Source organism: Cyclobacteriaceae bacterium (assembly GCA_013141055.1).
Classification (GTDB): Bacteria; Bacteroidota; Bacteroidia; order Cytophagales; family Cyclobacteriaceae; genus ELB16-189.
This window is the reverse complement of the sequence record JABFRS010000001.1, coordinates 2,536,539-2,625,000: the sequence shown is the minus strand read 5'-3', so window position 1 is coordinate 2,625,000 and position 88,462 is coordinate 2,536,539. Positions and strand designations below refer to the sequence as shown.

Annotated in this window: 87 protein-coding genes, 3 tRNA genes and 1 riboswitch (2 of these 91 only partly in view); of the genes, 51 read left to right on the top strand and 39 right to left on the bottom strand. The window is 40.7% G+C overall.

What is annotated here, in order from left to right:
* The 7 genes from HOP08_11825 to ytxJ all read left to right on the top strand — a co-directional run.
* A protein-coding gene (locus HOP08_11825) for a S41 family peptidase (protein NOT75611.1) crosses the window boundary here: on the top strand, positions 1-1,230 show its 3' portion. It extends 414 nt beyond the left edge of the window; 1,230 of the gene's 1,644 nt are visible here — the last part of the coding sequence; the start codon falls outside the window, past its left edge; it ends in the stop codon at positions 1,228-1,230.
* On the top strand, positions 1,230-1,904 hold the full coding sequence (gene tsaB / locus HOP08_11820; GenBank protein NOT75610.1) for a tRNA (adenosine(37)-N6)-threonylcarbamoyltransferase complex dimerization subunit type 1 TsaB: 675 nt from the start codon (positions 1,230-1,232) through the stop codon (positions 1,902-1,904). The genes HOP08_11825 and tsaB overlap by 1 nt, the downstream gene beginning before the upstream one ends.
* A 33-nt stretch (positions 1,905-1,937) precedes the next feature.
* Positions 1,938-2,450, top strand: coding sequence for a DUF2480 family protein (locus HOP08_11815; GenBank protein NOT75609.1), 513 nt, complete (start codon positions 1,938-1,940; stop codon positions 2,448-2,450).
* Positions 2,451-2,852 carry a thiol-disulfide oxidoreductase DCC family protein gene (locus HOP08_11810; protein ID NOT75608.1) on the top strand — a complete coding sequence of 134 codons (402 nt, stop codon included), beginning with the start codon at positions 2,451-2,453 and terminating at the stop codon, positions 2,850-2,852.
* A gap of 82 nt (positions 2,853-2,934) precedes the next feature.
* A complete protein-coding gene (locus HOP08_11805; GenBank protein ID NOT75607.1) occupies positions 2,935-4,914 on the top strand; it encodes a dehydrogenase in 1,980 nt (659 codons plus the stop codon).
* A gap of 128 nt (positions 4,915-5,042) precedes the next feature.
* The gene (locus HOP08_11800) at positions 5,043-7,958 is read left to right on the top strand and encodes a hypothetical protein (GenBank protein ID NOT75606.1); all 2,916 of its coding nucleotides are present in this window, start codon (positions 5,043-5,045) and stop codon (positions 7,956-7,958) included.
* An 11-nt stretch (positions 7,959-7,969) separates the two neighbouring features.
* The gene (gene ytxJ / locus HOP08_11795; GenBank protein NOT75605.1) at positions 7,970-8,323 is read left to right on the top strand and encodes a bacillithiol system redox-active protein YtxJ; all 354 of its coding nucleotides are present in this window, start codon (positions 7,970-7,972) and stop codon (positions 8,321-8,323) included.
* Here ytxJ and HOP08_11790 read toward each other — a convergent pair.
* Positions 8,320-8,724: an OsmC family protein gene (locus HOP08_11790; GenBank protein ID NOT75604.1), complete on the bottom strand. Its 405-nt coding sequence runs from the start codon at positions 8,722-8,724 to the stop codon at positions 8,320-8,322. The two genes, ytxJ and HOP08_11790, sit on opposite strands and share 4 nt — an antisense overlap.
* 131 nt (positions 8,725-8,855) lie before the next feature.
* On the opposite strand from HOP08_11790, the gene HOP08_11785 reads away from it, so the two are divergent.
* The 3 genes from HOP08_11785 to HOP08_11775 all read left to right on the top strand — a co-directional run bounded on the left by HOP08_11785 (position 8,856) and on the right by HOP08_11775 (position 11,110).
* A complete protein-coding gene (locus HOP08_11785) occupies positions 8,856-9,533 on the top strand; it encodes a hypothetical protein (protein NOT75603.1) in 678 nt (225 codons plus the stop codon).
* Between the two features lie 90 nt (positions 9,534-9,623).
* Complete coding sequence (locus tag HOP08_11780) at positions 9,624-10,298, top strand: TonB family protein (protein ID NOT75602.1); 675 nt, start codon at positions 9,624-9,626, stop codon at positions 10,296-10,298.
* Between the two features lie 146 nt (positions 10,299-10,444).
* Positions 10,445-11,110 (top strand): TonB family protein, encoded by a 666-nt coding sequence (locus tag HOP08_11775; protein NOT75601.1) that lies wholly within the window; start codon positions 10,445-10,447, stop codon positions 11,108-11,110.
* Positions 11,111-11,150: 40 nt separating this feature from the next.
* Here HOP08_11775 and chrA read toward each other — a convergent pair whose 3' ends face one another.
* Together chrA and HOP08_11765 are read right to left on the bottom strand one after the other, a co-directional pair.
* The gene (gene chrA / locus HOP08_11770; GenBank protein NOT75600.1) at positions 11,151-12,326 is read right to left on the bottom strand and encodes a chromate efflux transporter; all 1,176 of its coding nucleotides are present in this window, start codon (positions 12,324-12,326) and stop codon (positions 11,151-11,153) included.
* 9 nt (positions 12,327-12,335) lie between these two features.
* Entirely contained in the window at positions 12,336-13,307 is a 972-nt protein-coding gene (locus tag HOP08_11765) for an isopenicillin N synthase family oxygenase (GenBank protein ID NOT75599.1), read from the bottom strand.
* 150 nt (positions 13,308-13,457) lie between these two features.
* Between HOP08_11765 and HOP08_11760 the strand changes: the two genes are divergently transcribed.
* Both HOP08_11760 and HOP08_11755 read left to right on the top strand, forming a co-directional pair.
* Complete coding sequence (locus HOP08_11760; GenBank protein ID NOT75598.1) at positions 13,458-14,156, top strand: superoxide dismutase; 699 nt, start codon at positions 13,458-13,460, stop codon at positions 14,154-14,156.
* A 35-nt stretch (positions 14,157-14,191) separates the two neighbouring features.
* A complete protein-coding gene (locus HOP08_11755) occupies positions 14,192-14,680 on the top strand; it encodes a hypothetical protein (GenBank protein ID NOT75597.1) in 489 nt (162 codons plus the stop codon).
* Here HOP08_11755 and ribD read toward each other — a convergent pair.
* Entirely contained in the window at positions 14,670-15,704 is a 1,035-nt protein-coding gene (gene ribD / locus HOP08_11750; GenBank protein ID NOT75596.1) for a bifunctional diaminohydroxyphosphoribosylaminopyrimidine deaminase/5-amino-6-(5-phosphoribosylamino)uracil reductase RibD, read from the bottom strand. The genes HOP08_11755 and ribD overlap by 11 nt on opposite strands.
* A 58-nt stretch (positions 15,705-15,762) precedes the next feature.
* Between ribD and prmC the strand changes: the two genes are divergently transcribed.
* The gene (prmC, locus tag HOP08_11745; protein ID NOT75595.1) at positions 15,763-16,638 is read left to right on the top strand and encodes a peptide chain release factor N(5)-glutamine methyltransferase; all 876 of its coding nucleotides are present in this window, start codon (positions 15,763-15,765) and stop codon (positions 16,636-16,638) included.
* Positions 16,639-16,667: 29 nt separating this feature from the next.
* Here the strand turns inward: prmC and HOP08_11740 are convergent, their stop codons facing one another.
* The 4 genes from HOP08_11740 to HOP08_11725 form a co-directional block, all read right to left on the bottom strand.
* The gene (locus HOP08_11740; GenBank protein NOT75594.1) at positions 16,668-19,013 is read right to left on the bottom strand and encodes a TonB-dependent receptor; all 2,346 of its coding nucleotides are present in this window, start codon (positions 19,011-19,013) and stop codon (positions 16,668-16,670) included.
* Between the two features lie 49 nt (positions 19,014-19,062).
* Positions 19,063-19,156: riboswitch (TPP riboswitch) on the bottom strand.
* Positions 19,157-19,189: 33 nt separating this feature from the next.
* Entirely contained in the window at positions 19,190-19,780 is a 591-nt protein-coding gene (locus HOP08_11735) for an RNAase (protein ID NOT75593.1), read from the bottom strand.
* Positions 19,781-19,799: 19 nt separating this feature from the next.
* The gene (locus tag HOP08_11730; GenBank protein NOT75592.1) at positions 19,800-21,344 is read right to left on the bottom strand and encodes a glycine--tRNA ligase; all 1,545 of its coding nucleotides are present in this window, start codon (positions 21,342-21,344) and stop codon (positions 19,800-19,802) included.
* Between the two features lie 44 nt (positions 21,345-21,388).
* On the bottom strand, positions 21,389-22,654 hold the full coding sequence (locus HOP08_11725) for a HAMP domain-containing histidine kinase (protein ID NOT75591.1): 1,266 nt from the start codon (positions 22,652-22,654) through the stop codon (positions 21,389-21,391).
* A gap of 121 nt (positions 22,655-22,775) precedes the next feature.
* Here HOP08_11725 and HOP08_11720 point away from each other — a divergent pair, with 121 nt between their 5' ends.
* The 7 genes from HOP08_11720 to HOP08_11690 all read left to right on the top strand — a co-directional run bounded on the left by HOP08_11720 (position 22,776) and on the right by HOP08_11690 (position 28,279).
* The gene (locus HOP08_11720; protein NOT75590.1) at positions 22,776-23,624 is read left to right on the top strand and encodes a universal stress protein; all 849 of its coding nucleotides are present in this window, start codon (positions 22,776-22,778) and stop codon (positions 23,622-23,624) included.
* A complete protein-coding gene (locus HOP08_11715; protein ID NOT75589.1) occupies positions 23,617-24,876 on the top strand; it encodes a cation:proton antiporter in 1,260 nt (419 codons plus the stop codon). Before HOP08_11720 ends, HOP08_11715 begins: the two co-directional genes overlap by 8 nt.
* A 10-nt stretch (positions 24,877-24,886) precedes the next feature.
* Positions 24,887-25,315, top strand: coding sequence for a GNAT family N-acetyltransferase (locus tag HOP08_11710; GenBank protein NOT75588.1), 429 nt, complete (start codon positions 24,887-24,889; stop codon positions 25,313-25,315).
* A 111-nt stretch (positions 25,316-25,426) separates the two neighbouring features.
* A complete protein-coding gene (locus HOP08_11705; GenBank protein ID NOT75587.1) occupies positions 25,427-26,164 on the top strand; it encodes a hypothetical protein in 738 nt (245 codons plus the stop codon).
* A gap of 2 nt (positions 26,165-26,166) precedes the next feature.
* Positions 26,167-26,505 carry a DUF4288 domain-containing protein gene (locus HOP08_11700; protein NOT75586.1) on the top strand — a complete coding sequence of 113 codons (339 nt, stop codon included), beginning with the start codon at positions 26,167-26,169 and terminating at the stop codon, positions 26,503-26,505.
* Between the two features lie 2 nt (positions 26,506-26,507).
* The gene (locus tag HOP08_11695; protein ID NOT75585.1) at positions 26,508-27,548 is read left to right on the top strand and encodes a histidine kinase; all 1,041 of its coding nucleotides are present in this window, start codon (positions 26,508-26,510) and stop codon (positions 27,546-27,548) included.
* The gene (locus HOP08_11690; protein NOT75584.1) at positions 27,545-28,279 is read left to right on the top strand and encodes a response regulator; all 735 of its coding nucleotides are present in this window, start codon (positions 27,545-27,547) and stop codon (positions 28,277-28,279) included. The genes HOP08_11695 and HOP08_11690 overlap by 4 nt, the downstream gene beginning before the upstream one ends.
* 20 nt (positions 28,280-28,299) lie before the next feature.
* Here the strand turns inward: HOP08_11690 and HOP08_11685 are convergent, their stop codons facing one another.
* Together HOP08_11685 and murF are read right to left on the bottom strand one after the other, a co-directional pair.
* On the bottom strand, positions 28,300-28,959 hold the full coding sequence (locus HOP08_11685) for a DUF2461 domain-containing protein (protein NOT75583.1): 660 nt from the start codon (positions 28,957-28,959) through the stop codon (positions 28,300-28,302).
* Between the two features lie 30 nt (positions 28,960-28,989).
* Entirely contained in the window at positions 28,990-30,273 is a 1,284-nt protein-coding gene (gene murF, locus HOP08_11680; GenBank protein NOT75582.1) for a UDP-N-acetylmuramoyl-tripeptide--D-alanyl-D-alanine ligase, read from the bottom strand.
* 67 nt (positions 30,274-30,340) lie between these two features.
* On the opposite strand from murF, the gene HOP08_11675 reads away from it, so the two are divergent.
* Both HOP08_11675 and HOP08_11670 read left to right on the top strand, forming a co-directional pair.
* Positions 30,341-32,524: a T9SS type A sorting domain-containing protein gene (locus HOP08_11675; protein NOT75581.1), complete on the top strand. Its 2,184-nt coding sequence runs from the start codon at positions 30,341-30,343 to the stop codon at positions 32,522-32,524.
* Positions 32,525-32,536: 12 nt separating this feature from the next.
* On the top strand, positions 32,537-33,199 hold the full coding sequence (locus tag HOP08_11670; protein NOT75580.1) for an HAD family phosphatase: 663 nt from the start codon (positions 32,537-32,539) through the stop codon (positions 33,197-33,199).
* A gap of 27 nt (positions 33,200-33,226) precedes the next feature.
* Here the strand turns inward: HOP08_11670 and HOP08_11665 are convergent, their stop codons facing one another.
* The 4 genes from HOP08_11665 to HOP08_11650 form a co-directional block, all read right to left on the bottom strand.
* Complete coding sequence (locus tag HOP08_11665; GenBank protein ID NOT75579.1) at positions 33,227-35,146, bottom strand: OmpA family protein; 1,920 nt, start codon at positions 35,144-35,146, stop codon at positions 33,227-33,229.
* Positions 35,147-35,215: 69 nt separating this feature from the next.
* The gene (locus tag HOP08_11660; protein NOT75578.1) at positions 35,216-35,851 is read right to left on the bottom strand and encodes a response regulator transcription factor; all 636 of its coding nucleotides are present in this window, start codon (positions 35,849-35,851) and stop codon (positions 35,216-35,218) included.
* 41 nt (positions 35,852-35,892) lie between these two features.
* The gene (locus HOP08_11655) at positions 35,893-36,429 is read right to left on the bottom strand and encodes a hypothetical protein (protein NOT75577.1); all 537 of its coding nucleotides are present in this window, start codon (positions 36,427-36,429) and stop codon (positions 35,893-35,895) included.
* Between the two features lie 107 nt (positions 36,430-36,536).
* Positions 36,537-38,477, bottom strand: a complete 1,941-nt coding sequence (locus HOP08_11650; protein NOT75576.1) for a tetratricopeptide repeat protein — start codon at positions 38,475-38,477, stop codon at positions 36,537-36,539.
* Positions 38,478-38,610: 133 nt separating this feature from the next.
* Here HOP08_11650 and HOP08_11645 point away from each other — a divergent pair, with 133 nt between their 5' ends.
* From HOP08_11645 to ftsY, 4 genes are all read left to right on the top strand, one after another.
* Positions 38,611-38,850 carry a 50S ribosomal protein L28 gene (locus HOP08_11645; GenBank protein ID NOT75575.1) on the top strand — a complete coding sequence of 80 codons (240 nt, stop codon included), beginning with the start codon at positions 38,611-38,613 and terminating at the stop codon, positions 38,848-38,850.
* 30 nt (positions 38,851-38,880) lie between these two features.
* Positions 38,881-39,063: a 50S ribosomal protein L33 gene (gene rpmG, locus HOP08_11640; protein ID NOT75574.1), complete on the top strand. Its 183-nt coding sequence runs from the start codon at positions 38,881-38,883 to the stop codon at positions 39,061-39,063.
* A 2-nt stretch (positions 39,064-39,065) separates the two neighbouring features.
* Positions 39,066-39,224 (top strand): DUF4295 domain-containing protein, encoded by a 159-nt coding sequence (locus tag HOP08_11635; GenBank protein ID NOT75573.1) that lies wholly within the window; start codon positions 39,066-39,068, stop codon positions 39,222-39,224.
* A 96-nt stretch (positions 39,225-39,320) separates the two neighbouring features.
* On the top strand, positions 39,321-40,280 hold the full coding sequence (ftsY, locus tag HOP08_11630; protein ID NOT75572.1) for a signal recognition particle-docking protein FtsY: 960 nt from the start codon (positions 39,321-39,323) through the stop codon (positions 40,278-40,280).
* Between the two features lie 11 nt (positions 40,281-40,291).
* Here the strand turns inward: ftsY and HOP08_11625 are convergent, their stop codons facing one another.
* Both HOP08_11625 and HOP08_11620 read right to left on the bottom strand, forming a co-directional pair.
* Positions 40,292-40,996: a hypothetical protein gene (locus tag HOP08_11625; GenBank protein ID NOT75571.1), complete on the bottom strand. Its 705-nt coding sequence runs from the start codon at positions 40,994-40,996 to the stop codon at positions 40,292-40,294.
* A 4-nt stretch (positions 40,997-41,000) separates the two neighbouring features.
* A complete protein-coding gene (locus HOP08_11620) occupies positions 41,001-41,459 on the bottom strand; it encodes a hypothetical protein (GenBank protein NOT75570.1) in 459 nt (152 codons plus the stop codon).
* A 74-nt stretch (positions 41,460-41,533) separates the two neighbouring features.
* On the opposite strand from HOP08_11620, the gene rimO reads away from it, so the two are divergent.
* From rimO to HOP08_11605, 3 genes are all read left to right on the top strand, one after another.
* Positions 41,534-42,844, top strand: coding sequence for a 30S ribosomal protein S12 methylthiotransferase RimO (gene rimO, locus HOP08_11615; protein ID NOT75569.1), 1,311 nt, complete (start codon positions 41,534-41,536; stop codon positions 42,842-42,844).
* 67 nt (positions 42,845-42,911) lie between these two features.
* The gene (gene bshC, locus HOP08_11610) at positions 42,912-44,480 is read left to right on the top strand and encodes a bacillithiol biosynthesis cysteine-adding enzyme BshC (protein ID NOT75568.1); all 1,569 of its coding nucleotides are present in this window, start codon (positions 42,912-42,914) and stop codon (positions 44,478-44,480) included.
* Positions 44,473-45,042, top strand: a complete 570-nt coding sequence (locus tag HOP08_11605) for a 5-formyltetrahydrofolate cyclo-ligase (protein ID NOT75567.1) — start codon at positions 44,473-44,475, stop codon at positions 45,040-45,042. The genes bshC and HOP08_11605 overlap by 8 nt, the downstream gene beginning before the upstream one ends.
* 7 nt (positions 45,043-45,049) lie before the next feature.
* Here the strand turns inward: HOP08_11605 and mnmD are convergent, their stop codons facing one another.
* From mnmD to HOP08_11570, 7 genes are all read right to left on the bottom strand, one after another.
* The gene (gene mnmD / locus HOP08_11600) at positions 45,050-45,718 is read right to left on the bottom strand and encodes a tRNA (5-methylaminomethyl-2-thiouridine)(34)-methyltransferase MnmD (protein ID NOT75566.1); all 669 of its coding nucleotides are present in this window, start codon (positions 45,716-45,718) and stop codon (positions 45,050-45,052) included.
* Positions 45,719-45,726: 8 nt separating this feature from the next.
* Positions 45,727-46,206, bottom strand: coding sequence for a 2-C-methyl-D-erythritol 2,4-cyclodiphosphate synthase (locus tag HOP08_11595; GenBank protein ID NOT75565.1), 480 nt, complete (start codon positions 46,204-46,206; stop codon positions 45,727-45,729).
* A gap of 2 nt (positions 46,207-46,208) precedes the next feature.
* Positions 46,209-47,456, bottom strand: coding sequence for an insulinase family protein (locus tag HOP08_11590; protein NOT75564.1), 1,248 nt, complete (start codon positions 47,454-47,456; stop codon positions 46,209-46,211).
* Between the two features lie 9 nt (positions 47,457-47,465).
* The gene (locus HOP08_11585) at positions 47,466-48,461 is read right to left on the bottom strand and encodes an adenosine kinase (protein NOT75563.1); all 996 of its coding nucleotides are present in this window, start codon (positions 48,459-48,461) and stop codon (positions 47,466-47,468) included.
* Between the two features lie 76 nt (positions 48,462-48,537).
* Positions 48,538-49,452, bottom strand: a complete 915-nt coding sequence (locus HOP08_11580; GenBank protein ID NOT75562.1) for a glycerophosphodiester phosphodiesterase — start codon at positions 49,450-49,452, stop codon at positions 48,538-48,540.
* 97 nt (positions 49,453-49,549) lie between these two features.
* On the bottom strand, positions 49,550-52,357 hold the full coding sequence (locus HOP08_11575; protein ID NOT75561.1) for a TonB-dependent receptor: 2,808 nt from the start codon (positions 52,355-52,357) through the stop codon (positions 49,550-49,552).
* 23 nt (positions 52,358-52,380) lie between these two features.
* Positions 52,381-53,130 carry a GLPGLI family protein gene (locus HOP08_11570; protein ID NOT75560.1) on the bottom strand — a complete coding sequence of 250 codons (750 nt, stop codon included), beginning with the start codon at positions 53,128-53,130 and terminating at the stop codon, positions 52,381-52,383.
* A 216-nt stretch (positions 53,131-53,346) separates the two neighbouring features.
* On the opposite strand from HOP08_11570, the gene HOP08_11565 reads away from it, so the two are divergent.
* The 4 genes from HOP08_11565 to treA all read left to right on the top strand — a co-directional run bounded on the left by HOP08_11565 (position 53,347) and on the right by treA (position 58,432).
* The gene (locus HOP08_11565) at positions 53,347-54,834 is read left to right on the top strand and encodes a HAMP domain-containing histidine kinase (GenBank protein ID NOT75559.1); all 1,488 of its coding nucleotides are present in this window, start codon (positions 53,347-53,349) and stop codon (positions 54,832-54,834) included.
* Positions 54,834-55,523, top strand: a complete 690-nt coding sequence (locus HOP08_11560; protein NOT75558.1) for a response regulator transcription factor — start codon at positions 54,834-54,836, stop codon at positions 55,521-55,523. The genes HOP08_11565 and HOP08_11560 overlap by 1 nt, the downstream gene beginning before the upstream one ends.
* 138 nt (positions 55,524-55,661) lie before the next feature.
* Positions 55,662-56,924, top strand: coding sequence for an MFS transporter (locus HOP08_11555; protein ID NOT75557.1), 1,263 nt, complete (start codon positions 55,662-55,664; stop codon positions 56,922-56,924).
* Positions 56,925-56,935: 11 nt separating this feature from the next.
* Positions 56,936-58,432: an alpha,alpha-trehalase TreA gene (gene treA / locus HOP08_11550; GenBank protein NOT75556.1), complete on the top strand. Its 1,497-nt coding sequence runs from the start codon at positions 56,936-56,938 to the stop codon at positions 58,430-58,432.
* A 2-nt stretch (positions 58,433-58,434) separates the two neighbouring features.
* Here treA and HOP08_11545 read toward each other — a convergent pair whose 3' ends face one another.
* On the bottom strand, positions 58,435-59,679 hold the full coding sequence (locus HOP08_11545; GenBank protein NOT75555.1) for an alkaline phosphatase family protein: 1,245 nt from the start codon (positions 59,677-59,679) through the stop codon (positions 58,435-58,437).
* A gap of 145 nt (positions 59,680-59,824) precedes the next feature.
* On the opposite strand from HOP08_11545, the gene HOP08_11540 reads away from it, so the two are divergent.
* The 4 genes from HOP08_11540 to HOP08_11525 all read left to right on the top strand — a co-directional run bounded on the left by HOP08_11540 (position 59,825) and on the right by HOP08_11525 (position 66,646).
* Positions 59,825-63,589, top strand: coding sequence for a S8 family serine peptidase (locus tag HOP08_11540; protein ID NOT75554.1), 3,765 nt, complete (start codon positions 59,825-59,827; stop codon positions 63,587-63,589).
* A gap of 25 nt (positions 63,590-63,614) precedes the next feature.
* The gene (locus HOP08_11535) at positions 63,615-64,121 is read left to right on the top strand and encodes a cupin domain-containing protein (GenBank protein ID NOT75553.1); all 507 of its coding nucleotides are present in this window, start codon (positions 63,615-63,617) and stop codon (positions 64,119-64,121) included.
* A gap of 66 nt (positions 64,122-64,187) precedes the next feature.
* Complete coding sequence (locus tag HOP08_11530; protein NOT75552.1) at positions 64,188-66,062, top strand: M1 family metallopeptidase; 1,875 nt, start codon at positions 64,188-64,190, stop codon at positions 66,060-66,062.
* An 11-nt stretch (positions 66,063-66,073) separates the two neighbouring features.
* Entirely contained in the window at positions 66,074-66,646 is a 573-nt protein-coding gene (locus HOP08_11525; GenBank protein NOT75551.1) for a pentapeptide repeat-containing protein, read from the top strand.
* Between the two features lie 62 nt (positions 66,647-66,708).
* On the opposite strand, the gene HOP08_11520 is transcribed toward HOP08_11525, so the two are convergent.
* The 6 genes from HOP08_11520 to HOP08_11495 form a co-directional block, all read right to left on the bottom strand.
* Positions 66,709-66,781: transfer RNA gene (locus tag HOP08_11520), tRNA-Lys, on the bottom strand.
* Between the two features lie 15 nt (positions 66,782-66,796).
* Positions 66,797-66,871 (bottom strand) — tRNA-Val (locus HOP08_11515).
* Positions 66,872-66,991: 120 nt separating this feature from the next.
* Positions 66,992-67,201 carry a (4Fe-4S)-binding protein gene (locus HOP08_11510; protein NOT75550.1) on the bottom strand — a complete coding sequence of 70 codons (210 nt, stop codon included), beginning with the start codon at positions 67,199-67,201 and terminating at the stop codon, positions 66,992-66,994.
* A 66-nt stretch (positions 67,202-67,267) separates the two neighbouring features.
* Entirely contained in the window at positions 67,268-68,137 is an 870-nt protein-coding gene (locus tag HOP08_11505; GenBank protein NOT75549.1) for a pirin family protein, read from the bottom strand.
* Between the two features lie 14 nt (positions 68,138-68,151).
* On the bottom strand, positions 68,152-68,862 hold the full coding sequence (locus tag HOP08_11500) for a pirin family protein (GenBank protein NOT75548.1): 711 nt from the start codon (positions 68,860-68,862) through the stop codon (positions 68,152-68,154).
* Between the two features lie 131 nt (positions 68,863-68,993).
* Positions 68,994-69,443 (bottom strand): MarR family transcriptional regulator, encoded by a 450-nt coding sequence (locus HOP08_11495; protein NOT75547.1) that lies wholly within the window; start codon positions 69,441-69,443, stop codon positions 68,994-68,996.
* Between the two features lie 131 nt (positions 69,444-69,574).
* Here HOP08_11495 and HOP08_11490 point away from each other — a divergent pair, with 131 nt between their 5' ends.
* The 4 genes from HOP08_11490 to HOP08_11475 all read left to right on the top strand — a co-directional run bounded on the left by HOP08_11490 (position 69,575) and on the right by HOP08_11475 (position 72,434).
* Positions 69,575-70,342: an SDR family oxidoreductase gene (locus HOP08_11490; protein ID NOT75546.1), complete on the top strand. Its 768-nt coding sequence runs from the start codon at positions 69,575-69,577 to the stop codon at positions 70,340-70,342.
* 67 nt (positions 70,343-70,409) lie between these two features.
* Entirely contained in the window at positions 70,410-71,000 is a 591-nt protein-coding gene (locus tag HOP08_11485) for a TetR/AcrR family transcriptional regulator (GenBank protein NOT75545.1), read from the top strand.
* Between the two features lie 47 nt (positions 71,001-71,047).
* Entirely contained in the window at positions 71,048-71,926 is an 879-nt protein-coding gene (locus tag HOP08_11480; GenBank protein ID NOT75544.1) for an alpha/beta hydrolase, read from the top strand.
* Positions 71,927-71,936: 10 nt separating this feature from the next.
* Entirely contained in the window at positions 71,937-72,434 is a 498-nt protein-coding gene (locus HOP08_11475; GenBank protein NOT75543.1) for a PaaI family thioesterase, read from the top strand.
* Between the two features lie 2 nt (positions 72,435-72,436).
* Here HOP08_11475 and HOP08_11470 read toward each other — a convergent pair whose 3' ends face one another.
* From HOP08_11470 to HOP08_11455, 4 genes are all read right to left on the bottom strand, one after another.
* Entirely contained in the window at positions 72,437-72,799 is a 363-nt protein-coding gene (locus HOP08_11470; protein ID NOT75542.1) for a hypothetical protein, read from the bottom strand.
* Positions 72,800-72,906: 107 nt separating this feature from the next.
* Positions 72,907-72,981 (bottom strand) — tRNA-Val (locus HOP08_11465).
* A gap of 187 nt (positions 72,982-73,168) precedes the next feature.
* Complete coding sequence (locus HOP08_11460) at positions 73,169-73,627, bottom strand: PA2169 family four-helix-bundle protein (protein NOT75541.1); 459 nt, start codon at positions 73,625-73,627, stop codon at positions 73,169-73,171.
* 159 nt (positions 73,628-73,786) lie between these two features.
* Positions 73,787-74,344 (bottom strand): arylesterase, encoded by a 558-nt coding sequence (locus HOP08_11455; GenBank protein ID NOT75540.1) that lies wholly within the window; start codon positions 74,342-74,344, stop codon positions 73,787-73,789.
* Positions 74,345-74,444: 100 nt separating this feature from the next.
* On the opposite strand from HOP08_11455, the gene HOP08_11450 reads away from it, so the two are divergent.
* Complete coding sequence (locus HOP08_11450) at positions 74,445-76,934, top strand: hypothetical protein (protein NOT75539.1); 2,490 nt, start codon at positions 74,445-74,447, stop codon at positions 76,932-76,934.
* Between the two features lie 29 nt (positions 76,935-76,963).
* Here HOP08_11450 and mazG read toward each other — a convergent pair whose 3' ends face one another.
* Complete coding sequence (mazG, locus tag HOP08_11445) at positions 76,964-77,776, bottom strand: nucleoside triphosphate pyrophosphohydrolase (protein NOT75538.1); 813 nt, start codon at positions 77,774-77,776, stop codon at positions 76,964-76,966.
* A gap of 76 nt (positions 77,777-77,852) precedes the next feature.
* Here mazG and HOP08_11440 point away from each other — a divergent pair, with 76 nt between their 5' ends.
* The 6 genes from HOP08_11440 to HOP08_11415 all read left to right on the top strand — a co-directional run bounded on the left by HOP08_11440 (position 77,853) and on the right by HOP08_11415 (position 82,679).
* A complete protein-coding gene (locus HOP08_11440) occupies positions 77,853-78,095 on the top strand; it encodes a hypothetical protein (GenBank protein ID NOT75537.1) in 243 nt (80 codons plus the stop codon).
* A gap of 49 nt (positions 78,096-78,144) precedes the next feature.
* A complete protein-coding gene (gene glmM / locus HOP08_11435; protein NOT75536.1) occupies positions 78,145-79,533 on the top strand; it encodes a phosphoglucosamine mutase in 1,389 nt (462 codons plus the stop codon).
* Positions 79,534-79,558: 25 nt separating this feature from the next.
* Entirely contained in the window at positions 79,559-80,698 is a 1,140-nt protein-coding gene (locus HOP08_11430; GenBank protein NOT75535.1) for a cysteine desulfurase, read from the top strand.
* A gap of 77 nt (positions 80,699-80,775) precedes the next feature.
* On the top strand, positions 80,776-81,567 hold the full coding sequence (locus tag HOP08_11425) for a DUF2520 domain-containing protein (GenBank protein NOT75534.1): 792 nt from the start codon (positions 80,776-80,778) through the stop codon (positions 81,565-81,567).
* A gap of 34 nt (positions 81,568-81,601) precedes the next feature.
* Positions 81,602-81,895, top strand: coding sequence for a hypothetical protein (locus tag HOP08_11420; GenBank protein ID NOT75533.1), 294 nt, complete (start codon positions 81,602-81,604; stop codon positions 81,893-81,895).
* Between the two features lie 40 nt (positions 81,896-81,935).
* Positions 81,936-82,679 carry a DUF1080 domain-containing protein gene (locus HOP08_11415; protein ID NOT75532.1) on the top strand — a complete coding sequence of 248 codons (744 nt, stop codon included), beginning with the start codon at positions 81,936-81,938 and terminating at the stop codon, positions 82,677-82,679.
* A 105-nt stretch (positions 82,680-82,784) separates the two neighbouring features.
* Here the strand turns inward: HOP08_11415 and HOP08_11410 are convergent, their stop codons facing one another.
* Positions 82,785-83,186, bottom strand: coding sequence for a DUF1573 domain-containing protein (locus HOP08_11410; GenBank protein NOT75531.1), 402 nt, complete (start codon positions 83,184-83,186; stop codon positions 82,785-82,787).
* Between the two features lie 154 nt (positions 83,187-83,340).
* Between HOP08_11410 and HOP08_11405 the strand changes: the two genes are divergently transcribed.
* Positions 83,341-84,609 carry a HAMP domain-containing histidine kinase gene (locus HOP08_11405; protein ID NOT75530.1) on the top strand — a complete coding sequence of 423 codons (1,269 nt, stop codon included), beginning with the start codon at positions 83,341-83,343 and terminating at the stop codon, positions 84,607-84,609.
* Positions 84,610-84,612: 3 nt separating this feature from the next.
* On the top strand, positions 84,613-85,299 hold the full coding sequence (locus tag HOP08_11400) for a response regulator transcription factor (GenBank protein ID NOT75529.1): 687 nt from the start codon (positions 84,613-84,615) through the stop codon (positions 85,297-85,299).
* On the opposite strand, the gene HOP08_11395 is transcribed toward HOP08_11400, so the two are convergent.
* Genes HOP08_11395 through HOP08_11385 form a run of 3 tightly spaced genes read right to left on the bottom strand, consistent with a single transcriptional unit; the run spans position 85,300 to position 87,838 of the window.
* The gene (locus tag HOP08_11395; protein ID NOT75528.1) at positions 85,300-86,493 is read right to left on the bottom strand and encodes a class I SAM-dependent RNA methyltransferase; all 1,194 of its coding nucleotides are present in this window, start codon (positions 86,491-86,493) and stop codon (positions 85,300-85,302) included.
* A gap of 24 nt (positions 86,494-86,517) precedes the next feature.
* A complete protein-coding gene (gene recO / locus HOP08_11390; GenBank protein NOT75527.1) occupies positions 86,518-87,183 on the bottom strand; it encodes a DNA repair protein RecO in 666 nt (221 codons plus the stop codon).
* Between the two features lie 55 nt (positions 87,184-87,238).
* Entirely contained in the window at positions 87,239-87,838 is a 600-nt protein-coding gene (locus HOP08_11385; GenBank protein ID NOT75526.1) for a thymidine kinase, read from the bottom strand.
* A 66-nt stretch (positions 87,839-87,904) separates the two neighbouring features.
* On the opposite strand from HOP08_11385, the gene HOP08_11380 reads away from it, so the two are divergent.
* A protein-coding gene (locus HOP08_11380; GenBank protein ID NOT75525.1) for an aminotransferase class I/II-fold pyridoxal phosphate-dependent enzyme crosses the window boundary here: on the top strand, positions 87,905-88,462 show its 5' portion. Its footprint extends 591 nt past the window's final position; only the first 558 of its 1,149 coding nucleotides appear in the window; it begins with the start codon at positions 87,905-87,907; the stop codon falls past the right edge of the window.

The window sequence follows — 88,462 nt, the reverse complement described above, 5'->3', positions numbered from 1 at the left end:
GGAAAGCCCACCAGCGAGATTAGTGCCTTATTAAAAGGAAGTCCAAACTCGGATCTGGATCTTGTGGTTGACAGAATGGGAAAGTCTATTTCCTTTAAAATCAAAAGAGAAAAAATAAAGATCAGCAATGTGGTCTATCAGGGAATCGTTGATTCTGGAATAGGGTACATCAAACTTGACGATTTTACTCCCGGTGCTGCAAAGGAAATTGAAGAAGCGATGATCAGTCTTAAGAAACAAGGAGTTACAAAGCTGATTATTGACCTTCGTGATAATCCTGGAGGTCTTCTTTACGAGGCCATTAACATTGTAAATCTCTTTATCGAAAAAGGAAAAGAAGTTGTTGCCACCAAAGGCAAAGTTCAGGATTGGAATAAATCTTATACTACTCTTAATAACCCTGCTGACACTCAGATTCCCATTGTCGTTTTAACCAGTGGCGGAAGCGCATCCGCCTCTGAGATTGTAGCGGGGGCATTGCAAGATTATGATCGTGCTGTTCTCATTGGCCAGAAAACATTTGGGAAAGGTCTGGTACAAACAACCCGTCCATTGGCTTACAATGGACAACTTAAGGTAACTACTGCAAAATATTACATACCAAGCGGACGGTGCATTCAAGCACTTGATTATGCCCACCGTAAAAATGATGGCACTGTTGAGAAATTCTCAGACTCGATGAAGTCTGCTTTTAAAACAAAAAACGGAAGAACTGTTTATGACGGTGGCGGACTAGATCCAGACATTACGGTGTCCAGTGATTTGTTGGGTTCTGCAATTATTGAACTTGTGAGATCCGGACTTGTTTTTGATTTTGCTACTAAGTATTCCAATGAACATGCACCTGCATCCAACATGCGAACATTCCGCCTCAGCGATGCGGACTATAAGCAATTTGAATTGTGGCTGAAAGATCAAAAATTTACTTACTCCACGGATCTTGAAAAGCAGGCTGAGAATTTAATTGCCGCCGCAAAGACAGAACGGTATTATGATGAACTTCAGGCTAGCCTCACCACCATTCAAACAAAGATCGGCCAGAACCATTCTGTATACTTATCTAAATTCAAAAATGAAATTCAGCAAATACTGGAAGATGAAATTGCATTTCACTATTCTTTAGATAGAGGCCGAGCTGAGATTGCTCTGGGTCGTGACAAAGAAATAGTTGAAGCCAAAAAGATATTAAACGATCCGGCTGCTTATCAGAAACTTTTGCTGCCTCATTAATGGCAATCATCCTTAGCATTGAAACCTCGAGCTCAGTTTGCTCTGCAGCAATTCATAAAAACGGGAAACTGCTTCAGGTTAAAGAACTTCATATTCCGCAGTCCGCAGCCAGTCAGCTTGTTATTCAAATAGATGAAATTTTCAACATAACCGGCATTTCAAAAAATGATATTGATGCTGTTTGCGTTTCCGGTGGGCCGGGATCATATACTGGAATTCGCATTGGTGTTGCTACCGCAAAGGGTCTGTGTTACGGATGGGACGTTCCCCTTATCACTATTGACTCACTAGTGATTCTAGCAGCCGCTGTAAATGAAAAAATTACCACCGAACTCCTGTGTCCAATGATTGATGCCCGAAGAATGGAAGTTTATTGCAGTCTCCTCGATCAATCTTTAAATATTACAGAGGATACGCAGGCAAAAATTATAGACGAATCAAGTTTTGGTAATATCTTAAGTAATAAAACAATATCTTTTTTTGGGGATGGAGCCGCCAAGTGCAAAACAGTTATTACGCACAGCAATGCAGTCTTTCTCGACAACATTTTCCTCTCGGCTGCCAATATGGGAAAGATTTCCTATGACAAATTTCTGAATAAGCAATTCGAAGATCTTACCTTGTTTGAGCCAAATTATCTAAAAGAATTTGTAGCGAAAACTAAACTGAAGTGATTCGTGTTTCACAATAAACGTTGACCTTTTGCCATGGAACAAGATGAAATTATCAATCGAGTAGCTTCAAGTTCGTTAGTCACCCTTAATCTTGAAGAACTTTTTCCAATAGGTGAGGTCACTCAAATCGACCTGAAGGATATTCTTTATCAAGGGTTGATCCTTCGTGAAAAAGATCTTCGGGATTTTATCAAGGCTCACTACTGGCAACAATATCAAAATAAAAATGTTGCCGTTTTCTGCTCAGAAGATGCAGTTATTCCAACCTGGGCCTACATGCTTCTTGGCATTGCGCTTGAGCCCTTTGCATTGAAAGTGGTCTTTGGCGATCGTAACACTTTATTATCACAACTGTATAAAGAAATTCTGGACAAGACGGACTGGGAAAAATTCAGAGGAGCGAAAGTTGTGATCAAAGGATGCAGCGATGTTCATGTACCTGAATCCGCTTACGTAGAAGCCGCTCTTCGATTACGGCCATTGGCCAGCAGCATTCTTTATGGTGAGCCTTGCAGCACCGTTCCGTTATATAAAAAACCGAAGTAGATGGAAGAAAAATCCATTGTCCTTTTTGATGGAGTCTGTAATCTCTGCAATGGGTTTGTAAACTTTCTTATTCTCAGAGATACAGAAAATAAATTAAAATTCGGATCACTTCAATCAGAAGCCGGACAAGCATTGTTGAAGAAATATAACTATTCAGAAAAGAGTCTCTCCACAGTTGTGCTGATTGAGAACAACCAACTTTACTCTCAATCTACAGCTGTCTTAAGAATTCTTAGAAGATTAAATGGAGCTTATTCATTGATGTATGTCTTTATGATCTTGCCCCGATTTCTAAGGGACTTCTTTTATCAATTGATCTCAAAAAACAGATACATGCTCTTTGGCAAGAAGGATGAGTGTATGCTCCCTACACCTGCCTTGAAAGCAAAATTCATTCAATAGAGAAGGTTTATTGCCTTTAAAGCACATCTGACTCCTCATCATCCATATAAATAATTCCTTTTCTTTGTAACGAATTACATCTATGAAATTCGAAAGGAAAAAATACTCCGATACTCTTCTCAAACAACTTTATGAAGAGTTGTTGTGGCCTCGCATGATTGAAGAGAAAATGCTCATTCTGCTAAGGCAAAACAAAATCAGCAAGTGGTTTAGTGGAATTGGTCAAGAAGCAATCTCAGTAGGCGTTACACAAGCATTGGAGAAAGACGAGTATATTCTTCCGATGCATCGAAATCTTGGAGTCTTCACGGGTAGGAAATTACCATTTGCAAAATTGTTTGCGCAGTGGCAGGGAACAATGAGCGGCTATACGAAAGGTCGTGATCGTTCTTTTCATTTTGGCACAAACGAGCATCATATCGTTGGGATGATCTCACACCTGGGTCCACAAAATGGTGTCGCTGATGGGATTGCCTTAGCTTCCAAACTAAAAAAAGAAAAAAAGATCACGGTTGTTTTTAATGGAGATGGCGGAACAAGCGAAGGTGATTTTCATGAAGCCATCAATGTCGCAGCTGTGTGGGATTTGCCAGTTATCTTTTTGATTGAAAATAATGGCTACGGACTTTCTACTCCAAGCAATGAACAATTCCGTTGCAAGAATTTTATTGACAAAGCCATCGGATATGGTATTGAGGGGGTTCAGGTAGACGGAAATAATCTCCTTGAAGTTTATGATACCGTAAAGTCACTAGCAGAGAATATTCGTAAAAAACCAAGGCCCATTTTACTGGAGTGTCTTACGTTTCGCATGAGAGGTCATGAAGAAGCATCGGGTACAAAATATGTTCCTAAGAAACTGATGGAAGAATGGGCTGCCAAAGATCCATTATCCAATTACGAAAGTTACTTGCTCGAAGAAAAGGTGATCGATAAAAAATTTGCGGACGATCTGCGAAAAAAAATTAAAAAAGAGATTGACACTGGGCTTGAAGAAACTTTTAAGGAAACACATCCCGAAGCAAGCACTAAAGATGAAGTTAATGATGTCTATGCAGAATTTTCACAAACGATCATTCAGCCAACAACAGAAATAAAATCTGAAAAAAGATTTATCGATGCCATCAGCGACGGACTTCGTCAGAGTATGGAACAACATGATAATCTTGTGTTAATGGGTCAGGATATTGCGGAGTACGGTGGAGTATTCAAAATCACAGATGGCTTTGTAGAAAAATTTGGGAAAGATCGCGTTCGGAATACTCCTATTTGTGAATCAGCGATTGTAGGTGCTGGACTCGGGCTTTCTATTAAGGGCATGAAAGCCATGGTTGAAATGCAATTCGCAGATTTCGTAACGGAAGGATTCAATCAGATAGTCAACAATCTTGCAAAGGCTCATTGGCGATGGGGTCAGAAAGCAGATGTCGTGGTGAGAATGCCAACGGGTGCAGGTACAGCAGCAGGACCTTTTCATTCACAAAGCAATGAGGCATGGTTCTTTCATACGCCTGGTTTAAAAATAGTCTATCCATCTAATCCTTATGACGCAAAAGGATTGCTATGTGCAGCAATTGAAGACCCGAATCCTTATTTATATTTTGAACACAAACTGCTGTATCGATCCATAAAGGATGTTATACCCGATGATTATTATACAATTGAAATTGGCAAAGCAAAATTGGTTCGTGAAGGTTCAGATCTTACCATTATCACTTATGGAATGGGAGTTCATTGGGCCAAGGAAGTAATGGATGGGATGCCAAATATTCATGCCGACATTCTTGATCTTCGGACTCTTCTTCCCTGGGACAAAGAATCGGTAGAAGTGACAGTTAAAAAAACAAATCGCATACTGGTCCTCCACGAAGACACGCTCACAGGAGGAATCGGCGCCGAGATTTCGGCATGGATCAACGAAAATCTGTTTGAATATCTGGATGCTCCGGTTTGCCGTGTTGCAAGTCTTGATACTCCGATTCCGTTTGCTCCAACGCTTGAGAAGAACTTTCTTCCCCCTGTACGATTACAAAACAAAATTGAAGAGCTTCTACAATATTGATCTTAAAAAATATCACATATTCCCTTCAACCTCTCACATCATAAACCTCACCCTCAGAGCGTTACCAGAGAGGCTAAAGGGAAAAGAAGTTGATTTTTTGCTATCTTAGCCTGTTTTCATTTTGATTTTTGAAACTGCACCTCATCCATAGCGCTCCCTTCTTTTCAAGGGCACTGAAGTTCATCGGATTTTCAGTGCTAATGCTTTTTCTATCAACTTATTCTTTTGGTCAGAATACGAAGGGCGACAAGCCTGTCAAAAATCAAAGACAGGTCAGGGAAACAAGAGGAAAATCTGTTAAAAAGAAAGAAAAAGGAAGAACCAGAGATATTGCTAACCGACGACTTAGAACAAAAGATCAGTCTTCCGCCAACCGGGCAAACCGATATCCACAAACGTCACCGTATTCAAACAGAAGCAGAAATAAAGAAAGAGCTGCAAAGCCCAGAGGAAGAACTTTTTCGCAATCGCCAAGAGAGAGCAAGACCCAGGCATGGAAAGGGGATGTTTCTGGTTACCCAATCAAAAGAATAAAGCCTGGACGAAATGATGCGGCAAGAACAAATGTTTATCCTCAAAAAGGTCCTTATGTTCGTTACGCAAGAAAACAACCAAGCAAAAGACCGCCGACCTATTCCCGTACCATTAAGGGAAAGAGATTTGTAGAACATCAACCTCGTTATAAAGAAAAGGCATGGAAGGGTGGGCTTGATAATCGTCCAATAAAAAATCAAAGTGCAACTGGCTCTGTGAGAAATACCTTTTCACAGAAGGGACGTTATGTTTCTTCTTACAAGAGACATCCAACAAAAAAGCAAACTCCATTTTCAAATGGAAGAGAGATTGGTCAGGCGGCAAGAAATTCCCGAAGACCACTTACCGGTGGTTCGGAAGGAAATATCATTCCGGCATCCGTTAGCAGACTTTTTATCAAGCGTGGTAAGAGAAATGTTTATTGGGGAAAGTATTCAAAGAAGGAGAAGCCATTTCTTAAGGATATAACAGGCGGACCTTTACGTACAAAAAATTTCAGAACGATGCCCGCTGGCCTCGTCGGTAGAGATACCTTGAATTTCTTTGGAAGAAAACCATCGGGTGATCGCGCTAATAAAGTTCAAACCGGCGGTTATGTTTCCGGCAGTCAAGGTGGGCGATGGAAAAAAGGAGATATAGCAGGATGGCGTCTTAGGAGATCTGCAAGAGGAAGAAAAGAGGTTGCTGGCAGATTTGTTTTTCCAAGAAAACTTTCGATCTCAAATAAGATGGGGAGATCAGGAAAAGTTCCCGGAAGTGGCTTTCAAACAGGGACAAAAAGAGGTGAGCAAGCTCAACTCAGTTCAGTGCCATCCAAAGTTTACAACAGAAACATAAACGGAAAAGTCAGGAAAGGTGTCAAGCCATTTGGTGGTGGTCCGGGAAGTTTTGCAGCAGGTTTTAGCGGAAACATTCGTCGACGTGGAGGGTTCTCACAGCAGGGTACAAATTATTCCGGCAACATTAGAAGAAATCGTCTTCGCGGATTTTCTACTGATGGTGTGAATTATTCAGGAAGGATAAAAAGAAGCAGTCAACGAGGTATATCTACAGAGGGAGCTAATTACTCAGGCAACATCAAACGCAATAGACTAAGAGGATTCTCTACCGAAGGAGCAAACTATTCAGGCAACATTAAGCAGAACAGGTTAAGAGGATTTTCAACTGAAGGTGTAAACTATTCCGGAAGGATCAAGAGAAACAGCCAGCGGAGATTTTCAACGGATGGGCTGGGTTATGCAGGAAATCTAAGGAAGAGAGGATTCTCAACGGATGGAGTTAATTATTCCGGAAGAATCAAAAGAAGCAGTCGCCAGGGATTCTCTACTGAAGGGTTAGGTTATGCAGGAAATTTAAGAAGGAGAGGATTCTCAACGGATGGCGTAAACTATTCCGGAAGAATCAAGAGAAGTAGTCAGCGCGGATTCTCAACAGAAGGTCTGGGTTATGCTGGAAATTTAAGAAAGAGAGGATTCTCAACGGATGGAGTTAATTATTCCGGAAGAATCAAAAGAAGCAGTCAGCGTGGTTATTCGAATGAGGGCCTTGGCTATGCTGGGAATTTGAGGAAGAGAGGATTTTCTGAACAAGGAGTTGGCTCTTCAGGAAATATTAAAAGAAGTAGTGTACGAGGCATATCAACCGATGGACTCGGTTCCTCCGGCAGAATAAAAACGTCGAACATCATTGGATTCACTCCACAGGGGGTAAATTTTGCAGGACACTTAAAGCGTGGAAGAATTGAAAAAGGTGGAGGTAGCGTTAGCGGAAAGCTTAACAGCAACAAGCCATTGATAGGAACGCCACCAAAAACAACACAGGGAGGAAACTATTCAGGAAATATAAAATTCAAGAAGCCGGAAAAAGGTGGCGGCAGTGTTAGCAATCAACCAAGAAATAACAACGACAAACCTGTTTTATCTACGCCTCTCGGCTCTGATGAAATCAATTACTCAGGTAGAATCGCTTTGTCAAGATTCAAGAAGAACTACATTCAAAATCCAAATGCATCCAAAGAATCATTGAAGAAGCAAAGACCTGACAAGACATCCTACATGGTCACAGGTTTACAAATCAAAGTGCGTCAGGGTGACTATCAGAAAAAACCAAATGCTGCAAAGAACTCTCTTCCAGGAATTGCTCCGTCCAAAGCAACTGTAAAGGCGAGTGAGTATTCTAAAAGCATGAAACAATACTGGGACTATAAACATAATCCAAGCAGCTCAAAAGAATCCCTAAAAGTAAGAGCACCAGGAAAGGCTTTTGCAAGAATCAGTGACTACCAGGGTAATGTTAAAATGCATAAATACAGTGGAAGTCGTTTACATCCGGATGCCCAGTTTGCTCATGGATACGAGGATAATGTAAAGGGAGAACGAACTCTTTTAATGAATGTGAAGTTGATGTGGGGAAAACTTTTCCGCAAGAACGAAACGCAGCCTGAAAATCTGAAAGAAAAACTTCAGAAGCCACGTTACGATAAACGCGAAAAGGGAATGTGGAACGATTAATTCTTTAAAAGATGGAGTGGCAAAAACTGGAATCTGTTGATCAGATTGAAAAGATCAAGGACGAATCAAAAACAAATCAGGTATTAATTTTCAAACATAGCACAAGTTGTTCAATCAGTCGTGCAGTTCTGGACCGATTGGAGAGAAACTGGAATACTGATCAAATGTCAGGTGTTGTTCCTTACTATCTTGATCTTTTGAAGTTCCGCGAGGTGTCCAATCAGGTTGCCAAAGCTTTTTCCATTGAGCATGAATCTCCCCAGGTAATGCTGATTGAAATGGGGCGTGACGTATATCATACTTCACATTTTGATATCAGCTATCAAAATCTTGTTGCAGCGAGAAAAGAAAAAACAGATTCTTAGAAATTAAAGGTGATCACCTGTTTGATCCCATCAGAAATGCTAAGGGCAACCGGGCATGTATGAGCTGCATTTTTAAGTTTCTGCTTTTGAACTTCAGTTGCCTGAAGATTGGGATGCACAAAGTTGATATGAATTTCAGAGATCTTTCTTGGACCGGAAACCATAACTTTAGTGATGTCGGATTTTAATCCGGTGAGGTCAATATTTTCTTTGGAAGCCTGAATTCCCATGAGAGTCATCATGCAACTATTTAATGCTGCACAAACCAGATCGGTTGGACTAAATGCCTCTCCTTTTCCGTTATTATCCGGTGGCGCGTCAGTGATGATTTTGGTGCCGGAAAGTAAATGTGTGTTTTCTGTGCGAAGTGAGCCGAGGTATTCACTGGTCATTGATGGCATAAGGAAAATGCTAAAATTTTTTGTGTTGTGCTTTTATCGATTAAATTTAGCCTAAAGTATTCAAAATGAAGTTTTTTGCGCCAAAATGGTTTTTACTCACGCTTCTGGTAGTAGGCTTTTCAGCCGGAGCGATGGCGCAAACACAGGACAGTTATGAGTACAATTCAGAATTTACCTGGGCTATTAATAAGAATTCATCCGGTGGATTAATCGGTGGATTTATCTTCAAAAAAGCGAGAAAGCTCAACGATCGGATGTTGGAAACATTTGGGTTGGAGATTATGAATGTCAAGCATTCTCAGGAAGTGAGAAAAAGCTCACGTTACACAGGGAATTACTTTATCTATGGCAAGAGTAATTATCTCTATGCCCTTCGCTTACAATATGGACGGGATCTGATTGTCTTTACAAAGGCCCCTCAGCAGGGTGTTGAAATCAAATTGGTTACTGCTATTGGCCCATCGATTGGCTTTGTGGCCCCTTATTACATCGAAAGATCTGTTGATAATAGTGCTTTCCAGACCGTAAAAGAACAATACGATCCAGCCAATCCTGCTCATGGATTTGGAGCTATTCTGGGCACTGGAAATTTATTCCAGGGTCTTGGAGAATCCGATATTCAGTTAGGGGTAAATGTAAAGGCGGGTGTAAATTTTGAGCTTGGCACTACCAAGAGTTCCGTTACAGGTTTTGAAGTGGGATTTCTTCTGGATACCTATTTCAAGACAATCGTCTTAATGCCCACTACAACAAATTCAAACTTGTTTCCTACCGTATATTTCTCCCTGTTTTACGGCAGCCGGCGCTGATTATTTTCCCATATTTCTTTGATTTTCTGTGACTATCTGGCCAAAAGTGGATTCTGTTGCTATATTTGAAATCCTAAACCGTGAAACTGTATGGAAGCGAAAAAGACCGAAAAAGCAGACTTGACGAAAAAAAGCAGCTTTTTCTTCAGTATAGGTCTTCTTATCACAATGGGGCTTGTTCTAACAGCCTTTGAGTGGAAGAGTTATGAAGACAGCATTGCTGATCTTGCCGGAAAGAGCACCAATACGTTTGAAGAAACGATGGAAGTTCCGCCAACAGAACAGCCACCTCCCCCAGCTCCTGTTATTCAACAACCTGTGGTAGTTGAGGTACCCGATGAAGAAGAAATCAAGGACGATATCAAAGTAAATCTTGACGTTGAAGTAACCGACGATACGAAGGTTGAAGCGATTGTTGTTCAGGCTGAAGAAGCTAAAGAAGAAACAGACGAAATTTTCACAGTCGTAGAAGAATCTGCAACTCCAAAAGGTGGAATGCAGGCTTTCTATAAATACGTAGGTGAAAAGATCAAGTATCCTGCGCAAGCACGACGCATGGGTATTGAAGGACGTGTATTCGTTGAGTTCGTCATCAACAAGGATGGAACTCTTTCAGATGTAAAAGCAATCAAGGGAATTGGTGCAGGATGTGATGAAGAAGCTGTCAGAATTATTCAATCTGCCCCAAACTGGAATCCAGGTAAGCAGCGTGGTAAGGCTGTAAAGCAACGCTACACACTTCCTATCATTTTCAAATTAGGATAATCATCCATCAGACTTTAACAAGAGACCTGCTTCAGAAATGAGGCAGGTCTTTTTGTTTAATGATCTCTCACTAAAGCACAAATAAATTTCAGATTTCCGTGACGGGACAATCATGAAAGGATTATGATAAATAAATCCTACGCACTATGGAAACAAAAAAGAATCCCTCGGTAGATCTCACAAAGAAGTCAGGGTACTTCTTTAGTATCGGCTTACTGATTGCAATGTCATTGGCTGTGATGGCCTTTGAGTGGCAACAGGAAGAAAGCTTTGCTGTTATAACAGAAAGGAATCAGGATGTTCCAATGGATTGGACCGAAGTTATCCCTACAGATCCAACACCACCAGCTCCCATTCCTGCTAAAAATGTTATTCTCGTTGAAACACCAGAGACTGAATTGATCGAATCGCCCATTTTTGATCTTGATCCTGAAGATTCTCCTGAGACCATCGCCATTCCCGCTATTGCAATAGACGAACCAGAAAAAACAGAAGATCTTCCATGGGATATTGTTGAAGTGTCCGCCACGCCGAAAAACGGATTCAAAGAATTCTATAAAAGCATTGGTGAGAATATACAGTATCCATCACAAGCGAAGCGAGCCACAATCGAAGGAAAGGTGTTCGTTCAATTTGTGATCGCAAGAGATGGTACGCTTTCCGATTTCAAGGTGCTTAAAGGAATTGGTGGCGGATGTGATGAAGAGGCTGTCAGGATTATAAAATTATCTCCGGCCTGGAATCCAGGTAAACAAAGAGGCAAACCTGTGAAGCAGAGATTTACTCTTCCTATAACTTTCCGGTTAGATTAAATAGAGATTAAGTCTGCTTCGATTCAATGAAGCAGACTTATTAAAAAATATATCCCAGTAACAGTCCGAGAGCAATGATCAATCCTGAAGGGATTCTTTTGAATGTCAGAAGAATGAAAGTTCCGATTGTAAAAGCATAGGTAACAATTTCATTATCCAGTGGCTGAAACAGAAATATTGCAGCAGCAGCTACCAGTCCTGCGCTTGCGGCAGTGATTCCTTCCAGAGATGCACGGACAGCTCTGAATTTTTTTAAGCTATCCCAGAAGCGGATAAGAAAGAATATCAGGAATGTACCCGGTAAAAAGATCCCTGCAGCTGAGATAAACCCACCTGCGATCATGCCTCCTGTGCCCATTTCCTTCATTGAAAGTGCTCCAATGTAAGCGCTGAAAGAAAAGACAGGGCCAGGCAAAGATTGGGCAATTGCATATCCCGAAAGGAATTCCAGAGGCGTGAGATAGTCTTTAAGTTCAACAAATTCAGTATACAAAAGAGGTGTTAAGACCTGGCCTCCACCAAATATCAAACTTCCATTTCGGTAGAAGTTCTCAAATAATCGAATCGGCAGATTATGAGTGAACGCTCCCAGAGAAGCGGCAAGCACCAATACTCCGGCCCAGAGAATAAAATTCTCCCATCGTATGCGAATTGGAATCTTATCCTCTTTTGGCTGATCCTTGTACTTAAAGGAAGTGATTACTCCAGCGACAACAAGCGCGGCCGGATAAAAGATTGGAGACCGAATAAAATAAGACAACACTGCTGCCAGTATCATCAGGATAATTCCTGTACGCGTATGAATTGTCTTCACACTCATGGTGTAGGCAGCATAGCTTACAAAGCCGACCGCCATTGCAGGAACAAATCGGGTAAATTCAAGAGATATATTACGATCCTGAAAGATCTCCATAATGATTGCTGCCAGTGTCATCAGTATCACGGCCGGCAAAATCCAGATAAGCAAAGTCAGGTATGCAAGATTGGGACCGCCGATCTTAAAACCGATAGCAGTAAGAGTCTGAGTTGATGTAGGTCCAGGCAACACCTGACAAAGAGAATTTATTTCAATCAGATCTTCTTCTGAAAGATATTTTCTCTTCTGAACAAGTATTTTCAGAAAGTATGCGAAATGAGCCTGGGGTCCTCCAAACGTACTTACAGAAAGTATCAGTACATCTTTTAGAAAAGCAAGATAACTGACGCGTTGATACAAGGCTTTCGATTATTTCTTAAGGCCGATCTCTTTCAGACGTTGATTGAGGAAATCTCCTGCGGTGGTATCCTCCCAGAGCTTTGGATGATCCTTGTCGACACATTCAGGAATCGCAGCAAGACTCATTTCACTTCTGGGATGCATAAAGAATGGTATGGAATACCTGGGCCTGTTCATCAACTCACGAGGAGGATTTACCACTCGGTGAATCGTTGACTTAAGTTTTTTATTGGTCAATCGCTCAAGCATGTCTCCAACATTTACAACAAGCTGATCGGGCAATGCGGTGATAGGGATCCATTTTCCGTCTCTCCTTAAAACCTGCAGTCCATCAGCACTGGCACCCATCAGCAAAGTGATAAGATTAATATCACCATGCTCTGCTGCACGAACAGCATCAGCAGGAACTGAATCCGGATTTTCAATTGGATAATAATGAATGGGTCTCAGGATACTGTTGCCATGTCTGACTTTTGCATCGAAATAGTTCTCAGGCAAATGAAGATAAAGGGCAATGGCCCGCAACATCAAGACTCCCGTCTTTTCAAGGCGTCGATAAACTTCGGTACCAACTTCCTCTAAAGCCGGCAGCTCCTTCGGCCATATATTTTCAGGATATTCCTTTTTAATCGGATCATCATCTTCAACCGTTTGGCCGACGTGATAAAATTCTTTTAAATCGCCAGTATTTCTTCCCTTGGCATGTTCCTTTCCCTTGCCAATGTATCCACGCTGTCCGGCAAGCTCAGGGATTTCATACTTCTTTTTCGCTTCATCCGGGAAACTGAAGAATTTCTTAATGGTATCATACAGTTTCTCAGAGAGTTCATCTGTCAAATAATGATTGCGGATAGCAACAAATCCAATGCTGTTGTAAGCCGCTCCAAGATCTTCTACAAATTTTTTCTTCTTTACTGGATCACCGCTTGTAAAATCAGCCAGATCAAGTGAGGGGATTTGGTCGTATAATTTATCTGCCATAATGGGGCTATTTAATACACTAAGCTAAAAATTTTTGGGTAAATTTACCTTGCTTGAAAAGGCAGATTCTGCCGTTTAAGCCAAACCTATCTTTCCTACAACCCGCATTAGGCCTAATATTTGTATAGGAAACTAAAAACAACGTTCATCATGAAAAACATTGATAGAAGACAGTTTATTAAGATGTCAACAGTAACGGCTGTTGGATCATCTTTAATGCTCAACAGTGATTATGCTACTGGCGCCGAAACGGGATTAAAGTTCGCTCAAATTCCTCTGCCTTATACTTATGCTGCTCTCGAACCGAACATTGATGCTATGACCATGGAGATTCATTACTCCAAACATCACGCTGCTTACATAAAGAATGTTAATGAGGCTATCATAGCAGAGAACATCACATATTCGAATGAAAAAGATTTCTTCGCCAATACATCGAAGCTCTCAGCAAAAGCCCGCAACAACGGTGGTGGTTCATGGAATCACAATTTCTTCTGGCAGGTCATGAAACCTTCCGGCGGGTCTGTCAATGGTAAAGTATCGGAAGCTATTAATGCGGCATTTGGCTCAATGGACAAATTCAAAGAACAGTTTTCTCAAGCGGGCATAACGAGATTCGGATCTGGCTGGGCATGGCTGGTAAATGATGGAGGAAAGCTCAAGATCGGATCAACACCTAATCAGGATAATCCAATGATGGATGTTAGCGACCTAAAAGGAACGCCTTTACTTTGTCTTGATGTATGGGAGCATGCATACTATCTTAAATATCAAAACAAACGTCCAGACTACATCGCGAGTTGGTGGAATGTTGTGAATTGGGATGAGGTTGCAAAGAGGATGGCATAATCAATTTTAAATTTTCTATAATATTACTTCTAAGCATGAAAAGACATCTTTTTGTTCTTTGCGTTTTATCATTTGGCATTAGCTTTTCTTCAGTGGGTCAGGTTGACTCACTGATCATGCACAAAACTTTTGGTGGTGCCAGGTTTGAATATAAAAAAGATACCTCTGTCTTCATCGTCAGTCCAAAGCAGGTTCTGGATATCATGAAAAATGATGCTGAGGCATTGGCAGAATTTAAAAAGGCAAAATCAAATTATGGTGCCTCAGGAGTTATAGGCTTCATCGGCGGAGCGTTGATTGGATTCCCTGTTGGCACTGCCATTGCTGGGGGTCAACCGGAATGGGGCCTTGCTGCAGGGGGTGCCGCACTTTTATTAATTGCTGTAATCCCTCTTGACAAGGCATTTAAACGTCATTCAGAAAATGCTTTGAATATTTATAATAGAAAGCATAACACCGCTTTCCGGCCAAGAACAAATTATTTTCTTTCTGGCCTGGGTTTGAAAGTTATTATCAAATTTTAGTGCTATTGTAATAAACAGAAAGAGTATCTGATTCAATTTTCTGCTCTGTGATCAGTTTTCCCTTTAATGACGGAGCTGCGATTCCAAGTTCAAAAGTTTTCGACGAACGAAATACCCTGGCTTCATCCCAGGTATTCCCTGCTATGAATGCTTCCAGTGTTTTCGTACCGCCTTCTACAATCACTGATTGAATGCTTCGATTAAATAAATCATTTATTACTCCACTTATAAAATCCCTTTCAGAAAGTTTTATAAAGAACAGATTCTTACTTTCTCCACTACGAACAGTGTTGTAGCAAAGAGTCAATTGAGATCCGTCAAAGAGTTTTAAATCAGAATTTAATCTTAGATGGCGATCAATTACTATCCTGATTGGATTTCTTCCTGACCATTCACGCACGTTCAATTTTGGATTATCATGTAGAGCAGTGTTGGTTCCAATAAGAATTGCATCCTCTTCAGAACGCCATCGATGAACAAGCTGTCGCGACGAAGCATTGCTGATCCACTTTGAATCATAATTCTCACGAGCTATGAAACCATCCAGTGTTTCTGCCCATTTAAGAATGATGTAGGGTCGCTTAATGTTCACGAAAGTGAAAAATCGTTTATTTAATTCATGTCCTTTTTCATTCAAAATACCTGTGACAACTTCGATGCCTGCACTCCTAAGTTTATCAATACCCTTACCAGCTACTTTTTCAAAGGGATCTATGTTGGCGATGACTACTTTCTTGACCTTATGATTAATCAGCATGTCTGCACAAGGTGGAGTTTTTCCATGGTGTGCGCATGGCTCAAGATTAACATAAACAGTAGCCTCAGAAAGGCTCGTTTTATCAGCAACTGATGAAACCGCATTTACTTCTGCATGTGGTCCGCCATAGATATCGTGCCACCCTTCACCAATAATTTTATCATTCAATACAATGACACACCCTACCAAAGGGTTTGGACTGACCTTTCCCATGCCCAACCGAGCGAGATCCAGTGCACGTTGCATAAAATGTTCTTCGTGAGTCACAGATAAAAAACAAAAGCATAAAGCTAAAAAACAAAATGAGTACGCGGTGATCTGCAAAATGATTATTACCATTGCAGAGATGCTGATCAATTCAAAAATCCTTTTTCAGGAACTTCTGAGTGAGTTAAATGTTGACGCCAATCAAGCTGAAAAAGAAGCAATGATCTTTTGGGTGCTGGAGAATCAATTAAAACTGCGGCCGATCCATGTAATGAGCGGCAAAGAAGTGGAATTCGATCGATCAAATTTCAATTCCATTATCAGACGATTGAACAAAAATGAGCCACTTCAATATGTGTTGGGAGAATCTGAATTTTATGGAAGGCGATTCATTGTAAATCCGGCTGTCTTGATTCCTCGTCCGGAGACAGAAATAATGATTGATTCCGTTCTTTCTTTTATGAAAGATCGCGCTGACGAAATCTCAATTCTGGATATTGGAACTGGCAGCGGCTGCATTGGAATAACACTTTCGCTGGAGGTTAAATCCTCTCATGTTTCAGCAACAGATATCAGTGAACAAGCTTTGATCATCGCAAAAAAAAATGCGAAACAACTTAACGCATCCATAGAATTTTATAAAAGAGATGTCCTTAGTGAATTCTTGCCTAAGGATTCTCTTGATGTCATTGTGAGTAATCCACCATACATACTGGAGAACGAAAAGAATACACTTCATGAAAACGTTGTGAATTACGAGCCATCACTTGCTCTTTTTGTACCAAACGATGATGCATTGATTTTTCATAGGGCATTGACAGAGCATTCAAAAAGATCATTAAAATCAGGTGGAATGCTAATGACAGAGATTAATGAGCGGTTTGGCAAAGAAACATTGGAGTTATTTCAATCAGCAGGATTTGAAGCTGAGATTGTCAAAGATCTTGATGGGAAGGATCGGTTTATCTCTGGGATCAAAAGAACTGACAGGTAATTTTTCAATCACCCGTCAGTTTCTCAGTTTCAGAATTTCATTGTTATCATAACCATAAAGTTCCTTCCTGCCTGTGGATAGTAGTACGCAGTGCTTCCATAAGCTGCCCCATTAGAGGAATACTTAACATCAAAAAGATTATTGGCCAGAAAACTTAATCCAATTTCCTTCATTCCTTTCGGAAAGATCTGATATGCTAATCGAAGATCATTTATAAAATAATCTGCCAGCTTTAGGTTTTCATTTTCATTATTATCCAGGTATTGCTTGCCGACATATTTTGACAGCAAGGTGGTCTGAAAATTCCGCAAAGGAGACCAGGTCAGTTGACTTCCTGCGATTACACCAGGTGAAAGAATAATAGATGTATTTCTTACCATTAATGCATCATCCACATAATCTTTATTCTTGCTTATACTAAAGGTGGTGTTTAAATTCCAGGAGAATCGATCTGAGAACTTTATCATACCCGACAGTTCAATTCCTGTGCGATAGCTTTTCCCAACATTAGCACGAATCGGTGTTCCGGTATTATCAAGGGCTCCTGTCAAAACCAGTTGATCCGTGTAATTCATCAAGTAATAATTCGCCTCAAACCCATAATCAGAAGTTGTTCTTCGCCATCCTATCTCGAGATTTTCAAGATGCTCAGACCGTGGCTTTACTTCACCATCAATATAATCTGAGCGGTTTGGTTCACGATTCGAGACAGCGTAAGAGCCATAGAGAACACTCTTTTCTGAAAGCGTATAGCTCAATCCGAACTTAGGATTGAAAAAATTGAAGCTTTCATTAACATCATATGGACTTTGGTCATCGCGAATACCGGCAGTCTGATAGTCGACACGGCGATACTGAAGATCAACAAATGTGTTAAGTTCCTTTGTCAGATTATAATTCCATTTAACATACGTATTGAAATCATTCTTTTGAGACTGACCTTGATAATAATTGTATCGAACAGGAATTACTCCGGCATATTCTGACCATACGATCTCTCCAAAATGCCTGGCGTGAGCATATTGATTGTAAGCTCCACCTACAACAATAGTATTCCTATCCTTAGAATAATTAAACGAATATGTCGCTCCATAGAATTTATTATCAAGCCACTTGCGCACTATTACATCGCTGCTGGTGAGCGTTGTGTCCTTCAGAAGTATATCAGGCAAACCCATACCAGCAAAGCTTTCGCCCTGATTGTATTGTTCGTAAAAACCCCGGCCGTATGTGTAGTGCATCGCAACATTGGCATTCCAATACTGACCGAGCTGATGTGAAATATGCAATTGATAATTGTCCTGCTTATAGTCATCTACCTGATTGTCATAGTAGCGGGAGATCGTCCCATCTGCGGCATAGATCGCTCCGGCATAATTCATGGTTCGATTTGTGGCCAGGGTTTCTTCATCGACACCGTACCAGGATTGATACGTTTTTTCACTTCCCCCAAAGACTATTGCTTTGACAATCGTTCTCTTTCCATAAAAACCTCCGCTGAGATAGTATGATCCGAGGTCCGAAGATGCACGATCGACGTAACCATCAGAAGTTATTTTAGAGACCTTTCCATCAAATGCCCATCGATCATTTATCAATCCTGTACCCGCACGGAAGGTATAACGCTGAGTATTGAAAGATCCAAAGGCTGTTATGAAGTCTGTGTAAGGATCTGCTTTTAGTGAATTCGTTTGAACATTGACACTTGCACCAAATGCACTTGCACCATTGGTTGATGTCCCTACTCCTCTTTGAATTTGAACGCTTTGGGTGGATGAAGCAATATCAGGCACATCAACCCAATAGGTTTGTTGCGACTCACTGTCATTGTAGGGAATTCCATTGATGGTCACATTCACACGGGTAGCATCACTTCCGCGAATCCGGATGCCCGTATACCCAACACCGCCTCCTGCGTCGGAAGTAGTGACTACGGATGGAGTCCAGTTAAGAATGATCGGAAGATCCTGACCAAAATTCTGTTTCTGGATGGATTGTGCATTGATGTTCGTGAATGTTGTCGGTGTTTTCTCATTTGCGCGGGTAGCCGTGACAATAACCTCATCTGTCAGCACGGAAGATTCTTCCAGAGTAATATCAAGATCGATACTCTTTTGAAGATCAAAGTTTTGCGATTTTTCTTCATAGCCAAGAAATCGGACTCTTAAAACATGATTTCCGGGAGCAATGTTGACAAGACTGAATGCTCCAAATTCATCTGTAATAGTGAATACAGCATTCCCATCGAGTTGGATGGTTGCACCGATAAGAAGAACATTGTCCTTTGCACCACGGACCTTTCCATTGATGTTGAGCTGTGCATGGGCGTCTAACGCCAGCACGAGCAGCAACGCTGCCATAAAAGATTTTAACATTTTAAAAATTTGGTTTAAACCTGCTACGCATCGGGGAATGCGCACGCGTACGTTTAACCTTGCCTCCCTTCGTCCGCATTACCGGCATCAGGTTCTATGGGTATAATCTCAGCCCGTTGTTATTGGCACCCCTTAAGCGTGTAAAATTAATAAAAAGATTGACTTGTAAAATTTTACTATTCCTTCAACACCAGATCAATGCACATTACGGCGGATAAAATAAGTTTCCTCAAAGCATGATCGGCTGGCACTTCAGAACTTATCTGAAGGATATAATTGTCTGCCGTGGTGAATAACTCCTTTCCCAATCCGCTCCATTTTTTTGTAACCGTTGCAAATTCTTTTCCATCATTAGCAACGAATTTAAAATCCCAGCTTGTCCATTTTCCTTTCAGCATGCAAAGTGACGTACCATTAGCATCAAGTACTTCAAACTTCCCGCCAATTGAAAGAAACTTTTGTTTGAACCTGCCGATTAGCATTTCATTTTCGTCAAGGACATCTACTTCAGACAGAAAAAGTGAGATCCCGCGGCGAACTGTAAGAATTTTCTGACCTCCGGGAGTCTTGATCACCATATTGAATGGCGTCGCTCTTTTCAAATCTGTAAATCGAAATATCTTGGTGAAGATACCCAGGTTCTCTTCCCTGCATTCCATTACAATCTCTTTGGATTCCGGATCCAGAACATCAAAACTATTAGAAGCCTTGAAGACCTTGACATGCTCTTTAACAAAGAAAATATTCTTATTTAGAGGCTGATTCATGATGCTGAAATTTTAAAATTTAAATCGACCTTAATAGATTATTAATTGAGCATTCTTTTTCAATGACAGTTTTAATCTCTGTTATTTTGATGCGATCCTGTTTCATCGTATCGCGATGGCGTATTGTAACAGTATCATCCTGCAGTGTCTGATGATCGATCGTTATGCAGAAAGGAGTACCAATAGCATCCATTCTCCGATAACGCTTTCCAATAGTATCCTTGTCCTCGTAGTAGCAACGGAAGTCAAACTTAAGATCGTTCATGATCGCTTCAGCTTTTTCCGGAAGGCCATCCTTCTTCATTAATGGAAGAATCGCGACCTTATTGGGTGCAAGAGCCGCAGGAATTCTAAGAACCGTACGCTCACTTCCATCCTCCAGTTTTTCTTCAACATAAGAACTGGCAAGAATAGACAGGAACATTCTGTCAAGACCGACAGAAGTTTCCACAACGAATGGAATAAAGTTCTGATTATCTTCTGAATCAAAGTATTGCATTTTCTTTCCGGAAAACTCCTCATGACGTTTCAAATCATGATTGGTACGGGAATGAATGCCCTCAAGCTCTTTGAATCCCATTGGAAAGTTAAATTGAATATCGGTTGCCGCATTTGCATAAAAGGCAAGATTGGCATGATCATGAAAGCGATAATTTTCCTTACCAAAGCCTAAAGCCTGATGCCACTTCATTCTTTTTTCCTTCCAGAATTCATACCATTTCATTTCCTCACCTGGCTTCACAAAGAATTGCATTTCCATTTGCTCGAATTCACGCATGCGGAAAATGAACTGTCGTGCAACAATTTCATTCCGAAAGGCTTTTCCAATCTGGGCAATCCCAAAAGGAATTTTCATCCGACCGGTCTTCTGCACATTTAAAAAATTAACAAAAATACCCTGAGCAGTTTCAGGTCTTAAAAAAATAGTATTTGCTTCTTCTGCAACAGATCCCATTTCTGTTGAGAACATCAGATTAAACTGGCGTACATCCGTCCAGTTTTTTGTTCCGGAGACAGGATCGGCGACTTCAAGATCAATTACCAATTGTCTCATAGCCTCCATGTTGTTGTCATTCATGGCGTTTTTGAGACGCTCATTGGCCTCATCCGCCTTTTTCTGATACTCCATCACCCGTGGGTTAGTGGCGATGAACATTGCTTTATCAAACGAATCTCCAAATCTTTTAAAGGCCTTTTCAACTTCCTTGTCGATCTTCTCTTCGATTTTACTAATGGCATCCTCCACCAGCACATCAGCCCGGTATCTTTTTTTAGAATCCCTGTTGTCGATCATAGGATCATTAAAAGCATCCACGTGACCGGAAGCTTTCCAAATCGTTGGATGCATGAAGATTGCTGAATCCAGTCCAACAATATTTTCGTGAAGGCTTGTCATAAACCTCCACCAGTATTCCTTGATGTTGTTTTTTAACTCAACACCATTCTGACCATAGTCATAGATGCCACCTAAGCCGTCATAGATTTCACTGGAAGGAAATACAAACCCATACTCCTTAGCATGGGACACTACTTTTTTAAGAATATTATCGTCTGGTTGCGCCATAAGCCGCAAAGATACTTTCAAATTTCAGATGGGAAACAGGGGCCTTAATTTCTTTGGACAGGAAGGGCGAGTGTGAATTTTGTCCCCTCTCCCAGCACCGACTGAAGAGAGATGGTACCACCGAGTTTTTCAACCGTCTCTTTTACAATATAAAGGCCCAGGCCACTACCCTTTGAACTTTCAGATGCTCTGTAAAACATATCAAACACTTTCGGCTGATGAACAGGATCTATTCCAATGCCATTATCTTCAAAGTGCAACGACAATTGTTCATTTGCCTGATGACTTGTAATTTTAATATAGCATACATCATTTCTCTCCTTACGATACCTGATCGCATTTGATATTAAATTATAAAGAACGATCTGAAGGCGGGTCTTATCCACTAAAATCACCTCAGATATCTGTGTGTGGTCCTGTAAGGCCATGGTCTCAGCGCCACTGATAAATTTAAGTGACTCAAAAGTTTCGAAAATAAGGTCTTTAAGATTAACTGGTTCGAGTCTGACTTCAGAACGGGCATTGCGTGAGAAGTCAATGATATCGCGAATAAATATTTCCAGCTTTGCAATCCTGCCCTTCATCAAATCGAGGTATTCCATTGTTTCTTTTCTATCATTCGACTTTTCAGTCAAATGAATTAATCCGGAAAGCGAGCTGAGTGGAGCTCTCAGGTCATGAGAAACGCTATAGACAAACCGATCCAGTTCCTTGTTAGCTTTAACCAATTGCTGGTTTTGCTCCAGAATTGTTCTTTCATTTTCTACAAGGTTTTTTTCTACCTGATAGTTAAGCTTTGAGAATAGCAAAAAAGAATAAATACAAACAGCGCCATTAATGGTTGCATTGATTACAAAAAAGATCTTGGCATTTTCCAACGAAAAATTTCTGTGTTCAATGACTGAATAGTCTGTTAGGTAAACAAGAATATTAAGTAGGATCGAAAGAGATGCAAAGAATAATGACTTGGGCCAGTTCTGAAAATCATAAATGGTAAGAGCAACCGCTCCGGCTGCAAAGAAATAAAGATGAATTCCAGTATCGTAGGGCTCACTTGAGGCCACCACGTAGATCATTGCGTTGAATGCAATCAGACTAATTGCCTTTGCTGAAGCAGGCTTGCCAACACGATTCAGAAAAAGTGTTATCAACGAAAAGGAGAAGAAGCTGAAATAAATAAATGGCTGAGCATGGATCTCAAGCCACCAGTCCAGGAAAAAGTAAATAGTGGTGAGGAAAAAAATAAGGATGGAAAGCCTGTTGATCAGTACTTTTCTTTTCTGCTCTGATTCGCTTTTACTGTCGTACATTAAAAATAATTACCAGAGTAAAATCTTCTGATCTTTAAAAGTAGACGGAATTTGAACTTTTACAAGGGTGTTTTATCGAATTTAATTTATTTTAAAGGTCTGCTCTCCTTATTTTAACGGCATGATCCAAACCATTGGGCTTGCTGTCGCATTTTCACCTACCGCAGAGCGCATGCTCGCTGAAGCTGCAAATATTGCCCGGCATTTCAATGCAAGATTGGTTTTGATTCACATCGGAGAACATGGTCAGAAGGAAGACGTTCTCATGCAAGGACTGCTTGAGAGCAGGAAACTTTCAAAAGATGATGTGACCATCCGATGGGAAAAGGGTGATCCCGCCCGCACTATTCTTAAAGCCTGTGATCGGGAGAAGGTTGATCTTTTGATTGCCGGCGCGTTAAAAAAAGAGAATTTATTTCAGTACTACCTCGGTACCATTGCCAGACATATCATGCGTCGCTCAAAATGCTCTGTGCTTTTGTTAACACAGCCTTCATTGGAGCCAGAAGGGTTTAAAAATGTTGTCGTGGATGCCGATGAACGTCCGCGTGTGGAGGATTCACTTTCATTAGCATGCAAGATTGGCAAAAATGGTTCATGGATTCATGTGGTGAGGGAGTTAAAGATGTTTGGATTGGCAATGTCGGCCGCAGATCAAAGCTCAGAGGACGAATATGAAAAGATCCGGCAAGGATTGATTAAAGATGAAGTAGAGAAAGTTGAAAAGCTTCTTCAGAAAATCCCTCATGATAATTTCAAGATTAATATTAAGATCATCACGGGTAAATCTGGTTTTGAGCTTGCTCAATTTGCAAAAAGAAAGCAGGCTGATCTTTTGGTAGTCGGAGCTCCACCCCGAAGATTCAAATTTCTTGATCGTGTATTTACTCATGATCTGGAGTATGTTTTTGCCGATCTTCCTTGTAGTCTTCTGATCGTACAACCAGGGAAGGGGGACGGCCGTGGCTAAACTCTCCCATTCAGAATTAATTCATCTAATGATCCAGCTAAGCGTGATGCTTGCTTTTGGAAGGGTCATGGCTGAAGTCGCAAGAAAATTTAAACAACCTGCCGTCGTTGGTGAGCTCATTGCCGGATTGATACTGGGCCCAACGATACTGGGAACATTCTCTCCGGATTCTTTCGATATGCTTTTTCCGAAAACCGGCGCTTCTGCAATTGTGCTGGATGGCTTCACCAAAGTAGCCGTTGTCATGCTTCTATTCATTGCTGGCCTTGAAGTAGATCTTCGAATAGTTTTTCAGCAAGGAAAGCAGGCCTTGTTCTCCAGCTTCTTTGGATTGATCATTCCTTTTCTTCTTGGGTTTATTATTCCTTACGCTTTCCCGGCGTTTTTTGGAAACAATGGGGACGTCGATACTTTGTTGTTTGCGTTGTTCATGGGAACCGCAATGGCCATTTCTGCTTTGCCCGTGATTGTTAGGATCATGATGGATCTCAAACTTTTCAAAACAAAGATTGGAATGTTGGTGGTCGCCTCGGCAATGGTAGATGATATCATTGGCTGGATGATCTTCTCCATCGTCTTAGGTATGATAGGAAAAGGAGGAAACATTTCTGTCGGATACACCTTTCTTTTAACAGCCGGATTTGCTGCTTTTATGCTTACGATCGGCCGCGGTTTATTGAATCGCCTTTTGCCTTGGGTAAATAAAAAGCTTGCATGGCCTGGAGGATTATTGTCTCTATCATTATCTCTTTGCTTTTTGGCAGCAGCCTTTACGGAATTCATCGGTATCCATGCGGTATTCGGTGCTTTTATAATTGGGATTGCGTTGGGCGACTCAGAGCACATGAGTGAGCGAGCCAAAGAGATCGTGCATCAATTCATCAATAATATTTTCGCTCCATTATTTTTTGTTGCAATAGGCCTGAAGGTGAACTTCCTTGTCAATTTTGATGCATGGCTTACTCTTGTAATTCTTTTCATCGCTTTCGCTGGAAAAATTATTGGAAGCGGCTTGGGAACAAGGTTGGGCGGCTTCACTTGGCGTGAATCGCTGGCGGCAGGCTTTGGAATGAATGCCCGCGGTGCGATGGAAATCATCCTTGGCATCGTAGCACTTGAAAACGGACTGATCAACGAGAAGATATTTGTTTCATTGGTCATCATGGCATTGATTACGAGTATGACGAGCGGACCTTTAATGAAATGGATGTTGAAAAATCCAAAGAAGGATGATGCCCGGTTAGGAATTTAATATTCATCTTATGATCATACGACAAGCCATTGCATTCGATTCAAAGGCTATTCAATCTTTATTGGCACAATTGGGATATCCTGATCTGACGGATGAAGAAGTTGCTCTTAAGATTGTTCAACATGAAAAGCCCGGGTATTATATTCTAGTTGCAGAGGTTGATGAAAAAGTGATTGGGTTTATTTCCATGCATTGGTTTGAGTTAATGCACTGGAAAGGTCCTTTAGGACGATTTACTTCTTTCTGTATTGACGAGTCTTTTCGCTCAAAAGGTATAGGCACGAAGCTTCTGGAATCCGGTGAGAAATTTTTAACACAGAAGGGGTGCATCAAGTTGGAGGTAACCAGCAATCTGAGACGAAAAAAGACTCACGAGTTCTATCTTAGGCTGGGATACACAGAAGATTCAAGGCGGTTTGTAAAATACCCCGTTCAGTAATTCCGGATTCACCTACTGAACTCCCTGTTTCACCGACGTCTTACCAGAAATGGCCGTTTTTACATGGCTGCCGTGGCATTTCACCCGTTTCTTTGAGAAAAATTAAAACATATGGAAAAGCAAACCACCCCAAATTATCTCGATCAGGATAATAGAAACAATAAAAGCTCAAAGAGCAGTGGAAGATCAATGGGCGGACTTATTTTAGTTGCCATTGGTGTTGTCATCATGGCTGACCGGATGGATCTTGGATTACCTTATTGGGTAACAACCTGGCCAATGATTCCGATTGCCATTGGATTATACATAGGCGCAAGACAATCTTTCAGAGTAGGTGGCTGGTTAATTCCAATACTTGTTGGAGTAATTGCTCTTCTTCAGGAGGAGATATTGGATCGCGATATCAGGCATCTCATTTTCCCAACGGTGATCATCGCTATTGGATTGTATATGATCTTTCGTCCAAAAAAAACAAAATGGGGGAAAAATCATATAACTGAAGATATTAATGATGGCGATTTTCTCGACTCATCAATACTCTTTGGAGGAGCAAAGAAGAACATCATCTCTAAAAATTTTACAGGAGGAAGAATTGAAAATTTCTTTGGCGGAACTGATCTGAATATGATGCAGGCAGATTTTAAAGGTACAATCGTGATGGATTTCAATGTTGCGTTTGGTGGTGTGAAGATACTGGTGCCTCCACAATGGAATGTTAAAAATGAAATTACAGCAGTATTGGGTGGAATAGATGACAAACGTCCGTCTGTTCAGGATGCTGATCCAACCAAACTATTAATCTTAAGAGGCAGTGTAATGTTCGGTGGTGTGGATATTAAAAGCTATTAATTATGAAATGGTACGTCGCCAAAATAGTATTCAAAATTTGCAATGGTGTTCGTCCACAGTTTGACGAACACCTGCGCCTGATCGAAGCACGCGGATTTGAAGAAGCTCTGTTGAAAGCAAGGATCTTGGGCATCAAAGAAGAAGACAATTTTATTAATGATCGCCAGCAGCCTGTAAAGTGGGAGTTCGTAAATGTTGCCGAATTACTCCCACTACAGGAAATTAAAGATGGTCTTGAAGTATATTCACAAATCAAGGAGACAGAAGAAGCCAATGATTATGTTCACTATGTTCATCAAAAGGCTGCCTCTCTTCAGTTAACTCACAGTCCGGCGTTTTAATAATGGCGAAACCATCAATACCCTATTACAAGCTTGCGCTCCTTTATATGGGATGGTGGGTGGTGTTGGCAGTGGCTCAGGTTGTTATTCTTGTTCAGGCAGGCCTTGACTTGAATGCAGCATTGATTGATGCCAGTATTACTCAGATTGTATTTGCAATGGGTGGTTATGTTATTAATGCGTCTATGCATTCCTATCAACCGAGTGCACGAAATTCATGGTTCGTGCTGGCGTGGAGTATTGCACTAACAACCTTGTGCGTATTCCTTCAGCAGTGGATGTTGCAAGAGCTGATTACTGGCGGTGGATTATACACTCAGTTTCTGTCAGGCACTTTATTAATTCGGGGAATTGTGGGATGGCTGCTCATTATTCTTATTGCAATCCTTACCTGGTTTTGGGTGTATGTCGGGGATCGCAGGGAAAATGAAAAAAGACGAGATGACGCAACGAGACTTGCAAGAGAAGCGGAATTAAGCAATCTCCGCCAGCAACTTCAGCCACACTTTTTATTCAATAGCCTTAATTCCATCAGTGCATTGGCGGGAAGCCGGCCGGAAGAAGCCAGAAAGATGGTTCAGCAATTATCTGATTTTCTGAGGGGCACATTAAAAAAAGATGATCATCAAATGGTCACACTCGAAGAAGAATTAAAACATCTTCAGCTTTATCTTGACATAGAGAAGGTCAGGTTTGGTCACAGACTAAACATTGACATTAAAACAAACGAAGAGAACAGTGGACTGAAGCTTCCCGCATTATTACTACAACCGATAGTAGAGAATGCTATTAAGTTTGGATTGTATGATACCGTGGGGGAGATTACGATCTCTATCCTGGTTAAACAAGAGAACAATACATTAATGGTGGAGGTTAAGAATCCTTTCGATTCATCAACCTCTCAACCTAAACAAGGAACAGGCTTTGGTCTTTCTTCCGTTCAAAGAAGACTCTATCTTCTTTTTTACCGAAATGATTTGCTGATTACTTCACAGCAACAAAATATTTTTACAACATTGATTAAAATTCCGCAACACGCATGATCAAAACGGTCCTCATTGACGACGAACCATTAGCCAGAAGTATTGTAAGAGAATATCTTTCATCCTTTTCAGACATCGAGATTGTTCAGGAATGCAATGATGGATTTGAAGGAGTGAAAGCTATTACTCAACACAAGCCCGATCTTATTTTTCTAGACATTCAAATGCCAAAGATCAATGGCTTTGAAATGCTTGAGCTTATCGAAAATCCACCTTCAGTTATTTTTACAACTGCCTTTGACGAGTATGCCATTCAGGCATTTGAACGACATGCAATTGATTATTTATTAAAGCCCTTCAGTAAAGAACGCTTTGACAAAGCTGTTCAAAAATGGAAAGGCCAGCAGCAACACTCACAAAAAAGCACTACCGATCTTATTGAGAACACATCACAACCTGAAGAGCGGCAAAGGATTGTGGTAAAGAAGGGAATTAACATCGTTATACTTCCTATTCACACGGTTCACTACATTGAAGCTTTTGACGATTATGTCAAAGTTCATACAAAAGAAGGCTTCTTCCTGAAAAAGAAAACGATGGCACATTATGAGAAGGCGCTGGACCCAAAAACATTCGTGAGAGTACATCGCTCCTATCTCCTCAATCTTCAGGAACTTACCCGAATTGAACCACTGGAAAAAGATACACACGTTGCACTTTTAAAAAGCGGCGTGCGAATTCCATTAAGTCAAACCGGATACAGCAAATTAAAAGAGGTGCTGGGAATATAATTTCTAGCCGCTTGAATTAATCAGGCAATGGCTTCCTTTAAAAATTCATTCATAGGTTTTAACGCCTTTGCTGCTTCGGCCAGTTGCTTGATGAATTTTTTATCTTTTACCTGCGAGTCGGTGAAATAGTGTGAAACAATAAAGCTTTTGTTTTTCAGCAATTCAATTCTTGGGTGATCCTTTGCATAGCCTTTTGGCATGGTCTTCAGTTTATCAATATCATCCATGCCCTTATACCACTTCTTGAGTTTTTTATCTTTTAATATCTTATCAAGCTTATCTCCATTATAGTCAATCTCCTGACGAATTTTTGCAAGATTTGAAGCATCCGGCATATAGATTCCCCCGGCGAAAAAACTTCCGCCCGGTTGAATGTGAAGATAATATCCTGGCTCCTGAACCAGTTTACCATTGGGAGAGAACCCTGCACCCATGTTCGTCTTGTAAGGACTCTTGTCTTTACTGAAGCGAACGTCGCGATAAATTCTGAAGGGAAGTTTTTTAGGATTGAGTGTCGCAAATTCAGGATTGAACCTGATGAGCTCATCAAGGAATTTTCCAACAAACATTTCGAAGTTGTCTTTAGCCTGAAGGTAGGTTGGCTTATTCTTTTCAAACCAAACACGATCGTTGTTTTTTGCAAGGCTTTGAAGAAACTTAAAGATGTGCGCGAAGTCCATCGTATTTTGTAATTGATTATTGGATCACACTTAAATGAATTCTACTACTTTTTCCATTGCCATGCCTCTTGATGCTTTCACCAGAATCAATGCGTCATGTATCGGATTTGATTTCAGTTCTTTAATTAATTCATCTCTTGTCGCAAAGAATTTCGCACCAGGAAATGTTGTCTGAGCTGCCTGCATCAAAGGACCGCATAAATAAGCTTCACTAATTCCTTTTTCCATTAATGTTTTCCCGATGATTTTATGTTCTGCTTCCGTTTCACCTTCGAGTTCATACATATCACCCAGAATGGCTATTTTTCGTTTAGCATCCATTGAAGCCAGATTACTGATTGCTGCTTCCATGGAGCTTGGATTTGCATTATAGGCATCCAGTAAAATCGTATTGGTTCCTTTCTTAATTACCTGAGATCTCATGTTCCCTGGAACGTATTCAGCTATCGCCAGATTTGCTTTGGATGTCTCCACTCCAAAATATTTTCCAATGCACAATGCCGCTGCGATGTTTTCAAAATTATATGCTCCAATAAGTTGAGTAGTAATTTCTTCTCCACCATCAGCCTTGATCCTGACAAACGGATCTACTCCTAAAAATTCACAATGGTAATAGTCACCTTTGGCAGGATAAAGCACAGGATCCTTAAAACGATTTGCCATATTTTGCAGAAGTGGATTCTGCGAATTAATGAATGCTATTCCATTACGTGTCAGCAAGTGTTGAATAAGTTCTGACTTACCGCGCACAATATTTTCAAAACCCCCAAACGTTCCGATGTGTGCTCTTCCAATATTAGTGATAAAGCCATGCGTTGGATTTGCGATGTCACTTAACAAAGCAATTTCCCCCAAATGATTCGCACCCATTTCTATTACGGCGATCTCATGACTTTTATCAATTGACAAAATCGTAAGTGGAACTCCGATATGATTATTGAGATTTCCTTTTGTCGCAATGACGTTGAATTTTTTGCTCAACACCGCATTCAACAATTCTTTACTGGTGGTTTTTCCATTGGATCCTGTCAATCCTATAAATGGAATCTTCAATTGAGACCTGTGATACCGGGCAAGATTTTGCAGAGCTGTCAGGCTATCGTCTACCAATATGTATCGCTTATCGACAGCAAATCTTTTTTCATCAACCACGGCATAGCTGGCTCCTTTTGCCAGGGCTTCCTGAGCAAACTCATTTGCGTTGAATGCCGGCCCTTTTAGTGCAAAGAATACCGAACCAGACGTGATCTGTCGGGTATCGGTAGATACTTTACCGCTTTCTAAATACTTTTGATGCAATTCGTGGATTTCCATACTATTTTCCCGCTTGAAGATAACAGTCAAAAAATATCCAGCGTTAGGTAGTTATAAATTATTTGCGGTGAAAATCCTTTTGATCTTATTATTCCCGCTTTCCTTATCGGCCCAGTTCACCTACACGATGGACCAATCCATCCCCGTTGAGATAAACGAGAAGTCGCTGCTTAATCCCTGGGCAGGCGGGTTAAATTCAGCTCAGGTTAATACTATGAATCTGAATGCTGACGGGGTGGCCGACATTGTGATTTTCGACAAAACCTCTTCACGAATATTGACGTATCTGGCAAAAGATAATTCTTATCACTACGCACCAGAATACGAAATCTATTTCCCAACCGACATCAGTACGTTTTTTGTTCTCTATGATTATAACTGTGATGGTAAAAAAGACATTTTTACTTTTGGTCAGATCGGCATCTTCGTTTACAGGAATGTGACAGAAGTTGGCAAACCTCCATCCTGGAAAAAACTTTCATTTTATACAGGACCAGGACTAAAAAGTGAAGTGTTATTAACGCAGGGCAACTCTTTAATCAATCTCCTACCTGGCACCAACGACCTTCCTCATTTTGCTGATATGGACGGTGATGGAGATATGGATGTTTTGAACATGAAATTCGTTAGTCCAAGTCAGGCAGAATATCACCGGAACTTCAGTGTTGAAAACAATCATGGCTGTGACTCACTCGAGTTGGTACGTCAGACACAAACATGGGGCGGATTTCTCGAATGCAGTTGTGGAAAAATTGCTTTTAACGGACAGACTTGCGCCGATATTGGCGGACGTGTTGAACAGACTGAGCATACAGGAGGTAAATCATTACTCACTCTTGACATGGATAATGACGGTGATCGGGAATTAATATTTTCTGAAGAAACATGTCAATCCCTTTACTATATGAGAAATGATGGTGATGTGAATAACGCTGTATTGAACAGTGCTTCGCTGTTTCCGTCCGCTCAACCTGTTGCGTTGCAGCTTTTTCCGGCAGCCTATCTTGAAGATGTGGATTTTGATGGCAAGGCTGATTTGCTATCCTCCCCGAATTTATATCTCCGTACAGATGTGAATACAAATTTTAAAAGTTCAGTTTGGCTTTATAAAAACACTGGAAGTGCAGCTCTTCCAAATTTTACTTTTGTAAAAAATAATTTCCTGCAGGATGATATGATCGATGAAGGTGATTTTTCATCTCCTGCCTTTACTGATATCGACGGAGATGGTGATCAGGATATGTTTGTTGGAAAATATGTTACTGGAGTTTTTCAAACCTCCATTTCATTTTATCAGAACATCGGTACCGCTATCGCTCCTTCATTTAAATTTATAACTGACGATTTCACGGGCATGGCCAGGTTTCTCTATTATAATATCAAACCTCAATTTGTTGATATCGACAAAAATGGAATTGTAGACCTGGCATTTGTAGGTACAAGCGCGCAAAACGGAAGGACCCGGGTTTACTATATCCTGAGCTCCAGCGCTACCGTACCGCTTTTCGGAGGTCAGAGCATTGTAAATTTTCCTCTTGTCCTAAATGCCAGTGACAACGCGACTGTTGTGGACATTGACAGGGATGGCAATGTCGATATCCTCGTAGGAACTTCTACAGGTGCCCTTCAATATTGGAGAAATTCAGGAACAAATACTTTCGCACTTATAAATGATAAGTACCTGGGTCTTGGCGAAAGCATTCTTCGTCAAAATCCTTCTGTTGCTGTTGGCGATGTTGATCACGATGGCCGTGAAGATATGATTATCGGGGATCAGGCGGGAATTCTATCTCTATATTCAGATTTCCGATCAGCAGGAAGCAATCCTGAACCCCTGAAAAATCTGATTTATGATTCTTTTTCTCAGAGCTATACTTCAAAAAATCTGGGCGGAAAAGTCAGACCTACTATAGCCAACTTATTTGGAACCGATAAACCAGAAGTGATCGTTGGTAATTCAATGGGCGGACTTCATGTTCTAAAAAATGACAATGGTCTTGCCTATGGAGAAGAGATGATCATTGGTTTTTATCCTAATCCTGTTCAACAGGAGCAAGCTCTTTTCATTATGCCTGACAGAAATGTAACAATGGAAATTTACTCTGTTCTTGGAAAGAGGATTGGGACTTCAGTGTTTATTCCTGGTAATCAAACACTCCAATATACTCTTCGTGGAATATCCGCCGGTGTCTATATTGCACGCTTTAAAGCCGGGGGTAAGTCTCTGGCAAAGCGATTTGTTGTATTGTAATCTATAAACTTCATGAGAAATTCAGTAGCTGTCATTTTTGACATGGACGGCGTTATTGTCGACACCAATCCGCATCACAAAATATCGTTACGTCAATTCTGCGAAAAGTATGGCTATCAGCTGAGTGATGAGGAGCTTCTGAAAAAAATCTATGGCCGCACAAATAAAGAATGGATCGCAAATCTCTTTGACAGACCGCTAACAGTAGCAGAATTAAGTGCTTATGGAGAAGAGAAAGAAAAGCTTTTTCGTGATATCTATGAGAAAGACATTGCGCCAGTGGCAGGTCTGGAAGATTTTTTAAAGAAACTTGAAGAAAATAATATTCCGAAAGCTATCGGTACTTCAGCGCCGAAAAGCAACGTTGATTTCATACTCGATAATCTTCACCTTAGAAAATACTTCAACACCATTCTGGATGAATCGAATGTAAATCATGGAAAACCAAATCCTGAAATTTATTTAAAGGTTGCCGCAGCTTTGCAGTTTCCCCCCGAGCGGTGTATCGTTTTTGAAGATTCACTTTCTGGAGTGGCTTCAGCCCAGGCAGCTGGATCAAAAGTTGTAGGCATTACCACTACTCATTCAAAGGAAGAATTATCGCACACTGATTATGTGATCGACAATTTCATTGGATTAGACCCAAGTGATCTTATCAAAAAGGTCTTTAAGTGAAAATAAGAATAGTCTAATGCAGGATTATTAAAATTCAAGAATTATAAACTCAGTCCTGCGATTCAACTGTCTTCCCTCCTCACTATCATTTGCAGCAATCGGACTTGATTCTCCATAACCTTTTGACTGAAGTCTGATGGCCGGAATTCCACCGTTGACAAGATATTCACGCACAGCTTTTGCCCGCTCATGCGAAAGTTTCAGGTTATAATCATGCTCCCCAACATTATCAGTATGTCCTCCGACTTCAATAATCATCGTTTGATTTGATTTCATCAGCTGAATTGCTTTTTCGAGCTCCAACCGACTTTGTAAAGTGAGTGTAGCTTTCCCTGTTTCAAAAAAGATATTGTTCAAAACAACTTTTGCACCTTTTTCAATGGGCTTTAATCCGATGTCCTTCTTTACATCCTGATAGCGCGAAGTCATCGGCACATCAAAGCGTTCGGAATGAAAAAAGAATCCTTCCTTGTTTGCAGACACACTATACGTTCTTCCAATCGGGAGAACTACCAAATACTTACCACTAATGTTATTGCTTTTGTTGACAGCTATTAATTCTCCTGTATTCAAATCCTCCACCATCACATAAGCTCCAAGTTTTTCATTGTTTTTGAGATTTGTTACAACACCTTCCACAACAACGGTGGGTTGGGGTCGCATATTTTCAGGAATATCAATCTGATAAAGATCTTCCTGCCCTTCACGATTAGAAGAGAAATATCCAATTTCACCAGAACCGCCAATTGTAAAATAATTATCATCACCCGTCGTATTTACGGGCTTACCAAGATTTACCGGAGTTGTCCATCTTCCGTTTTCAAGAACTGTTTTGAAAAGATCATATCCACCATAGCCAGGATGTCCATTGGAAGCAAAGTAGAGTGTCTTTCCATCCTGAGCCAAAAATGGAGAGTGATCACTGAAAGGTGTATTTACCATTCCACCAAGATTCATAGGGGGGCCCCATTCACCAAAAACATTTCTCTCAAGCATAAAAAGATCTTCCGCTCCGTACCCACCCTGACGACCAGAAGCAAAAATGATCCTGTTTCCATCAAAAGACATAGATGGTTGAGAATCCCAGGCATCACTGTTAACAACATTCCCAAGGTTGAAGGGTTTTGTCCATTCATTTCCTTCTAACGTGGCGATGTATAAATCACAATTTCCAATACCTCCTTCTCTTGCGCACGCTGTATAAATCATTGTCTGACCATCTGCTGAAAAACAAGCAGCGCCTTCATTGCTAATAGAGTTAAGAGGTTCCGGAAGAAGTTTGGGTTCTCCCCATTTACCATTGATTTTCTCTATGTAGTAAAGATCTTCATCTCCTTCATTGGCGTTCGGTACTTCCTGACTAATGCCTCCTAATCGCTTGGAAGTAAAATAAAGTTTTGTTCCGGTGGGATCCAGAGCGGGCATGTACTCAGGATACTTTGTATTAATTGTACCTGACAGTTTTATAGGCTCCTTCATGCTTGGCTTCATTGCCAGAAGTGCCTTTTGATCTTTGGCATACTTCATTTTGTACTGGGCATTATGACGAAATTTTATCCGCGCGCCTGTGTTTGGAAATTTGTCAAGAAATTTTGCATACATCTGTGCTGCGTCGTCAGGTTTTCCAAGGCGTTCATAGGCTAAACCGGCTTCATAATAAAACCACGCCCAATAATTAGGATTAAGGGCTTCAAGTTTCTTAAAATAAATTAGTGCCTTTTCATTCTGGTCAAGATTACGCAAGGTCAACCCGAGATGGTAAAGCGTCTCAGGATTCGTTTCATCCATTTTGTGCGCCGCTTCAAAAAAAGGAATTGCTTCTGCCAGCCTCTGTTGATCATAAAGCATCTTTCCCTGATCAAAATTTGCTTTGGCTTGTTCGCTTTTGGTTTGGGCCGAACTGATTAGAAAAGCAAAAATTAAGACGATTGCTATCAAAAATCTCATACACATACTTTTATGGAATTCGAAATTCAGGCCCGTGGATGCCGGGTTTTTTGTAAAGATGCGAATTTATTAAATCAGGTTATTGGCGAAAGCGAATTTGATAAGACCCACCAGAGAAGTGGTATTCGTCTTTCGAAAGATATTCTTGCGGTGTGTTTCAACCGTGCGTTCACTGATAAAAAGTTTTTCTGCGATCTGTTTGTTGGAGCACTCTTTGGCAATCAGGCGAAGAATGTCTCGCTCACGATCGGTTAATAAAGAATTTTCTTCAGCAGGATTATTTAAATCATGCATCAGAAGCTTGGTGATCTCAGGACTTACGTATGGCATTCCCATCATCACTTGCTTAAGGGCATTCTTCAATTCAAACTGCTGGATGTTCTTCAGCAAATAACCATCTACACCTTCTTTCAAAATATTTTTTACAAGATGAGCTTCATCATGCATGCTGAGGGCTACTACTTTTGTTTTAGGATAATCTCTTTTGATGGCGCGCGCCAGCTCAAGACCAGAGATACCTGGAAGACTATAATCTGTCAATAAAATGTCGGGCTGTTCCTGCTTAAAGAATTCAAGCACCTCTTCACCTGAACCCAATGCCGCCAGTATGATAAAGTCAGCATCGCTTTCGAGAAGCGAGACCAGTCCATCAAGCACAATTCTGTGATCATCTACCAGAACGACCTTTACCCTTTTTCCCTTCATAAAGGTTAAAAGTAGACGGTCGATGTGGTTATCTGCAAGTATCAAGGAAGGAATTGAATGGGCACTTCGGTAGGTTGGTACGTTTTAGGCAGATTACGGGCATTTAATGTTATAATAATCGCTGCTGCAACACCGCTCAGGACAGATCCTTGTATATAGGGATTAAAAAGGCTGATGCTCCAATAATTCGCTAAAAGCGAACCGAGAAAAAAGAAAATCGTTGAAATTCCAATCAGTTGCCAGATTTTTTCACTGTTTCCTCCACATGAGAATACAGACTTGCTCTTATCTTTTAAATGGTGGTGTAGAACTCTGACTAATAATGAATATTCTCTTGACTGATCTACAAGCTTGCCGGATTTGTCAAAACACTGATTGGAAATTATGATAGGACGATGCCCATCCGGATACAGATGCATTCTGTAAACCTTTCCAGAAAGTTTATTGATGCGGAGAGAGAGAATATTCGCGTAAGCAATGACCTCTTCCGTTTCTCCTTTGCGGAAGATGAGGCTATAGTCCCCAAGAACGAGAGCCATCTGCTCATCCTTTGGCGAGTTTTTGCAGGAGTATTCCACAATTTTTTTCCTGAAAGATGGATGACTTTCAATGGGAAGGAAATACCAAAGAGTGGGTATTTTGACATCCGTACTGGCACGGATAAGTCAAAAAAGGAGCTTAACTATCACAAGCTCACAGCTATCTGCTCTTCCGGGACAGTAATTATTACAGTAGTCCCCTCGCTTCCAGCGGTGGAATCTATTTCAATGGTGCCCTTAATGAGGCCAAGTCGGGAATTAATATTCTTCCAACCGTTACCCTGACTCGAAATCAATGTTGCCGGGTCAAATCCTTTTCCATTGTCTTCAATGATTGTGACCAGTTCGTCCTCATGCTGTACCAGTTGAAGAGATATCCGTGTCGCGCTGCTATACTTTAATATGTTATTGACCCACTCCTGGCAAATTCGGTAGAGTGCGATTTTTTGTTGCGCTGACATTTGAGGATTCACATCAAAGGCCTGAATAGAAACCTGAATTTTCCCAGTACGATTTATTCTGTTTGCAAATTCCGTCAATGCTTCCGTGAGTCCGCTATTCATTAATACCTGAGGCATCAGGTTGAATGCAATTTTTCTGATTTCAACATTCATTTCATTCAGAATATCTACGGCTTCCTCTACCTTGCTGGCGGGCACTGGCTCATTGGAAAGATTCAGTCGCAGTGCTGAGATCATTTGTCCCATGCCATCATGGAGGTCGGCTGCAAAACGACGACGCTCTTCTTCCTGAGAAGTAATGACAGCCTGAAGTTGAGCGTCTTTTAAAAGTGCTTTTGTGGATTCAAGCTCTGCTTGCTGCTTTAGTTTAACACGATTTCTCCACAAATAGCTGATGCCGAATAAAGCGATCAAAAGGACTGCCAGTAAGGCTGTGATAAATTGTGTTCTGAGAAGATGAAAATCTTTTAGTTCATTTTCCTGTGTGAGCAATTGTATTTCACTTTCCTTTTTTTCCGTTTCATAGCGAGTTTGCAATTCCGCAATCTGCTTTGATTTTTCCTGTTCAAATACAGAATCCTTTGCCGACACATATCGAAGATGCTCTTCATATGCTTCCTTATAATTTCCTTTTGCTTCATTCAGCTGTGAAAGTTCTTGCCGTGCCATAAGTATTTGTTCGCTGGCACCTATTTTTTGAGCAATCGCTAATCCTTTTTCAACATTAGCAAACCCTGACGCAATCATTCCGGTTCTCCGGTCAATACCAGCGAGCCTGATCAAGACATCAGCGATTTCTTTTTTATTTCCATATTCTTCATTGAGTTTCAGAGCTCTCTGCATATAATCTCTGGCATTGGATTGTTGCCCGATTTTATCGTAGGCAAGACCAGCATTGCATAATGTGCTGGGAAGAAACTGGCGAACATTCTGTTCTTCAAATTCGCGGGAAGCTCTCAATGAATAATAAAGAGCACTATCGTTCTGATCAAGAATCAGATAAACGGAACCCAGATTTGCATCGCAGGCAGCGATACCGAATTTATTATTGATACTAACATAGATAGCTCTGGCCTCGTGATAAAGGACGATCACTTTTTTAAATTCCTTTTGAGCTTTCAGTACAATCCCTATGTTGGTAATGACCATCGCCGTTTTGGAAGCATCTTTAAGTCGCTCAAAAATTCTTCTCGCCTCGAAATAATACTCAAGAGAAGTCTGATAGTCTCCTTTCTCATCATATATAATTCCAATATCATTAAGTGTTTTGGCAGTCCTGGAATCGTCTCCCAATTTTCTGCGAATGGCAAGTGCTTCCAGTTCGAAAGTGAGCGCTTCGCCATAGTTCCCCTGGGCTTCATGGGTAACTCCTACATATGTAAGAGCCTCCGCTTCAAGGTCTTTAAGTTTGGCTTCCTTGGCAAGAGAAAGGCCTTCCAAACCCAGCTGCCGGGCGGTATCTGCATTGATAAACCGGTATTGCCAGCAGAGATCCAGAATGACCCTGATTTTCTTTTCTCCGGTTACTGATGGCAGTAATTTTCGAAGGCTGTCAATGTCGGAATTTTGTCCAAAACAGGAGGTTGAGAAGAAAACTGCCAGAAAAATGGCGATGGGGTATTTCATAGTCAAAAATTAGCCCTGTAAAACCACATTCCAGAGGGTCGGCCTCATTATTTTCAGACGTTCTTGGATAATTGAGGTGATTTTCCCGATCTTTGCAATCCTTTTTAAGGAAAGGACTAAATATCAACGAGTTATGGCAAGGGTTTGCGAAATCACTGGAAAGCGTCCGCAAGTGGGAAACAAAGTTTCTCATGCGAATAACAAGACCAAGAGAAAGTTCTATCCCAACCTTCAGACAAAGAGGTTTTTCATTCCTGAGGAGAATAAGTGGATTACTTTGAAAGTTTCCACCAAGGCGATCAAGACGATCAACACAAAAGGCATCACTGCTGTGTTGAAAGAAGCGCGTGCTAATGGAATGTTGGCAAACTGATTTTTGGTAGACTATTTAAATTAGAAGACAATGGCAAAGAAAGGCAATCGCATTCAGGTAATTCTCGAGTGCACAGAACATAAGGCATCAGGACTTCCTGGTATGAGCCGTCACATCACAACAAAGAATCGTAAGAACACTACGGAGCGTATTGAATTGAAGAAATACAATCCTGTGATGAAGAAGTATACCGTTCACAAAGAAATTAAATAACCATGGCAAAGAAAGTTGTTGCATCCTTAAAGAAAGCCGACGGAAAGAACTTCGCGAAAGTGATCCGCGCCATCAAGTCTGAAAAGACCGGAGCTTATACCTTCAGAGAAGAAATTGTACCAGCAGAACTGGTAAAAGAAACTCTCGCTAAGAAGGGTTAATTTTCCTCAAAGAATTTATTAAAGTCCCAATCGGGACTTTTTTTTTCTCCACACTGAGACTTTCTCAGTGAATCAAACCAGGCACCCCATTCAGCTATGTCATTATTCGGCAATCTGTTTTCCAAAGAAAAAAAGGATTCTCTTGATAAAGGACTTGAAAAATCCAACGAAAACTTTTTCGGCAAGCTGAGCAAGGCATTGGTTGGAAAATCAACCGTGGATGATGATGTGCTGGATAATCTGGAAGAGGTGCTGGTCGGTTCGGATGTAGGTATCGAGACCACTCTCAAGATCATTGAGAGAATCCAACAACGTGTAGCACGCGACAAATACATTGGCACCAGTGAGCTGGATCGTATTTTAAAAGAAGAAGTAGCGGCTCTTCTGTCAGAAAATAAAACTCTGGAGGTCATTGATTTTGAAACCCCTGCGGGCGTTAAGCCTTACGTTCTTATGGTGGTGGGCGTCAATGGTGTTGGTAAAACAACCACTATCGGAAAGCTTGCTGCGCAATTCAAAAAGAATGGTAAAAAAGTAGTGCTTGGTGCTGCTGATACTTTCCGTGCCGCTGCCGTCGACCAGTTAAAGCTCTGGGGAGAACGCGTTGGAGTTCCTGTCATTGCAAAGGGGATGAACACGGATCCGTCAGCGGTGGCGTTTGAAGCTGTTCAAGAGGGTGTTAAGCAAGACGCTGATGTAATTATCATTGATACTGCAGGAAGACTTCACACGAAAGTGAATCTGATGGCAGAATTATCCAAGATCATGCGTGCCGCACAAAAGGTTCTTCCAAATGCACCGCATGATGTTTTATTAGTTCTGGATGGAAGCACAGGCCAGAATGCAATGGTTCAGGCGCGTGAGTTTACAAAAGCAACATCTGTTACCTGCCTCGCGATCACAAAACTTGATGGCACTGCAAAGGGCGGTGTGGTAATTGGAATTTCAGATGAGTTTAAAATTCCCGTGAAATATATCGGGGTTGGAGAAAAAGTTGAGGATCTTCAGGTATTCAACAAAATCGAATTTGTTGACTCACTATTTGGGAAGAACTAGCCTTTAATTTGTTATTTCGCGACAACAGGCTTCTTCTGTTTTGCAAAGGGAATTCTGTAAAAGATCTGGTAGTTAAATCCCCATGCAACATCTTCACCATTCAATCCATAACCGGGGATGTCAAATGCTTTTAGCTGAAGATCTCCACTGGTATTAACTGCAAATTTCATTCTGCAGGTAAATCCCATCCAAAACTCTTTCAACACTTTAACTCTTAATCCTGTCGTAAGCTCACCCCAGCTCGCCTTAACGGAAGGGTTTTCCAAATTAGTTGCCGATGATCCGAAATTTGTACTGGTCACAATTACATAGGCAGACTCTCTGAAAGAAGATTGTCCATAGCGCAAACCAAAAAAGAACATGTTACGATCCGGATCTTTTTTAAGAAGATTAATATCTGCACCTACTCTCCAATAGGTTCCATTATTTTGGTAAACGCCAAGGTGCCCGGAATCAAGTTTACTGTAACGGGACCACTGACCGATGTCCAGCGTGAAATATATTTTTCCAAAATCAACATCTCCATTGACCTCCCATCCAGAAAATGATTTACTCAATGGAGTTCTTATGAGACTGAGGATATCCGTTCCGATCCGAACAGAACGAGGGTAAAATTTCTCTTTAAGGCTATCAGGTTTCTTAGGCTTCTCACGAACAACCGTATCCTGCTCCTCTGCCACTTGTGCAAAGGCGCTGGAGATAAGAAGAAAAAACAAAATGCTATAGCTTAATTTCAACATTGACTGTTTCTCCTGTTGATAGTTGACTGTTGAGAAGCTTGCTTTCCATTGATGAATCCACCACTGTCAGATCTGAACAGAATAGATATGGTCCACAATCCGTGCTTATTATTATGTACTGTGCTTTATAGCCAAGAATGATGCTAACATTTTGTGTTTGAGCCACAGAATTTACAATCTTATCATAGGTAAGATTGTAAGTTGTCTGACTCGTAAAAGGGTCAACCGGCAATCGCAATGTTCCTATCGAATCAGTTGTATGGAATGTGTCAGTAGTTCCTGAAACAGTAATGGACGAAAAAATGAATTTTGTGTACTTATTGGTCTCTGCACTTCTGATCTTCAATTGAACAGAGTTATTCTTGGTGGACACGCAATCCGGCTCTGAAAGGCACCCGGAAAGCAACAGAACCATAAAACAGGGCAATAAAAATCTCACGAATGGGAATTAATTTTCAAATATAGAGGTTCACTGCTCAAACCACTTAATTTTGTATCCTCAAATATCATACCGTGCGGGCAAAGGGAAATAAAAAGACAAAAGTTAACATCGTGACACTGGGGTGCTCAAAAAACCTGGTGGATTCTGAAGTGATTTTGACTCAGTTGAGAGGAAATAATATTGATGCTGTTCACGAGTCAAAAAAGGACGACGCAAGCATTGTGGTGATCAATACTTGTGGATTCATAGACAATGCCAAGCAGGAATCAATTGATACCATTCTCCGCTATGTGGACGCCAAGGAAGAGGGACTCGTTGAAAAGGTGTATGTCACTGGATGTCTTTCCCAACGATACAAAGATGATCTTGAAAAGGAAATTCCTTTAGTCGATGCCTGGTATGGCACCCGGGATCTTTCCAGGTTATTAAAAACCCTGAATGCAAATTACAAGCATGAGCTGGTGGGTGAGCGCATTCTCACCAATCCAAATCATTACGCTTACTTAAAAATATCAGAAGGTTGCGATCGGCCCTGTTCTTTTTGCGCCATACCATTAATGCGTGGTGGCCATATCTCCAGACCAATCGAAGAGCTCGTTCTTGAAGCAAGGAATCTTGCAAAGAACGGTGTGAAAGAATTATTATTAATCGCTCAGGATTCTACCTATTATGGACTTGATCTTTATAAAAAAAGAAGTCTTGCGGATTTACTGAAAAGACTTTCTGATGTAGAGGGGATCGAATGGATACGATTGCACTATGCATTCCCGGCAGGTTTTCCGATGGATGCATTGGATGTGATGGCAGAACGGAGCAACATTTGCAACTATATCGACATTCCCTTACAACATGGATCGACAGAAATGTTGAAGATCATGCGTCGGGGAATTACTCGTGAAAAAACTCAGCAATTGATTGAGACTATTCGTGAGAAGGTTCCGGGGATTGCGATTCGGACGACGTTGATTGCAGGTCATCCGGGAGAAACAGAAGATCACTTTCAGGAGATGATGTCGTTTGTTGAGCGATCACGTTTTGACAGATTAGGTGTTTTTTCCTATTCGCATGAAGAAAATACTCATTCTCATTCAATGCCTGATTCAATCCCTGCAGAGATTAAGCAAGAGCGGGTGGATGCGATCATGGATTTACAACAGGGCATTTCTCTTGAATTAAATCGCGATAAAATCAATAAGATCTACAAAGTGCTTGTTGACCGAAAAGAAGGAGGAAATTTTATAGGAAGGACCGAATTTGATTCACCGGAAGTAGATAACGAGGTAATCATTAAATCGAAGAACTACCTTCGCATGGGCGATTTTTTTCAGGTAAAGATCACAGATGCTTCTGAATTTGATCTGACTGGGGAGGCCATAAGCTAATCCCTAAACCTTATAGTAAAATTGCCGTTATTCGATCTATGTTTTTAACCTATTCCTGCTGTTGATTATGCTGCTTCAGAAAGTTCCGTTACGGAGTACACGCTCTTTTTCCGATTTTTTTCTGAAGTACATCGAACAGGATGCTGCATTAAAGCCCTACTATTCTCAGTTTCCGGAAGTTAAAAATTTCAAGGAGCAGATCAAGGAGAAAACTCCCTTTCCATCTTCTTCCAGAAACTCATTGGTTGAGACTCTTAATAAACAATATTCAAAGATCACCAATCCCTCCGACGCGGTTAAGAAAAACATTCAATCTTTAGCAGACAAAAATACTTTCACTGTAGTCACCGGACATCAGCTAAATATTTTTACCGGACCGTTGTATTTCATTTACAAAATTGTCACTGTCATTAATGCCTGCAAAAAATTAAAGGCGACTTATCCTGAATCTAATTTTGTTCCGGTATACTGGATGGCTTCAGAGGATCATGATTATGAAGAGATAAAGTATTTTCGACTATACGGAAAAAAGTACACCTGGGAAACTGATCAAAAGGGTGCGGTTGGGCATTTTAACACCAAGGAATTAAAGAAGCTATTGCAAGAGCTTCCCGGTGATGTCTCCATTTTTAAGGAAGCCTACGAAAAAAATGAACTATTAAGTGATGCCGTACGACATTACGTTAACAAACTATTTGGAAATGAGGGATTGATTGTCATTGATGCTGATGATCGTTCATTGAAAAATATTTTAAAACCCGTCATCAGGGAAGATCTGATGGAACATACTCCATTCAATCTTGTTTCAAAGACGAGCGAAAAGCTTCAGGCTGCCGGGTTTCATACACAAGTAAATCCTCGGGAGATCAATTTCTTTTATAATGATAAGGGATTAAGAAGTCGCCTGGAGAAAAAAGATAATGACTTCATTGTAGTGGATACTGATCTGAAATTTTCAAAAGCTGAGATCGATAAGATGATTGAGGAAACTCCCGAAAAATTCAGTCCTAATGTAATCCTCAGGCCACTTTATCAGGAGATGATACTTCCAAATCTGGCATATGTTGGGGGACCTTCCGAATTAGTCTACTGGCTGCAACTAAAAGATGTATTCAAGCATTTCAATGTTCCATTTCCAGCATTGATGCCAAGAAATTTTGCGATGATCGTGGATCATTCAACCGGTCGCAAACTTGCAAAAACAGGACTTGAAATTCAGGACTTCTTTGAAGAGAAAAACTATCTCTACAATCATTGGGTGACTAAAAATTCATCCCACAATCTTTCCCTCGGGAAGGAAATGAAAACCCTGGAAGCACTATTGGAGGATATCTACAAAAGAAGTATTGGCATTGATCCTACCCTTGGTCAAATGACAAAAGCTGAAAGCAAACGCATCCAGAACGGACTTGAGAGGGTTGAGAAAAAAATGCTTCGCGCAGAAAAGCGGCTGCAGTCAGACAAGCTACGTCAATTGGATTCCGTCAAGGATTCTCTTTTCCCCAACGGAAGTCTTCAGGAACGCAGTGATAACTTTTTAAATTTCTATCAGCAGGATCCTTCTTTTATAGAAAAAATGCTTAAGAATTTCGACCCTTTCGATTACCAATTCAATGTTCTGACCTATCATGAATAAAAGGGAGCTTCGGATAGAGTACACTGCCAGGAGAAAAAACCTATCCACTGCTCTATGCTCTCAATACAATCTTCAAATTTATAATCACTTCTTCTCAAACATTGATCTTTCCTTTATAAAGGTTCTCCATACTTATCTTCCGATAGAAAAAAATCATGAGCCGGACACCTGGCAGATACTGGATAGAATTAAAAGGGAGTTTCCTCAGATCAGAATTTCTGTTCCCAGAACCGCTGCTGATGAAACTCTTGAAAATATTTACTTTGAAGGATTGCATCAACTGAAACCAAATGCATGGGGCATTTCAGAGCCTGCTCAGGGAGTTCCTACACCTGCAGATAAAATCGATTTGGTGTTGATCCCCCTACTAACTTTCGATAAGCTGGGTCACCGCGTAGGATATGGGAAAGGCTATTATGATCGTTTCCTTAAAGATTGTGGAAAAAATTGTCAGAAAATCGGCCTATCCTTTTTTGAGGCAGTAGACCGTATCGATGATGTAAACGAATTCGACATAAGGATGAATGCCTGCATCACTCCATCCGGATTTATAGTTTTTTGATAATTGATCAATTCCTGGTTGCCCGTATCATTTGCAATTTCCCGGGTGGGCCAGGCAATGTTTCGACTTCCAACCCTAAAGATTTCAGATCACGTTTCACTTGACCTTTTGCACAATAGGTCACAAAAATCCCTTTTTTATCAAGCACATTAATAATCTTCGTCAAAACGGGGAGTGTCCACATATCAGGCTGCTTTGAAGGACCAAACGCATCATAATAAATGATATCAAACTTTTCAGACGGATTAATCTCTTCGGTAAGAATATCACCCTTATGTTTTCCAAGAATGAATTGAGAAGAAATAGCAACAGACTTTTCCCAGAATGCTGAATGGATCAGTGAAAATAATTCAGGAGATCCAAGCTCCTGACCATAGTTTAGTTGATTCGTTAGCGATGAATCCAGTGGATAGGCCTCCCATGAATTGTAATGTATCGCTTGAGCTTTTGAATAAAGGATTGTTAGTAACGCATTTAATCCAGTACCGAACCCAATTTCAAGAATTCTAAGATTTGCGGTTTTATTCTTGTCAAGCCAATGTTCAAGTCCGGCACGAATGAACACATGTTTTGACTCCTGAATGGCTCCATGAATAGAATGATATGTTTCGTTCAGGTCGGAATTAAAAAGGGAATGAGAACCATCTTCTGTGACGATGATATTAATTCCACTCATGAGACAGGTCAGATTTTTGATATCAGTGCAACTGCAGACGCATTAACACCTTCCTGTCTTCCAACATAACCCAGCTTTTCGTTAGTGGTAGCTTTAATAGAAACCTCTTCTTCAGTGACGCTCATTAAAGAAGCAAGTACCTTTCTCATGTCAGGTATATGCGGCTTAATTTTAGGTTCTTCAAGAGTAAGGGTGCAATCAACGTTCTCGATCTTCCAGCCTTTCTCATGAAGCATTCGGGTTACCTCTTTCAGAAAAAATTTGCTGTCCATGTTTTTCCATTTCTGATCAAGGTCAGAGAAATGAGTTCCGATGTCTCCAAGATTTGCAGCTCCAAGTAATGCATCACAGATTGCATGAATCAGGACATCTGCATCAGAATGACCCACTGCACCTTTACTAGCAGGTATTTTTATTCCACCTAACCAAAAATCATGGCCCTCTTTCAAAGGATGAACATCAAATCCAAGGCCTACCCTTATTTTCATTTTCAGTTTTTTGACATGGTTGATTTATAATACATCACACTTGCATTCTCTTCCTTGAAAATTTCTTTTGCGACTCTTTTAATATCCTCCAATGTTACGGACTGAATATTCTCCGCTTCCTTATTAACCAGGTTTGGATCACCAGAAAGCGCAGCGAAGGCGAGATTCATAGCACGATTCATTACTTCTATTTCATCAAAGGCAAGAATTGATTCAGCCTGATTCTTCACTTTCATCAATTCTTCCGGAGTAACACCGTGCATCAAAACTTCCTGAATAAGAGCGTCCACTTCTGCTTCTCCTTTTTCAAGACTAATACCCTTGTTCATTCTCCCACTCACTACCAATAATCCCGGATCAATAGATCCCATTCCATTTATTGAAATCGAATTGAATATCTCCTTTTCTTTAACAAGCTTTTGAAACATTCTACTGGATTGACCATGTCCAAGAATATCTCCTAAAAGATCAATGGCATAATAGTCAGGATGAAACCGACCGGGCATGTGATAGGTTTTATACAACGCATCTGCCGGAACATTTGCTTCAATAATTGCTGATCTCTTTTCTTTCTGAACAGGTTCGGCTGCAAGCTTTCTTCCTGATCTTTCAGGGGAGGGTATCGGTCCAAACCATTTTTCAGACAATGTTTTCACCTGATCAACTGTGACCTTTCCTGCCACCACAAGAATCGCATTTGAAGGTAGATAATGCTGATAGAAAAACTCTCTTACGTCTTCCATTGTAGCTTTCTCTATGTGAGAAATTTCTTTCCCAATAGTGGCCCATTGATATGGATGAACTTTATACGCCAAGGGACGAAGCTTGAGCCACACATCTCCATATGGTTGTGTTAAGTATCGCTGCTTGAATTCTTCAATAACTACACCGCGCTGAGCTTCGAGCACGACAGGATCAAACGATAAGCTAAGCATGCGATCACTCTCCAACCAAAAGCCCGTTTCCAGATTTGCAGCAGGCACTGTCAGATAATAATTAGTGATGTCGGTGCTGGTAAATGCATTGTTCTCTCCTCCTACCAATTGCAGTGGTGCATCATAGTTTGGAATGTTCTTTGAGCCGCCAAACATCAGGTGCTCGAATAAATGAGCGAACCCGGTTTTATCAGGATTTTCATCACGTGAACCCACGTCATAAAGAATATTCATCACAGCAATATCCACCTGATGATCTTCATGCACCAATACGCGCAGACCGTTATCAAGTGTGAAAGAAGAAAAAGAGATCATACCGAGTAATTAAGCCGTTAGATCCGCTAACACTTTTTTGGCTTGCTGAAGTTCCAGACGAGGACCCCATTGGCTGACGATCCTTGAAGACGCCAGAGAGGCAAGCTTTCCTGCCTCTGCGTAACTATGTTTGTGAGTAATGCCATACATAAATGCTCCAGCGAACATGTCTCCTGCACCATTTGTGTCAATGGCTTTTACTTTATATGGTTCAATTTGAATAAAAGTATCTCCATCATAGATCATTGCACCATTAGCGCCCAACGTAATAACAAATCTTTTTGCTACCTGCTTAAGTTTTTCACGAGCTTCGTTGGTAGAATTGGTTCCAGTAAAGATCATCGCCTCTTCTTCATTACAGAATAAAAGATCTACGCTTGCTCCAACAATCTCATTCATTTGAGTTGAAAAGTATTTCACCATGCTGGCATCCGAAAATGTGAGTGCTACTTCAACTTTATTTTGCTCAGCCACTTTCTTGGTGTGTTTCATAGCATCCAGCGCACTGGGACTTGTCACCAGATATCCCTCAAGATAAACGTATGAAGAGCTTTTGATCGCCGATTCATCAAGTTGTTTAACTGAAAAATTCGAGCTTACTCCCAAAAATGTATTCATGGTGCGTTGTGCATCCGGAGAAGTCATTACAAGGCAACGACCCGAGTGACCCTGAGCACAATCGCTATGCTTAAGATTAGTATCAACTCCATTTAGCTTTAAATCATCCAGGAAAATTTTTCCAATTTCATCCTGAGCGACTAGGCAGGAGTAAAAGCTTTTGCCTCCAAACTGATTCACAGCTACTACCGTATTACCAGCTGATCCACCGCCTGATAGTTTACTCTTTTTCATGTCGATGACTTTCATAAGTTCCTGCTGACGCTTTTCATCAACAAGTGTCATAACACCTTTTTCGACAGAATTTTTGGTAAAGAAATCATGCTCTACTTCAGTCACGATATCCACAATGGCGTTGCCGATGCCATAAACATCATATTTCATTATTAACGGGGTTTATAAGGCGCAAAAATAAGCTTAAAACCATAAGGGTAAAGAAGAAACCTGGCAGAAGTAATTTATCCTATTTGACAGGTTTGGGCTTAAGGCCAAGAGTCATCTTGATCTTTCGTGCACGATCAGGATAGTCAGTGATAAAGCCATCAACATTCATTCCTTTCAGAGAGATCATTTCCGCTGGATCATTCACAGTCCATGGAATGACACGCATCTTCATTTCGTGACAATGCTTTACTTCATCCTTTGTCAGTAATTTATAATCGGGGCTATAGATTGAAGGTGTGAACCCAAGGCTTTGGATATTCTCATCAATGCTCTTCAAATTCTCCACCAAAGCTGCCAACCTGATTTCCGGATACTTTTTGTGCCAGTATTTTAACACACGAAAGTCAAATGACTGTATGACGACTCTCTCCATTGGAAGATACTGATCAAGAAGAGCGTAAACCATTTCTGAAAATTCCTCAGGCTTTGGATGAAATTTTTCATCTCCATCAGGAAGACTTTTTATTTCAATATTGTAATCCACTTCATACTTTGTATAATTCTTAACATGATTTTCCACTGCAAGGATAACATCTCTTAATAAGGGCTTGCCGGTAATCATCTTCTCCTGTTCAGGAAATCTCGCATTGCCTTTCGACCCACAGTCCCATTGCTTCACTTCATCATAAGTCATTTGAAAAATGTTGAACTTCATCTCGTTCTTTGAAGTGATTTCTTTTCCAGCACATTGGCAGATTGCGGCAGACATCCATGGTTCGTGAGAAACTACGATTTGCTTATCCTTTGTAATCGCGACATCCATTTCAATAGTAGTAACACCTGAATCCAATGCCGTTATAAAAGCAGGAATTGAATTTTCTGGTTTCAAACCCCGTGAACCACGATGACCCTGAACATCAAATTTTGGAATGTACACCTGACCAATAGCTGATTGCATAGTCAACAGGATAAAGAATAAGAATAAATAGCGCATTCTCAAAGATAAAATAAATCAGGCATTGCCTGTAGAACAAAAAAACCCGAAGCAATTACTGGTTGCTTCGGGTTAACCTAAACATTATTACTACTAACTACGGTCTGAATATCATTCTTTGTCCGCCGCCTGGTCTTCCTGCGCCCATCGGATTAAGCTGTTTATTCAAGGCGTACGTAAAGCTCACCATGAAGTATCTTCCCAGATTATTTGTCACTTGCTGTTGCAGATAATTGGTTGTGGCGGATTGTGCTACACTCAGGCTCTGATCCAGAATATTGTTCACACTGAATTTCAACTCTCCAACATTATTCTTCAACATGAATCTTGAGATCGACATGTTCCAGTATGGAATTGTCTGATTGTAATCCGTTGTCTGACTCGTATACACGAGGTAGTCAAAGCTTGTGTTGAACTGATAGTTCTTTTTGATGGTAACGTTGGTTTCAGCAGTGTATGTTTTATTAAAATACGTTTGGTTATTTGCCTTATTGAATTCATATGTGGTTTCCTGATGGCTTAGGTTAGCACTCAGATCCAATGTGAAAAATTCTTTATACGTAAAGTTATATCCGGCTCTTCCACCTAATGATTGCTGCCATGTGTAACTCAATTGATCGTTCAATGAATTGATACCACGGGTATAGCTTGCATTTGGTCCGATGTTGAAGCGACTAAGTAATTTCTTTACAGGCATTCCAAAATTGAAGTTACCAGTAAGGTTCAGGTTATCGCTTACGTTAATTGGTTTTGTAACACGAACCAGGTTAGCATTAACTGATTGAGAACTGATGATCGGATTGGTAGTATAGCTTGCCGTGAAGAGAGCAAAAAGATTAATGAACTTCCCTGGATCAAAAGTTGTAAAGTTAGTAACCACACGGTGCTGATAACCCGGACGCAATTCCGGATTACCGGTAGAAATATTTAACGGATCCGTGTTGTCAATAACAGGCTGAAGTTGTTGAATGCTTGGCTCCTGCATCGATGTTTCATAATCAATGCGCAAGTGTTTCACCGTTGAGAAATCGTAATTGAAGTGAACTACTGGCAGAATGTTTTCAAATGAACGATCAATTTTTGCTCCTTTTGAAATCAAATCTCCTTGCAGGTGAGTATTCTGATAGCTTGCCCCTACAGAAAAATTATACTTCTGACGATTTACGCGGATGTTCAATCCGGGTCTGCTATAGAGATACGTACTGTTATATTTGTTGGTCAACTGCGTGTTCAACGTTGCCTGACCATTCTTTTCATCAAACACTTCGCGATTCACCTGATTGAGGTTTGTGCGGATTGCATAGGTTGCCTCCAGGTATTTTCTTCCGCCCAATGGTTCGATATAAGATAATGTCGTTCCAATTGATTGATTTTGTGTGGACTGAGTATTAGTCTGAACAATTTCCTGCGTACCCGGATTTGTATTGAAGTACTGATTTGTCGACTGAAGATTTCCATTGCTGTTGGTTTGCGTTAATCCAAAAGCAAGTGTGTTAGAAAATGATCTTCCCTTCTTCGCAAACTTATGGCGATAGAGAAGCGATGAATTCAGGTTAAAGCTGGTTTGCTCATTATAATTATAGCGTTGACTTTCATTCTGAAGAGAATTGTCAGTCAATGTAGTTCGCCCAAGGGTATTTGAATTCATCTCTGATTGTGAGTATGAAACAGTATTGGTCGACTTGATTGAATTTGCCGAATCAATGCTATGATCAATATTAAGTGTTCCACGATGACTATCGCTTGCTGTCCTTTGAATGGAATTCTCATCATAGAAATAACTGCTGTCATTTGGCAAATAGTTAATACGGTGAGTATTCTTGGTGATGTTCTGATCCAGTCTGTTATAGAAATAGCTTGATGTCAATTTTGTGTCCTTATCAAGATCGCGATTGAAGTTTACTCCACCTGCATAGTTTGTCATGATTCCATTCTGACGACCGGTATTAAGTTGAGCACCACCACCGCCTCCACCACCACCACCGCCGATCTGAAGATTGAATCCACCGCCACCGCCTGCCAGGGCTTGCGATCCACCACTGAAGTTCATGAAGTCATCAATCGAAAAACCCTGTTCGTTCACATTGTTTCCCATTCCGAGGAATGAAAGCTGCTGACCTTTTCCGAAACGATTGATGCTTGCGCTTGCGCGAAAACGATCATCCGTTCCAGCGCCAGCCATGATCTTACCAAAAGCTCCGTTTCTCTTTTCTTCTTTCAATTCCAGGTTAATTGTCTTTTCGCGTGATCCATCTTCAATGCCAGTAAAGGCTGACTGATCTGATTTCTTATCAAATACCTGAACTTTTTCAATTGCATCTGCAGGAAGATTACGTGTTGCAAGTTTGGGATCACGACCAAAAAATTCGCGACCATCCACCATGACACGCTGCACATCCTCACCCTGAGCTTTAACCGTTCCATCGGTAGCGACTTCCATTCCCGGAAGTTTTTTCAGAAGATCTTCGACCGTTGCATTCGCTTTTGTTTTAAACGAGCCAGCGTTAAACTCAATTGTATCTCTCTTTACTGTAACAGGAGCTTTTTCGCCCATGATCACAATACCTTCAAGCTCTTTGCTGTAAGGCTCCATTTTTATTCGGCCTACATCCAGGACAGATGTGGATGACAACGTTGAGATTGGTTTAAGGAATGGCGCCAGTCCTACGAAAGTAATTTTAAGAAAATAATTATTCTTGGCAACATTCTTCAACTCAAAAACACCACGCACGTCGCTTACTCCAAAATTTACCAGTGAGGAGTCAGTTGCATTTAACAACATGACGGTCGCTGACGGAATTGGATTTGAAAGCGTATCAAGAACCTGACCAGTAATGTTTACCTTCTGCGCCATGGCAAAAGAAGACAGTCCTGCCAAAAATAAAATCAGTAAAATCTTTTTCATCGGGGAGAAATTATTCTAAGAGACTATCGGATAATAAATGTGTTGTTACCACCCATCTTTTTCATTTGCTCTTCCATGATAGCACGGAATTCTACACGTGAAATTTTTGTTCCTGAAGTAGGTGCTTTGAGATCATTTTTCTTCAACTCTTTAACCTCAACTGATTTCGCAATAAAGACTCTCTCCTCATTATTGATATCAAGCGCAAGAATTGCACCTGGCAATGTGTTGAATCTTTCAGGCCCTAAGAAAGGACGTATCTTATCAGTATACCATGCAGTGATTTCCTGCTTTCCGGAAGGCTGTGTTTCGTCAGTATAATATGCCTGCTTGCACTCATACCCTGCAATTGTCTTGGTTCCGGTTCCAAATTTCCACGGTGAAACTTTTACGGTATCGGTGACAAGATATTCCTTGCCCATAAACTCCTGTTTGGTCAACATAATGTTAGTCGCCTGGCTCAGGTAGATCTCTGTATTTGGATTTCGCATGGTCATTCTCATACCACCACCAGAAACGGTAGCCGATGTTGCCTCGTCTTCATCTTCTATGAGTGGCTTGTAAATAGATTCATCTGCTTTAAAGAACAGTTGTTGCTTGGTTGTTCTGAACTCAGGAATCATTTGTTTCATCTGTGCACGCTCAGCAGGAATTCTGCGGTGCATATTAATTTTCACTTCGTAGGTAATAACACCTTCGGCCACTTGTCCAAAAACTACCTGGACGGTAGCAATTGAAACTAAGAAGCCCACTATCAATAACATTCTTTTCATAAAAGTTTGATTTAAAGTCATCATTGGTTACAGGGGTAAATTTACGGGGATCAGCGCGATACAATGGTTAATCCAATCATAATAAAGGTTAATTAATGTTAAAGACTGAACGTCAGTCGATCTAAAGCCGTTAATTTGTCTTCAGGTTGAAATGAATTATCCGGTCAGGATGACAAAACGAAAGAAATAGTTTGACAAGGGTCTCATTAATTTAAAATGAAGAAAAACAGAGCCATATTAATTCTTATGATCAGTAGCATAGTTTTGCTGCTCGCATTGCAGGCATTCTGGCTTACCAGCTCATATGAAAGAGCTTTTTTTGACTTGCGACGTGAATCCAATGGCCTTTTCCGATCTTCTATTATTGCATTGAGAGATTCAACTTTAAGTCGTCAATTCATTGAAATAAAAACTGATACTCAAAAAATCAGAGGAAATATTCTTCTTTCAGGCGCAACGGATTCTATAAAAGGCAAAGAGGTACTGAAGCCTTCAACATCTTCACAGATAAAAATCTATATTTCATCTGAACGTAAGGGTGGCGACTCAATAAAATCGTTCTTCAGCCCACTTGCCTCGCGAATACGTGAAGGAAGATTTCAAAGGGGGGAAAATTTTATATTTCGAATGAACGATGACTCATTGTCCATCGACAGTGTTAAAGCTCATTTTGAAAAAGCAATTTCGACAACCCGCGAACCCATAAATTTTCATATACGATATAGTTCGTTTATTCCAACGCCATCAAGTTTCCATCCCGGAAAAAATCTTTTCAAAAGAAACGAAATGGAAAGGGAGGTTGGAAGAATAAGCCCGTTCTCCGATTCACTTTCAACAGAATGGGTATCCTCTGATCCAATTCACAGATATGCTGCAGTATTGACTGACTTTCGGTCAATCCTTTTGAAGGCAATATTCCCCCAGATTTTATTTTCTCTTTTTCTTACGCTGATAACCATAACATCATTTGTAATTCTGCACAGGAGTCTTCGTTCACAGCAGCGACTGGTTGTCATGAAAAATGATTTTATCAGCAATATTACACATGAGATCAAAACACCTATTGCTACCGTAAGCGTGGCACTGGAAGCTTTGAAGAATTTCAATGGTATTGATAATCCAGTCCGGACCAAAGAATATCTTGAGATTGCTCAGCATGAATTGCAGCGATTGTCAATTCTTACCGATAAGGTTCTTCACACTTCCATCTTTGATGAAAAAGGTGTTAAGCTTGAACTGGAAACAGTGGACCTAGAAAAAACCATGAGTGATATTCTCAACTCCATGAATCTGCTTGCGGAAAAGAATAACTCTACAATAGAATTTCAAAAATCAGGAAGTGATTTTACTATTGAAGGAAGTCAGGTTCACCTCACCAATGTTATTTACAATCTGATCGATAATGCATTAAAGTACAGTCCTGTAAAGCCGGAGCTGAACATTTCGCTAAAAGATCTGGGTGAGAATATTCAGTTTTCCATCACAGACAAAGGATTGGGGATCGCTAAAGAATTTCATGAAAAGATCTTTGAGAAATTCTTCAGAACACCAACCGGCAATGTCCACACTATCAAAGGATATGGTCTCGGATTGAGTTATGTTGAAGGGGTGGTGAAGGCACATCATGGAAAAATTTCAGTGGAGAGTGAATTGGGAAAGGGAAGTACCTTTACCGTTACACTCCCAAGAAAATTCAAAGGGTAATGAGTAAAATAAAAATCCTTTATGTGGAGGACGAACCTTTTCTTGGAAGGATTGTAAAAGAGAGTCTTGAAAGTCGGGATTTTGAAGTGAGCATGGCAACGGATGGAAAGAATGTAATAGATCTCTTCAAGCAAACACAACCTGCCATCTGTGTACTGGATGTTATGCTTCCCAATAAAGATGGTTATACACTTGCGCAAAATATACGTCAACTCAACCCAACCATTCCAATCATTTTTGTAACCGCAAAAACTCAGACAGAAGATCTGGTAAAAGGTTTTGAAGTGGGTGGTAATGATTATTTAAGGAAGCCATTTAGCATGGAAGAATTAATTGTCCGAGTGAACAATCTGTTGAGATGGACAAAAAAAGATGCAGTCAATGTTCTTCCTGAAATTTTGCCGTTAGGGAAATATGAGTTCTCTCCCAATCGATATGAATTGAAGAACGGTGGTTCTGTAAGAAAGCTTTCGCATCGTGAGGCAATGCTTCTTCAGGTATTGTGCGAAAACAAAAACAAGGTGGTGAATAGAAAAGATGTACTGCTACGTGTCTGGGGCGATGATTCTTTCTTCAATTCCAGAAATCTTGATGTTTATATCACAAAGCTTCGTGATTATCTTAAAGAAGACCCTTCCGTTGAGATCATTACCATCAAAGGGGTAGGGTATCATTTTGCAGTAGCATAGATTTTGTTCTCATAGCAATAAAAGGGAGGCCAATCGTCTCCCTTTTTTATTAACTATCATTTCTAAAATCTCATTACCTTAGTTTAATTAATTTACTGATGCCCTTAATACCCAATAGCTCCACTAATAAATAAGCTCATGTCCAACTGGAAAATCAAAGTTTCTCTCTTTCTGAACTATTTCGTTTTCGCAATACTCCTCAACAGCGTTGGAACCGTTATCCTGCAGGTTCAGAGCAACTACGGTGTTTCTGAATCATCCGCCAGTGTACTCGAAGCATTTAAAGATCTCAGCATTGCTGTCGTTTCATTTTTGATAGCTTCCTATATTACTCGCATCGGATATAAAAATTCAATGTTGATTGCTCTCGGATTCATAGCTTCTGTTTGTCTCTTGATGCCTTCTCTTGGAAGTTTTGCGATGACGAAGCTTTTATTTGCAGCAACCGGAACTTGTTTTGCCCTGATCAAAGTCTCTGTGTATGCTACCATTGGAATTGTGACCAAAGACAAGAAGGAGCATGCCAGCTTTATGAACTTTATCGAATCCTTTTTCATGATCGGAATTCTTACAGGCTATTTCATTTTCAGCGCCTTTGTTCAGGATGGGCAGCCTCAATCCACAGAATGGTTAAACGTTTACTATCTGCTTGCAGGGATTTCAGTTGCCGCATTTTTACTTTTGCTAAGCGCATCACTTGATGAATCTTCAGTGAAGGCAACTGAAGCAAAGCCTTTTCTGGAAGATTTTAAAGAAATGGTAATTCTTGCACTGAAACCTCTTGTACTGGTTTTTATCATGAGTGCTTTCACATACGTACTCATCGAACAAAGTATTATGAGCTGGCTGCCAACATTCAACAGTAAAGTATTAAGTCTTCCGGTTACACTCAGTATTCAGATGGCCAGCATCCTTGCCGCATCCACAGCGGTAGGAAGATTCACAGCAGGTATTTTATTAAGGAAAATTCATTGGTTTAATGTCTTAGTAGTTTGTTTGATGGCCGCGAGTGCTTTGGTGCTCGTAGCTATTCCGTTGGCGCAATCCAATAGTGGACAACCCGTAACAGGTTGGTCTGACGCACCCATTGGCGCATTCGTTTTCCCGCTCATCGGATTGTTCATCGCTCCTATTTATCCCGCCATTAACTCCGTTATTCTTAGCACGCTTCCCGCGCGACAGCATGGACCCATGTCAGGCCTTATTGTAATTTTCTCAGCTCTGGGTGGAACAACCGGATCCATCATCACCGGAAACATTTTTGAAGTGTACGGTGGTCAGACTGCATTTTACTTTTCCCTGGTTCCTATCGGAGTTCTCATCATTTGTCTTTTCTTTTTCAACAGAATCCAGAAAAAGTCAGAAGCAAAAATTGAATTTGGTTCCACCGGGGGACATTAAAAATATTTTCTATGAAGGATCTTCAAATACATGAACTCGGACCTTTATTCGAAGAAGTTCAATTAAAAAATATTCTGGGCGATGGCAAAACATTTCCTGATTGTATTCCAAAAAAACCACTGGACAGTATACGATCAGAGTATAGTCGCGAAAAAGCCATACCAGGATTTGATCTTCAGAGATTTTTCAACGAAAACTTTTCATTACCTAAAACATTTTCAACAGGATATGTCAGTGACACATCAAGATCGGCAGAGGAACATATCAAAGCTTTATGGGAAGTACTAACCAGGACGCCAGATGAAGAGGCCGGATCCTTATTACCACTGCCACATTCTTATATAGTTCCAGGTGGTCGCTTTCGCGAAATCTACTATTGGGATAGCTACTTCACCATGCTGGGTCTTGAGCTTTCCGATCGCGGGGATCTTATTCAAAATATGGTAGACAATTTTTCCTATCTTATTAATACGGTCGGATATATTCCAAATGGCAATAGAACCTATTTTCTGGGAAGGTCACAGCCTCCTTTTTTCTCATTGATGGTCAATCTGCTGAGCAAGCAATCATCTACTACCCGAAAAGAAACGTTGGTAAAATATCTTTTCGTTCTTGAAAAAGAGCATCAGTTCTGGATGAAGGGAGCTGAGCTTCTAACTCCTTCTCAAACTTCACAACGTCGTGTTGTAAGAATGAATGATGGGAATATTCTCAATAGATATTGGGATGAAAATGATACACCCAGGCCGGAGGCATACAAAGAGGACCTCGAATTATCTCATTCATCAAAGCAAAAGCCTGAAGAACTGTTTCGTCACCTGAGAGCTGCTGCTGAATCAGGTTGGGATTTCAGCAGTCGTTGGTTCAGAGACGAGAAATCTTTTGCTACCATTCACACAACGGAAATCATTCCGGTTGATTTGAATTGTTTGCTTCTTCACCTTGAGGAAACACTGGAAGAGGCATGGAATTTATCTGGCAACGATGTGAAATCTGGCGAATACAAACAACGCCATGAAAAAAGAAAAACTGCAATAATTCAATATTGCTGGAATGAAGAGAAAAAATTCTTTTTCGATTTCGACTTTGTCAGTCAACATCAAAAAACACAGTACACCCTGGCTGCTGCATTTCCATTATTCTTTAAGGTAGCAACGCCATTACAGGCAAAAGCGATTGCCGAAATTTTACAGACAAAATTTCTAAAACCCGGTGGGCTGATTACAACTTTAAAATCCAGCGGGCAACAATGGGATGCCCCCAATGGTTGGGCACCTCTTCAGTGGATTGCCTTCAAGGGACTTATTAATTATAATTTGCTGAACATCGCACAGCAATTGAAATCCAATTGGATCAATGCAAATCGCAAAGTCTATCAAAAGACGGGAAAGATGACAGAGAAGTATGACGTGTCAAGTGATCATGCAGAAGCAAGTGGCGGCGAATATCCTAATCAGGATGGCTTCGGATGGACGAATGGTGTTTTTCTCGCGATGGTAAACTCCTGATGCTATTTTTTCTTATAAATAAGCAATAGCACCTCCTCTTTTCCATCAATCACCGGAAGCGGAAGTCTCAGAATTTTTGCAACGAGAGGGTATACATGAATGTTTTGAAATGCAGGAATTATAACGCCGGTTTTAATATTGGGACCATTGGCATAAAATATCCCACGAACATCTTTCATCATATCAGGGTCATAGCCATGCACCCCGAAAGCACTCCCGATTTTTGCTGATCTCAACATGTTCGCCCAACCAGATTCACGGAAGTAATGATTGCCATCCACCTCCAGCAACAAATCACCTACCCGATCCACTTTATAATGCCATCGTTCAGGAAAATCTTCTTTTTTATAAACCTTGAATCCACTCTCCTTTGTTTTCAGGTATTGATACACCGAATCTTTTTTATGAGCGTTCTTAAAATAAAGACCAACATGAGTCCCTCCATTCACAACTACAACTGAAGAGTCTTTTCTATTGATAAGCTCTTCAATAAAAATATAAGTCTCCTTCTGGACAGTAAGCTCATGCATACCATGATCTGAAACAATGATAACATTTACCGGAAGGTTGACAGATTTCAGTTGATTCATAAGATTTCCCAATAGCGAATCAGCACGAAACACAGCTCCACGAACTTCTTCAGAGTTAGGGCCGAATGAATGTCCTTCGTGATCGGGAAAGGAAAAGTATAAAGTGATCATATGAGGACGTTCTTTCTCAGGCAATTTGAGCCAGGAGATTACCTGATCAACTCTTTTTTGTGGAAGAACGGTGTCATCAAAAGGAAAATAGTAATCAGGTCTTTTGCTTTCAATGTTCAATTCAGAACCGACCCAGAAAAAAGATGCTGACTTGATTCCATTCTCACGTGCAAGTTGCCACAGCGGTACTCCACCATAGTAATAGGGATCTTCCACAACCTTTCTGTCTCTCATGCCATAGACCTGCTTGCGCTTTCTGTCGTAAAATGAATTATCAACGAGACCATGATGACCTGGGGTAAGCCCGGTTACAAGAGTATAATGATTGGGAAATGTTTTACTGGGAAAGGATGGTATGAGTGCTTCCGCCTGAGATCCATTTTTAATGAAAGTGTTGAGGTTAGGAGGGTTATACTTTTCTACATAATCGTGGCGAAAGCCATCGAATGAGATCATGATAACATAAGGTGTTTCTGATTTCGTTTGAGCAAACGATATTCCGAAGGCAAACCAACCAATAAGAAAAACAAGAAATCTTCTGATCATAATTCCTTAACAAATGCCTTTGAATGATCCGTAAAATACAAATTCACGGTTTGTTACCTAAATCTTTTTACGTGTACAGAGCTACAGTATGACGGACGCGAAAAATTAATATTTTTCATATCTTGAAGATTCCTCACCTTTAAAAATGCGTTTTTACAGCGTTATACTGATCTGCCTGCTGGCATTTGTCAAAGGGTTCAGTCAGAATTTAAAAAAACTGGATACGAATTTCATTTATGCTATTGCTGGAAAGGACACGATCAAGTCACCTGTAAGCAATTCTCTTACTAATCCGTCAACGAATTCCTTGACGGACGAAAAGCATTACATCGTTCGATTTAAAAGTAGTCCAATTTTAACAAGTCAGAAAACACTGAGTGCAGGACAACAGAACACCGTAGAACAAGAGCATCAGCTTTTTGAATCAGATCTTCAATCGCTTCATCAAAAAAACAATTCCCAGGCACGCGCCATATCTCCCTTAATACATCATCATTTTAAAAATGTTTTTAATGGAACATCTGTTTCCATGACTTCAGCGGTAGCAGAAAGTGTCAAAGGTCTTTCATATGTGAGTGGTGTGATAGAAGATGTTGAAGTCAAAGCATTTGATGATGTGACACAGGTGTTGATCGGTGCTGATAAAGTATGGTCTCAGTTTTCAACAACCGGCTCCGGTATCCGCATTGGAATCATTGACACCGGAATTGATTATCGTCATCCGGCTCTTGGTTCAGGATTTGGTCCGGGGTTTAAAGTTGTAGGCGGATATGATTTCATAAATAATGATAATGATCCATTGGATGATAATGGGCATGGAACGCATGTCGCAGGTATTGCTGCAGCGAATGGCACTACTATAAAAGGTATCGCTCCCGGCGCAAAATTATATGCATACAAAGTATTAGATCAAAATGGCTCAGGATATTCCAGTTTGTCAATTGCCGCTATTGAAAAAGCTGTTGACCCCGATCAGAATCCTGCGACGCCAGACTATCTCGACGTAATTAACATGAGCCTTGGTTCTCCAGCCTCAAACACACGCGATTTTCTTGAGGAAGCTGTTAACAATGCTTCTGATATTGGAATAATTTTTTGTATTGCTGCCGGTAATTCAGGCAGTAGTATCCAAAGTATTGCCACTCCAGGGATCGCTGAAAAAGCAATTACAGTAGGCGCATCATCCAACCAGGATGATATCGCGCCATTTTCTTCACGGGGACCTGTACCATATTCGTTTCGCTTGAAACCTGATGTTACTGCTCCCGGAGTTGGTGTCAACTCAACCTTTCTGGGAGGTGGTTATTCTGCTCTTAACGGAACATCAATGGCTTCTCCACATGTCGCGGGAGCCGCAGCACTTCTCAAGAGCCTTCATCCCGATTGGACTCCGGAAATAGTGAAAGCTGTATTAATGGAAAGCTCTTCAAACATTGCAGGCTTTGCCTGGGACAAGGGAGCAGGCCGAATCGATTTATTGAAGGCTGCCAAATCGGGTTTTGCCATTACACCCGGCTCGCTCAGCATTGGTAAACTAGACAGAAGCCAGCCAGAAACAACCTATACTTTTCCTGTCAAGGTTGTTAATCTAAATGCTGATGCAAAAACAGTAAACCTTGATCTGTCACAATTAATCAAAGCCGGAGTTGCTGCAACATTAAGTGCGAACGCGGTGACACTGAATGCTTTTGAGTCCAAACCTTTAACACTAACTGTTAAAATAACACCCACATTGTTGACATCTATTCCCTATCCTGGAATTTTTGTTGGAAAAATAGTAGGAACATCTGGCTCTGAGTCTATCTCTTCAAGTGTTTCATTCATTAATCAAAAGTTATTTAAAGTCCGCTTTCAAAATGGAATGCCGGATATTCTTTGGGTTGCCAATACCAGTACTTTAGGGTCATACAGTTTACTGACACGTCCATTAGAGCAGGAGATGGAACTTCTGATTCCTGATGGTCTATATGATGTGCATACTGCGTTTGGTCCAAAATCGATTTACAGGATAGAAGTCCCATCAAGCATTGGTGAAATATCATTGGATCCTTCAGAAGCTATTCATAGTCTGGATTTTGCTCCACTGGATGAAAAGGGGGATCCGATTGACTTCGATTTCAGAAGTGCCTGGTCAAGCGTCAACAGACGTGGTGCTTTGTCAACATACTATCCATTCAGGATCAGCACACTTTATTTTAATACAATTCCTGTCCTGGAGTTTGGTTTTAATGCTATGGGAATTCCAGCCGGAAAGTCCAGTTTTTATAATACAGAGATTGTTTGGACCAAAGGAATCAATCAGAGTATGGTTTTGTCAAATGATCCACTGAATTATACAAAAGTTAAGTATAGCTTTCCAACGCTACCCAATGAAGTTCGTCAAATTAGTAGTACACAGTCCGGCATATATTTCACTCCTGTTAGTATTGAAGATGTTGTAGGCTATTACACCAGAAAGAAAAAAGATGCTCCATTGGATTTTGTGTCTCAGCGTTTCAGTTTCATGCATGAGTTTTCTATCCCGAGTGGATTGTCTAAAAATTTCTGGATAACTCCAGGAATGACATTTTTCACCAACGATTCGCTCGCTCTTTATTCAGGTATTAGTTCAATTTCTGGTCCTCAGATTGCCAGCTTGCTTGGGAATTCAATTAATTTTTCGTTTGGAAGTTCAATCATGCGCTACAACGAATTCGCATCGGTCGCGAATGGCTTGGTTCAATACACACCAAAAAAAGTCAATGGGTATTTTACAAGAGCTTTGGGTGATAAGGAAATCGGCCAGGTCAAATTTGAATTATTACAAAATGATGCCATCCTTCGTACAGATAGTATTCCTAACTTCTTTCATGATCAGGACATTTTGTTATATACTTCTTATCAAACTCCAGCACCAAAAAGCTTTGCTGTAAAAAATGAATCGTATGTATTAAGGACCATTTACACAGACTATTTTGTACGAGGTCATCCGGCAAAAGCAACTGTTGATTATAAATTTAATGGGGGGTCCATCGATAGTTTTTTACCAACAATGTCAACTTTTACACTACAATCCGGCGGCTCAATCACAGATCGGATAGAGAATCAAGCTCCATCTCTGTTCTCCATGACCAACATCGGAATCGTACCTGAGATCGCAATCAGAAAAGAAGGAGAAGATGAGTGGGTGAATCTAAAGTTTGAAACTTCTGCTAAGAAAAGAATTGCAAATATTCCTACGGATCTTAAGGATGGCTATTATTCGTTAAGGATAAAAGACAAAAGTTTGTTGGGTAACCCTATCACCTACTATGCTGAACCTGCTTTTATTAAAGGGGATATTCCGACCGCAATACTTCCAACTTTGCTTATACCTGAAAAGGATAAAGTAGAAGTTCCGATAAATGAAGTTTTTAAATGGACCCGTATCGATGGTGCCTTAAGCTATACCATTCAACTTTCCAGAAATAGTGACTTTACTTCCCCCTATCGGATCGCCACTTCAAAGGTTGAGACTCATCAATTCACAGAATTACTTGACAAGTTCACAACTTTCAATTGGAGAGTACGGGCGAATTATACAAATTCTTCCTCTGCATGGACATCTTACCGGGGATTCTCTACCGGCGAAGAGATCGTTTCAAAATTAGAAGCACCCTTTACCGTGGCTACATTGGTCGCTTCACCTAATCCTTCTTCAGGAATAGTTAAAATAACTTACTCGAAAGAAAGTAAAGGCTCAACGAAAATCTCTATTCTCAATATGCTGGGAGAGCTGATCAATCAGTACATTGATGACGATGATCAAACAGGATTAAAAAGCGCCACATGGGATAGTAATTCCAGCAGGGCCACACCCGGAGGAGTATATGTTGTCATTCTTCAGGATGGGAATACTTATCTTACCAGGAAAATTGTAATTCAAAAGTAGCCTCTCACCAGAAAACACATACACATTGAATTCAAACAAAAATGCTCAATACTGGATTACTCAATTAAAATTACAATCACATCCTGAAGGCGGATTCTTTAAGGAAACTTACAGATCCATTGAGTCCATCTGGGCTACTGCCTTACCGGATCGCTATGCAGATTCAAGAAGTTTTTCCACAGCAATTTATTTTCTGTTACGTTCAGAAGATAAATCCCTTTTTCATCGCATTAAATCTGATGAGATCTGGCATTTTCATGCCGGTAGCGCACTTACAATTTATGTTTTGAATAAAGACGGACTTTCTGAGCAGAAGCTAGGACCTGAGCCAGAAAATGGAGACTCACTTCAGGTTGTAATTCCTGCTGGGTCCTGGTTCGGTGCCATCGTAAACAAACCCGACAGCTTTACATTAGCAGGTTGTACAGTAGCTCCGGGTTTTGATTTTGATGATTTCGAATTGGCGAATTCTGAAAAATTGCTAAAAGAATTTCCTGATCATTCTCAAATAATAAAAAAACTCACCAAATAATTTCAGGCAACGCTCACTCTCAGGAGTAGTGTGTTATAACTTTGTCTTTTCTAACCATCAGTTCAAATGCGAAAAAGCATCACTATTGTCTTATTGTGTGCAGGATACTTTGCACTCAACGCTCAAACATTATACACACCGCGTAACATTGCCAGAACTTTTCAGAAAGGAACGCGCGATATAAGTGGTAAGCCCGGGAAAAATTACTGGCAAAACCGTGCACGATATGCTATCTCGGTAACAGCAAATCCTCCTAATCGAAATATCACCGGAACTGAAGAAATTACCTATACGAATAATAGTCCCGATACTTTAAAATCTTTGGTCTTTAAGCTGATCCTTAACGTTCATCAGCCAGGGGCGGTTCGTCAGTCTCCTGCAAGTCCGGAATATCTCACCTCAGGAATTCACATCGATAGTTATTCCGAAAACGGAAAATCAAAAAAATGGACAGTAAATGGACCTGTTACTGCGGATCGTGTGGGGCTTATGAAACCACTTGCACCTCATGATTCAGTAAAATTATCAATCGGTTGGCATTACGATGTTTCTGTTGAAAGTGGACGAGAGGGCGCAATTGATTCTACTACTTTCTTTCTCGCCTATTTTTATCCACGGGTTGCGGTATATGATGACTCCAATGGCTGGGATCGCACGGCATTTACAGATGCACAGGAATTTTATAACGACTTCAATGATTATACTTTTCAAGTCACAGTTCCCAAAAATTATATCGTTTGGGCTACTGGCGATCTTTTAAACACAACTGAAGTATTACAGGCAACGTATGCCAAACGCCTGAATGATTCATTCACAAGTGATGAAATTATTCCCATTGCAACTGCTAAGGAGGTTTTAGCGAAAGGTGTCACCACTCAAAAAGATTTTAACACCTGGAAATGGAAAGCCAATAATGTGCCTGACGTGACAGTAGCGATCAGTAATCGTTATGCATGGGATGCCGGCAGCGTTATTGTAGATCAGTCAACAAAGAGAAGAGCCAGTGTTCAGTCAGCGTACGACGATGCCGCTCAGGACTTTCACCAAATGGTTTCTTTTGGCAAACACGCCCTTGACTGGTTTTCAAGCAAGTGGCCTGGGGTGCCATATCCATATCAAAAAAATACAATCGTTCAGGGTTATGCAGATATGGAGTACCCGATGATGGTGAATGATAGCCATCAGCAGGATCCGAATTTCGCAAGGTTTGTTGCTGAACATGAGATAGCACATACCTGGTTTCCATTTTATATGGGAATCAACGAGAACCGCTATGGTTTTATGGATGAAGGATGGGCAACTACATTGGAGTATCTTATTGGAACGGCCGATGTTGGAAAAGAAAGAGCTGATCAGCTTTTTAAAGGTTTTAGAGTTTCCAACTGGACGAATGATCCCTCCGCTGAACAGGATATTCCTATTATCACTCCCGGCAATATTCTTAGTGGCGTTGCTCTTGGAAACAATCAATATGGAAAAGCTGCCCTTGGATATCTTGCAATGAAGGACCTTCTTGGAGATGACATGTTCAAAAAATGTCTTCACGAATTCATGAATCGATGGAACGGAAAGCATCCTTTACCCTGGGATATGTTTAATACTTTTAACAATGTTTCAGGAAAAGATCTAAACTGGTTCTGGAGCAATTGGTATTTTAGTAATGATTACATTGATCTCTCAATACAAAGCGTTACTTCCTCTTCAAAAGAAATAACAATCACCATCTCCAATATCGGTGGCTATCCGGCGCCCGTAAATGTTTTGCTAACCTATGATGATGGATCTAAAGAAATCCTCCATCAAACACCCGGAATCTGGATGACCAATCCAAAGCAGTCGGTGGTAAAAGTTTCTACAAAGAAGAAAGTTCAATCTGTTATTCTGGATGGCGAGATCTTCATGGATGCCAATAAGAAAAACAATGAGTGGAAAGCAAAATAATTCATTCAGCTATGCAGGAATCATTCACAGAGGAAACATTTGAGAAAAAGAACTTTACAACAGATTCCTTCATAAAAGGTGAGTATGAAAACTGCATTTTTAAAAACTGTGATTTTTCAAACTCAGATCTCTCGGAGGTAATTTTCATAGAATGTGAATTCATAGAATGCAATCTCAGTTTGGCAACCCTGACGAAGACTGCTTTTCGCGATATAAAGTTCAATGGATGTAAGATGCTTGGACTTCATTTTGAGCATTGCAATTCCTTTGGGCTGTCGTTTGGATTTGAGAAATGTACACTCAACCACACCTCATTCTATCAGGTAAAACTGAAGAAGACACATTTCAAGGAGACTCAACTACAGGAGGTAGATTTTACTCAATGCGATCTGACATCTTCTTTATTCGATAATTGTGACCTGAGGGACGCAAAGTTTGAAAATACAATTATTGAAAAAGCTGATCTCAGAAGTTCGTTCAATTATTCCATTGACCCCGAAAGTAATTATATCAAAAAGGCCAGATTCTCCCTGCATCAGGTATATGGACTTTTAGCAAAGTATGATATCGATATTGAAGAGTAGAGATTGATTGCATCAAAAAAAGAAAGTCTTTCCATCAGTTTGACGGAAAGACTTTTAATGTGTGACCCCGGAGAGATTCGAACTCTCGACCCAATGATTAAGAGTCATTTGCTCTACCAGCTGAGCTACGGAGTCATTATCTTTTTACTGTGGGACGTACTGGGTTCGAACCAGTGACCCCTACCTTGTCGAGGTAGTGCTCTAAACCAGCTGAGCTAACATCCCTCTTCAGTTTCTCAATAATGAGGGCGCGAATATAGCAAAATCATGGATTGGGCGTAAAAGATTTCAACGACTAATTCCTTAAAATCTGTGCCAGGGCACTAATTGACCAATTTCAGGAATTCAAAAGTAAGTCAGGGCCCCAGAAGGGCATTTTTTTACCTGCTCCACAATTTTTTCCGAGGTCGCTTTCTCAGGGGTAATCCATGGTAATTCTCTGGGATGAAAGACCTCCCCAAGTCCTTTAACGCACACAGCAGAGTGTATGCATAACAAAGGTTTCCAGACGATCGTTACCTCACCATTTCCATATTCCTTAGTGATATCTTTCATTGTGCTATTCAAAGTTAAGGGTTTTCACATTTTTTACAGAACCCATCTTCAAACTTTCAAATCACTTTATTCTTCTATTAAGACTCCCATCTTTCCTTTCTGGTAATCTCTCATGGCTTCCATGATCTCCGTCTGTGTATTCATAACAAACGGTCCGTATGAAACAACTTCTTCGTTTAAAGGTGCGCCACTCAACAATAGAATACGGGTATCTTCCAATCCTTCAAGAGTAACGCCTTCGCCATCATTCTTAAAATGAGCAGCATTCAATTCTTCTACCAGACCAAAGCCATCGATTGTAAGCTTTCCATCCAGTAAATAAATGAGGGCATTATGATGCACTGGCAATGGTATTGAAATTTTACCACCCTTTTTGAAAGTCAACGTTGCGGCATTCACTTCTGTATGTGAAGGAATTGGTCCCTTTAATCCAAGGAGTTCTCCTGAAAAAAGTTTTACACTCACCTTTCCATCTTCACTCACCACGCCAGGAGCTTCTTCTTTGCTAAGAGGATGGTAAACAGGTTGATCCATCTTATGCTCTGATGGAGTATTAATCCAAAGTTGAATGATCTCCTGCCTTCCACCCAATTCTTCAATATCATGTGGTGGACGTTCGCTATGAATAACACCCATGCCTGCGTTCATCCATTGTGCACCACCTTCATAAACCACACTATCATTACCACGACTATCACGATGGTGAACGCCACCTTTGAAGATAAAGGTCACGGGTGAAAATCCACGATGAGGATGAGGCCCCACGCCTGCATGATCCGGATCCAAATGCTTAGGTACCTTTATGTCTGCATGATGCAACAAGAGGAACGGATCAATCTGCTCGACTCTTTGTGAAGGCAATGGCTGACGGATCGGCATTCCACCCATGTCGACTTTGTGTCCGTATAATAAAGAAGATACTGTCCTGTTTTTCATAAAAATCCTTTCTTTTAATTCATTGGAACTTCTATTAATAAGACTTCGGCATCGCTATCAGCAGCAATTGAAAGTTTATCGGTGTCCCAGATTCCCAGACCATCTCTTTTATTCAAAGATTGTCCATTGATAGTCACATCTCCGTCTACAACAAAAACGTAAACGCCGTTTCCTTTTTGATTTATTGTGTACTCCGTCGTATGTCCCTTTTTTAGATCACCCAGATTAAACCATGCATCCTGATTGATCCAAAGAGCATTCTCATCTTTCTTTGGCGAAACCACTACCTGAAGTTTATTGATACGATCCTCTGGTTTGAATTCCTTTTGATCATATCGTGGTGTAATGTTTCTTTCCTTTGGGAACACCCAAATCTGAAGAAAATTAACATCTTCATTTGAGGAAGCATTTTTTTCACTGTGAGCAATTCCGGACCCAGCACTCATGATCTGGACCTCTCCTGACTTAATAATGCCATGACCACCCGTATTGTCTCCGTGCTCAAGCGAACCCCGGAGCGGAATAGAAATAATTTCCATGTTATCATGTGGATGACGGCCAAAGCCCATTCCTCCCGTTACGATATCATCATTTAAAACTCTTAGCATTCCAAAGTGAACCCGGTCAGGATTGTTATATCCCGCAAAGCTGAATGAATGATATGAGTTGAGCCAGCCATGGTTGGCATGGCCTCTTGTGTCGGCTTTATGCAATGTTGTTTTCATATGTTTTTGCTTTTGGTACCGTTATAACGAAGACTTGTAGAACAAAGTTACATACAATAGTTGTAAATACAACTATTGTTGAGGGGATTCTTTTTCATTGTTTTTGAGCATTAAAGAAGGCTTTTTTTAGATTAAGCGCGGAGCTTGTCCAGAATCCGGTTCAATTCCTGGACCTCTGCTTTTGTGACCTTTTTCATGATCGCAGTAACAGAATCAGATTCTTTATCAATTTTTGAAAGAGCCTCCAGGCCCTTGGGGGTTATCATGATATCCACCTGGCGGCGGTTATCTTCACAGATCTCCCTTTTCACAAGACCCTTCTGCCGAAGTTTTTCAACAAGTCGTGTGGCGTTACTGCTTTTATCAATCATTCGGCAGGTTATCTCCGCCAGCATTAATGCTGTGGGATGACTGCCCCGAAGAATTCGCAGCACATTGAATTGCTCAGGAGTAATATCATGAGCCTTGAGACGGACGGAATTGATATTATGAAGCCAGCTGCTGGTGAACAATATATTCACCATTCCCTTGTGGTGCTCACTTTCAAATTTTTCCTGCTTTATATCCTGCTCGATTGACATACTCCCAAATGTAGACACTATTGTTGTTAATACAACTGTTATAACATTCTAATGCATGAAAAGTTTCAATTCAATAATTCTTTCATTACTTCATCCCTTTCATTTCCTAACTTTAACATAAATCATTGCGCGTGTCTCAAAAACCATTTCAAAATAAAGTAGCCATCGTCACTGGTGCAGGTCAGGGAATCGGATTAGAGATTTGTCGTCAGCTGGCGCGACAGGGTGCCCATGTAGTACTCAATGACATTGAAAAGTCTTTGGCTGAAGAAGGAGCCAAGTCCATTCTCTCAGAAAAAGGAAGCTGCATTGCTTTCGCTGGAGATGCTGCTGATATTTCTTTTATTCAGGAAATGGTAAATCAAGCCATTGCTCATTTTGGTAAACTCGATATTGTAATTGCCAACGCTGGTATTACTCTTTTTGGGGATTTCTTTGAATACAAGCCAGAAGATTTTTACAATGTTCTTCGCGTCAATCTAGGTGGAAGTTTCTTTTTGGCCCAAGTGGCTTCCAATCAAATGAAACTTCAGGGTCATGGGGGAAGTATCCTATTTATGTCATCGGTCACAGGACATCAGGCTCATAAAAATCTTTCAGCTTACGGAATGAGCAAGGCCGCTCTGGAAATGCTCGCCAAGACTTTAGTGATTGAATTATCTCCTTTCAGGATTACTGTCAATGCGGTTGCTCCAGGAGCTACCATGACGGAACGAACCAGTCATGATCCGGATTATCAGAATACATGGTCCACACTAACTCCTTTGGGAAAACCGGCTTCTCCTGAAGATATCGCAAACGCAGCGCTGTTTCTGGTTTCACCCCAAGCCTCCCACATCACTGGGCAGGCTTTGATCATCGATGGCGGCTGGACAAGCGTAAGCCCTTCTCCTTATTGATTTCAGCCTTTAGCAAAATTCCGGTAAGTTATATTGAAAATTAAGATACCGATCGGTATCTTTGATCATGCGTCAACCGGAAGCCACAAAAGCAACAATCTTAAAACGTTCAGGCGAGCTGTTCAATACGCATGGATACAAGGCTACATCTATCAGTGATATCACCACGGCTACCGGATTAACAAAAGGCGCGATCTATCGCCACTTCAAAAACAAAGATCATCTTGAAAAAGAGGCATTGATGAATCTTTCACAGGTGATGTTTGAACAAATCCGCAAAAGAATTAAAGATCAACCGACAGCTTCCTTAAAATTAAAATCTCTCTTCGGATATTTTGAAACTTACATCAGCAAACCTCCGGTTAAAGGCGGATGCCCTCTGCTGAATGTTTCTACAGAAGTAGATGATGCTCATCCTATCTTAAGAAAACAGGCAATCGTTATCCTTGACATTCTCCGCGATGCGATCATTAAAATTCTGGAGAATGGAATGCGGTACAAGCAATTAAAATTCAATCTTCAGAAAGAATATTATGCTTCCATTATTATCGCGATGCTCGAAGGTGCGATCATGATGAGCAAACTTCGTGGGAACAACAATGATATTAAAATGACCATCCGTCATCTGGAAAAACTGGTGGATGAACTGGAGGCTTAAAATTTTTTTATTCATTAAGATACTGATTGGTATCTAAAAAGATTGATATGAAAAAAATACTTGCACGACTGGTTGGCTTTTACTTCAACATCCTTGTCCTGTTTGCACCCAAGACGGCAGGCAAGAGAGCATTCCTTCTTTTCTCATCACCACAGCGGCCAATACTGAAAAGCAATCATCTTGAATTCTTCAATACAGCACATCAATTCACCTTTGAATTCAACGGTCATAATATTCAATGCTATAAATGGGGAACGGGCAGCAAAGTATTGGTCTTCATTCACGGATGGCAGAGTCATACTTTCAGATGGAAGAATTACATAGAAGCATTCTCAAAAGAAGAATTTACCATCTACGCCATGGATGCTCCAGGCCAGGGACTTTCAGGCGGGAAGCATTGCAACATTCCACTCTTCAGTCACGCCATAGAAAAATTTCTAACACAGATACCTCCCGTTCACACACTTATAAGTCACTCTCTTGGTAGCATATCGGTTCTTTATGCTTTTTATAGAGTTCCTGATCTTTCGGTAAAGCAATTGATCATCACCGGAACACCAGGAGAAGGGGCAGATTATGTCAGGTATTATGAAAAGATGCTTGGGGTTTCGAAAAGAACATCAAAGGCTATTCGTGACGCATTTGTAACCTATACTGGTCATCTACCAGAGTTCTTCTCCTCGTTGCGATTTGCAAAGGCAGTTACCATCCCGATGCTTTCAATTCATGATGAGGGTGATGCAGAAACTCCATATCACTATGCTGCGGCGGTTCACAAGGCCCTGCCCCATTCAAAACTGATTACCACAACTGGTTTTGGTCATAACCTGCGATCCCCCGAAGTTGTGAAATATGTTTTTGATTTTGTGATGCACAATGAAACTGAAAAAGCTGTTGGTAAGACAATAGAAATCAATTCACTTTAAAAAATTCTTTATGAACGAACGTACCCGAACCTATTCCTGGCAGGATCCGATGGAGAGCGCAAAGAAAGGCCTTCAGCTATCAGGCATGGATTACCTCATGGCTATGAAGAATGGTGAATTGCCTCCACCTCCCATTATGAATACGCTTGATCTCAACATGGGCACATTGGAGTTTGGAAAAGTCTCTTTCGTTTTTCAACCTCAGGAATTTCATTACAATCCATTGGGCACTGTTCATGGTGGAGTGATTACAACATTACTCGACTCAGCGATGGGTTGCGCGCTCCATTCAACATTGCCCCAAGGAACGGGTTATACAACACTGGAGTTAAAAGTCAATTTCCTCAGACCCATTTCGATCAAATCAAAAAAACTGACATGTTCAGGCAAAGTTATCAATGCAGGAAGCAAAACAGCTTTAATGGAAGCTCAACTGATTGATGATGATGGAAAAGTTTATGCTCATGGTGTAAGCACATGTATGTTATTGTCACTTGGAGAAAAATAGTATTACTTGGGCCGTTCGAGGCATCCATCATAGAATATGGAAAGCTTCTGAATATCAGCAACAAAAAGATTATTACTAATGGCCACATCGGCATTAATGATCTCCTTTGCTTTGATCATGGACGGTGCTGCAATAACGATTATTCCTTTCTCAGCATAGCGGGCTCCGAATTTAATGACTCCGTCTTTCCTCAATTGACTTAATCGTGATGAATGTTCTTTAAAGAATGGCTGCTCTGCCGGACCTTTGGATTGATCCCATGATGCTCCGGTGGTGTACGTAACAATGTACAGGCTGTCGATGCTCATGGCACTTGCGGCACTGGTGATCACACAAAGAAGCAGGATGGTTAGGATTCTGTACATGGTGTTTGATAATGACCTTGATCACTCGTTTGACAACCGGAAGTTAGATCTAAGCGGCAGGCTAAAACAAAAAAAGCAGTCACTTTCGTAACTGCTTTCTTCTTCTGTGGGAGCTGAGGGGTTCGAACCCCCGACCCTCTGCTTGTAAGGCAGATGCTCTGAACCAGCTGAGCTAAGCTCCCTAAAACACTATTTAATACTCAAATATGGCCAATTGACCGTTTTTGAGGACTGCAAAGGTAATTGAGATTTCCAATTGAGCAAAAAAAAATGCCAAAAGCCCTAATGACAAAAACCTGAACCTGCTTTTCAAAAAAATAGCCCACAGCTTTTCACTGCAGGCCATTGGCTTCAACCTCACTCTTGAGCTTAGTTGGTGCTATCTCTTAATGCCTTGATAGAATCATGAGACAACTTAAGTTCCACTTGCTGGCTCTTGATCAACGCGCGGATACCTAACGGAAGCTCTTCATCTTTCAATGCTGTCCTGTACGCACTTTGTGCAGCGTCTTCCCCGAATTCGCAGGCATTCAAAATGCCCTTGCGATCCTTTCCATTAAAAGTTGCTTTCACATCCATCCATACGCGATAAATCTTTCCTGGATTGGTAGTGCTTCCTGCTTCCGGGGTGCCACCTAAAGATGCTATCTCTTTTATAAGAGAATTCACAATGGATTCACTCTCGTCTTCCATTTCTTCAAACAGATTCTTCAGATCCTCATCTTCTGTTTCTTTGTTTGCTTTCCTGTAACCTTCAATACGGTCATTATTGATCTTCAGAAGATCATTAAGAATTTCTGAAGCATGCTCTTTTTGTTCAGTGCTCATGTCAATTAGTTTTTTCAAACTCATTAAAAAAAGCATTCCATGGAATGTTCAAGGTTGATTACGAAAAAATACATTCATAATGTGTATTCAATTACACATTCAAGGCACTCATCACACAATAACGGGGAGAGTATATACTTGATTCTATATACACAATAGTTATACAAGCAAAGGTTTGATAACTGGCCAGACTTTATTCGCAATGACCTTATAACCTTCCGCTGACGGATGAAGTCCATCGTTGAGATTAAGATGTTGAATACCAGCAACACCATCCAGGAAAAATGGAACCAAGGTAAGTCTGTTCGCATCTGACAGCTTGCGAAAAATCTGCCGGAACTCCAAAGTCAAAGAACCAGGAACAAAGGGAGGTAATTCCATTCCCATCACCGCGATCTGTACTTTCGGGTTTTTGATTTTTACTTTATCAATGATTGCCTGAAGATTCTGAAAGGTGATTCGGGGATTGATGCCCCTCATGATATCATTGATGCCAAGCTCAAGAATAAATACATCGATGGGACGACTCAACCAGTAATCAAGTCGCGCAAGACCACCTCCCGAAGTATCACCGCTGATACCGGCATTGACTACTTCATATGACAAAGATGCTTCCGTAATCTTCCTCTGAATCAGTCCTGGAAATGAATCATTTTTGGCGTCGCTTAATCCATATCCTGCCGTCAGGCTGTCACCAAAAAATAGAATGGTCTTCATAGTGGTGGAATATGCTTCGGTATTTCTGTTACTCTTTTATAATACAAAAATTGTGGCACTGTTTTTATAACCTGTACTTTTGTCTTCTTATCCCGGACTATTGAAGATTCTCAAAAAAGTCATTCTCTACACTCTGCTGGTGCTTTTCGTGCTGATCAGCAGTCTCGTAGCGTCCGTATTCATCTTTAAAGACAGAATCATTCAGCAATTTATTGTTGAAGCCAACAAAAATATTGGCACTCCCATTAAAATCGGAAAGATCGAAGTATCTGCCTTTGATGAGTTCCCAAACCTGGCAATCGTCCTTCACGACGTTTATGTAGAGGACAGTCACCCCGGAGAATACCCATTATTAACAGCGAGGAAAGTTTCCTTCGTCCTAAATCCTTTCGAGGTCTGGGCGGGCAACTTTGCGATTCGGGGGCTCGAAGTTCACGACAGTGAAACGAATCTTCGGATCAACAATGCGGGAAAAAATAATTACACCATTGTAAAGCACAGTGGTGAGAGCGGCGGATCAGTTTCATTTGATCTAAAGAACGTTAAACTCATCAATACGCTTGTCACGTATGTGGATCTGCCTGCATTCCAGCATCATGAATTATCAAGCAGTAATCTGATGGCCAGCATCAACGCCAAAGGTGACATCTATCACATTGAAGCCATTGGGGATATTGTTAGTGAGCAAATTGGCATTGGCAATTCCATCTGGTTTCGTAAAAAGATTTTTGACATAAATGCTATTGTCGATTATGACGATCTTGGAAAATCATTGACGATCATGCCATCTCAATTGCTGATGGACAAGGCAATGTTTGAAGTCAGCGGAACCTATGCATTCAAGGAGAAGAATCAAATAGATATTCATACGATTGGAAAGGAAACAGATATCAAACTTCTGCTTTCATTTTTCCCTTCTGAATCAATTGAGAAGCTAAAGAAATATCAAAGTAAAGGTGATGTCTACTTTGATATGAAACTCCAGGGGGAAGTGAGTAAGCAGAAAAGTCCATTACTGTCCGTTTCGTTTGGATTAAAAAACGTGACGCTTTTCCATCCTGACTTTAAATCAAAAATTGAAAATTCGAATCTCGAAGGTTCCTTTGCCACCCCCAACTTATCAAAGCTTGATGATGCAGAATTGTTTCTGAAAAATATTTCCGGATCCCTGAATGGTGATGCTTTTACAGGAAATTTTGTCATGAAAAATTTCAATAATCCTTTTGTAACGGCAGACTTTCATGGAGAGGTGAATGCAGAAGCTCTTTTGAATTTTTATCCAATGAAAGAGATCAATGATTTGTCGGGGCGTATCAAGGCAAATGTTTCCATCAGTGGTCCAATCAATTTATTAAAAAATAAATCCACAGCTCAGCAGGTTCGTACAGAAGGAACGATAGAATTAAGTAAGCTTGATTTTAGATTAGGGGAAAACAAGTTACACTTTTCAAATCTTGACGGCTCGCTGCAATTCAACAATAATGATCTCGCCATGAGCGATCTAAAAGGTCAGTTTGAAAACAGTGATTTTCTTTTGAATGGGTTTTTCAAAAACGTTATCACATTTCTGATCTTTGAAAATCAATCAATCGGCATTGAAGCAGATCTTAAATCTGATTTTCTGGATATTGATCAATTGTTTGCCATTGGATTCGGTCAACAGGAAAAAGGTCCTTACAAATTCAATATCTCCAATAATCTGAATTTGAACTTCACCTACAATGTGAAGTCCATGAAGTACAAACGCTTTCATCCATCTTCTATTAAAGGTGATTTATTGGTAAAGGGACAGGTAGCAGTCGCTCGCAATATTCATCTTAAGGCGATGGGAGGAAGCATTGATCTTAACGGAATTGTTGATGCCAAGAATCCCAAAGCAATCGACCTGATCAGTTCGGCAAAGCTCAATGGAGTCCAGATTGACTCTTTATTCTATGTCTTTGAGAACTTTCAACAGACATTTATTGATCACAAACATATCAAAGGACAAGCCTTCGCGGATCTCAGTCTTGAAGCTACATTAGATGAAAGCCTGCACATCTTTCAGGAGACTTTGATTGCCGATGCCAGCACGACCATTAAAAATGGTGAGCTCAACAATTTTGCTCCCATGCAAAAATTAAACAAGTACCTTGACGATGAGGGATTAAGTAAACTGCGTTTCGCCGACCTCAAGAATGATATTCACATCGAGAACAAAACAGTTTTTATTCCACAAATGGAAATCAGAAGCAATCTCACGACGATCACGTTGAGCGGCACTCATACTTTTGATCAGAAGATTGATTATCGGGTAGTCACTCCTCTTCGCAACAAGAAGAAAATTGATCCTGATGAAGCATTTGGTGCCATTGAACAGGATAGCAAAGGGCAGGCAAAACTATTCTTAAAGATCGTGGGCACAACTGATAAGTATGATGTTCTTTATGATAAAGAGGCCGTGAAGAAAAAAATCTCAAATGATATCAAAAAAGAAGTCCAGGAATTGAAAGAAGCATTCAAACTGAAGGGAAAAAAGAAAAAGAAGGAGCTTGAGTTGGAGAAAGACGAGTACTTTGATTTTGAAGATCCGAAACCTACTAAACCTTAAAGGATTACTGAAGTTCTCAATCTTCATGTTCACAGGTTCTTCGCCCGATTCCAATATTGATCCATTTCCGTCAGCGTCATCTCACCCATCTTCTTTCCGTCTTTAGCAGATTCTGATTCCAGATACTGAAAGCGTTTGATGAATTTTTTATTGGTGCGCTCCAGTGCTTCTTCCGGATCAATATTAATAAAGCGGGCATAGTTCACCAACGAAAACAGCAGATCACCAAACTCTGCCATAGCACGCTCGTGATGAATAGGCTCGTTCTTTTCAGTATTGAATTCTTTTTTGAATTCACCCATCTCTTCCTCTACCTTTTCCCAAACCTGTTCTTTTCTTTCCCAGTCAAAGCCAATTCCCCTTGCCTTATCCTGAATCCGGATTGCTTTGACTAACGCGGGCAACGATTTGGGCACTCCTTCCAGTACAGATTTATTTCCCGATTTCAGTTTTATTTTCTCCCAGTTAGCCTTCACTGTTCCCTCATCATTGGCAACTACGTCTCCATAAACATGAGGATGACGCTCTACCAACTTGTCACAAATAGCATTGAGTACATCGGCGACATCAAATGCTTTTGCTTCCGCAGCGATGCGTGAATAAAAGACAAGATGAAGCATAACATCTCCGAGTTCTTTCTTCACTTCTTTTAAATCACCTTCAAGAATGGCGTCTGATAATTCATAAACTTCTTCAACGGTAAGATGTCTAAGGGTTTCGATAGTTTGCTTCTTGTCCCAGGGGCAATTTTCACGGAGCTCATCCATGATGGTGAGCAGGCGATCAAATGCTTTTAACTTGATTTCACGGGTTAGATCGGGAGCAGAAAGCGACTTTTTCATTCAGTGTAAACTTTATTCAGAATCCAGGTGTTTTACAATAACTTAGCAGCAAGTTAAGCCAATTAACACTTTTGCCATGGCGGTTTTCTTAGTTACTCTTGCGGTTTTTGGATTGTTTTTCGCGCTCATGTCAGTGCGTCTGATCTTTATTAAGAACGGTGAATTTCGTGGGACATGCGCTACACAAAGTCCGTTTCTTGCCAAAGAAGGTATTGCTTGCGGGTACTGCGGCAAGACCATTGGAGCAGGGGAAGAATGTCCTAATGCTGATAAGAAAGATATGATGCTGGCGCCTCTTCCGGATCTAAAAAATCGCTGAGATTCCTGATAATCCTTACTAATTTTGCCGTCACACTTTAATATTCACTGTGACATTAATCAAATCTATTTCAGGCATTCGTGGTACCATCGGGGGTACACCTGGCGATGCACTCACTCCTGTTGATATCGTAAAATTTTCCGCTGCCTTTGGTACCTGGATACAGTCCCGTAAAGGAAAAAAAATCATCATTGGCAGAGATGCAAGAATTTCTGGTGAGATGGTTAGTAATCTGGTTTGCTCAACACTTCAGGGACTTGGTATTGATGTCATTGATCTTGGACTTTCTACCACTCCTACTGTTGAGATGGCAGTTCCGCTTGAAAAAGCCGGAGGAGGTATTATTCTAACAGCAAGTCATAATCCGATTCAATGGAATGCGCTTAAGCTATTGAATGAAAAGGGAGAGTTCATTTCCGCAGCAGACGGGGCAGAAATACTAAGACTTGCGCACGAAGAGAAATTCAATTTCGCAGAAGTTTTAAAGTTGGGTTCCTGTACAAAGAATGACACGTATATTGATAAGCATATTGCTTTGGTGAAGAAATATCCGCTGGTAGATGTTAATGCTATTCGCAAGGCAAATTTTAAGATTGCTGTGGATGCAGTTAATTCTACAGGGGGAACGGTGATCCCAAAATTACTGGAGGCATTAGGTGTAAAGAGAATCAAGAAACTTTATTGTGATCCTACCGGGAACTTTCCTCACAATCCCGAACCATTACCAGAACACCTCACAGAGATCAGCAAGCTTGTAAAAAAAGAAAAGTGTGATCTTGGAATCGTAGTTGATCCAGATGTTGATCGTCTTGCATTTATTCAGGAAAATGGCAAAGCATTTGGTGAAGAATATACTCTTGTCGCTGTAGCGGATTATATTCTGTCAAAGAAAAAAGGAAATACAGTTTCCAATCTTTCCTCGACACGAGCCTTGAGAGATGTTACAGAAAAAGCAAAAGGTCGTTACACCGCAGCTGCCGTCGGAGAAGTAAATGTTGTGAATGCCATGAAGGAGACTAAATCAGTCATTGGTGGCGAGGGCAACGGTGGAATTATCGTTCCCGATTTTCACTACGGACGGGATGCCCTCATTGGAATTGCTTTATTTCTTTCCCATTTGGCAAAAAAAAAACTGAAAGCTTCGGCTTTGCGTGCCTCCTATCCTGCCTATTTTATTTCCAAGAACAAAATTGAACTAACGCCTGCTATTGATGTTGATCAGGTATTGAAAGACATTCAAAAGAAATATCAGCATGAAAAGATCAATACCATTGATGGCGTGAAAATTGATTTTGAGAATGAGAAAGAATGGGTACATCTGAGAAAATCCAATACAGAGCCCATCATTCGCATTTATGCTGAATCACAGGATTCCTCCAAAGCGGATGCACTTGCCAATAAAATCATAGGAGACATTAAGGCGATCATAAAATCGTAAATTTGTCCTGCAAATTGTGAATGCTATGAGAGCTTACCTTGACAACGCTGCCACTACCCCCCTCGATCCTGAGGTGTTCGAGGCTATGAAGCCTTTTATGCTGGAGGATTTCGGAAATCCTTCTTCCATTCATTCACACGGAAGAAAGGTCAGGGCAGGAATCGAGTCGTCCAGAAAGAAGATTGCAGAGCTTTTAAATTGCACACCAGGGGAGATCATTTTCACATCGGGTGGTACAGAAGCTGATAATACTCTAATCATCAGCGGGATTCAGACGTACGGTATTAAACATGCTATCTCCACTCCCATCGAGCACCATGCTGTTTCTCACACATTGGATATCCTGGAGAAGCAAAACATTATAAAATTGCATCACGTAGAGCTTGACAGCAAAGGTCATGTGAACATGGCTGATCTAGAAAAGCTCTTGATACAATATCCCAATGCACTCGTATCATTGATGCATGCTAACAATGAAATCGGGAATCTACTGGATCTGCAAAGAGTCGGAGAACTTTGTGGGCATCACAAGGCTTTCTTTCATTCCGACACGGTACAGACCATGGGACATTATCGCCACAATATGAAAGAACTTCATGTGTGTGGATTGACTGCTGGTGCTCATAAGTTTCATGGACCTAAAGGAGTTGGCTTCATGTATATTCGCAAAGACAGGAAGATCGGACAATTCATACACGGTGGTGCTCAGGAGAGAAACATGAGAGGTGGTACTGAAAATGTTTACGGTATCATCGGCTTATCTAAAGCTTTGGAAATATCCTATCGTGATATGGATGAGCACACCATTCATGTGAAAGCATTGAAATCAAGAATGATTGAAAAACTCCGCGAGAATATTCCTGGCGTTTTATTTAATGGCGATTCAGCAAGCCCTGATAAAAGTCTCTATACAGTATTGAATGTTAGTCTTCCTGAGTCGGAAGAGAACGACATGCTGCTTTTTAATCTTGACCTGGCGGGTATTTCAGCATCGGGTGGCAGTGCCTGCAGTAGCGGAGCATCTACTGGATCGCATGTACTTGGCGCATTGTATCCTGAATCAAAACGTGGAGCAGTAAGATTCTCATTCAGTAAGTATAATACCAATCAGGATATTGACTTCGCGGTGGAAAAATTAAGCGAACTGGTTAAGGTCAGCGTTTAATTTCTCGTCAAGCTTTGGTCCTGGCATGACTTTTCTAATGCCAATCGCATATCCTTCGGGATTAATTTTTTAAACTAATGGCAGAGCAACTCAAAGTATCATTCATCGGCTCAGGGAATCTCGCCTGGCATCTGGCTCCCGCATTTGACAATCTTGGATATGTCGTGACAGAAGTTTACAGTCGCAACCCAAAACATGCTGAGGCATTAACCGAACGTCTATACCAGGCAGAAGTAAAAGCCTCACTGGATTTCTCCACCAGCACCTCACGCATTTTTATCATTGCTGTAAATGATGATGCAATTGAAGAGATTGCAACTGAGATCATTCTTCCGGACGATGCCTTCCTGATTCACACTTCCGGAAGTCAGCCATTGGAAATATTGCAGTTTGCAGGAATTGATAATATAGGATCATTTTATCCTTTGCAGACTTTTACAAAAGGAAAGAAAGTTGATTTTAAGACTGTTCCGATTTTCATTGAAGGTAATACCGGAACAGAAAAAGTGATGATGGCTATCGCAAAGGGTCTTAGCAATAATGTGAAGAGAATAGGCTCAGAAGAAAGAAAAGCCCTTCATGTTTCAGCGGTATTTGCTTCAAATTTTACCAATCATCTGCTCACCATTTCAAAAGAAATTCTCCAGAAAAACAGTCTCAGCTTTGAGCTTTTAAAACCGCTGATCACAGAGACGATAAACAAAAGTCTGACGATCGGACCAGAAATAACACAGACAGGCCCCGCATTCCGCAGTGATCTTGAAATTCTGGATCATCACATGGAATTTCTTAAAGAGGATGAAGAATGGGCTCAAATCTATCAATTGATCAGCCAGTCGATCATCGATAAGTATCCAGGTAAGGATTGAAAAAAATCATTAACTTTCTTCTAAATATATTTTTATGAAGGTGATACTAGGAATGCTTTTAATGCTTGCTTCTTTTTGCATGTATGCGCAAGAGAACAATAAAGAAATAAAACTCAATCCATCAACAGATCTGAACAGCAAACCCATGATCATCATGGATAGCGTACGGTTGTCTCCTGATTTTGACTTGGCAACATTGAAATCTGAAAACATTGCTTCCATCAATGTTATTAAGAATATTGACAAATTGAAACTTTATGGAGAAGCTGGAAAGAATGGTGTTATTATTATAACCTCCAGAAAATCCTCCATAAGAAAACATCAATAGGAAACTCCATTTTATCTATTTCGAATAAATAATAATTTCTATGCGTAACAAAATTGTATTAGGCTTATGCCTTATCTCAGCCGGCGTATTCGCACAAGGAACGCCCCGTGAATCAATGGATCCTAAAGTTTCTGAGGTGTGGGATCTTAAACCGAAAAAAATTACTGCTGGAGTTAACCCTGGAGAAGCTCCTTCTGATGCTATCATCATATTCGATGGAAAAGATCTTAGCAAATGGAGCACACTTGCTGGTGGTGATGCAAAGTGGGAAGTGAAAGACGGGGCACTCACCGTTGCAAAGGGAACTGGCGATATCAAAACGAAACAAACGTTTGGTGACATCCAGCTTCACATCGAATGGCGCTCACCCGCTGAAGTTGTAAGTGAAGGTCAGGGACGAGGCAATAGCGGAATTTTTCTGCAGGAACGTTATGAGCTTCAGGTTCTTGATAGCTACGAAAGTGTTACCTACTCCAACGGACAGGCAAGTTCGATTTACAAACAATCCATTCCTTTGGTAAATGCTTGTCGCAAACCCGGTGAATGGCAAACGTATGATGTGATCTACATCGCGCCACGTTTTAGCGACAATGGTCGGGTAATAACACCTGCTACTATAACTGTAATTCATAATGGAGTGGTGACGCAAAACAATACACAGATCTATGGAAGCACTGAGTACAAAGGCTTACCCGTTTATCAGTCGCACGGAAAGGCATCAATCAAATTACAAGATCACGGCAATCCAGTGAGTTTTAGAAATATCTGGATAAGGGAGTTGTAAGGAATCAGAATACAGGCGCCTTGGAATCCAAAGCTTGCCCTGCTTAGAAACAAAAAAGTCAGACCTATGAAGGCCTGACTTTTTTGTTTTATGTTTTTAAAACGATTATTGAACTACTTCTCCGTGAATACGAAGCATCACAACACCACCTTCAACATTCGCCATCACTGTTACTGATTTATCGAAAGCGCCAACACCGGCAGCATTATAAGTAGCTTTTACGAATCCAGTTCCACCTGGAGGAATTGGATCTTTTGTCCAATCAGGAGTGGTACAACCGCAAGAAGCATTCACACTGGAAATAACCATTGTGGTTTTGCTTTTATTGGTAAAAGTAAATTCATGCGTTGCAGGAACGCCAACCTTGATTTTTCCGAAATCAAAATTCTGTGTATCAAAATTCGCTACCGCCATCTCCGATTTTGGAGCTGAAGTAACAGCCGCTGTCTGGCTAAAGCTGACCGTGGTAATCATCACCAAAGCCGCGAAAAACACTAATTTCTTCATGTTTGTATTAAAATTTAGGTTAAAAATACTTGGTTCGACCGAACGATACAAACGTCGTATCAAAATCCGGGCCTTGCTGTTAACGAAGTTATAATTGATGTTAATGACTTGTTAAACCCTCCGGGCGTGGATAAATACGAATTACCTTTACAAGGTGAGTCGCACTACCCTCAGAATTGTAATTGTTCTCGCCGCCCTGAGCATCCTCGGAATCACCTTTACACAGGTGTACTGGGTACGCAAAGCATTTGACTTGCGTGAGAACCAATTCTATCGCGACGTCAACACTTCTTTGAATGGTGTCGCTCAGAAAATTTTTGAGATCAACAAAACTCCCGCCCCTGGAAACAATCCGGTAAAACAATTATCCACTAATTATTTTGTCATCCTGGTGAATGGACCCATCGATGCCAACGTACTTGAGTACTTACTGGTAACTGAATTTGAAAGAAGAAATGTAAGCGCTGACTTTGAGTACGGGATTTACGACTGCTCTGAGCAATGCATGGTGGGCGGCAATTACATCTCTCCAAAAAAAGTTAAAACCATTTCCAATTTTCCTGTTACTCCGAAGCTAAAAAACGACGGATACTATTTTGCGGTTCAATTCCCTCACCTTCAAGCCAATCTTATCAGCCAAATGGGAATTTGGGGATTCTCATCCATTGTTATGCTGGTGGTGATTTTTTTCTTTGTCTACACCATGTTTGTTATTCTTAAACAACGCAGACTTTCAGAAGTTCAGAAAGACTTCATCAATAACATGACCCATGAGTTCAAGACGCCGATATCAACTATCGCCATCTCCTCAGAAGTATTGAAAGATCCAGGCATCATTCATTCACCAGAAAGATTGTTTAACTACGCAACCATCATTCAGAATGAAAATCACCGCTTAAAGCAACAAGTGGAACGCGTTCTTCAAATGGCTCAGTTTGATAAAGAAGCAATCGATCTTAAGAAACAGGAGGTCGATATTCATGAGGCCATTCATGAAGTCGTCAATAACATCAACATCTCACTCGAATCAAAAAACGGAACCATTCATCTTGAATTGAATGCCTTAAACCCGGTTCTCAATGTTGACAGACTTCACTTTACAAATGTTATTTACAATCTGCTGGACAATGCTATAAAGTATAATGAGCAATCACCTGAAATAACCATCAGCACCCGGAATCAGAATAATCATCTGGTGCTCTCTGTAGAGGATAATGGAATTGGTATTGCCAACGATGAGCAGAAAAAAATCTTTCATAGATTCTATAGAGTCTCCACCGGAAACATCCATGATGTAAAAGGATTTGGGTTGGGATTAAATTACGTTAAACTAATTGTAGAAGGTCATGGAGGAAAGATCACTTTAAAGAGTGAACTTGGAAGAGGCAGTTGTTTTACCATTTCTGTTCCAAATAATAAATAACAAATGGGCGCAAGAATTCTCCTGGTTGAAGATGATCCGGGTTTAGGTTTTGTTATCAAAGACAACCTTTCTGTGAAGGGGTATGACGTTACACTCTGTGTGAATGGAGAAGAGGGTCAGAAAGTTTTTGATCAGAAGGCTTTTGATCTCTGCATATTTGATGTAATGATGCCAAAAAAAGACGGCTTCTCTCTCGCTCAAACTGTCCGGGAGAAAAATCAACAGATCCCGATTCTTTTTGTAACTGCCAAATCTATGCTTGAAGACAAGATTACTGGCTTTAAGGCTGGCGGTGACGATTATATTATAAAACCTTTCAGCATGGAAGAACTCTTTCTTCGCGTTGAAGTTTTCCTTAGAAGAACCGCTCCCACTCCTGCCACCGAAGATGTTTTTTCTCTGGGTAAATACACCTTTGATCATAGTAATCTCAAACTCGTTCATGACAAGGGCTCCAAAACCCTTACTCAAAAAGAAACTGACGTTTTAAAATTGCTTTGCCTCCACAAGGATCGCGTGCTTAAACGTGAGGACATTCTGAAGTCGGTTTGGGGCGAAGACGATTACTTTATGGGCCGAAGTCTTGATGTGTTTATTTCGAAACTCCGTAAATACCTCAAAGAGGATTCATCCATAGAGATTGCGAATTATCACGGTGTAGGATTTCGCCTGGAGATCAAAGAAGGTTAATTATTTTCCCTTGTATTCCTTTTGAGGAGCTCGCTCTTCTCGCTTGCTTCCAGAATAGAGTTCATACTCCAACAGTCTGCAATCAATCTGACTGGTATAAAATTCTATTTTTTTAGAGGCACGAAGTCCGATTTTCTTTGCAAGATCCAGATTACCTGTAAAAATGTAGCCTGTATAACCCTGACATTTCTTCTTCAGAAAATCACCTATCCTTGAATAGGTCTCTTCAAGTTCCGAGAACTCACCAAGGCGCTCGCCATATTCAGGATTAAAATAAATAACCCCAGGACCCGCCGGAACCTCTGTTGATTCAAAGTCACAAACAGAAAACTTCATCAATTGTTCCACACCCGCCTCTGCTGCATTGATCTTAGAAATGAAAATGGCGTCCTCACTCAAATCACTTACAATTACTTCTAATCCCTGAACTTCAATTATCTGCTCTTCAATTTTTTTGAATTCAGAATCATAAACTTCCTTATCGTAACCATTCACATGCATGAATGAATAGTTATTACGATATAATCCTGGACGACGATTGGTCGCCAGCAATAATGCTTCAATCGCAATGGTTGATGATCCGCACATCGGATTGACAAAAGGTGTTTTGCGATCCCACTTCGATGCTATTAATGTTGCCGCTGCCAGCGCTTCCAGCATCGGTGCCTTGCCTGGGATTTTACGATATCCGTGTTTGGCCAGTGTATGACCAGAGGTATCAATGAATATTTCTGCGTCTTCTTCCTTCCAGTATAAATTAATCACAGTGTGTTCTAACTCTGGTCCTGAATCGGGGCGCTTGCTTGTTTCTCTTCTGATCCGGTCCGCTATCGCATCTTTGACTTTTACGTTCATGAATAGATCACTATTCACTGTAAAGTTGTCTACGTTGCTCGTAACCGATATGTAACCATCTTCAGGAATAAGTTTTTCCCATTGATAGCGGATCATTCTGTCATAGACATCCTCCGGATTTGTAGCACGAAATCTATCCAAAGAGTAAAGTACCTGACTTGCACATCTCAGATTCAAATTGAGGCGAATGCAATCATTCATTGTTCCTCTGAGCTCCACACCCGTTGAAAAACTTCTTTCTACGGTAAATCCCAACTCCTCCACCTCCTGCTTCACATATGTGGACAAGCGTTTTTTACAGGTTACAATAATGCGGCTGGAGGTCAAAAAGGGATTCAATGCTCAATAATTTTTACAAAGATGTCAATTAAACATTTCTTTCAGGACCTGGATCGATTTTATCTCACCGAAATTATCAATGTGTGTGCTGTAAAATCGCAGCAATGCCTCCAAAAGATTCTTACGACTGGTATAATTCATCTGAATCAGAGTATCGTATTCTGCCACCAAAAGTTCCTTTAAGGTAGATTCCTCCTTATTACTCAAGAGCCAGACTCCCAAAACCTCCTCCGTGGTTTGCGGACCAAATCCAAGGAAGCGACTAAGCCTGATAAGAAATATTAAATGAAAATTTTCAGGTTGGGAAATCTCATCCAGCGCTTTCAATGATTGAATTAAAAATTCACATATCTCTTCAGCATGACTTTGGTCTTTAACGGATCTGTTTAAAAATTCATTGAGGAACATGGCAATAGCAGATTTGCGAATGTCATGATGGATTGTTTGATATGCATACAGAACTTTTACTTCCTTGATGCGAAGAATATCAGCATTCTCGCGATGATAAACGACGAGGTCCAGCAAAGTCAAAGGTTGAAAGAGTGCTATCTTATTTTTTGAGGACTTAGTGCGGACACTATTGACAATGTAACTCTGTAATCCAAAAAGTTCAGTAAAGATGCTGACGATGATAGAAGTCTCACCGTACTTGGTAAGACGAAAGACAACACCGCGCGTTTTATGAAGCATTGCAGAAATTGAAAACTAAAAGATTAACGATCAAAGATGAATAGATTAAAGATTGTCACTCTTTCTCTTTTTCATTCATTCCCTCAATAAAAGATTTTCTGCTTCGTGCTTCATATGCATCTTTTTCACCCAGTAAAACCTGTGATTTGTTTTCTGCCAGACGAAAAGAAAACGAAGCCAGCTCCCCTGTCTGAGCACAGATCGCATGTACTTTGGTGACAAATTCAGCAATCGCCAGAAGTTGGGGCATGGGACCAAAAGGCCTTCCCTCAAAGTCCATATCCAATCCGGCAACGATGACTCTCTTTCCGGAATTCGCGAGGTGATTACAAACATCGATAATGGCCTCATCAAAAAACTGAGCTTCATCAATCCCTACAACGTCACAATCTCCTGCCAGTAATAAAATATCATTGGCGAAATTCACAGGTGTTGAACGAATCTCACGGGACGAATGAGAAACAATCTTTTCATCGTGGTAACGCTTATCAATCGTCGGTTTAAATATTTCCACCCTCTGTTTTGCAATCAAAGCCCGATTGAGGCGGCGAATCAATTCTTCCGTTTTGCCTGAAAACATGCATCCGCACACCACTTCAATCCAGCCTGCGCGCCCTCCCGGCTCTTTTTTCCCTAACTGAGGTTCGATGAACATACCGCAAGTTAATCGTCTTGAAGAAATAGTTACCGTCGATTCGATAACTTTGAAATCTGATTATTTATGAGCCTCAACTTAACATCCCGACTTCCCAATACCGGCACTTCGATTTTTACCATTATGTCGCGCATGGCTGTTGAGGAGGGTGCCATCAACCTGTCACAGGGGTTTCCGGATTTTCCGGTATCTCCCAAACTGATTGATCTTATTCACCAAAACATGCTGGCGGGTCATAATCAATATGCGCCCATGCCTGGACTTCCGGTTCTCAAGAATGTGATCGCAGAAGTAGTGATGAAAACATACCAGCGTCCCACTGATGGTGAATCTGAAATAATCGTCACCGCTGGCGGAACCGAAGCTTTGTTCTCAACTATTGCCGCACTTATTCACGCTAACGATGAAGTTATCATGTTCGACCCATCGTATGATTCCTATGCTCCTGCAGTGGTTTTAAATGGTGGCATTCCAGTTCAGATAAATTTAAATTCTTCTGACTTTTCAATTGACTGGGATGTTGTCAGGTCTAAAATAAATTTCAGGACGAAAATGATCATGATCAACACTCCTCACAATCCAACAGGAGCTGTTTTGAAAGAAAGTGATCTTAAAACACTTGAA

What these genes read in the sequence shown, in the direction of transcription:
- HOP08_11725 (NOT75591.1), bottom strand. Translation starts at nt 22,654, where the DNA reads ATGTACGACAGTAAAAGCGAATCAGAGCAGAAAAGAAAAGTACTGATC.
- HOP08_11660 (NOT75578.1), bottom strand. Translation starts at nt 35,851, where the DNA reads ATGAAGGGAAAAAGGGTAAAGGTCGTTCTGGTAGATGATCACAGAATT.
- HOP08_11570 (NOT75560.1), bottom strand. Translation starts at nt 53,130, where the DNA reads ATGAAAAGAATGTTATTGATAGTGGGCTTCTTAGTTTCAATTGCTACC.
- HOP08_11700 (NOT75586.1), top strand. Translation starts at nt 26,167, where the DNA reads ATGAAATGGTACGTCGCCAAAATAGTATTCAAAATTTGCAATGGTGTT.
- HOP08_11790 (NOT75604.1), bottom strand. Translation starts at nt 8,724, where the DNA reads ATGCCATCAATGACCAGTGAATACCTCGGCTCACTTCGCACAGAAAAC.
- tsaB (NOT75610.1), top strand. Translation starts at nt 1,230, where the DNA reads ATGGCAATCATCCTTAGCATTGAAACCTCGAGCTCAGTTTGCTCTGCA.
- HOP08_11455 (NOT75540.1), bottom strand. Translation starts at nt 74,344, where the DNA reads ATGAAGACCATTCTATTTTTTGGTGACAGCCTGACGGCAGGATATGGA.
- HOP08_11590 (NOT75564.1), bottom strand. Translation starts at nt 47,456, where the DNA reads ATGATCTCTTTTTCTTCTTTCACACTTGATAACGGTCTGCGCGTATTG.
- HOP08_11530 (NOT75552.1), top strand. Translation starts at nt 64,188, where the DNA reads ATGCGAAAAAGCATCACTATTGTCTTATTGTGTGCAGGATACTTTGCA.
- HOP08_11765 (NOT75599.1), bottom strand. Translation starts at nt 13,307, where the DNA reads ATGGCAGATAAATTATACGACCAAATCCCCTCACTTGATCTGGCTGAT.
- HOP08_11505 (NOT75549.1), bottom strand. Translation starts at nt 68,137, where the DNA reads ATGAAAAACAGGACAGTATCTTCTTTATTATACGGACACAAAGTCGAC.
- HOP08_11735 (NOT75593.1), bottom strand. Translation starts at nt 19,780, where the DNA reads ATGAATCAGCCTCTAAATAAGAATATTTTCTTTGTTAAAGAGCATGTC.
- HOP08_11440 (NOT75537.1), top strand. Translation starts at nt 77,853, where the DNA reads ATGGCGGTTTTCTTAGTTACTCTTGCGGTTTTTGGATTGTTTTTCGCG.
- HOP08_11785 (NOT75603.1), top strand. Translation starts at nt 8,856, where the DNA reads ATGGCGCAAACACAGGACAGTTATGAGTACAATTCAGAATTTACCTGG.
- HOP08_11540 (NOT75554.1), top strand. Translation starts at nt 59,825, where the DNA reads ATGCGTTTTTACAGCGTTATACTGATCTGCCTGCTGGCATTTGTCAAA.
- prmC (NOT75595.1), top strand. Translation starts at nt 15,763, where the DNA reads ATGATTATTACCATTGCAGAGATGCTGATCAATTCAAAAATCCTTTTT.
- murF (NOT75582.1), bottom strand. Translation starts at nt 30,273, where the DNA reads ATGGAAATCCACGAATTGCATCAAAAGTATTTAGAAAGCGGTAAAGTA.
- HOP08_11720 (NOT75590.1), top strand. Translation starts at nt 22,776, where the DNA reads ATGATCCAAACCATTGGGCTTGCTGTCGCATTTTCACCTACCGCAGAG.
- HOP08_11475 (NOT75543.1), top strand. Translation starts at nt 71,937, where the DNA reads ATGAACGAACGTACCCGAACCTATTCCTGGCAGGATCCGATGGAGAGC.
- HOP08_11400 (NOT75529.1), top strand. Translation starts at nt 84,613, where the DNA reads ATGGGCGCAAGAATTCTCCTGGTTGAAGATGATCCGGGTTTAGGTTTT.
- HOP08_11560 (NOT75558.1), top strand. Translation starts at nt 54,834, where the DNA reads ATGAGTAAAATAAAAATCCTTTATGTGGAGGACGAACCTTTTCTTGGA.
- HOP08_11430 (NOT75535.1), top strand. Translation starts at nt 79,559, where the DNA reads ATGAGAGCTTACCTTGACAACGCTGCCACTACCCCCCTCGATCCTGAG.
- ytxJ (NOT75605.1), top strand. Translation starts at nt 7,970, where the DNA reads ATGGAGTGGCAAAAACTGGAATCTGTTGATCAGATTGAAAAGATCAAG.
- recO (NOT75527.1), bottom strand. Translation starts at nt 87,183, where the DNA reads ATGCTTCATAAAACGCGCGGTGTTGTCTTTCGTCTTACCAAGTACGGT.
- HOP08_11595 (NOT75565.1), bottom strand. Translation starts at nt 46,206, where the DNA reads ATGAAAATAAGGGTAGGCCTTGGATTTGATGTTCATCCTTTGAAAGAG.
- HOP08_11410 (NOT75531.1), bottom strand. Translation starts at nt 83,186, where the DNA reads ATGAAGAAATTAGTGTTTTTCGCGGCTTTGGTGATGATTACCACGGTC.
- ftsY (NOT75572.1), top strand. Translation starts at nt 39,321, where the DNA reads ATGTCATTATTCGGCAATCTGTTTTCCAAAGAAAAAAAGGATTCTCTT.
- HOP08_11760 (NOT75598.1), top strand. Translation starts at nt 13,458, where the DNA reads ATGAAAAACATTGATAGAAGACAGTTTATTAAGATGTCAACAGTAACG.
- HOP08_11565 (NOT75559.1), top strand. Translation starts at nt 53,347, where the DNA reads ATGAAGAAAAACAGAGCCATATTAATTCTTATGATCAGTAGCATAGTT.
- HOP08_11705 (NOT75587.1), top strand. Translation starts at nt 25,427, where the DNA reads ATGGAAAAGCAAACCACCCCAAATTATCTCGATCAGGATAATAGAAAC.
- HOP08_11805 (NOT75607.1), top strand. Translation starts at nt 2,935, where the DNA reads ATGAAATTCGAAAGGAAAAAATACTCCGATACTCTTCTCAAACAACTT.
- bshC (NOT75568.1), top strand. Translation starts at nt 42,912, where the DNA reads ATGCTGCTTCAGAAAGTTCCGTTACGGAGTACACGCTCTTTTTCCGAT.
- HOP08_11810 (NOT75608.1), top strand. Translation starts at nt 2,451, where the DNA reads ATGGAAGAAAAATCCATTGTCCTTTTTGATGGAGTCTGTAATCTCTGC.
- HOP08_11460 (NOT75541.1), bottom strand. Translation starts at nt 73,627, where the DNA reads ATGAGCACTGAACAAAAAGAGCATGCTTCAGAAATTCTTAATGATCTT.
- HOP08_11485 (NOT75545.1), top strand. Translation starts at nt 70,410, where the DNA reads ATGCGTCAACCGGAAGCCACAAAAGCAACAATCTTAAAACGTTCAGGC.
- HOP08_11510 (NOT75550.1), bottom strand. Translation starts at nt 67,201, where the DNA reads ATGAAAGATATCACTAAGGAATATGGAAATGGTGAGGTAACGATCGTC.
- mazG (NOT75538.1), bottom strand. Translation starts at nt 77,776, where the DNA reads ATGAAAAAGTCGCTTTCTGCTCCCGATCTAACCCGTGAAATCAAGTTA.
- HOP08_11710 (NOT75588.1), top strand. Translation starts at nt 24,887, where the DNA reads ATGATCATACGACAAGCCATTGCATTCGATTCAAAGGCTATTCAATCT.
- HOP08_11635 (NOT75573.1), top strand. Translation starts at nt 39,066, where the DNA reads ATGGCAAAGAAAGTTGTTGCATCCTTAAAGAAAGCCGACGGAAAGAAC.
- HOP08_11580 (NOT75562.1), bottom strand. Translation starts at nt 49,452, where the DNA reads ATGCGCTATTTATTCTTATTCTTTATCCTGTTGACTATGCAATCAGCT.
- HOP08_11690 (NOT75584.1), top strand. Translation starts at nt 27,545, where the DNA reads ATGATCAAAACGGTCCTCATTGACGACGAACCATTAGCCAGAAGTATT.
- HOP08_11650 (NOT75576.1), bottom strand. Translation starts at nt 38,477, where the DNA reads ATGAAATACCCCATCGCCATTTTTCTGGCAGTTTTCTTCTCAACCTCC.
- HOP08_11685 (NOT75583.1), bottom strand. Translation starts at nt 28,959, where the DNA reads ATGGACTTCGCGCACATCTTTAAGTTTCTTCAAAGCCTTGCAAAAAAC.
- HOP08_11415 (NOT75532.1), top strand. Translation starts at nt 81,936, where the DNA reads ATGCGTAACAAAATTGTATTAGGCTTATGCCTTATCTCAGCCGGCGTA.
- HOP08_11420 (NOT75533.1), top strand. Translation starts at nt 81,602, where the DNA reads ATGAAGGTGATACTAGGAATGCTTTTAATGCTTGCTTCTTTTTGCATG.
- HOP08_11555 (NOT75557.1), top strand. Translation starts at nt 55,662, where the DNA reads ATGTCCAACTGGAAAATCAAAGTTTCTCTCTTTCTGAACTATTTCGTT.
- HOP08_11470 (NOT75542.1), bottom strand. Translation starts at nt 72,799, where the DNA reads ATGTACAGAATCCTAACCATCCTGCTTCTTTGTGTGATCACCAGTGCC.
- HOP08_11385 (NOT75526.1), bottom strand. Translation starts at nt 87,838, where the DNA reads ATGTTCATCGAACCTCAGTTAGGGAAAAAAGAGCCGGGAGGGCGCGCA.
- HOP08_11480 (NOT75544.1), top strand. Translation starts at nt 71,048, where the DNA reads ATGAAAAAAATACTTGCACGACTGGTTGGCTTTTACTTCAACATCCTT.
- HOP08_11545 (NOT75555.1), bottom strand. Translation starts at nt 59,679, where the DNA reads ATGATCAGAAGATTTCTTGTTTTTCTTATTGGTTGGTTTGCCTTCGGA.
- HOP08_11605 (NOT75567.1), top strand. Translation starts at nt 44,473, where the DNA reads ATGAATAAAAGGGAGCTTCGGATAGAGTACACTGCCAGGAGAAAAAAC.
- HOP08_11775 (NOT75601.1), top strand. Translation starts at nt 10,445, where the DNA reads ATGGAAACAAAAAAGAATCCCTCGGTAGATCTCACAAAGAAGTCAGGG.
- HOP08_11815 (NOT75609.1), top strand. Translation starts at nt 1,938, where the DNA reads ATGGAACAAGATGAAATTATCAATCGAGTAGCTTCAAGTTCGTTAGTC.
- HOP08_11665 (NOT75579.1), bottom strand. Translation starts at nt 35,146, where the DNA reads ATGAGATTTTTGATAGCAATCGTCTTAATTTTTGCTTTTCTAATCAGT.
- HOP08_11670 (NOT75580.1), top strand. Translation starts at nt 32,537, where the DNA reads ATGAGAAATTCAGTAGCTGTCATTTTTGACATGGACGGCGTTATTGTC.
- HOP08_11730 (NOT75592.1), bottom strand. Translation starts at nt 21,344, where the DNA reads ATGGCGCAACCAGACGATAATATTCTTAAAAAAGTAGTGTCCCATGCT.
- HOP08_11575 (NOT75561.1), bottom strand. Translation starts at nt 52,357, where the DNA reads ATGAAAAAGATTTTACTGATTTTATTTTTGGCAGGACTGTCTTCTTTT.
- HOP08_11645 (NOT75575.1), top strand. Translation starts at nt 38,611, where the DNA reads ATGGCAAGGGTTTGCGAAATCACTGGAAAGCGTCCGCAAGTGGGAAAC.
- HOP08_11755 (NOT75597.1), top strand. Translation starts at nt 14,192, where the DNA reads ATGAAAAGACATCTTTTTGTTCTTTGCGTTTTATCATTTGGCATTAGC.
- HOP08_11425 (NOT75534.1), top strand. Translation starts at nt 80,776, where the DNA reads ATGGCAGAGCAACTCAAAGTATCATTCATCGGCTCAGGGAATCTCGCC.
- HOP08_11525 (NOT75551.1), top strand. Translation starts at nt 66,074, where the DNA reads ATGCAGGAATCATTCACAGAGGAAACATTTGAGAAAAAGAACTTTACA.
- HOP08_11495 (NOT75547.1), bottom strand. Translation starts at nt 69,443, where the DNA reads ATGTCAATCGAGCAGGATATAAAGCAGGAAAAATTTGAAAGTGAGCAC.
- HOP08_11695 (NOT75585.1), top strand. Translation starts at nt 26,508, where the DNA reads ATGGCGAAACCATCAATACCCTATTACAAGCTTGCGCTCCTTTATATG.
- HOP08_11500 (NOT75548.1), bottom strand. Translation starts at nt 68,862, where the DNA reads ATGAAAACAACATTGCATAAAGCCGACACAAGAGGCCATGCCAACCAT.
- treA (NOT75556.1), top strand. Translation starts at nt 56,936, where the DNA reads ATGAAGGATCTTCAAATACATGAACTCGGACCTTTATTCGAAGAAGTT.
- HOP08_11740 (NOT75594.1), bottom strand. Translation starts at nt 19,013, where the DNA reads ATGTTAAAATCTTTTATGGCAGCGTTGCTGCTCGTGCTGGCGTTAGAC.
- HOP08_11780 (NOT75602.1), top strand. Translation starts at nt 9,624, where the DNA reads ATGGAAGCGAAAAAGACCGAAAAAGCAGACTTGACGAAAAAAAGCAGC.
- mnmD (NOT75566.1), bottom strand. Translation starts at nt 45,718, where the DNA reads ATGAGTGGAATTAATATCATCGTCACAGAAGATGGTTCTCATTCCCTT.
- rpmG (NOT75574.1), top strand. Translation starts at nt 38,881, where the DNA reads ATGGCAAAGAAAGGCAATCGCATTCAGGTAATTCTCGAGTGCACAGAA.